The 115343-nt window shown below is 46.7% G+C and carries 84 protein-coding genes, 2 tRNA genes, 2 pseudogenes and 1 riboswitch (1 of these 89 cut by a window edge); of the genes and pseudogenes, 37 read left to right on the forward strand and 51 right to left on the reverse strand.

Annotated features, from left to right (window positions below; genetic code table 11):
* The first annotated feature begins 588 nt into the window (after positions 1–588).
* Positions 589–1032, forward strand: coding sequence for a hypothetical protein (locus DXN05_RS13180; protein ID WP_147313913.1), 444 nt, complete (start codon positions 589–591; stop codon positions 1030–1032).
* 13 nt (positions 1033–1045) lie between these two features.
* Here the strand turns inward: DXN05_RS13180 and DXN05_RS13185 are convergent, their stop codons facing one another.
* The 6 genes from DXN05_RS13185 to DXN05_RS13210 all read right to left on the reverse strand — a co-directional run bounded on the left by DXN05_RS13185 (position 1046) and on the right by DXN05_RS13210 (position 6334).
* A complete protein-coding gene (locus tag DXN05_RS13185) occupies positions 1046–1438 on the reverse strand; it encodes a DUF1398 domain-containing protein (RefSeq protein ID WP_245975205.1) in 393 nt (130 codons plus the stop codon).
* A gap of 323 nt (positions 1439–1761) precedes the next feature.
* Positions 1762–3261 (reverse strand): DUF1254 domain-containing protein, encoded by a 1500-nt coding sequence (locus DXN05_RS13190; RefSeq protein ID WP_211330043.1) that lies wholly within the window; start codon positions 3259–3261, stop codon positions 1762–1764.
* 39 nt (positions 3262–3300) lie between these two features.
* Positions 3301–4785 carry a DUF1254 domain-containing protein gene (locus tag DXN05_RS13195; RefSeq protein ID WP_116847740.1) on the reverse strand — a complete coding sequence of 495 codons (1485 nt, stop codon included), beginning with the start codon at positions 4783–4785 and terminating at the stop codon, positions 3301–3303.
* Between the two features lie 246 nt (positions 4786–5031).
* A complete protein-coding gene (locus DXN05_RS13200; RefSeq protein ID WP_116847741.1) occupies positions 5032–5214 on the reverse strand; it encodes a hypothetical protein in 183 nt (60 codons plus the stop codon).
* A gap of 78 nt (positions 5215–5292) precedes the next feature.
* A complete protein-coding gene (locus tag DXN05_RS13205) occupies positions 5293–5547 on the reverse strand; it encodes a hypothetical protein (protein WP_116847742.1) in 255 nt (84 codons plus the stop codon).
* A 10-nt stretch (positions 5548–5557) separates the two neighbouring features.
* Positions 5558–6334, reverse strand: coding sequence for an acyltransferase family protein (locus DXN05_RS13210; RefSeq protein ID WP_116847743.1), 777 nt, complete (start codon positions 6332–6334; stop codon positions 5558–5560).
* A 418-nt stretch (positions 6335–6752) separates the two neighbouring features.
* Between DXN05_RS13210 and DXN05_RS13215 the strand changes: the two genes are divergently transcribed.
* The 10 genes and pseudogenes from DXN05_RS13215 (at position 6753) to DXN05_RS13250 (ending at position 20674) form a co-directional block, all read left to right on the forward strand.
* The gene (locus DXN05_RS13215; protein ID WP_147313914.1) at positions 6753–7745 is read left to right on the forward strand and encodes a tail fiber protein; all 993 of its coding nucleotides are present in this window, start codon (positions 6753–6755) and stop codon (positions 7743–7745) included.
* A gap of 130 nt (positions 7746–7875) precedes the next feature.
* Entirely contained in the window at positions 7876–11100 is a 3225-nt protein-coding gene (locus DXN05_RS13220) for a hypothetical protein (RefSeq protein WP_116847745.1), read from the forward strand.
* Positions 11097–16757 carry a DUF6443 domain-containing protein gene (locus DXN05_RS24690; RefSeq protein ID WP_158559239.1) on the forward strand — a complete coding sequence of 1887 codons (5661 nt, stop codon included), beginning with the start codon at positions 11097–11099 and terminating at the stop codon, positions 16755–16757. Before DXN05_RS13220 ends, DXN05_RS24690 begins: the two co-directional genes overlap by 4 nt.
* Positions 16758–16761: 4 nt before the next feature.
* A complete protein-coding gene (locus DXN05_RS13230; RefSeq protein ID WP_116847746.1) occupies positions 16762–17100 on the forward strand; it encodes an NTF2 fold immunity protein in 339 nt (112 codons plus the stop codon).
* 113 nt (positions 17101–17213) lie between these two features.
* Positions 17214–17360 (forward strand): nucleotidyltransferase family protein, encoded by a 147-nt coding sequence (locus tag DXN05_RS24695; protein ID WP_158559240.1) that lies wholly within the window; start codon positions 17214–17216, stop codon positions 17358–17360.
* Between the two features lie 863 nt (positions 17361–18223).
* Positions 18224–18445 (forward strand): annotated as a pseudogene (locus DXN05_RS25140) (RHS repeat-associated core domain-containing protein); the annotation flags it as partial.
* Positions 18419–19156 carry a M91 family zinc metallopeptidase gene (locus tag DXN05_RS13235; RefSeq protein WP_245975206.1) on the forward strand — a complete coding sequence of 246 codons (738 nt, stop codon included), beginning with the start codon at positions 18419–18421 and terminating at the stop codon, positions 19154–19156. The pseudogene DXN05_RS25140 and the gene DXN05_RS13235, both read left to right, overlap by 27 nt.
* A gap of 3 nt (positions 19157–19159) precedes the next feature.
* Positions 19160–19645, forward strand: a complete 486-nt coding sequence (locus DXN05_RS13240) for a hypothetical protein (protein WP_147313915.1) — start codon at positions 19160–19162, stop codon at positions 19643–19645.
* 147 nt (positions 19646–19792) lie between these two features.
* On the forward strand, positions 19793–20128 hold the full coding sequence (locus DXN05_RS13245) for a hypothetical protein (RefSeq protein WP_116847749.1): 336 nt from the start codon (positions 19793–19795) through the stop codon (positions 20126–20128).
* Between the two features lie 183 nt (positions 20129–20311).
* A complete protein-coding gene (locus tag DXN05_RS13250; RefSeq protein ID WP_116847750.1) occupies positions 20312–20674 on the forward strand; it encodes a hypothetical protein in 363 nt (120 codons plus the stop codon).
* A gap of 189 nt (positions 20675–20863) precedes the next feature.
* Here the strand turns inward: DXN05_RS13250 and DXN05_RS13255 are convergent, their stop codons facing one another.
* The 3 genes and pseudogenes from DXN05_RS13255 to DXN05_RS13260 form a co-directional block, all read right to left on the reverse strand.
* Entirely contained in the window at positions 20864–21502 is a 639-nt protein-coding gene (locus DXN05_RS13255) for a helicase-related protein (RefSeq protein WP_394337521.1), read from the reverse strand.
* Positions 21482–22005 (reverse strand): annotated as a pseudogene (locus tag DXN05_RS25255) (DEAD/DEAH box helicase); the annotation flags it as partial. The gene DXN05_RS13255 and the pseudogene DXN05_RS25255, both read right to left, overlap by 21 nt.
* Positions 22006–22140: 135 nt before the next feature.
* Positions 22141–22214 (reverse strand) — tRNA-Arg (locus DXN05_RS13260).
* A gap of 273 nt (positions 22215–22487) precedes the next feature.
* Here DXN05_RS13260 and DXN05_RS13265 point away from each other — a divergent pair.
* Complete coding sequence (locus DXN05_RS13265) at positions 22488–23279, forward strand: DUF4440 domain-containing protein (protein ID WP_158559241.1); 792 nt, start codon at positions 22488–22490, stop codon at positions 23277–23279.
* Positions 23280–23344: 65 nt separating this feature from the next.
* On the opposite strand, the gene DXN05_RS13270 is transcribed toward DXN05_RS13265, so the two are convergent.
* The 3 genes from DXN05_RS13270 to DXN05_RS13280 all read right to left on the reverse strand — a co-directional run bounded on the left by DXN05_RS13270 (position 23345) and on the right by DXN05_RS13280 (position 25333).
* Positions 23345–23418: transfer RNA gene (locus DXN05_RS13270), tRNA-Arg, on the reverse strand.
* Positions 23419–23491: 73 nt separating this feature from the next.
* Positions 23492–24268 (reverse strand): SDR family NAD(P)-dependent oxidoreductase, encoded by a 777-nt coding sequence (locus DXN05_RS13275; RefSeq protein WP_116847752.1) that lies wholly within the window; start codon positions 24266–24268, stop codon positions 23492–23494.
* Positions 24269–24514: 246 nt separating this feature from the next.
* Positions 24515–25333: a phytanoyl-CoA dioxygenase family protein gene (locus DXN05_RS13280; protein WP_116847753.1), complete on the reverse strand. Its 819-nt coding sequence runs from the start codon at positions 25331–25333 to the stop codon at positions 24515–24517.
* 241 nt (positions 25334–25574) lie between these two features.
* Between DXN05_RS13280 and DXN05_RS13285 the strand changes: the two genes are divergently transcribed.
* Complete coding sequence (locus DXN05_RS13285; RefSeq protein WP_211330046.1) at positions 25575–26669, forward strand: BamA/TamA family outer membrane protein; 1095 nt, start codon at positions 25575–25577, stop codon at positions 26667–26669.
* A gap of 47 nt (positions 26670–26716) precedes the next feature.
* Here DXN05_RS13285 and DXN05_RS13290 read toward each other — a convergent pair whose 3' ends face one another.
* The 3 genes from DXN05_RS13290 to DXN05_RS13300 form a co-directional block, all read right to left on the reverse strand.
* A complete protein-coding gene (locus DXN05_RS13290; RefSeq protein ID WP_211330047.1) occupies positions 26717–27292 on the reverse strand; it encodes a phosphatase PAP2-related protein in 576 nt (191 codons plus the stop codon).
* A gap of 348 nt (positions 27293–27640) precedes the next feature.
* Positions 27641–29542 carry a glucosamine-6-phosphate deaminase gene (gene nagB / locus DXN05_RS13295; protein WP_116847755.1) on the reverse strand — a complete coding sequence of 634 codons (1902 nt, stop codon included), beginning with the start codon at positions 29540–29542 and terminating at the stop codon, positions 27641–27643.
* Between the two features lie 200 nt (positions 29543–29742).
* Positions 29743–30315, reverse strand: a complete 573-nt coding sequence (locus tag DXN05_RS13300; protein ID WP_116847756.1) for an RNA polymerase sigma factor — start codon at positions 30313–30315, stop codon at positions 29743–29745.
* A 228-nt stretch (positions 30316–30543) separates the two neighbouring features.
* On the opposite strand from DXN05_RS13300, the gene DXN05_RS13305 reads away from it, so the two are divergent.
* The 3 genes from DXN05_RS13305 to DXN05_RS13315 all read left to right on the forward strand — a co-directional run bounded on the left by DXN05_RS13305 (position 30544) and on the right by DXN05_RS13315 (position 36884).
* Positions 30544–31524 carry a FecR family protein gene (locus DXN05_RS13305; RefSeq protein WP_116847757.1) on the forward strand — a complete coding sequence of 327 codons (981 nt, stop codon included), beginning with the start codon at positions 30544–30546 and terminating at the stop codon, positions 31522–31524.
* Between the two features lie 224 nt (positions 31525–31748).
* On the forward strand, positions 31749–35273 hold the full coding sequence (locus DXN05_RS13310) for a SusC/RagA family TonB-linked outer membrane protein (protein ID WP_116847758.1): 3525 nt from the start codon (positions 31749–31751) through the stop codon (positions 35271–35273).
* Positions 35274–35297: 24 nt separating this feature from the next.
* The gene (locus DXN05_RS13315; RefSeq protein ID WP_116847759.1) at positions 35298–36884 is read left to right on the forward strand and encodes a SusD/RagB family nutrient-binding outer membrane lipoprotein; all 1587 of its coding nucleotides are present in this window, start codon (positions 35298–35300) and stop codon (positions 36882–36884) included.
* An 80-nt stretch (positions 36885–36964) separates the two neighbouring features.
* Here the strand turns inward: DXN05_RS13315 and DXN05_RS13320 are convergent, their stop codons facing one another.
* The 17 genes from DXN05_RS13320 to panC all read right to left on the reverse strand — a co-directional run bounded on the left by DXN05_RS13320 (position 36965) and on the right by panC (position 58389).
* A complete protein-coding gene (locus tag DXN05_RS13320; protein WP_116847760.1) occupies positions 36965–38602 on the reverse strand; it encodes a beta-N-acetylhexosaminidase in 1638 nt (545 codons plus the stop codon).
* A gap of 5 nt (positions 38603–38607) precedes the next feature.
* A complete protein-coding gene (locus DXN05_RS13325) occupies positions 38608–40491 on the reverse strand; it encodes a CocE/NonD family hydrolase (protein WP_116847761.1) in 1884 nt (627 codons plus the stop codon).
* Positions 40492–40819: 328 nt separating this feature from the next.
* A complete protein-coding gene (gene pyk / locus DXN05_RS13330) occupies positions 40820–42313 on the reverse strand; it encodes a pyruvate kinase (protein ID WP_116847762.1) in 1494 nt (497 codons plus the stop codon).
* A 22-nt stretch (positions 42314–42335) separates the two neighbouring features.
* Positions 42336–43319 carry a 6-phosphofructokinase gene (pfkA, locus tag DXN05_RS13335; protein WP_116847763.1) on the reverse strand — a complete coding sequence of 328 codons (984 nt, stop codon included), beginning with the start codon at positions 43317–43319 and terminating at the stop codon, positions 42336–42338.
* 410 nt (positions 43320–43729) lie between these two features.
* On the reverse strand, positions 43730–44248 hold the full coding sequence (locus DXN05_RS13340) for a DinB family protein (protein WP_116847764.1): 519 nt from the start codon (positions 44246–44248) through the stop codon (positions 43730–43732).
* 5 nt (positions 44249–44253) lie between these two features.
* Positions 44254–45957 carry a S8 family peptidase gene (locus DXN05_RS13345; protein WP_116847765.1) on the reverse strand — a complete coding sequence of 568 codons (1704 nt, stop codon included), beginning with the start codon at positions 45955–45957 and terminating at the stop codon, positions 44254–44256.
* Positions 45958–46114: 157 nt separating this feature from the next.
* Positions 46115–47641, reverse strand: a complete 1527-nt coding sequence (gene amaB / locus DXN05_RS13350) for an L-piperidine-6-carboxylate dehydrogenase (protein ID WP_116847766.1) — start codon at positions 47639–47641, stop codon at positions 46115–46117.
* 265 nt (positions 47642–47906) lie between these two features.
* Complete coding sequence (locus tag DXN05_RS13355) at positions 47907–48602, reverse strand: LytR/AlgR family response regulator transcription factor (protein WP_116847767.1); 696 nt, start codon at positions 48600–48602, stop codon at positions 47907–47909.
* Positions 48599–49597, reverse strand: coding sequence for a sensor histidine kinase (locus tag DXN05_RS13360; protein WP_147313916.1), 999 nt, complete (start codon positions 49595–49597; stop codon positions 48599–48601). The genes DXN05_RS13355 and DXN05_RS13360 overlap by 4 nt, the downstream gene beginning before the upstream one ends.
* 461 nt (positions 49598–50058) lie before the next feature.
* Positions 50059–50919, reverse strand: coding sequence for a hypothetical protein (locus tag DXN05_RS13365; protein ID WP_147313917.1), 861 nt, complete (start codon positions 50917–50919; stop codon positions 50059–50061).
* A 162-nt stretch (positions 50920–51081) separates the two neighbouring features.
* Complete coding sequence (gene panB, locus DXN05_RS13370) at positions 51082–51897, reverse strand: 3-methyl-2-oxobutanoate hydroxymethyltransferase (RefSeq protein ID WP_116847770.1); 816 nt, start codon at positions 51895–51897, stop codon at positions 51082–51084.
* A 381-nt stretch (positions 51898–52278) separates the two neighbouring features.
* Positions 52279–53163 carry a Ppx/GppA phosphatase family protein gene (locus DXN05_RS13375; RefSeq protein ID WP_116847771.1) on the reverse strand — a complete coding sequence of 295 codons (885 nt, stop codon included), beginning with the start codon at positions 53161–53163 and terminating at the stop codon, positions 52279–52281.
* Positions 53144–55231 (reverse strand): polyphosphate kinase 1, encoded by a 2088-nt coding sequence (gene ppk1 / locus DXN05_RS13380; protein WP_116847772.1) that lies wholly within the window; start codon positions 55229–55231, stop codon positions 53144–53146. The genes DXN05_RS13375 and ppk1 overlap by 20 nt, the downstream gene beginning before the upstream one ends.
* A gap of 199 nt (positions 55232–55430) precedes the next feature.
* Positions 55431–55922 carry a D-glycero-beta-D-manno-heptose 1-phosphate adenylyltransferase gene (rfaE2, locus tag DXN05_RS13385; protein ID WP_116847773.1) on the reverse strand — a complete coding sequence of 164 codons (492 nt, stop codon included), beginning with the start codon at positions 55920–55922 and terminating at the stop codon, positions 55431–55433.
* Positions 55894–56913 carry a lysylphosphatidylglycerol synthase transmembrane domain-containing protein gene (locus tag DXN05_RS13390; RefSeq protein ID WP_147313918.1) on the reverse strand — a complete coding sequence of 340 codons (1020 nt, stop codon included), beginning with the start codon at positions 56911–56913 and terminating at the stop codon, positions 55894–55896. The genes rfaE2 and DXN05_RS13390 overlap by 29 nt, the downstream gene beginning before the upstream one ends.
* A 182-nt stretch (positions 56914–57095) precedes the next feature.
* Positions 57096–57440, reverse strand: a complete 345-nt coding sequence (gene panD / locus DXN05_RS13395; protein ID WP_116847775.1) for an aspartate 1-decarboxylase — start codon at positions 57438–57440, stop codon at positions 57096–57098.
* Between the two features lie 100 nt (positions 57441–57540).
* The gene (panC, locus tag DXN05_RS13400; RefSeq protein ID WP_116847776.1) at positions 57541–58389 is read right to left on the reverse strand and encodes a pantoate--beta-alanine ligase; all 849 of its coding nucleotides are present in this window, start codon (positions 58387–58389) and stop codon (positions 57541–57543) included.
* Positions 58390–58499: 110 nt separating this feature from the next.
* On the opposite strand from panC, the gene DXN05_RS13405 reads away from it, so the two are divergent.
* The 4 genes from DXN05_RS13405 (at position 58500) to DXN05_RS13420 (ending at position 62074) form a co-directional block, all read left to right on the forward strand.
* Positions 58500–59315, forward strand: a complete 816-nt coding sequence (locus tag DXN05_RS13405; protein ID WP_116847777.1) for a glycogen/starch synthase — start codon at positions 58500–58502, stop codon at positions 59313–59315.
* A gap of 190 nt (positions 59316–59505) precedes the next feature.
* Positions 59506–60759, forward strand: a complete 1254-nt coding sequence (metK, locus tag DXN05_RS13410) for a methionine adenosyltransferase (RefSeq protein WP_116847778.1) — start codon at positions 59506–59508, stop codon at positions 60757–60759.
* A 102-nt stretch (positions 60760–60861) separates the two neighbouring features.
* Positions 60862–61335: a nucleoside deaminase gene (locus tag DXN05_RS13415; RefSeq protein WP_116847779.1), complete on the forward strand. Its 474-nt coding sequence runs from the start codon at positions 60862–60864 to the stop codon at positions 61333–61335.
* 241 nt (positions 61336–61576) lie between these two features.
* Entirely contained in the window at positions 61577–62074 is a 498-nt protein-coding gene (locus DXN05_RS13420) for a cupin domain-containing protein (RefSeq protein WP_116847780.1), read from the forward strand.
* A 38-nt stretch (positions 62075–62112) separates the two neighbouring features.
* On the opposite strand, the gene DXN05_RS13425 is transcribed toward DXN05_RS13420, so the two are convergent.
* Both DXN05_RS13425 and DXN05_RS13430 read right to left on the reverse strand, forming a co-directional pair.
* Positions 62113–62472 carry a hypothetical protein gene (locus tag DXN05_RS13425; RefSeq protein ID WP_116847781.1) on the reverse strand — a complete coding sequence of 120 codons (360 nt, stop codon included), beginning with the start codon at positions 62470–62472 and terminating at the stop codon, positions 62113–62115.
* Positions 62469–63041: an RNA polymerase sigma factor gene (locus tag DXN05_RS13430; RefSeq protein ID WP_116847782.1), complete on the reverse strand. Its 573-nt coding sequence runs from the start codon at positions 63039–63041 to the stop codon at positions 62469–62471. The genes DXN05_RS13425 and DXN05_RS13430 overlap by 4 nt, the downstream gene beginning before the upstream one ends.
* 99 nt (positions 63042–63140) lie before the next feature.
* Here DXN05_RS13430 and DXN05_RS13435 point away from each other — a divergent pair, with 99 nt between their 5' ends.
* Positions 63141–63902 (forward strand): C40 family peptidase, encoded by a 762-nt coding sequence (locus DXN05_RS13435; protein ID WP_116847783.1) that lies wholly within the window; start codon positions 63141–63143, stop codon positions 63900–63902.
* Between the two features lie 62 nt (positions 63903–63964).
* Here DXN05_RS13435 and DXN05_RS24850 read toward each other — a convergent pair whose 3' ends face one another.
* From DXN05_RS24850 to DXN05_RS13485, 11 genes are all read right to left on the reverse strand, one after another.
* Positions 63965–64120, reverse strand: a complete 156-nt coding sequence (locus DXN05_RS24850; RefSeq protein WP_170148875.1) for a hypothetical protein — start codon at positions 64118–64120, stop codon at positions 63965–63967.
* 91 nt (positions 64121–64211) lie between these two features.
* Positions 64212–64592, reverse strand: coding sequence for a DUF1634 domain-containing protein (locus DXN05_RS13440; protein ID WP_116847784.1), 381 nt, complete (start codon positions 64590–64592; stop codon positions 64212–64214).
* 3 nt (positions 64593–64595) lie between these two features.
* A complete protein-coding gene (locus tag DXN05_RS13445; protein ID WP_116847785.1) occupies positions 64596–65438 on the reverse strand; it encodes a sulfite exporter TauE/SafE family protein in 843 nt (280 codons plus the stop codon).
* 42 nt (positions 65439–65480) lie between these two features.
* On the reverse strand, positions 65481–66026 hold the full coding sequence (locus DXN05_RS13450) for an inorganic diphosphatase (RefSeq protein ID WP_116847786.1): 546 nt from the start codon (positions 66024–66026) through the stop codon (positions 65481–65483).
* A 55-nt stretch (positions 66027–66081) separates the two neighbouring features.
* Positions 66082–67365 carry a voltage-gated chloride channel family protein gene (locus DXN05_RS13455; protein ID WP_116847787.1) on the reverse strand — a complete coding sequence of 428 codons (1284 nt, stop codon included), beginning with the start codon at positions 67363–67365 and terminating at the stop codon, positions 66082–66084.
* A gap of 21 nt (positions 67366–67386) precedes the next feature.
* A riboswitch (Fluoride riboswitch) is annotated at positions 67387–67458 on the reverse strand.
* Between the two features lie 55 nt (positions 67459–67513).
* Entirely contained in the window at positions 67514–67915 is a 402-nt protein-coding gene (locus DXN05_RS13460; protein WP_116847788.1) for a DUF4878 domain-containing protein, read from the reverse strand.
* Positions 67916–67951: 36 nt separating this feature from the next.
* Positions 67952–68347 (reverse strand): nuclear transport factor 2 family protein, encoded by a 396-nt coding sequence (locus tag DXN05_RS13465; RefSeq protein ID WP_158559242.1) that lies wholly within the window; start codon positions 68345–68347, stop codon positions 67952–67954.
* A 46-nt stretch (positions 68348–68393) separates the two neighbouring features.
* On the reverse strand, positions 68394–69095 hold the full coding sequence (locus tag DXN05_RS13470; RefSeq protein ID WP_116847790.1) for a YiiX/YebB-like N1pC/P60 family cysteine hydrolase: 702 nt from the start codon (positions 69093–69095) through the stop codon (positions 68394–68396).
* On the reverse strand, positions 69088–70101 hold the full coding sequence (locus DXN05_RS13475; RefSeq protein ID WP_116847791.1) for a PhoH family protein: 1014 nt from the start codon (positions 70099–70101) through the stop codon (positions 69088–69090). The genes DXN05_RS13470 and DXN05_RS13475 overlap by 8 nt, the downstream gene beginning before the upstream one ends.
* A gap of 231 nt (positions 70102–70332) precedes the next feature.
* Complete coding sequence (rpe, locus tag DXN05_RS13480) at positions 70333–70980, reverse strand: ribulose-phosphate 3-epimerase (protein ID WP_116847792.1); 648 nt, start codon at positions 70978–70980, stop codon at positions 70333–70335.
* Positions 70981–71091: 111 nt separating this feature from the next.
* Positions 71092–71910: a tetratricopeptide repeat protein gene (locus DXN05_RS13485; protein WP_158559243.1), complete on the reverse strand. Its 819-nt coding sequence runs from the start codon at positions 71908–71910 to the stop codon at positions 71092–71094.
* Between the two features lie 283 nt (positions 71911–72193).
* On the opposite strand from DXN05_RS13485, the gene DXN05_RS13490 reads away from it, so the two are divergent.
* Both DXN05_RS13490 and DXN05_RS13495 read left to right on the forward strand, forming a co-directional pair.
* Positions 72194–72652 carry a hypothetical protein gene (locus DXN05_RS13490; RefSeq protein ID WP_116847794.1) on the forward strand — a complete coding sequence of 153 codons (459 nt, stop codon included), beginning with the start codon at positions 72194–72196 and terminating at the stop codon, positions 72650–72652.
* Between the two features lie 101 nt (positions 72653–72753).
* Positions 72754–74391 (forward strand): M28 family metallopeptidase, encoded by a 1638-nt coding sequence (locus tag DXN05_RS13495; RefSeq protein ID WP_116847970.1) that lies wholly within the window; start codon positions 72754–72756, stop codon positions 74389–74391.
* Positions 74392–74611: 220 nt separating this feature from the next.
* On the opposite strand, the gene DXN05_RS13500 is transcribed toward DXN05_RS13495, so the two are convergent.
* From DXN05_RS13500 to DXN05_RS13510, 3 genes are read right to left on the reverse strand one after another with little or no spacing between them, the layout of a single operon-like run.
* Positions 74612–75106 carry a metallophosphoesterase family protein gene (locus DXN05_RS13500; protein WP_116847795.1) on the reverse strand — a complete coding sequence of 165 codons (495 nt, stop codon included), beginning with the start codon at positions 75104–75106 and terminating at the stop codon, positions 74612–74614.
* Positions 75107–75514, reverse strand: coding sequence for an NUDIX hydrolase (locus DXN05_RS13505; protein WP_116847796.1), 408 nt, complete (start codon positions 75512–75514; stop codon positions 75107–75109).
* A gap of 6 nt (positions 75515–75520) precedes the next feature.
* Positions 75521–75991 (reverse strand): DinB family protein, encoded by a 471-nt coding sequence (locus tag DXN05_RS13510; RefSeq protein ID WP_116847797.1) that lies wholly within the window; start codon positions 75989–75991, stop codon positions 75521–75523.
* Positions 75992–76260: 269 nt separating this feature from the next.
* Here DXN05_RS13510 and DXN05_RS13520 point away from each other — a divergent pair, with 269 nt between their 5' ends.
* From DXN05_RS13520 to carA, 13 genes are all read left to right on the forward strand, one after another.
* Entirely contained in the window at positions 76261–77391 is a 1131-nt protein-coding gene (locus DXN05_RS13520) for a homogentisate 1,2-dioxygenase (protein WP_245975207.1), read from the forward strand.
* A 260-nt stretch (positions 77392–77651) separates the two neighbouring features.
* The gene (locus DXN05_RS13525) at positions 77652–78644 is read left to right on the forward strand and encodes an aldo/keto reductase (RefSeq protein ID WP_116847972.1); all 993 of its coding nucleotides are present in this window, start codon (positions 77652–77654) and stop codon (positions 78642–78644) included.
* A gap of 198 nt (positions 78645–78842) precedes the next feature.
* Complete coding sequence (locus DXN05_RS13530) at positions 78843–79250, forward strand: hypothetical protein (RefSeq protein WP_116847799.1); 408 nt, start codon at positions 78843–78845, stop codon at positions 79248–79250.
* Between the two features lie 562 nt (positions 79251–79812).
* On the forward strand, positions 79813–101592 hold the full coding sequence (locus DXN05_RS13540; RefSeq protein ID WP_116847801.1) for a T9SS type B sorting domain-containing protein: 21780 nt from the start codon (positions 79813–79815) through the stop codon (positions 101590–101592).
* A 91-nt stretch (positions 101593–101683) separates the two neighbouring features.
* Positions 101684–104491: a TolB-like translocation protein gene (locus DXN05_RS13545; protein ID WP_116847802.1), complete on the forward strand. Its 2808-nt coding sequence runs from the start codon at positions 101684–101686 to the stop codon at positions 104489–104491.
* 273 nt (positions 104492–104764) lie between these two features.
* Positions 104765–104983, forward strand: coding sequence for a translation initiation factor IF-1 (infA, locus tag DXN05_RS13550; RefSeq protein WP_116847803.1), 219 nt, complete (start codon positions 104765–104767; stop codon positions 104981–104983).
* A gap of 51 nt (positions 104984–105034) precedes the next feature.
* Positions 105035–105151: a type B 50S ribosomal protein L36 gene (gene ykgO / locus DXN05_RS13555; protein WP_066209001.1), complete on the forward strand. Its 117-nt coding sequence runs from the start codon at positions 105035–105037 to the stop codon at positions 105149–105151.
* A gap of 58 nt (positions 105152–105209) precedes the next feature.
* Positions 105210–105590, forward strand: a complete 381-nt coding sequence (gene rpsM / locus DXN05_RS13560) for a 30S ribosomal protein S13 (protein ID WP_116847804.1) — start codon at positions 105210–105212, stop codon at positions 105588–105590.
* A gap of 143 nt (positions 105591–105733) precedes the next feature.
* On the forward strand, positions 105734–106144 hold the full coding sequence (gene rpsK, locus DXN05_RS13565) for a 30S ribosomal protein S11 (RefSeq protein WP_116847805.1): 411 nt from the start codon (positions 105734–105736) through the stop codon (positions 106142–106144).
* Positions 106145–106340: 196 nt separating this feature from the next.
* On the forward strand, positions 106341–106946 hold the full coding sequence (rpsD, locus tag DXN05_RS13570) for a 30S ribosomal protein S4 (RefSeq protein ID WP_116847806.1): 606 nt from the start codon (positions 106341–106343) through the stop codon (positions 106944–106946).
* 144 nt (positions 106947–107090) lie between these two features.
* On the forward strand, positions 107091–108089 hold the full coding sequence (locus tag DXN05_RS13575; protein ID WP_116847807.1) for a DNA-directed RNA polymerase subunit alpha: 999 nt from the start codon (positions 107091–107093) through the stop codon (positions 108087–108089).
* 128 nt (positions 108090–108217) lie between these two features.
* Positions 108218–108742: a 50S ribosomal protein L17 gene (gene rplQ / locus DXN05_RS13580; protein WP_116847808.1), complete on the forward strand. Its 525-nt coding sequence runs from the start codon at positions 108218–108220 to the stop codon at positions 108740–108742.
* A 263-nt stretch (positions 108743–109005) separates the two neighbouring features.
* Positions 109006–110100 (forward strand): glutamine-hydrolyzing carbamoyl-phosphate synthase small subunit, encoded by a 1095-nt coding sequence (gene carA, locus DXN05_RS13585; RefSeq protein WP_116847809.1) that lies wholly within the window; start codon positions 109006–109008, stop codon positions 110098–110100.
* Between the two features lie 132 nt (positions 110101–110232).
* Here the strand turns inward: carA and DXN05_RS13590 are convergent, their stop codons facing one another.
* The 3 genes from DXN05_RS13590 to mtaB form a co-directional block, all read right to left on the reverse strand.
* Positions 110233–110523, reverse strand: a complete 291-nt coding sequence (locus tag DXN05_RS13590; RefSeq protein ID WP_116847810.1) for a hypothetical protein — start codon at positions 110521–110523, stop codon at positions 110233–110235.
* Between the two features lie 86 nt (positions 110524–110609).
* Positions 110610–110879, reverse strand: a complete 270-nt coding sequence (locus DXN05_RS13595) for a hypothetical protein (RefSeq protein WP_116847811.1) — start codon at positions 110877–110879, stop codon at positions 110610–110612.
* A gap of 295 nt (positions 110880–111174) precedes the next feature.
* Positions 111175–112449 carry a tRNA (N(6)-L-threonylcarbamoyladenosine(37)-C(2))-methylthiotransferase MtaB gene (gene mtaB, locus DXN05_RS13600; RefSeq protein WP_116847812.1) on the reverse strand — a complete coding sequence of 425 codons (1275 nt, stop codon included), beginning with the start codon at positions 112447–112449 and terminating at the stop codon, positions 111175–111177.
* A 185-nt stretch (positions 112450–112634) separates the two neighbouring features.
* Between mtaB and DXN05_RS25060 the strand changes: the two genes are divergently transcribed.
* Positions 112635–115343, forward strand: partial view of a glycosyltransferase family 117 protein gene (locus tag DXN05_RS25060; RefSeq protein WP_245975208.1) — the 5' portion only. It continues 549 nt past the right edge of the window; only the first 2709 of its 3258 coding nucleotides appear in the window; its start codon is at positions 112635–112637; its stop codon lies off the right edge, out of view.

Genomic DNA, 115343 nt, shown 5'->3' on the forward strand with positions numbered 1-115343 from the left:
ATAAAAGCAAGCTTGTTTCCGGTAACAATGGTTTGCAGCAGCGCATTTTCCTTTTTTTGGCCGCGATACCGGGAGGGTATACAAAAGATCAGCGCATCATTTACTGAAGCAGGTGGGTATGCAAAAGCAGTGGAGGCAATCTTTAGATTGAAGAAAGAACAGCGTATTTCAGGTTGATGGGGCACATGCAATGCCTGAAAAATACTGATTGGCGCCTTGCCGGATACGAATTGATAGAAGATGCGGGAGCAGAATAAGATTTACCGGTAAATTCCTCAATTTTAATTTTGAAAATCAAACCGGGTATTTATATTCGTCTCTACATTAATCATTGCGAATCCAATCAATTCAACCCTGCTATGAAACTACCATATTCTTCAACCGGCTAGTACCATTACCTTACTTTATTGTTGTCATCAGTCCGCGGTAATCTTACAATGGTAAGTGCTGCTGATTGTTTATTAATTAATTTAAGCCGGTGGTGTGTCATTTATGCAAAGCGCAAAACTAAACGTCGACCTTCAATTCCCTGTTATCGTATTTATTGGCAACCATATACGTGTTGTTCATTCAGTAAAACAATTACTGGTGTGTAAGGTTGCCGATGTGCATACCATCAGTCGTATGGACGAACTGGTACTGGATACCGCAGGTTGTTTATACAGGCGCACAAAATTTGTAGCGCTTGAATACAATGACATGCTCGGCGGGTTTAGTATGCGCAATTTTTTATTCGGGCTGTGTTATGTGCACAAAACATTCGAACGTGCGCAACAACTGAGCATTGAAGATTTACACGGGTACTTTGGTAAGATGCAGCACATGCAACGTAATTCGCCTGCAGTGATTGATGCTGACCTGCAACAAAGTTTCTTCCAGTTAACAGACCCGCAGGAAGCCCTGAAATGGCTTTTCTATATAGCTGATAGCCGGCAGTTCCCCCATCCCGAAAAGAATGAATTTAAATGGCGGCAAGGGAAACGCTATTTGCGCAGAATTTGCTCCGAGGCAATGAATGCATACCCGTTTTAAATAACAGCTAGCCTCACCCCGGTATCTGCTCCTGCAATAGCTCGTTTCCTGCCTTGTCGTAATAAGTGCAGGTCATTGCAGTAAGATCTACGATCCATTTCTCTACGCCTGTTTCCGCACAGTGCCGGCAGAAGGTAAGATAATCTGTTTTGCCCTGCTGGTGTATGTTGAGGTAGCCGGCAAATGCGGTTTTGTCTGCTTTGCCTGCGATTGCCAGGTCTTCATACATCGGTGTTGATTGTGTTTGATAGTTGTTTTTGCCGAAATAACTGGTATGGCTGTCCACAACCCAGGTCTCAAAACCGGTAACGCCCATTTCTTTGATCTCCCGGATATAGTTGGGGAAGTCTGCGCCTGACTGCACTTGGGCATGTGCTGCTTTTATCTGCTGTACGGTAAACATCATCTTTAAGCTTTGTTTTGAATAAAGCGTGATGAAATTAATAAAACAACAGCGGGATTGCAATGGCTGCATTGCCGGGATAGGATAATAGTGTATTGCATGCAACAGCGTACAACAGGCAATAACAGCGGGGTTAACCGGGTACATTGCAGCGAATGATAGTAAGACATTGTGTGGGTGCCCTTCAGTACCTGCTCCTCCCATTCACTTTCATCCTTCCCGTGCATATTGAGTAGTTTTCAGGTAGCCAATATTATCATGCAACCTGCGTGGGTGGCTGATTTAATGAAGTATTACTGGAAATGAGTTTTGTATGATAGAATAGCTTATTTCACTTCTTCAAAATCCCCGGGTTTCCAGCTACCGTTAAAGGCGGCTTCTTCGGGGCCGTAAATGCGGAAGTAGGTAAACCAGCCTTTGTTGGGAATGGTTTTAATCCATACACCTTCTTTGCCGGCCGGGGCTGTAGGGCCAAAGTATAAATCAATAGCGCTGCCCGTTTTGTCTTTTAGTTCAAACATAGAACGCAACGCAGCCTTTTTCTGGTCGGTGGCAATTTCGCTGCGTGTAAAAACATCATAAATGGTAACAGACCAGAACAGCTTATCTGGCACAGGTAATGGTACCGTTAATTTATAGCTTTTGCCGCCATCAAGGTAAGCGCCGGTTTTGTCTTTTACACCCAGCCAGTATAATGAACCTGCACCAGGCGCACGGTTAAACATGGCAGGAGATTCTATTTGCGCCTGGTAAAACCATTTTTCACGGGCATAGAGATCAGTGTAGTTGGCTGCATCGAAGGTGCCGTTAGTGTACTGCAATACTGCCCATTCCCATTGCCTGTCTTTCCAGGCAAGTTTACCGGGTCTGCGATCAGCAAAAGACTGTACGCGCATAATGGCATTGCCTGCCTGCGCAGCCTGTTCAAGAATGCGCTTCATGCGGGCATCGGGGTTAAAAGGTTTGCCTTTCTCAATGCCCAGTTCAGCCAGTTCTCCATACATAGCCCTGTAGGCTGTATTGGGCGGTTCCTGGTCAATGAGTTCGTGCAATTTTTGCCAATACTGTATGTTGTTCTCCCAGGGCACCGGCGTAAATTCCAGGCCGGGCTTGTTTAGGCTAACCCATGTGGGATCTTTCCAGCCGGCCTGCTTATTCAATGGGTACACTTTTACTGATTTAATCATCGCTTCTGCAGCCTCGGCGCCACCTTGCTGCGGAATTGCTCTTACCAGTACCAATACGCGATTGGTAGTGGCGGTGGCGGAATATAATCCCGGTGGTACGGTGCCCTTATAGCCCGGCGGTAAAATAACATGCCTGCCACCTTTGCCTTTGTCGGGGCCGGGTAGCCCTATGTCCATTACATACAATTGGTTCAGGTCGTTCACTACCGACATAATAGGTCCGGGTGGCACTTCCACTACCATTGGTCCAAGCTCGCCCAAGTCTAATGTAAGACCGGCATATTTTGTATCTGAGTTTGGTGTAAATACCAATTGTTCAGGTGTGCCATCCAGTATGGCAAAAATTTTATTGGGAAGCACGCCCCCTCTTAAATTACCTTCCCATGTGGCCAGTATAGACACACTTGGATAGAAGAACCGATAGGTTTGTATAGCCCGGTTTAAATCTGCATCGTCATATGCTTTCTGAACAGTTTCGGTTGTAGGGTATCCATTTTTAAATTCATAGTGCGGGGAGAAATTAGCAGCGGCAGTTGCTGCCTGGGTATCAGCAGCCGGTTTACCGGCCTGTTCGTCTTGGTGGTTAGCACAAGATGCCATTAACGCAACTATGAGTAACAGGAGCAAAAACTTTTTCATAATAAGTGAATTTTGATACATGGCTTTGTTGAGCAAGCGTTATTTCACTTCTTCAAAATCATCTGGTTTCCAGCTGCCGTTAAAAGCTGCATCTTCGGGGCCGTAAATGCGGAAGTAGGCAAACCAGCCTTTGTTGGGAATGGTCTTTATCCATTGTTTTTCTTTGCCGGCGGGGGCGGTTGGTCCAAAGTATAAATCTATTGTCGGGGTTTTGCCTAAATCTTTCAGTTCAAACATGGAGCGTAGGGCTGCATATCCCTGGTCTGTAATAACCTGGCTACGCGTTTCCGCGTCATAAATGGTGATTGACCAGAACAGTTTGGCTGGCACCGGTTGTGGAATGGTGAGTTTGTACGTTTTACTGCCATTTACATAATTGCCGGATTTATCATACAAGCCAAGCCAGTATAAAGAGCCATAGCCTGCCTTTCGCCTGAACATGGCGGGGGAAGCGCCGATAGCCTGGTAAAACCAAACTTCCCGGGCATCAATATCAACATAAGAGGGAGTATCAAAATCGCCGTTTTCCGGGCGTAATCCGGCCCATTCCCAGTGGCGGTCTTTCCATACCACGCGGTCTTCCCTGCGGTCTGCGAAAGATTGCACGCGCATCTGTGCATTGGCAACAGCAGCGGCCCGTTCCAGTATGGCTTTCATGCGTGCATCGGGTGCAAAGGGTTTGCCTTTGGCAATGCCCAGCACTGCAAGTTCTCCGTAATAAGTTCTGTAGCCTTCATAAACAGGCTCCTGGTTTAATACCTTGCTCAATATCTCCCAGTATTTAATGTTTGTTTCCCATTCAAGCGGGGTAGTGTTCTGTGGTTTTCCTGACAAATCGAGCCATTGAATTGCAGGTGCACTGGCAGCAGAAGCCAGCGGATAGATTTTTATGGTTTTAATGCGCGCCATGGCTGCAGCTACATCGCCGCCAACGGGCAAAGAGCGTATGCCAACGGTGAGGTTGTTGGCAGAAGATTTCCATACATGGTACCCGGCAGGGATATCACCTTTATAGCCCGGTGGCAATATCAAATGCTTGCCGCCTTTGCCTTCATCAGGGCCGGGAATACCCATGTCGGCAACCCAGCGCTGGTTAAGATCCATGGCAACAACAATGAGCGGCCCGGCGGGAATGTCGATGACTATTGGCCCACCGGATAAATCTAACAATATAGGGCCATAAGGCGTATCGGAGTTGAGTGTAAAACCTACCTGCTGTGGTTTGGTATCTAATGTTCCTGCTACTGTATTGGGTTTAATGTTAACGGCCAGGTTTCCGTATAACAGGCCATAGCCTGAAACAGTGGGGTAGAAGAACTTATACGCCTGCACTGCACGATAAAAGTCTGCATCATCGTATGCTTTCTGGATAGTAGCCCTGGTGGGGTATCCGCCAATAAACTCATATCCCGGCGCCATGTTTTGCGTAGCTGCTGTATCGGCTGCATTCGTTTTAGGCGAAGATGACTGGTTGCAGGCTGCAAGCGATAATGCTGATAAAAGCATTAGTGGTATTCTGTTCATAACAGTTGCATTTATTTTTTGTGACACTACCAGGAAACCCAGGTTGGTTATGGAATACGTACTGTGTGAAGTATGATAAAGCTACTACAGCCACGACTGTAAAAAGAAGTGAAACGGTTACTGTAACGTTACAGGCATAGTAATCACATTGTAGCTGGCAATTAAAACAACAAAGCCCCATCTTGAAAAAGACGGGGCTTTGTTGCACACATATATCACCCAATAATCAAAGCTGCACATTGAGCATTACAATTTTCGGCTAATGGCACTTACCCGTTTGCCCTGCTTATCGAGGAACAAGATCATTTTCTGGAAGTCTTCAATAAACTGCAGGGTAGCTTCCGGCAGCGGGGCCAACTGTTCAGCACCACGTTTAAATCCCTGTAAAAAGATTTGATTTGCCTGGTGTTCATTTGCCGCTGAAACCATTCAAAAGCAGTAGAAGGGTACTGTAAGCCAACAGGCGTAAGGGTTGGGTAAAAAAACGCTGGCTGGTGGCTTGTTTGCTCATGGATTTTTTTGTTGGTGTTGTTTTAATAACCCGGGTTCTTCCTGTATGTGCAGGTGTAAACGGTGTACGGCCTCGGCCATGCGGTTCAGGTTTTCGTGAAAAATAATGCGGTCGCTGCGTTGCAGTACTGTTAAGCGATCGGGAATGGTAAGCTTTTGCCTGTCACTGCTGCTCAAGTGGCTTTCGGGGAAGATGAAACAATAATTGGTAAAGAAAACGGGCCGCGGGAGCGGCCCGTTTTTGGAACCCAAGTGAAGGCATTTATTGGCTCAATTGTTTCTTATGTTCAACAGTCGCAACCGCCTCTGTAACCATAGGTACAGGAGGAGTGTGGCTGCTATTTGTTTTTGCCTGCATGCTTTTTATGATTTTCTTGCCAATGCGCATTGCATGTTTCTCAATGCCGTTATAAAACAAATATCCGGCTGCCGTTGATAAAATTATTGCTAATAATGTACTTGTTGTACTTTTTTCAATGTTACCTGTAAGCAGGTGAATAACCAGGCCATGAACCAGGTATAGGGAATAGCTGATTTTCCCTAGGAAATTTAGTATTGGCTGAATAACAGGTAAGTTAACGTTCTGTGTTGCATAAAACAACCAGAACAGCAGAAACGCAGCGGTGTATGAATTAAATATGCAAATAATGCTGTAGCCCGGATTATGAAAGATGCCAAAGCCTACATAAAGGGTACTATAAACATTAATGCAGGTAAGCAACATCATCCAGGTAAAATGTTTTGTTGAAATATCCCGGCTGAAATAGCGAAAAATGTACAATCCGGTAAAGCAACAAAATACCATCAACACACGGCCGGCCGGTAGCTTGCTGCCCATATAAACTGTTGCCAGCGTAAATGCAAGTAGCGCCAGGTTTGCAGCGATCATTATGCCATTGTATTTTTTATTAAGCTGCCAGGCAAACAAGGCGGCAAAAATTACATACCAGATAACTTCCATAAACAATGTCCAGGCGCCACCTACCAGGCTTATTGTCTGAAATTTTGACGGCGGCAGGTAGTCCTGTATAAACAACAAATGGTATACTGTATTATATTATGAGTATATCTAAAAAGATATTCGAGGAAATCAACACACATGGCCTTGACTGTTCAATAAGAAAAACAATGTTGTAACGACTAGTGTTCTGCTTATACAGGGGTATAAATTTCAACACAAAACAATAATTTTAATTTGGAAGTCGTCGTCTATCTTTTATCTTAGACGTATTGATAAAACGAAAATTAATCAACCCTATATGATGTAAGTAATGTCAACTTAAGTCTCTGCTGTTTCTTCGCGCATATAATCCTATTTAAACATTTTCAGCATTCTATCCAGGGTTTAAGTAACTAACTGGATGCTCCTCATATTCTTAATTCCGCAGCGATTTAAGTAGTCCTTGTTTATGCATGTGAACAGAGTTCACGGGGCTTAACTATTTAATTTGCTTCACATGAAATTTGTTTGTTTACCAATTTTATTGGTACTGGCACAGCTCTATGCCTATTCCCAGAATAGTTATCCTGCAACCGGAAATGTTATTATTAAAAACGGCAACTACATTGAAATACAGGATACAACAGGCGCTACCAATGTGCGTTTGTTTACCAGCAAAAGTACATTTGCTGCAAATACACTTCCTGCCAGCCTTCAGCTTCACCGTTCTTACATATCCGGAACAGATTCATCAACTCGATTTGCGAATGCCGCAAGTGTTATTGATATACTGCAGTTTTATACTAATTCAACGCCGGGCATACATTTAAATGGCAATACCGGCGGTACATCCTATTTCAGAAGTGGAATGCTTGGTATAGGTACAACCAGCCCCACTGCTATGCTGGATGTTGCTAATAACGCAGTCGTAGGTCTTGGCGGAGATAAATTTAATGTGCCGCTGGTGCTTTGGAAAAGAGGAGATCAATACGGAACCGATGGAGCTGCTTTAATAATAAGGCATACAGGGCAAGGTGTAAATACATATTTGAATCCTACTTCAGATTATGGGGTTATAAGAATTACCGGGTTTGATACTACTGTATCTAACAAGGTAATTAACTCGCATGACAATTTCGTAGTATACACTAACGGTGCCGTTGCAATTAATACCAAAACAGTGCCCAATGGCTATAAGCTTGCGGTAAAAGGAAAGGTTATCGCGGAAAGTGTAAAGGTGAAATTGGCATCCGCCGGTTGGCCTGATTATGTATTTGACTCTGCTTATGACTTACGGACGTTGGTAGCGGTTGAACAATATATTCAGCAAAATAAACATCTTCCTGACGTTCCTGCTGCCAGTGAAATAGCTGAGGGTGTTGACCTGGGCGCAAACCAGGCAGTCTTGCTCCGGAAAATAGAAGAGCTAACGCTTTACCTGATTGAAATGCGAAAGGAAAATGAGCTGCTTAAAAAACGTATGGAGCAATTGGAGAACGCTAAACGATAAGATAATTAACGCTTCGGTTAAAAGCAGTACATGAATGTCTTGTTGTTGCACCAGGTTATAGCCAGGTGTTAAGCAGTAAGGCATTCAATTCAGGATGGGTTATCATTTCTAATCATGAATTTTTTTAAGCATGCAATATCGATTCAAAAGTGAATATTTAAGCGCAATTAGCCATAAGTTACTGTATGTATTGCTGGCTGTCGTTGCAACTCTGTTGACACCCGATCTCAATGCGCAAGTCAATATCGACAACCTTATTCCACATTATTTTCAGCAAGCCCCCAATTCCGCGGCGCTGAATAAATATGGTGAATACCAGGTATCGCTTTTTACAGGCGTGCCTGAAATCTCCATCCCACTTTACACAATTAAGCAGGGGGCGCTTACTTTGCCAGTCACCCTGAGTTATCATGCTTCCGGGAATAAAGTTACTGATGCCGCCAGTTGGGTAGGATTAGGATGGTCTCTTAATGCCGGAGGCGCTGTTTCCAGGAAATTAATGGGCGCTCGTGGGGATGAAAATAGCTCCAACGGATACCTTCATACTGATTTTAGAACCAGTGCCCAGGTAGATCAAACAACAGAAGCGGGCAGGGAATACCTGGGGCTTTTGTCAGGCGGAACATATGATACGGAGCCGGATATATTTAGTGTTTCAGCGCCCACTGTTGATGCTAAATTCTTTTTTGATAGAGGCAATGGTTTTCAACCTTCTTTTTTACATTATTCGCCAGCAAAAGTGACCTCCAGTTTTATCAGTACAGCTGATGTTCCATTTAATGTCCTGGATGAAAAAGGGATCAAATACCGGTTTGGCGGCAATTTTCGTGAAACGACCACCTCTTATAATGGTGGCTCATCCAGTACTGATGTTAGTTCCTGGATGCTTGAGAGCATGAGCGCGCTAAATGCGGTTGATGAAATTGATTTTAGTTATTCCACCCAATATGGAAGTGTCTCAGATGACCTTGTTGATACCTGGGAAATAGATGATAACCAAAATCAATACGAGGCGGGAGGCTTTTGCAGCATGATACCCAATCCTTCAATAACAAGATCCATTCACGTAGGGTCAAATGTTATCCAATGCCAACTGCAGGAAATTACTTATAGGGGTGGAAAAGTTGTTTTTACCCTGTCTAACAGCTTCAGGGAAGATCTTACCAACTTCAAAAGTCTTGCATCTATCCAGGTTTATAATTTAGATGTTGCTACCAACCAGTATCAACTACAGAAAACTATATTGCCGTTTCTAAGCTATTTTATCAATGGTACGGATGCAGCAACTAAAAGATTGCGCCTTGACTCTTTACAAATCCTGGACAATGCCGGTGCAGTCACAGAGCGATATTCGTTTGCATATGATGCACTTGCGCTGCCTGCGCCTACCTCGAAGCAGCGTGATTTTTGGGGTTATTACAATGGCAAAAACAATAGCTCTCTGATACCGCAGCAGAACATTACCTTTTCTCCAGGATCTGGCAGTACTCCACAGACTATAATTATTGGAAGCAACTATCCAAATGGTCGCGATGCAGATGCCGCCTATGCAAAGGCATGTGTGCTGAAAAGGATCAATTATCCTACCGGGGGGTACACCACGTTCGAATATGAAGGAAACCAATACCTGCAAGGCAGTGCGCAAGGGTATGCCGTTAAATATGCCGGCGGATTGCGCATCCATGCTATTGCTAGTTACGATGGTATTAATGCTGCACCGCTATTAAAAACTTATGAATACAATACTGCCAGACCCAATTTTATACCAGGTAATCAATACTTTTTTACCAATACATGGCATGAAGACTGGTATTTTAACGGTACTTCCTTGGGATGGTGCAGTACCAATCGCAGAGTATACTTGTCGAATCCGACCATAGACTTTCTTCCTTATGATCAGGCAGCTGTTGTGTACCCAACAGTAACCGAATACCTAGGTGATGCAACCAATAATTCAGGCAAAACGGTTTACCAGTTTAAGGATGCGGCCGATATCGTAAGCTCAGCGAGTATCGCCAAGCCGATTATGATAACCCAGTATTTCCTGAGAGGGCAGCTTCTCAATAAGTCTGTGTATCGAAATACGGGGCCGGGATTATATCAAATTGTAAAGGAAGAGCGACATTCTTATGATGCTTTCCCGGGAAGAACTTCCGTTGATGTTGGTCTTACAGCGACGCAGGTGCTTGACCAGTCAGGAGCAGTTGCTCCTGCTGATCACAAAAACAATCTTTATTACTATGGTTATTATGGTATTGAATGTGGTGATTCCTATCCAATAAAAAACGAAGTTGTGACTTACGATGCTAATGATCCTTCGAAATTCACCATTCAAACCGAAACCAATACTTATGGTAATATAATACACCAGCAAGTGACCAGGATAGATAAGGTAAATAGTGATGGAACGCATTATATCTCGAACCGGAGGTTTCCGGCAGACTATATCCCTGCTGGTTCAACATCTACAGCAAATTCCGTTTTGAATGCTATGTTAAATTACAACATGCAGGCCATGCCTATTGAATCATGGGAGTCGGTATTACCGGCTGGCGCAGGATCAACGGAAGTTGTGCGCGGTGGTCAACTTAACAGCTATACCACCAATTACCATTATCCGCAGCCCGCTACAATATATCAACTCGAAAATGCCAGTTTGTTAAATGACTACACAGCCAGTTATGTGACTGGTAATGGCGGATTAACATTTGATTCAAGATATAAGGTTGCCGTGAATTTTGATTTGTATGATAGCGATGATCACTTAGTTCAGTATACCCCGCGTAATGGAGCGCCGGTTGCAATGATCTGGGACTACAACGGACAGTTACCTGTTGCTGAAATTAAAGGTGCTGCCAGGAACACTACTGCTTATACTAGTTTTGAAGGTACTTCCAATAGCGTATGGACTTATAATGGCACGTTTCTTCATAACGGTGGTGCGACCGGACAAAGCTCGTTCCAGGGAACCATCAGCAAAGCCGTGCCTGCAGGTAATTATACCGTTACTGCCTGGGCTTTAGGCGGTAGCGGTATAACTGTGAATAGTGCAAGCGGTATAGCTGTTTTTACAAGCGGTAACTGGACGATGTACAAATGGGAACTCTCAGGCGTTTCCAATGTTACGGTTAGCTCGAATAACATGGATGAAGTGCGTCTCTATCCAACAGGGGCTCAAATGACGACTTATACTTATACTCCAACAATCGGCATCACGAGCCTGAGTGGGCCTACCGGTGATGTTAACTACTACGAGTACGATACCTACCAACGTTTGAAGCTGATAAAAGATCAGAAAGGAAATGTGATAAAGACATTTGATTACAAGTACAATAATAAACTTCCGCTGCAATGAGTTCTTCAACCATAAAATCCTTTGTTGTATTTATACTGGCTTTTATTGTATTGTCAATATCAAAAGTTACGGCGCAAATAAGCGGCCTGACGTCAGTAAATGTAGGTCAGTCAGTATCCTACAGCTATAGCGAGCACCCGGAATGGGGGCAGCAGACCTATTGGTTTTGCACTGGCGGGCATATTGTTTCCGGGCAGGCAAAAAGTCTCAATTGTGTAATTGTCTGGGATACACCAGGTGCAGGATCTGTGTCAGTCGATAATGGCCATACTTCCTCTATCTATTTAAATGTTACCATCAGTGCGGCGCTTCCATTTGTTCCTGGTACACTTTCTCCTGCATTGCAAACTACCTGGCGAACTTTGCCTTTCTCGCTTTCTGCCACTAATGCAACCGGCGGCACCGGGCCTGTTACCGGCACTCAATGGGAGTCGGCTGCGGAGGGAAATCATGATCCGAACAACAGGAACTGGCAACCATTCACCAATTCAGGGCTTACCTACAATGGCATTGCACAGCACGATTACGAGGGATATGATACAACTTTCTACCGGGTAAAGTATAGCAATAATTATAACCAGGTGGTTTATTCAAATGTTGCGGCGGTAGCAGCATTGAAGCGAACATTTTTGCCGGGTACTATTTTCGTTCCACAAACAGTAGTCTATAATACACCTGTAACCATCAATCAAAACCCTGGTTATACTACCGGGGGACCTGATTGTAATTTACTGTACCAATGGGAGAAAAGTGTAGACAACGGAACAACGTGGACAGCTATCCTTGGTCAAACGGCTGCCCCATTTACGGATCTAACCCCAGTTTTACAAAATACCCAGTACCGCAGAAAAGTTACTTGTGAGCAGACAGGAACTACTTTTTATACTGATGCTTATCTGGTAACGGTTGTGCCTGCGCCCCTATATGCCGGCACTATTGGGTATAGCCAGGTGGTTTCTACCGGGAATACCGCCGTCCAATTTTCTGAACTGACGGCTGCGGCTGGTGGTTTAGGCGGCTACACATACCAATGGCAGTATTCTAATGACAATGTGAACTTTTTGAATATTTCTGGCGCTACAGCGGCAACGTTTAACAATGCATCTATATCAAAAACAACCTATTTGAGGCGGCAGGTTTTTTCCGGTGCACAGATGGGTTATAGCAATATTGTTGTTGAGCGTCTTAAACCGGCCGTAACCAGCAATCAGCCTGATGGCAGTTCTGGAAGTACTGCAACAGAATCAACCGTGCCTATGCCCACAGGTTATACTGCGGTAGATCCGGCTCAGATAAGCTTTATAAATCAACGGAGCGTTGGTAAACCTGGTGTTTTGGATGCAGCAGCCGCCAATACCTTGTCCGGAGTATTTGATGTGCAGCAAGTAACTGACTATTACGACGGATTAGGAAGGACCATTGAAAAAGTCGCCCGACAGTCCACTGCCACAGCAACTGACTTTGTGAGCACGAGTTTTTATGATGCTTACGGTAGAAGTAGCCAGAGTTATTTGCCTTATGCAGATAATGGCACCTCCGGCAGTTTTAGAAAAGATCCGGCGGTACAGCAGCCTGCATTTTACTCAACGATATACCCTTATGGTGAGGGCTTCTTTTACAATAACACCGTTTTTGACAATACGCCGGAAAATATGCCATTGCAGCAACAGGCTGCTGGCAACAGCTGGGTGGGCAGCAATCGAGGCGTTACTTCATTTGTAAGAAGCAATAGCGCGGATGAAGATGTCAAAATCTGGATTATGCCCGATGCGCAGCAGTCTGTCCCGGTCGTGTCCGGAGCCTATCAGCCTGGCACTCTGATTGTTTCAGTTACTACCGATGAACAGGGCAATCAGGTGTTAACTTACAAGGACAATTTAGGTCACATTGTTCTTAAAAAGGTGGCCATTGCAGATTTGCCTTCTGCTGCTTACACAGGTTGGCTCAGTACTTATTACGTGTATGACTATATGGGCAATATGCGGTTTGTTATCCCCCCTAAGGCTGTAACGGCGATCAGTACAAACTGGCTGGTAACTACTGATATTGCCATGGGACTTTGTTACCGGTATGAATATGATGAACGCCAGCGGATGATTGTGAAAAAGGTGCCTGGCGCAGGTGAAATAAGGATGGTGTATGATAAGAGGGATCGGCTGGTGTTTTCACAGGATGCCAATATGCGTTTGAAAAACTGGTGGCAGGCGCATCTTTTTGATAACCTGAACAGGGAGGTGCAAACCGGGATGCTAACCTATAGTGGTGACCGCGTTGCCTTGCAAACTTATGTGAATGGCGTAGCTGACAATACAACAACTGTTAATTCAACTGTACCAACCGGATCCAGTTTTCCCACAGACATTACACTGGGAAGCTGGGATGGCAGTTTTGACTATACGGCTGTGAATAGCGTTACGCTGAATCCTGGTTTTGAGTTCGATGGCAGCCAGGGTACACTTACTGTGCAAACTTTGCCTGCAGTTTTAAATGGGAATTTTGATCCTACTCAAACGGTAAACATGAATCCTTTACCTGCGGGTACTTTTGTTCCGCTATTATTCACCTACTACGATAACTATAACTGGACGCAGAAAACATTTGATGCTTCAAATAACAATAAGCTATCCGGCGGCAATAACCCATATCCCGAAGCAATGCCAGGCCAACGGAGCTTGCTAACTACAGGGATTGCTACCGGTGTTCGCACCCGCATTATTGAAAATGCCAATGACCTGACTGCAGGTGGATGGCTTGAATCGGTAAATTTTTATGATGACAAACACAGGATTATACAAATGCAATCGGATAATTACAAAGGTGGTAAGGATATTGTCTCCAGGCGATACAATTTTACAGGGCAGGTGATTAGTGTTTACCAGGTGCACAATAACCCGGCAGCTGCAACAGGTAATTTGCGCACGTTGACTGTAACAGACTACGATCATGCAGGAAGAGTTCTCCGGGTAAGTAAGACCATTAATGATGAAACTGCCAACACGAGGGTTGTTGCACTAAATAATTACAATGCATTAGGGCACCTGAGTACAAAACAGATTGGACAAAAGACAGATGCATCCGGTATTCCGTTGCCAGGTACTTTTTTAGAAAATGAAAGTTACACCTACAATGTACGCAACTGGCTGAAAGGTGTTAACTGGAACTACTCAGGCAGTGCGCCCAGCACACAGGGCACCCAGGCGAGCCAGAACAAATGGTTTGGATTTGACCTGAGCTATGATTGGGGCTATAACACGTATTACCTGAATGGCGATATTGCCGGCATGCGCTGGATGACTGCCACGGGCGGGCAGGAGAAGAGCTATGGATTTGGGTATGATAACACGAGTCGCTTACTATTTGCTGATTTTAAAGTGACAGATGGCAGCGGCTGGAATAATAACGATGGGCTTGACTTTAGTATGAAGATGGGCAATGGAGCAGATTACACACAGGCATACGACGAAAACGGCAATATTCTTCAAATGCAGCAATGGGGACTGAAACAGCCAGGTGTTGGTGCATTGATAGATAACTTAAAATATACTTATGCCCAAACCAATAACAGCAACAAGCTACTGTCTGTAGAAGATCAAACAGGTACAACAGATAATAACCTGGGCGATTTTACTGACCGGAATACAGGCAGCCCGGATTATGGCTATGATGTAAATGGTAACCTGGTAACCGATCTGAATAAAGGGATAAGTGGTACAACCGGAGAAGATGTAAATGGTAACTTAAGTTACAGTTACCTGAATCTGCCTTTCAAAATTACAACCAATAAGGGAACGATAACGTTTGTGTACGATGCGGCCGGCACAAAACTACAGAAGACTGTAGTAGAAAATGCTACGGCTACGAATGGTAACCAGGTAATTACCACACAAACAGCTTATCTGAATGCGTTTGTATATGAGAATAACAAATTGCAATTTGTACAACATGAAGAGGGGCGATTGCGGCCAGCAAGTGCAAGCGGTAATACACTGACGGCTTATGTGTTCGATTATTTCTTAAAAGACCACCTGGGCAATACACGCATGGTACTTACGGATGAACATCAACAGGATCAATACCCTGTAGCAACACTTGAAACAGGTGCAACCCAAATCGAGAAAAATTACTATGATATCCAGGACGCCAATATTGTAACCAAGCAGTCTGTAACAGGATTTGTAAATGTAGCCGGACAGAATTATCCCAACAATAATGGCAATCCTCCTTACAATACCAATAATACCAGCCAGGTAAATGCCGAAAGCCAGGCGCTATACAAGTTGAATGGTAACGGAACTAAAACAGGACTGGGCATTACGCTGAAAGTAATGGCTGGTGATGTGGTTGATATATTTGGGAAGTCTTATTACTTCCAGAATACAGTAGACAATAATCATAACTCGGCTCCAGCAGTAACGGCTTTATTAACTGGATTGCTTGGCAATCCCTCCGCCAGCGGCATCAGCGCAGCACATGGTGGTGTTACTGCCGAAGCCTTAAATGGAATTGCGGCAACGAGCGCACCGATTGGCAATGCCCTATCCCAGGCTGCACAGGCCAATAATGCCACTCCCACACGGCCCCGTGCCTACATCAATTACCTGGTGTTTGATGACCAGTTGCAATATGTTGGCTCGAATATGAGCCAGGTGTATACCAGCGGAGGCGTTATCAAGGATCATCATGGAGAATTGTCTGGCATACCCATCACAAAAAATGGCTATATTTATGTGTACTGTAGCAACGAGAGTCCTGTTGATGTGTTCTTTGATAATTTACAGGTGATACAGACCCGTGGACCGGTGTTGGAAGAAACGCATTATTATCCGGGTGGACTCACTATGGCTGGTATTTCTGACAAAGCGTTGAAATCCCAATACGCTCAGAACAAATACCGCTTTAATGGCAAAGAACTAGAGAACCAAGAGTTCGCGGATGGATCGGGGTTAGAACAGTATGATTTTGGCAAGCGTTTTTATGACCCTCAACTCAACAGATGGCGGGCAGTAGATCCGCTTGCGGATAGCATGCGGAGATTTTCGCCGTATGCGTATGCCTTCGATAATCCGATAAGATTCATTGATCCCGATGGAAGGAGTGCAGTAGATCCTGGCGATAAATTCAAAACACCGGAAGCTGCTGCAAAGGATTTTGCTAAACTCTATAATGATAATTCAATATCTAATAAAAAAGAATACGCTACGTACATTGTAGAGGTTAAAAAGGACGGTTCGACATTTTATACTTACCTGAAGCCTAATGAGGGATCGGAAGCATCTTCAACGCCTAAAGGTTTAGGGTTATCGAATGAAGGCGACGCAACAACCGTTGCCAGAGCACACACACATGGAAACTATGACCCTAAGTATGCCAACGATGTATTTTCTCCAGCGGATATAAAAAATGCACAAAACCAAGGAGTGGATAGCTATGTTGCAACGCCGGATGGTAGTCTACAAAAATATGACAACTCAACTAAATCGGTAAACACAATAGATACAAGTATTCCAAGCGATCCTGCAGATCCTGCAAGAAAAAATACAGTTGATGCAGCTTCTTTACCTAAGAATGAACCGACCTATGGAGCCTTTGATTGGATAAAACGTAATATTATTGCGCCGATTTTAGTTGGTGCACAGGCAGCTAATCGCGCAAATTAGATTTATGAAAAGCAAACACTATTTTTGGAGTTGTATAATTTTATTAGGATGTACGCTTGCAATTGCAAATTGCAACAATCCCAGCAATCGGAATCAGCCAATAGAATCACCTAAGACGGCGGAGGCTTTGGAGAAAGAAAAAGTGATAAAGATTGCCGAAGAAATAGCCTTTAAGGAGTATGGTGATGAAATAAAAAATGAATTACCATTGAAGGCGCAACTGTTCGGAGATTCTATGTGGATCATCCAAGGGACTTTACCCGAAGGTGCAGATGGAGGAACCGTATATATTGAGTTAAGTAAAAGTGATCATAGGCTATTAAAAATTACACATTACAAGTGAGTTGTTTTGAAAAAAGACCTCGTATAACAGATAATGCCGTAGCTGTTGTTGCGGTTTTTTCTTTTTGGTTCTCGAAACTTCCCTAGCTTTACGGTGACGTAAACCGTTAGGAGATGAACACTTCCCTGGAGCATTTACCGGAGCACAAGCAAAAGCAGCTGAGAGAGATCACCGGGATCATCGTGAAGGCGGTGGATCCCGAGAAGGTGATACTGTTCGGCAGTCACGCCACGGGTTCAAGAAGTGGTACAGGAAGTTAAGACGGAAACCCTGACAAAAGCGGTGAGGCTGGACGAGTACTTCCGGTCTTGCTGCGTTTATACCCTCTCCCGAATCCGTCCCCAGGCGGATGAGCGGCCAGCGTTTTGGTTGTACCAAAACATAGCTGGCTACGCCTTCGGGGATCACCCAAATGAGGGCGCCCGTCGCGCCCGGCAAGATGTATAAATGTCCACCAAAATGCCGGGACAGGAGCGACGATCTCTGGTATGGGAAGCCCTTACCCTCACCTAAACCCATCACCCCGTAAAACGCCTTAAAATGCCCTCCCTATAATATCCTATAAAAACCGCCTCCCCCGGAGGGGGACGGGAGGGGGCGAAAAACGTCTTTACACAAAATCCCCCAAGACCTCACAGGCGTTCACAATTTTACACAGCCGTTCACAGCTTTATCCAGCCCTTCCCAGGGAATCCCCTCTTTTTAGTCCATCCTGCTACGCTCACCCTTGGCCCAGCTCCTGTTAAGCAGGATGTACTTTTGTATATACAAAAGTCTCCTGGTCATGTGTAAAAGCGGGGCAAGATGCATCTTACTACTCGAATGGTATCGAGTTAATGCAATAGGCTTCCGCCGGCCCCATCCTGCACGGTTAATACCCGGTCAATGCAGCAAGGCTGATCATGCAGGATGTGTTTTTGCAGGGCAAAAACTCCGGGCCGCCGGGGCGGAATGACCGTAATGGACAGATTTTTTTCTTTCATCTGAGTTCAATTGAAAAGGTCAATTGAGAGGAAAAATCGATTATCTTGGAGGGGTATAGCAGTTCTTTGAACAGGTCAAAATCCGAGCGCCGGGCAAAAGGGGTTCGGGTTAAAAAGGGGATGGTAGGTATTATCCGTTTGGGTTGACCATGGCGGGGATTAGTAGTAAGGCACCGGGGAAGTTGCAGAAAAGGTACAAATACAACGGCATAGAGCAAAACACCGATTTAGACTTAAATACATACGAGGCACACTTCAGGACTTTAGACCCACAGATAGGGCGCTGGTGGTCGTTAGACCCCAAGCCCAATGTAAGCATAAGCGGTTATGCAAGTATGGACAATAATCCCATACGTTATGCTGACCCATTGGGTGATACTTTGCGAGTTCAATTTAGAACAGGCTTCTTAGGCTTGGGCAAAAAGCAGGAAGTGATTTATAATAATGGAAGTTTGACTAATAAAGATGGTAGTGCATATGCAGGTAAAGTGAAAGGTTATTTGGGTAAGGTTGTCGGAGCGTTAAGCTCATTAAACAATACAGCAGAGGGAAAATCAATGGTTGGAGAGTTGCAAAACTCTACAAATAATTTTATTTTAAAGAATGGTTCAGCTAATTCATTTACACCTTCAAATTTAACTGCTTCCTACGGCAACATTCCATCTCTTCAAAAAGTATCTAATGGAGCTCTTCCCACTGGGGGCAGTGGAGGAACCATAGTTTGGAACCCTGGAATAACTACAAGCGGAATGAATACAGCGGGAAGTATAGACAGACCTGCTTATATAGGATTAGGGCATGAGATGGCACATGGACGAGATGCAAATCAAGGCACACTGTACATTGGGAGCGATTATACAAATCCATTAAATGGCAATTCTTATTTAGCGCAAGACCAAGGATTAAATAAATCTGAATGGCGTGCGGTATATTATGAAAATATAATCAGAGGACAGGCGGGTATTCCTTTGCGTTCACAATATGGATTACAAGATAATGGCGGCAGCTTTACAGGAACAGGACCTTCATTATTAACACCGGCAGGGCTTCCAATTAATTTTCCAATACAGTAATCTATGAAAAAAGCAATAACATTATTCTCTATGTTGTTTGGGGTAGCGATGAGTTTACATGCTCAAAAAGAAGCTGTTTTTTGTAAAGGCAAAGGTTATAGGGGCTATGTGTTCGACACCAGCTATTTGGTTTTAAAATCAATCAAGGAGCAACATAGTAGGGCTGTATTGTCTTGTGATGAAATAAAAGTTGCAGAAGGTATTTTAAAAAATAATCTGGCTTCTTTGAACGCTAATAAAGTCAATCAAACTGACGGTTGCCCTAATATAAGTAAGAAGCTATGTAAGTACCGCCGCCAATATTTTGGATTTATAAACTCAAAAGGAGAAAAAGTTGTTTGGATAAATATGTTTTGGAATAAAGAGTTTAACGATAGCTCAAAGCATCAGTTGGTTAGCGTAAGCGATGGTTGTAGTTATTATTGGAATATAGAGGTAAACATAACAACAAACACTCTAAGCAACTTGCAGATAAATGGAAAAGGTTAAATAAAGAAGCCCGGCAACGCCAGGCTTATTTATTTAGTATCGCCTGCATTTTATTTTTAGCGAGGAAGGCATCGAGGAGCGTATAAACACATTCTTTACCGCAGGCTGCATCATTGAAAACCAGTTGGCGGATATGTTCAAAATTCCATGAAAGGTGTTGCTCCTGGTAAAAGCGCTGTATTTGGGGTTTCAATTATGGGTGGGTATCACACAATGACGCTTACGGCAACCAATAATGTACTTGTACCTAGTTTGCCCATTCCGGGAACAGATATATCAACTCCGCCTATCACTTTTACTACCTTTACGATGTCTGACCAGGGAACAATTGCAACGTTAGGGCGTGGGAATCTCAAATATCAGTCAGCATCGGCACTGGATGGGGGATTAGCTACTTATATTCATTCTCAAATGAATGCAAGAACTGAAGGCGGTTCTCCTTTTCCAGCTACAATAGAATTGCATCAAATTCTAAACAAATAACGATATGATTAAGAAAAGGCTGATAATTGCTATTTTGTTTTCTTGTGTCTTTAATAGTTTTCACGTAATCGCACAGGATAATAGTTTAAAAAAATTAAAATCCAACTAACCTTAGGTTATGAAGAAAACTACCAGAATCCAACAGAGCGTTATGAAGACTTCAGGAAACTATTTAAAGGGAAATTGAATAGTGATCAATTTAAGCACGCGGTTGCCTGGAATTTTCGTGCAAAAGAGAAAATTGGGAATGTAAGAAGGGGTATTAATATCTATGTTTATCAATATAAATCCGATCGATCTGCGTCGGAAAAATTCAAAGATGCGGAGAATGTGAAAAAGACACAAGATGATTCTGTTTTTTCAAAAGGATGGAGCCAGGCATTGCTGAATGGAAAGTATATACTGATTATTTCTACCGATTGTGCTTACGCTGAAGATGAATGGAATGGAATATTGAAAATCTTTAACAAGAGCGTAGTTAAAGTGTTGGATAAACATGTTGGCGATCGGAAGATTGACTGTGCGTGCGGAGGAGGATGTTCATAGCGGATTGTAGCGGACAGTTTCACCGGGTGAAATAGCTTTTCATAATTCGGACAATTCAACGTATAAAAAAGAGGCCATCTTTCGATGACCTTTTTTTCGTGATCCTGTCAGGATTCAAACCTGAAACCTGAATATGATGAGCGCCAGCGGATGATTGTGGAACCTGTGAAAGCAATGCCGGCATAATTATTAAAAGCCCTGCAGATTAATATCGTCACTTTCCAATATCGCTACTTTTTTCCCCATCTTTTTCTGGATAATGCCAAAATGATGCTGGTCTTCAGGACAAACCAGCGAAATGGCCCTGCCCGAAAGGCCTGCCCTGCCTGTACGTCCAATGCGGTGAATATAATCTTTGGGAGAACGTGGCAGCTCGTAGTTAATAACTATAGGCAATTGCTGAATATCAATACCCCGCGAAGCAAGATCAGACGCTACCAGTACCCGCAGCTTGCCTGCTTTAAAACGTTGCAGCGTTTCAAGGCGCGCAGTCTGGCTCAGGTGCCCGTGCAAAGAAGCTGCCTGTATCCCGTTTTTAATAAGTTTGCCGGTAAGGTTATCTGCTGTTCTTATGGCAGAGGTAAACACCAGCACCTGCTGCATGTTTTCATGCTTTATGAGGTAACGTAAAAGCGGCCCCTTACGTGCCTGGGTTACATGGTAGGCAAGTTGTTCAATAAGATCAATGTTGTGCTCTTCTTCTTCCACTTCAATTGTTGCCGGCTGGTGCAGCAGGTGACGCTGCATGTCTTTAATATCTTCACTGGCAGTGGCAGAGAACAACAGGTTCTGGCGTTTGGCCGGTAGTAGCTGAAACACTTTATCCATCTCTTCTTTAAAGCCCAGGTTCAGCATTTTATCGGCTTCATCCAGCACCAGTATATCTACCTGTGATAAGTGCACGGCTTTATGGTCTATCAAATCAATCAACCGGCCTGGTGTAGCTATTAATATTTCGATGCCATGCAATGCCTTCATTTGCGGGTTGATGGAAACTCCGCCATACACTGCCATTGTTTTTATTTTGTTTGGCAGGTGAGTGCCGAAGGTTTTACAAACATCACTTATCTGTATAGCCAGTTCACGAGTGGGCACTAATACCAATACCCGCACATGCCTGTCTTTTTTTTCTACGCTGCGCTGGCACAATTCCAGTATAGGCAATACATAACCGGCAGTTTGCCAGAGCCGGTTTTAGAGATGCCCAGTATATCTTTTCCCTGGAAGATAGCAGGAATAACCTGTTGCTGCACAGGTGTAGGCTGTGTAAATGATTGCTCGCCTATTGCCTTTAATAATGGTGCAGATAAACCCAAATCGGAAAATGCCATCTTCTATTTTTGTGCAAAGCTATTGTAAATACCGCGCTTTATGGCTTGTAAAGCAAGTGGAGTATATACAAGCCGGGTGAGAGGTTCAACGCGATAAAAAAAGAACAGGCTTCCATTGGAGCCTGTTCTTTTAAGTGATCCTGTCAGGATTCAAACCTGAAACCTTCTCATCCGTAGTGAGATGCTCTATTCAGTTGAGCTACAGAACCAATCCTGTTTGGGGGTGCAAATATAGGGGTTTATCATCGTTAGTAAAAAAATAATTGCCAAACCATAATAATAAATGCTTATTTATGGGTAAATTTCTATCAGGCAAACACCAGCGAATATGCAATGGCGCGTTTTGCTGCATGCCTGCTTAAACATCAGCCCGTATGAAATTTACCGGTATTGGATTTTTGCTTTGCTTGTTTAGCTGCAACTTTCTTTTTAGTCAACAGCCAGGCAATGATCTGTTATTGATCCAGAAGCACAATGCAAAAATGTCGCAATACCTGCTGCAAAAGAATATCAATGGATTGAAAACATTATTCGCAGCGGGCGCTATTGTTATGCCTGAATACCATCCGGCCATATACAGCAACGAAAGCATATTCAACTACTATCAATCCTGGTTCGACAGCACCACCACGCGTCTTTATCAAAAGCATACACTGGATGTTCAGCGTTCCGGAAACTACTATATAGAAACTGGCGCTTTTACCTGGCAGTTCAGCAAACAGAACAATACCACCACTTATACAGGCAAATACCTTACAGTATGGGAAAGAACGGATACCCTTTTTCAAATAGCCGGCACTGCCTGGGGCGCTGACCGGCCTATTGCGCCAAATACTTTTTTATTTTCCCGTAAAGACCTGGCAGATCCCGTTCCAGTCCCGCCGGCAAGCCAATTAACAACCGCACTGGCGCAAAGAAATGAGGGCATTACCACGTTGGTTAAAAACCGGCAGGGTCAACAACATGCATTACAATATTTCACCAACGATGCCATGTATCTTACGTATGATAGCCCTGTGTTTTCAGGAATAAAAGACATTTGTAATTACTTCAGTGAACACGAGAAGCCCGGAGATGTAATGGTAGATTCGTTAAAAATTTCCGCAAGCAAAATCATAGATGCCGGTACACTCAAAATAGAATTTGGTTACTATACCATTGATGTACGATGGCAAGGAGGCGGCGGTCGCTTCACAGGCAAAAGCATTAATATCTGGCGAAAAGAAGAAGACGGTTCATATAAGCTGTTCAGGCAAATGGTTAACCACACCTGATGAGGCAGGCTGATCATTTCACCGCTGCCAAATAAAAAAGCCCTCCGCTTGTGCAGAGGGCCTTGTGACCCTGTCAGGATTCAAACCTGAAACCTTCTCATCCGTAGTGAGATGCTCTATTCAGTTGAGCTACAGAGCCATTCCCTATTGGGGTTGCAAATATAAGAACGTTTTTGAAATCAAAAAATATCTTACTGCTTTTTTCAGTTTTTTTATTCGTAAATGCCTGCTGCTGTTTTTTCTGCAACAGATTTGGGCAGTAACCACACAAAAAAGGCAGCCAGTTTATTCAATGCACCGGTAATTACTTCTTTTTTGCCTGCCAGCATGCCTTCCACCGCTATACGCGCTACGGTTTGGGGTGCCATATTGAATTTTTCTGCCGCTTTAATGGCTTTTGCACTGGTAATATTGGCCCTGCTGGCAAAATTGGTATCTGTTGCCCCAGGGCAAACACAGGTTACCGATACAGGGCTTTTGCGCAGCTCGTAGTGTAACCCCCTTGAAAACGTTAATACAAAGGCTTTAGAGGCTGCATACAGGCTTAGGTAGGGCACGGCCTGGTAAGCGGCAGAGCTGGCGATATTGAGGATATACGCTTTGGGCTGGGCCTTCAGCTGCGGCAATAACAAGGCGCACAGGTCAACCAGCACATTCATGTTCACCTGCATCATATTGTTGTTTTCGCTGAGGCTGTGTGTGCCAAAGACGCCGTTTAATCCATAACCGGCATTGTTTACCAGTACACTGATGTCGAATTTGTTTTGCGTGCACCAGTTAAACACTTCCTGTGCTGCATCGGGTTTGGATAAATCAATGGAGAGGTATTGTGCATCTACTTTGTGTGTGTGGCTGATTTCCTGCGCCGCAGCCTGCAGCTGGGTGCTGTCGCGGGCTATTAACAGTACGTTGTATTGCCTGGCTGCCAGTTCGTTGGCTATGTCTTTTCCGATGCCTTTGCTGGCGCCGGTGATCAGTGCATATTTCATACTGCAAGGTTAGGGATTTTTTGTTTAGGTGGTATCCGCCGTTGGCGGAGCGTGTCTTCTTGAGTGAATGGTGAATAGTGAATAGTGAATTTTTTCGGAGCGGAGCAACAGAGCGGATTACTGTTTTTTATTCACTATTGCCTATTCACTATTCACCTGTTTTGCCGCAGGCAAAACAAAAAAGCCCCGGAGGGCTCTTTGCAATAATGTATGTTGGGTGGTTGTATAAGGGAAAGCAGGAATGGGTTACCTGGTAATGCCTTTCGTGGTAAAGCGATGGTAAAAAGGTGTTTTGCTGTGCTCGTCTTTGGGTTTGTATTTGCCCGTGATAAACGGGATATACATTACCCTGCGGCGGCTTTTTTCACCAATATGGGGCGATTGTTGTACCCTGTGCCATAAGCGGCCATCATGCACCGATAAATCGCCTGCATGCATGTTAAAACCTACTTCGCGGTTGTCGGGATTATTGTCTACGAAATACTTTTTGGCAAACAGCAGTTTAAACATGTTCTGTTTGTGTGTGCCGGGTATTACGCGCAGGCCGCCGTTTTCGTAGGGGCAGTCGTCCAGGTGTACCCCCACATTGAGCATAGGCATAATTTTCTGGCCCAGGAACAGGTCTCTCGGGGCATCGGTATGCCAGCCCATTTGCGAAAAGCTGCTGTTTTCTGTGCGTACGTAGTTATTGAAAACCAGGCCGTCTTTTTCGTTTTCACCTATACGGCCTTCGTACGGGTACAGTAAATCGAGCAGTATTTTAATGCGCGGGTTATTGATTAATTCGTGTAATGGATCGCTGTATAAAGAAGAAAAACAGAGCCTTTGTATGGTAGGCGCTCCTTTTTCATCTTTACCGTATTTCAGTGGTATGCCGTTTATTTTATCCTTTCCCTCCCTTATCCACATTTCCTCCAGCCGCTTGCCTTCAGACAGGTAAAGTTGTACAAGTTCCTGGCTAATAAAATTCCGGAATACAATGAAGCCATTTTTATGAAAAAATTCTACCTGTTCTTCAGTCAGTTGATCTCCAAGTGTAAAATCAGGTACTTCAAAGTTTCTCATTGCCTAACTAGTTAAAATAGCTTATTAAATTATTACAAAATTGTGAAGTTTAAATTAAAAATTGACATTGCAATTTTTTTTTAGTAATATCTTAATCCGTTATAATCTATAACATTTGTTCTTCTTGGGTTTTATTGGTAGAAAATAAGCGCAGAAAACTTTTTTTAACAGCTATTCTGCACCTGTATAAACGTTCATTTTAATCAATTGCATTTATCTTGCGCCACTAATTCTTTTTCCCTTGAGGAATCAAACCCTGCTTACTGTACTGTGCCTGCTGCTGCTTGTTTCCACGTCTGTGATCGCCCAAACCGATACGCTGTCGCCACCGCGTAAAAACCTGCTGGTGTTTCCCGTAGTGGCCAAATCCATCGAAACCAGCTGGTCGTTTGGCTCCGTAGTGTCCTGGACCTACAAAACGGCGCGGAAAGATACGCTTTCCCGCACGTCGAACCTGCAGGGATTGGGTTTATACTCCCTTCAGCACCAGTTTATTGCGGCCATTAACGGCAGTGTTTACTTCCCCAAAGAGCATTACATCCTCAATCACCAGCTTTCGTACAGCGCCTTCCCCGATAAATTCTGGGGCCTTGGCAATGCTTCACCCGATTCAGCTGAAGAAGCATACAAATTCAAACAATATTATATATACCTGCACCTGATGCGCAAAATAGGCCGCAACTGGTTTGCCGGTGTTTTATACGAGCAGCAGCGGTTGCTGAGCCTCGAATACAAACCCGGCGGGTTGTTCGACCAGGAAAAAGTACCCGGCAAAAACGGTTACCTGGTATCGGGACTGGGTTTAAGCCTTACTTACGATAACCGTACCAATGCTTTCTCCCCGTCGAAAGGAACCTTTGCACAGGTATATTTTAACCATTTCGATTCTTATCTCGGGTCAGACTTCAAGTATACCAATATTGTGGTAGACTTCCGTCAGTACCTCCGTATTTATAAAGAGCAGGTGCTGGCCCTGCAGCTGTTCGATTTCTCGAATTTCGGCGGCGCGGTGCCATTGCGCAGCCTGGCTTCGTTTGGCGGCTCAAACAGCATGCGCGGTTACTACGATGGCCGTTACCGCGACAAACAGCAGCTGGTGTTGCAGAGCGAGTACCGTATCCCGGTATACCGCCGCTGGGGTGCCGTAGCATTTGCCGGTATTGGCGATGTGGCTTCGTCACCTGCTGCGTATGAGCTTAAAACGTTAAAATATTCTTACGGCGGGGGCATTCGCTTTGCGCTGGATACAAAAGAAAAACTGAACCTGCGCCTTGACTATGGCTTTGCGCGCGGACATAATTCCGGTTTGTATTTTCAGCTGGGTGAGGCGTTTTAAATGTGGTTAAGCGGCAGTTCTGTCACGGGGGTACGGAAGAAGCTATATCAGGCAGCAGGATCGAGGTCGCGCTGCGCCAGTTTTTTTGCCAGTACATAACAGCCGGTTGTAAACAATGGTGCTGCCAGCACATCACTGGTATAATGCACATGCTGCAGCAATACCAGGAAGCCTACCACTACTGTAGAAGCGAGTGCAATATACTTGTCGGTTTTCTTTTCAAGACATAAAAATATCAGGAACTGTGTGCCGGTATGCCCCGAGAAAAAAAGATCTTTTGTTATAAACGTTTGGCCGTAACAAAGATTGCTCAATGGGTCCATCAGCGGAATTAAGCCGTGTGGCGGGTTTAAAGGCACCAGTGATATAGTAAGTACCCTGGCCAGGCAAAGTACCACAAATCCATAACAAAAAGTAAGCAGCATTACAGGCTTGCGGATGGCGCGGTTTAATGCAAACAGGGCCATGCCCCAGATAAGGATAAACAAGGGTATCGATACATCGCGCGGGGTTAACAAATCCAGCACAGGATCGGCCAGCTGATAACCTTCTCTTTTTTCGATGTGATGAAAAAACATGGGGAAACACACGAGCACAAGAACGAGCGCAACGCTAACAGTCATCAGCCGTCTCTTAAAGTACAGCTGTTGCCACGCAGATTTCCATTGCTCTTTAAGGAGGGCAGTGTTTAATTTGTTGGTTGTTTGCATACTATTCTACCGGCAGCATATTGCAGCTAATACTACAGGTTGGGCGATAAAAATAACAAAAAGTTCATAACAAAGATTTTTTTTAACAGGAGCGGCGTGGGAGTTGGGGAGATCACGGTGAATAGTCAATAGTGAATAAAAAAGCCGCCACTGTTGCGTGGCGGCTTTCGGGAATCGACAGTCGACAGTCGAGACGATCTCAGCGAGTTTATTGGTGAATGGTGACAATGGAACAATTAAACAATGCAACCATTGAACCTTCTAGTAATGCCATCTTACGAAGGCTTCCATGGCTGCGTATTGCGACAGGCCCAGCTGTGCGTACAGGTTGGCGGTGTTGCTGTTGCGGTCTTCGGCTCTTTGCCAGAACTCGCGGTTGTCGCTGCCCTGGAAAGGCACCATGTCTTTCTGGCTCTGGTGAATGAAAATGCCGTAGCGTTTTTTCATTACCTGGTCGGGGCTCATCGGTATCGCCATTTCAATATCGGCAATATCCCATTCCTGCCATGCGCCTTTGTACAGCCATACCCAGCAATCTTTCACCCATTCGTCACCTGCTGCTTTAATACGGCGCAGGCTTTCGAAAATAATGTCCAGGCAAACTTTGTGTGTGCCATGCGGGTCGGCCAGGTCACCTGCGCAATATACCTGTTGTGGTTTCAGTTCGCGCAGCAGTTCTATGGTAATGCGGATATCTTCTTCACCCATCGGATTTTTTTCGATGGTGCCTGTTTCATAAAAAGGCAGGTTCATAAAATGCCAGTTGCCTTCTTTCAAACCCACATAACGGCAGGTTGCCTTGGCTTCACAACGCCTGATCAGTCCTTTGATAGAACGGATCTCTTTTGTATCTATCGCATTTTTCTTTTTGCCTGCCAGGAATTTCTGTGCATCGGCCAGCACCTGTTTGCTGGTATTGCTGCCGTCTATGTTAAACATGTCTTCAAAGCCCACGGTAAAATCGAGGAAGCGTGTTACAAATTCATCGGTAACGGCAATGTTGCCGCTGGTTTGATACGCCACATGCACATCATGCCCCTGGTCGTGCAGGCGCATAAACGTACCGCCCATGCTGATGATATCATCATCGGGGTGTGGTGAAAATATCAGGCTGCGTTTGGGGTAAGGTGTGCTGCGTTCGGGGTGTGCAGGTATCACTGCATTGGGTTTGCCGCCGGGCCAGCCGGTAATGCTGTCGCGCAGCAGGTAATACACCTGCAGGTTTATTTCGTATACATCGCCTTTTTCAACCAGCAGATCGCTTAAGCCGTTTTCGGTATAATCGGCTGCGGTAAGGCTCAGTACGGGTTTCTCGAGTTTCAGTGCCATGTGTACCACGGCGCTTTTAATCATGGCAGGTGTCCATTCCACTTCACCGGCCAGCCAGGGGCTTTTAAAGCGGGTTAAGTCGCCTGCAGCGGCTTCGTCGAGCACAAAGGTTACGTTGTTGTGCTGTTGCAGGATGCTGGCAGGCACCTGTTCGGTTACATGGCCTTCTACCGATTTGGAGATGATAGGGCCTTTGCTGCCCCAGGCCATCAGCAAAATGCGTTTGGCTTTTAAAATGGTGCTGATGCCCATGGTGATAGCCATGCGCGGCACTTTGGCAATATTCTGGAACTCCCGCGCATTGGCCATGCGGGTGCTGTTATCGAGGTTGATTAACCTTGTTTTGGAAAAAATGCTGGAACCCGGTTCGTTAAAACCGATATGGCCGTTGTTGCCGATGCCCAGTATCTGCAGGTCAATGCCGCCGGCATCTTCAATCTGCTGCTCATAGCTGGCGCAATGTTCTTTTACTTTGTCTTTGGGTAATTCACCGTTGGGGATGTGAATATTGGCGGGGTTAATATCTACCTGGTTAAACAGGTGGCGGTGCATAAAGCTGTAATAGCTTTGCAGTGCCTCGCGCTCAAGCGGGTAATATTCATCGAGGTTGAAGGTGATTACATTTTTAAAGCTCAATCCTTCTTCCTTGTGCATACGCACCAGCTCTGCATACAGGCTGATAGGGGTAGAGCCTGTGGCCAAACCCAGCACAGCAGGTACGCCCGCCGCGTTTTTCTCCTTAATTAATGTCGCAATTTCCCGGGCTACGTATTTTGATCCTTCCTTTGGTGTGGTAAAAATCTCAACGGGAATTTTTTCAAATGAATCAACCATATCATTAAATTTTTAATATATGCCAGCAGTGCTGTCTTTTCGGGAAAACCTTACTGCCACCATTGCTGCGCAACGTGCAGTTGTTTTCACTGTATACAAGTACGGCTGTTGACCTGTTAGCAGTACTTTACACCAAGGGGTATGCGATGTAAGTGAGTGGCAAAGGTAAATTGTAATGCGTAGCAACGAAACATTTTTTCTTAAATAGCACAAACGATTGCAGATAAAACAAGCATTAGTTTGCGCATGGCTTTAATGGCCTGGCTTAATAAATTGCGTGCTACCTGGTAGTTGATCTGCATTATTTCGCTGATCTCTTCGTACTCCATGTTTTTGTAGAAGCGGAGGTATACAATTTCACGCTGCCTGTTGCTGAGCTGGCTTAAAAGGGCAGCTATTTTTTCGGCCCTGGCCTTGTCTTCTTCGGCCTGTACCAGCAGGGTTTCGCGGTTAATGGCAAAAGGCATGTCCAGCACACTGTCGTCTGCCGGGTATATGATCTTTTTGTTATACAGCTTTTTGTATAGCTTATATTGAAGTGCTTTGAAAAGATAGGCGCGCAGGGAGCGGATGGATGATTTGTGTTTATTGCTCCATAATTCGGTAAACAGTTCCTGGATGGCATCTTCCAGCAGCGCTTTATCGGCTGTAAGCTTGCAGCCAAAGGTAAAGAGGTGCGGATAGTATTCCCTGAACAACAGCCGGAACGCCTGCTGGTCGCCGTTGAGTGCGTCCTGCCACCATTGTGCATCATTGTTAGAAATCGCTGCCAATCGCTAATACCGGGGTTTAATATGGAAAGATAAAGTTTTCACAGAATAATTGCTGTACAGAATGGCTGGTTTAAATAACAATGTTTAAACGCTTATCAGGCAATTGTTTAGGGAAAATAAAAAAATAAGTCCATGTGCCCAGCAAAGCATGCAAAAAATAAAAAAGAAAGTTTTTTGATTACAAAAGCGAAATAGGCTGTACTATTATTGTAAAGACGCATTTTTTTCATGGATATAAAGTATACAACGCCCGAAGCGTTTCTGGAAGATGCAGGTTTTATAGGCTGGTTAACCGGCACTGATACTGCGCAGGCGAAGGCATGGGGCGAGTGGATGAATGCGCATCCGGAAATGCAGCCGGTGGCCGATGCGGCTGCCCGCATATTCAATGAGCTGCATGTGCCCGAAACAGTTGCAGAAAGCCAGGTAAACCAGGCCGAAGCACGCCTGCAGCAAGCTTTACGCGGCACCGGCAAAACAGTAAATTTATATCGTAAATGGATAGGCATTGCTGCGGCAGCAGCCGTTCTCGCGGTAGTTGCAGCCGGCTTCTTTCTATACAGGAATAACACGCCCAATCCCCTGCTGCAAACATCTTACGGACAAACGACCAGTAAAGTGCTGCCCGATGGTTCTGAAGTAATGATGAATGCCAACAGTACCATTGAATATACCAATGGCTGGCAGGATGGAAAAGACAGGGAAGTGTGGCTGAAAGGGGAGGCCTTTTTTCATGTAAAGAAAACACCCAATAAGAGCCGTTTTATTGTACATACCGGGACAGTAGATGTCATTGTTACTGGTACAAAGTTCAATGTTGATACCCGTGACAGTTTGATGCATATATTGCTTACTGAAGGCAGTGTTACGCTGAAAACAAACGACGGACAGGAGATACACATGAAACCGGGCGATTACGCCCTGCTCGATTCACAGCATCACCTGCAGCTGAAAACAGCCCGTGAAGAATCGGTACTGGCATGGAAAGAACACAAACTTGTATTTGATAATACCCCCATAAAAGATGTAGTAACCGCAATAGAACAGCAGTATGGCCTGCATGTGAAACTGGCCGATGAAGCCACCGGCAGGCAAACGGTGAGTGGGATATTGCCGAACGACAGTCTTGATGTATTGCTGCAGTCGTTAGAGGGACTTACCTACAAAATAACCCGTGATCAGGACACCATTACTATTGCAAAGCCCTGAGCGAGGATAAAGTCATAGCACGAAAAAGATACAGGCTCAACCCTAAACCGTAACGTTTAATATATCATCAGCATCAATTAGTCGATTCTCTTCCATTTGATACACTGCTGCATGCCTGTAAAAGCATGTGCTGTGGTGTATTATACCTTGGAAAGACACCAGTAAGCTTCCTTTGCCAAAGCCAATTGTAACGAATACTACCATTACTTAAACTGCAAACAACAATGAGAAAATCTTATCCTATCCGGATGCTAGGCTGCTTAGTGGGAGCGCAGCTGCTGAGTATTGCGGGCTATTCTCAAAACGTGTACGCTTATACGCCATCCAAAACTGCAAGAGTTGCAGCGGCGTCGTATGCCGTATACGATAAAGAGGATACACGTAAACAGCGCCTGTTTTCCGTTCTGAAAGAATTGAACAAGGAAAAAGGCGTTTACTTTCTTTTTTCCGAACAGGAACTCGGCACCACCCTGGTGAACAATGTAACCGAGAAAAAAGCCAACATTACCAGAATTCTGGACGAGGTGTTGAAAAACACCGGCCTCACCTATAAAAAGATTAACGAGAACACTTATGTTATTGTTATGGCCGACGATAAAAGCGGCAAGGAACAGGGCTTCAACATGAACGGACTTGCCGTGCCCGACGATGTGGCCAATATGTATGGTGCCGCATTTGCCGCTATTGTAGGTAAAGTAACCTCTGCCGACGGCGCACCGCTGGCTGGTGTGAGTGTAATGATTAAAGGCACCAAAAAAGGTGTATTCACCAATGCAAATGGCGTATTTAAAATAGATGCGGATAAAGGCGATGCGCTGGTATTTTCTTTTGTAGGATACGAAAGCTTTGAAGCCACTGTCGGCGACGAGCCTTTAAACGTAACACTGAAAGAAAGCCAGAAGCAATTGAATGAAGTGGTGGTAACAGCCCTGGGTATTAAAAAACAATCCAGGTCGCTTGGTTATTCTACTACCGAAGTGCCGGGTTCCAACTTCACACAATCGCGCGAAACCAACCTGGGTAACGCCTTAACCGGCCAGGTTGCCGGTGTAAGTGTGGCAGGTGAAGCTACCGGCCCTTATGGTGGCAGCCGCGTGTTAATACGTGGTAATGCTTCGCTGAGCGGTAACAACCAGCCACTGTATGTAATTGATGGTGTGCCCTTCGATAATACCAGCCAGGGTTCTGCAGGCCAGTGGGGGCAGCAGCCTGAAATGGGCGATGGCTTATCCACCATTAACCCGGACGATATTGAATCCATACAGGTACTGAAAGGTGTGGCTGCATCTGCACTGTATGGCTACCGTGGTGGTAACGGCGCTATCCTTATCACTACCAAATCGGGCGCTAAATCACATGGCTTTGGTATTGAATTAAACAACAACTTCACCGCCAACAGGGTAATCGACAACAGTGATTACCAATACCAGTACGGCCAGGGTACGCTGGGTGTTAAACCTACTACTGCCGATGCTGCGCTGGCTACCCCTTACAACAGCTGGGGCGCCAAAATGGACGGCTCGCAGGCGGTCAACTTCCTGGGTGAAAGTTATGCTTACAGCCCGTACAAAAACAATTTCAAAGACTTCTTCAGAACCGGTGTAACCAACCAGACTTCTGTTGCGCTTACCGGTGCCAATGATAAAGGCCATTTTCGACTGGGCCTGTCTAACATGTACCTGAATACGGTTATTCCCAACTCTAACCTGAAACAGCAGGGGGTAAACTTCAACAGCACGTACAATATTACCAGCAAATTGCAAATGTCACTCTCTGCCGATTATGTGTTTGAACAGGTGAAAAACCGCGCTTCGTTTTCCGACGCACCGGGCAATGTAATGGCCGTGCCACTGTATGCAGCCAATACTTTCGACATACGCTGGCTGAAAGATCACCGCGTAAACCCCGATGGTACAGAATGGCTGCCAGGTACGGATATTTATTTTGAAAACCCGTATTACATTGCCTACAACTACCAGAACAAAACCAACCGCAACAGGCTTACGGGCAACCTGCAGCTGAAATACAACATCCTTGACTGGTTGTATGTACAGGGCCAGGTAACACGCGACGGTTATATTTTTGATGTAACGAATATTACCCCATCCGGTGTGCAATACACCCGCCACGATGGTGTGCACGGTGGTAACATTACCCAGTACGAAGTAAACTACCATGAGCTGAACAGCAGCTTTATGGTGGGTGTTAACAAGAAATTTGGCGGAGACTTTACTTTCAATGCCAATGTGGGTGTAAACAGGCAGGATAATGTAAACCAGGCATACGGCGTGGGTTCAGTACCTACCTATAACCCAAGCATTGCAGCACCTGCACCTGCCGGTCCGTTTATCATTGCCGATTATTACACACCCAACAACGTTGCCAGCAAGCCCTTTAACTTAACCTACCTGCATTACCGCGTAAATTCGGTGTATGGCAGTGCTGACCTCGGTTACAAAAACTTCCTGTTTTTATCTGTTACCGCGCGTAACGACTGGTTCTCTACTTTAAATGTAAATACCAGCAGCTACCTGTATCCTTCGGTAGCAGCCAGCTTCGTGTTTTCCGATGTGCTTAAAATGCCCAGCTGGATCAACTTCGGTAAACTGCGTGCTTCCTATGCAGGCGGTTCAAACGGTACGTCTCCTTACCAGAACGCACTTACCTACGGCCTGCAGGGTTATACCATCAGCGGCCAGCCGCTTGGTTATGTAGCTTCACAGGCTATTCCCAATGCTGCTTTAAAACCCGTAAGCATCAAAGAACAGGAAATTGGTTTAAACATGCAGTTCCTGCATAACCGCCTGGGACTTGATGTAGCGGTGTACAACAAGAAAACAACGGATGACATCGTTAAACTCACGGTAAGTCCTACTTCCGGTTACAACCAGAAAGTGCAGAACGTGGGTGAAATACGCAACCAGGGCATAGAGTTGCTGTTAACCGGCACACCTGTTAAAACACGCAATTTTTACTGGGATGTATCGTTCAACTTCGCTTACAACAAAAGCAAGGTGTTAAGCCTGGGCGGTTTGCAGAGCATTGTGGTAGATGGCGCTTACCCGCGCTGGGGTAGCGAAGTGAGTATTAGCAATGTGGTTGGCCTGCCTTACGGGCAAATTATGGGCTATGGCTACAAACGCGATGCAGGCGGCAACAAAATCTTCGACAAAAACGGAGAGCCTGTACCTACAGATGTTATGCCGCTTGGTTCAGGTGTGTACAAACAAACAGGTGGTTTGAACAACGAACTGCACTATAAAAACTTCTCGCTGGCCTTCCTGTTCGACTTTAAATTCGGTGCTAAAATTTACTCAGGCACCAACCTGCTGCTGTACTACTACGGTTTGCAGAAAGAAACACTGGCAGGCAGGGATGGCGGTTATGTAGGTCGGGGTGTAACAGAAGACGGCAAGGTGAATACCACCAAAATCAATGCAGAGAAATACTTCGAAGATATCTCAGCCGGCGGCAGTGACCATATCGCGGAAGAGTTTGTGTATGATGCCAGCTTCATCAAGCTGCGCTCTTTATCGATCGGTTATTCAATACCTGCATCAGCTTTGAAAAACAGTTTTATCAAGGGATTAAGCGTATCACTCGTAGGGCGTAACCTGGCTACACTGGTTAAACACACGCCCAATATCGATCCCGAATCGAGCGTGAACAATACCAATGGCCAGGGACTTGAATTATCCGGTTTCCCTGCGGTGCGCAACTACGGTCTTAATGTGAACGTGAAATTTTAATGATTAATGCTTCAAAATTCAAGTATGAAAAGTAAACTGCTTATAATGGCTTCTGTTACTGCAGGGATGCTGCTGGGAGCCGGTTGTAAAAAAGACTTCGAACAAATTAATACAGACCCCAACCATACCACGGTAGATAAAATGGATTTCAACTTTCTTTTTACCAGTGCACAGCTGATTACCTCGGGTAACAGTGATGCCAATGGGTATGAAGACTGGCGTAATAACCTCATTTATTCTGCCTGTATGATACAGCACCTGTCATCTACCACCGGGTATTGGGACGGCGACAAATATTTCTACAATGCCAGTTACAACTCAGCTTACTGGGATAATAACTACAACAACAGTTTTACCAATATTGTAGAAGTGGTAGAACACACGAAAACAGATCCGGCCAAGGCCAATTTCTACAACATTGCGCGCATCTTCAAAGCATTCATGTTCCAGCGCATAACGGATATGTATGGCGATTGCCCGTATTCGCAGGCTGGTCTGGGCTTTATCAGCAACATTACCTCACCCAAATACGATAAGCAACAGGATATTTACAACGACCTGTTTAAGGAACTGCAGGATGCAGCCTCCAAACTTGACCCGGCTGCCGCCAATACAGTTGGCAAGGCCGATCTGTTATACGGTGGCGATGTTGGTAAATGGAAAAAGTTTGCCTACTCTGAAATGGTACGCCTGGCCATGCGTTTAAGCAAGGTGGATGCTGCCAATGCACAGAAATGGGTGCAGGCAGCAGTTGCAGGTGGTGTAATGGAAGGTAATGGCGACAATGCCATTCTGCAGCACGATGCCAACGGCGGTACACCTACGCCCAATGGTTCTGGTTTGATCCTGATTGGTAATGACCCTACCGCGTCAAGGCTTAGCCAGACTTTTGTAGAGCTGCTGAAAGCCAACAGTGACCCCAGGCTTAGCTATCTCGGTACTGTATGTGCCGATCCCGGCGTAACCGGTGATATGGGCGATACCACGGCTGCTGTGCAGCTGGGGCAGCCCAATGGCTGGGATTTAAGCGGCAGCGAAAGGGATATTGTTTATGCGCCTAACTATCCTGGTGTGCGCGACCCCGCTTCGCATGACGGCACCAATAAATACTCAGTGGTAAACAGGTATACTTTTTCCCGTCTCGATGCACCTACTGCCTTTCTTACATACGGCCAAACGCAGCTGCTGCTGGCAGAAGCAGCCAGCCGTGGCTGGATAAGCGGTACTGCGGCTGATTATTATAAAAATGGTGTTTCTGCTTCTATTACGCAGTTGGTACAGATGGGGGCAGGCCCGTCAGGTGCTACGGCCGATGATTATGCAAAGGCACATCCGCTAAACGATGCTACTGCACTGGAGCAAATCAACAACCAGTACTGGATCGCGACTTTTATGGATGAAAATGAATCATGGGCCAACTGGAGAAGAAGCGGTTACCCCACTTTAACACCGGTGAACTATCCCAATAACAATACCAACGGCACCATTCCCCGCCGTTTTACTTACCCGCAGGGTGAGCCTTCTACCAACGCAGCCAACTACAAAGATGCTGTGTCAAGGCTGACTGACGGCGATAAGATGACTTCAAGGGTTTGGTGGGATAAACAATAAAAGAAAAGCCCGGCAAAGCCGGGCGTTTCTTTATTGTTAGATTGTTTTGATACCAAAAAGGAGCCCTCGGGCTCCTTTTTTTATTTATTCAATGGTTCATTAAGATTCGGATAGTAAGTCACTTTCCATAAGTCGTAGCGTTTGAATTGCTCACCGAGGCGTGTTTTAAAGCCTTCCAGGTCGCGCGCTTCCTGCGGGCTCCACAGTACTTCGCTTACTGCTTCCATGCGCGGGAATATCATGTATTCTACTTTGGCAGGGTTGCTGATGTATTCCGTCCACAGGTTGGCTTGTGCACCACGCACGTGTTTGGCAGCCGCTGCGCTTAATGCGGCAGGTATGGGGTTGTAGCTGTACACTTTGGCCAGTGATAAAAAGCCGCCGATGGTTAAAGAATCTTCGTTCTTTTTCTGCGCATGGTCAATATACATCCATTCGCCCGGCGTCATGATTACATCATGGTTTTGGCTGGCTGCTTCAATGCCGCCTTTTTCACCGCGCCAGCTCATTACTGTTGCATTAGGGGCTAAGCCGCCTTCCAGAATTTCATCCCAGCCAATAATCTGGCGGCCTTTGCTGTTGATGTATTTTTCAATACGCTGTATAAAATAGCTCTGCAGGCCATGCTCATCTTTCAGGTTGTTGTCTTTGATCAGCTGCTGGCAAAAGGCTGATTTTTTCCAGTAGTCTTTGGGGCATTCGTCACCGCCAATGTGAATGTATTTTGAAGGAAAGAGCGCTATCACTTCATCCAGCACATCCTGTAAAAATTTGAAGGTGTATTCGCTGGGGCAATACACATCTTCGTACACACCCCATGATTGCTGCACCTGTTTGCCGCTTTTGCTGCCGCTCCAGGTTACGCCCTTGTGTATAGGGGTAGCCGAATCGGGAAAGCAGCTCAGCTGCGGGTAAGCAGCGATGGCCGCAGAAGAGTGGCCAGGCAGTTCAATTTCAGGGATCACGGTTACAAAACGATCTGTTGCATATTTCACGATCTCTTTTACCTGCGCCTGTGTGTAGTAGCCGCAATGTTTTTCGTTGTCGTTGCCATTGCCCGGGTGGTGACCGGTAATGGTACCGTTGCGGCAGCTGCCTACCTGTGTAAGTTTGGGATATTTTTTGATTTCTATGCGCCAGCCCTGGTCTTCGGTCAAATGCCAGTGAAAGGTGTTGATTTTATGCAATGCAAGAAAATCGATGTACTGTTTTACAAAGTCCACGCTGAAGAAATGGCGGCCCACATCCAGCATCATACCACGGTAGCCGAAACGTGGGTAATCTTCGATGTCTACAGCCGGTATATTCAGCGATTTGTCGTCTTCTACAGGTAATAGCTGCAGCAGGGTTTGCATGCCGTAAAACGTGCCCTGGTGGCTGTCTCCGGTGATGCTGATTTTATCGGGTGTTACATTCATGGTATAGCGCTCGGCATTGTCGGGCGCTTTAATGAAAGTAGGCGTGGTTAACTCGATAAAATTGCGGCTCGCCTTTTTGGCTTCTTTCAGTTTAAAGCCATAGAACTTTTGCAGGTAATCGTTAAAGAAACGGATAGTTTTTTCTTCACCGGTTGTGTTTACAATTACGGTTGAAGGCGTAAGAATAAAATTGCCTTCCTGCGTGGTGAGCTTCACAGGCGCCGGTATAATGGATACGGGCGACTGGCCAAACAGCTGACTTGCCAACAGGAGGCAGGCTGCGATCATTGTTTTTTTCATAATGACTATTTCAGAATCGGTAATATGATTTTGCTGACGTGTGCTGCGTTATGATAAATGCGGATAGCTGATTTCTTGAAATCACCGGGGTTGCAATGATAGATATCGATGAACTGCTGCGGGTTGCGGTCAACCAGCGGGAACCAGGAGCTTTGAATCTGTACCATCATACGGTGCCCTTTTTTAAAGGTGTGCGCCACATCGCCCACTTTGTAACGAACGGTTTCAATTTTATTGGGTGTAAAGGCTTCCGGTTTTTCAAAGCTGTTCCTGAAGCGGCCACGGAATATTTCGCCATGTACCAGCATTTCGTAACCACCCATGGGGTAGGTTACAGGCGCCTGGTGACCGGTTACGGCTACTTCATTGCCATAGCTGAAATTATCAGGGAACACGTCGATGATCTTTACTACATAATCCGCATCGGTAGTGGTGATGCTGGTTTGCAAATCTGCGAGTACAGTACCGGTTACGGTCACATCATCTGTCAATGTATCGGTTTGAAATACCAGTACATCCGGGCGGCGTGCAGCAAAACGCTGGTCATCGGTCATGTATTCCCTGGTTCTGCCAAAATGCACGTCTTCCGTATAGGGAACGGGTTTGGCCGGGTCGCTGGTATAATCGCTGAAGCCGCCTGTTGCCGTTGGAGCAGTAAAGCTGAGACCACCATTTTCGTGCAGGTACAGGGCTTTGTCTTCTGTGCCGGCAGGCGGCCACTGGCTGAATTGTTTCCATTCGTTGGCGCCGGTAATAAATACATTGGCTTCTGCAATCTTCGGTTTATCGCCTTTGTTTTTCAGGAAGTAGTTGAAGAAAGGGATTTCAATATTCTGCTGGTACCAGTCGGATGTGTTGGCGCCAAAACGCACATTGCCCAGATGTGTACCATCAAGGCTGGCCCACTGACCATGAAACCAGGGACCCATGACTATTTTGTTGAAGTCTTTGCCGGGATTGTTCTGCTCCGCTGCACGGTAAGCATTCCATGCGCCCCAATTGTCTTCTGCATCGAAGTTACCGCCTACCCATAACATGGCAGGTTGCAGTTTAACGGTGGCGTTTCGGGCGTCGCGTGCTTTCCACCAGGCATCGTAGTTGGGATGTGCATAGAGGTCTTTCCAGAACAGTACGCTATCACCCATCAGCTCGCCCAGTTTTTTGAGCGAACCTGCTTCGAGGTAAAATTTATAGTTGTCATGCGTAGGATACTCAAACCCTTTGGGGCCAATGGTTGTAGGCCTGGGGCGTGGTTTGCCGAAGGAGGTATAAAAGGCAAAACCATCCATCTGGAAGAATGCGCCGTTGTGATGAAAGTCATCACCCAGGAACCAGTTGGTAACAGGTGCCTGCGGGCTCACTGCTTTCAACGCCGGGTGATTGGATGCTGCGGCCATGGTAGAATAAAAGCCGGGGTAGGAGATGCCAAACACACCCACATTCCCGTTGTTACCCGGCACATGCTTCACCATCCAGTCAATGGCATCGTAGGTATCGCTGCTTTCATCAATCTGCCGGCCTGTTTTGGTGGCATTGAATGGACGAACATCTTCAAACACCCCTTCACTCATCCAGCGGCCGCGCACGTCCTGCGTTACGATAATATAACCTTCCCGGATATAATTTTTAAGATACGATTTCCATAACCGCGGTGCCCATTTATCGCTGCCGTATGGCGCACAGGAGTAAGGCGTGCGGGTCATGAGGATGGGATGTTTCTCTGCAGTATCCTTTGGCATATAGATACTGGTAAAAAGCTGCACGCCATCGCGCATGGGGATGTACTGTTCCAGTTTTATGTAATGGTCCCTTACCCAGGCAGAATCTGCATCCTGTGCCATAGCGCAAAACGGCAGCAGGGTCATCATGCCCAACAGAAATCGTTTCATAGCAATGTTCTTTTGTTTGTATTTACAGTGATGCTATGAAGATACGGAAGGAGTGTTGTTGACGCGCAGCAGAATGGCATTGTTTTGCCGGGATGCCTTAAGCAAACGTTTGCGTGTGATGGTGAACTATCGAGAATCGACAGTCGAGACTAACTTGGGTGAGGAGGTGGCTGTGGGGACACAGCCACGGGCATGGTAAATGTTACTTCCGCCAAAAGCGATTTGTGGCAAACAAGCCTGGAGCTCGCAGCTTGCAGCTGTTCTCCAGCCATTCAGCAATAAGGCCATCTAACCATTAAAAAAGCCTCCCGGGGGAGGCTTTTCTGTATTAATCGATTTTGGTAACCTTCAACAAGTTGGTGGGGAGGTGTAATTTAACAGGGGTGCTGCCTGTGTTGATTACAACGTCGCCGGTTTTGATGAAGCCTCTTTCTTTCAGGATATCGATCTGGTCGAACATGATATCATCCAGGCTTTCTTCTTCATCGTAGTAGAAGGCGCGTACACCCCAGCTTAAGCTCAGCTGGTTTACCAGTGATCTTTCTTTGGTGAAGATGTACAGCGGTGATTTGGGGCGGTAGCTGCTCAGTACAAAGGCGGTGTAACCACTCTGCGTCATACCGATGAGGGCATCGGCATTAATGTCGCGGGCAATTTTACAGGCATTGTAACAAACGGCATCACTCAGGAAAGAAGGTGAATGCGACTGTGGCTTCAGGTCTTCTTCGCGGTTGTAGCGGTATTCTGTTTTTTCTACTTCGAGAATGATTTTGCGCATGGTTTCCACTACCAGTGCAGGGTGCTGGCCGGTAGCAGTTTCACCGCTCAGCATCACGGCGTCGGCACCTTCCAGAACGGCGTTGGCCACGTCGGTGATTTCGCTGCGGTTGGGTTTAACACGGTCAATCATGCTTTCCATCATCTGGGTAGCAACGATAACCGGTTTACCACGGTGAATACATTTGCGGATGATATCGCGCTGCGCCATAGGCACTTTTTCAACAGGCAGCTCAACACCGAGGTCACCACGTGCAACCATCACGCCGTCTGATTCAACCACAATGTTGCGGAGATCTACCAGTGCAGATGGCATTTCAATTTTGGCAATTACTTTGGCAGTGCTGTTACGCTCGGCCAGTCTGCGTTTCAGGTCAACAATGTCTTCTGCTTTACGCACGAACGACAATGCAATCCAGTCCACATCCTGGGTAACGATAAATTCAAAATCAACGATGTCTTTTTCTGTCATCGCAGGCAGTGAAATAGCAGTATCAGGCAGGTTTACGCCTTTTTTGGGGTACAGGGTACCACCGTATGTTACGGCAACTTTTACATCGCCTTCTTTGGTTATTTCGATAACGACTACTTCCAGTTTGCCATCGTCGATCATGATTTTGTCGCCTACTTTCACATCGTCGTGCAGGTTGGGGTAAGAAACGTAGATCCTTTCTTTGGTACCTACTACTTTTTCTTTGGAAGTAAATGTGAGAATATCACCGGTAGCAATGGGCAGCGCACCGTTTTCAATTTCACCTACACGCAGCTTAGGTCCCTGCAGGTCGGCGAGAATGGAAATATTGTAAGGCTCGGTTTTATTGATGCTGCGGATGTGCTCAATGATTTTCGCTTTGTCCTCATGATTGCCATGCGAAAAATTGAGACGGAAAACGTTCACACCTGCCTTAACCAGTTCCAGTAATTTTTCGTACGTGTCACAGGCAGGACCTACTGTTGCAACAATCTTAGTTTTATGGAAAGTGTGTTCAATACCTGCTTTCATATCCATTTCCTTGTGCAGGTATTTTTCAATGTTTTTTGACATGACTTGTCTTTTATGGGGATATTTAACTAGCTAATACTTTAAGAATATGTAACCATTCATCGCTGAAGATATGTTTTTCTTTTACAGCGGTATCGAGGGGAATGTAATTCATCTGGTCGTTTACAATACCCACCATTACGTTGTGGCGGCCATGTAACAGGCTTTCCACTGCATAATAGCCCATACGGCTGGCGATTAAACGGTCGAAACAGCTGGGGGCGCCGCCGCGCTGGATATGACCGAGAATGCTTACACGGATATCGGCATTGGGCATTCTTTCTTTCAGAATTTTACCCACTTCATTGCCGCCGCCGAACTTATCGCCTTCTGCTACCACAATCAGGTTCACCAGTTTTTTACGGCGTTCCTTTTCGGTGAGCGAGGCCACCAGTTCATCAATATCGGTTTGTGCTTCGGGTACAAATACTTTTTCTGCACCGGTGGCAATACCACTGTGCAGTGCAATATAGCCCGCATCGCGGCCCATTACTTCTACCACAAACAGGCGGTCATGGGCATCTGCCGTATCGCGTATTTTATCGATGGCGTTTACAGCAGTGTTAACTGCGGTATCAAAGCCAATGGTGTAATCAGTGCCTGCAATATCTTTATCAATGGTACCGGGAATACCGATACAGGGAATGTCGAATTCGTTGCTGAAACGCTGTGCGCCGTTAAAGCTGCCGTCGCCGCCAATTACCACCAAACCGTCAATACCTCTTTTGGCCAGGTTGTTATAGGCTTTTAAACGGCCTTCGGGGGTGAAAAACTCTTTACAACGTGCGGTTTTAAGGATGGTGCCGCCGCGCTGAATAATATTTGCCACGGATTTGGAATCCATATGGTAAATATCGTCTTCAATCATACCGGTATAACCACGCACAACGCCATACACTTCCAGTCCATTATAAATTGCGGTTCTGACAACGGCTCTTACAGCAGCATTCATTCCCGGAGCATCGCCACCTGAGGTTAATACTCCGATCTTTGTAACTTTTTTCGACATTTTGCAACAATCAAATTATTCTATTAAAGAATTTCACGGTCAGCAGGTAAATTATTTAATAAACTTTCGCAATCGTTTTCGAAGTTTCAAAAATACGTATTTGCCTGCAACTAACATTTAACAAGGCATAATTCATTTTTTACACAGGATCACGAAGTAAAAAACACGTATATGGAAAACTGTAATTATCGTTTTACGGAAAACATTGCTGCCTGTACGCGCCCGCAAGGTAAGCAGGATAATCGGGAATGCGTATTTTAATATCGTTAAGATATAGTGCCTGCGCCTGCTAAAACAACAACAGCGGGCTAATTTTACCCGCTGCAAATGTTGGCAGTGATTTTTATTTTCCAGGAACTGCACCAGAAACTATAACAAAACAAATAATTGTTAGTTTCTGCAATAAACAGCTACAGGTAACGTTGCTCCAGTATATTTTTATGATGCAGCAAATGACCAAACAAAATAAACGCAACCGCGTTGGCACTGATAGGCGTGTGGTTGTTCACGGTACCGGTTTGCTGCAGGCTTTCAGGGGTTAATGAAGCCAGCATGGCATCTGTGCTTTGGCGCAGCAGGTTCAACTCTTCTTTCAGCGAAGCCATACTGCGTTTGCCTACACTTACTGCTGCTGCGGCGGCATAATCGTTTTCTTCAAAACCGGGCAGCGGTGTTTTATCGGCACGTGCAATGCGCAATACCCTGTATGAAAAAATGCGTTCGGAATCAATAATGTGCTGCAGCATTTCCTTTATGGTCCATTTACCGGAGGCGTAAGCGTAATCTGCCTTGCTTTCGGGTAATGCATTGTAAAATTCAAAAATAGCGGCTGAGTGGTTACGCATTAACTCAGTAACAGATTCGCCGGTAGCAAGGGATATATAACCGGCATGATAAGGCGCGTGCTCAGTAGTAGCAGGTCTTGGCATAGTTGTTAATTGAGTTTGTTGTTGCGCAGCATTACCGGTTTGGGCGCAGCCGGTACAGGAGCAGGTGTTTTCTTCCTGTCTTCAGGTGCCAGCTTCGATGCTATTTCCAGCGCACGGTAAGCATTTACAAAACCGCCGGTTTGGCAAAGCTCGGTTAATGATACCTTGTCCTTTGTGCCTGGTTTCACAATTTTGATGGTGCTGTCGCAACCGAAGGCTGATTGCTGTATGGCATATTTTACCTGCGTGGCAGACAGCTCGGGAAAATACTCGCGGATCATTGCTGCAATGCCTGTAACAACAGGTGCTGCCATACTGGTACCTCTTAAAAAGCCATAAGAACTTTTGCCCGGCAGGGTAGAATAAATTTTTACACCCGGCGCAAATATGTCAACATTGTTGTGACCGTAATTGCTGAAATCGGCAATAATTCCACCGTCTCCAATCTGCGGATCGCTGCTGGCGCCAACGGTGATAAAATTATTCGCGTGGTTGTGGAAGGTCTGCAAATCAGGGTTGGGAAAATTGTCTTTCTGATCCACGTCTTCCGATTCATTGCCTGCTGCATGTACAATCAGTACGTCTTTGTTTTCTGCATAGCGAATGGCTTCATCTACCCATTGTTTCTCGGGCGACAGGGCTTTGCCAAAACTCATGTTGATGACTTTCGCTCCGTTGTCAACCGCGTATTTAATAGCAAGGGCTACATCTTTATCGTATTCATCGCCATCGGGAATGGCGCGTATCATCATTATTTTCACATTATCGGCCACACCGTCAATACCGGTATTGTTGTTGCGTTCGGCAGCAATAATACCGCTTACATGCGTGCCATGCAAGGGATTGGGACCCATTACATCGTTGTTGCCGTAAAACTGGTCGCTGATGTCGTAGTAATTGTCTTTCACTACCTGCTCACGGTAATCTGGCGGCGCCACATCACGCGCTTCCATGGATTCTTTTTTACCGGAAACATATTCGTCGAGGTCGCTGAGTATGGCGGTGTTTTTTTCATCGCCTTCCAGTGTCATCAGCTTGCAGCAGGTGAGGTAACCCAGTTTGGCCTGTTTGCCAGCCTGTGTGGCAGGCTGAAACTTTTCCAGTTCCTGCAGGGTATATTCTTCAACACCCATTTCTTCGCGCAATACTTTATCGTGTTTCTTCAGCGCCTTCATGGTTACTTCCACAAACATCAGCTCTACCTGTTCATCAGTGCTTACGTTCATTTCCTTCGCAGCCTTTTTCCAGATATCGTACGCATAGCGGTCGCCCGGGGTAAGACTGTCTTCTACAATTGCCTTACCTGCAAACTTGCTTTTGAAGCGATGGTATACGCGTGTTTTTTCGTCGCTGGTTTTTTTGAGGTTGCGACCGTTTTTGTTGCCAAGGAAATTCCAGCCGTATACATCATCGATGTAACCATTGTGGTCGTCGTCGATACCGTTGCCGGGTATCTCGCGTGTATTGTGCCAGAGAATATTTTTGAGGTCTTCGTGTGCAGTGTCAACACCTGAATCAATCACCGCAACAATCAGCGGGGTGCTTTTGCGGCCTTGCATAAACTGGTAAGCTTCATCGATGCTTACGCCGTAGAAACCATCTTTTTTCAGATCCCTGAGATGCCAGCCTTTTAAACTGGATTGTGCAAACAATCCGTTACAGCAGGCGATCAATAGTATGAATAGGATATTGCGTTTTCTCCTGTGCATTGGCTGACGGTAATTTTTACAAAATTGCGACGGACTGCTAATTTAAGGAGTTAACGCGGAAAGATTTAAGGAAATCTTAGGGGGATGTTGCAGCAGGTTCAATTGCCGGATGGTTGTTGAACCATTGAACAATTGAACCATTGCACCTGTGCTGTAATTATAAATCGAATTTAATACCCTGTGCCAGTGGCAGTTGCGTGCTCCAGTTGATGGTATTGGTTTGCCTGCGCATGTAAGCTTTCCAGGCATCGGAGCCGCTTTCCCTGCCGCCGCCGGTTTCTTTTTCTCCGCCAAAAGCGCCGCCTATTTCGGCCCCGCTGGTGCCGATGTTAACATTTGCGATGCCGCAATCGCTGCCGGTATGGGCCAGGAACTGCTCTGCCTCGCGCAGGTGCATGGTCATAATGGCGGATGATAATCCCTGCGGAACACCATTCTGAAGGGCAATGGCTTCGTTGAGATCGCTGTATTTAATGAGGTATAAAACAGGCGCAAAGGTTTCGTGCTGCACAATGGCCATATCGTTGGTAACCGCTGCAATACAGGGTTTTACATAACAGCCGCTTTCAAATCCGGCGCCTTCCAGCACACCACCTTCTACCAGGAAGGTGCCGCCCTGCTGTTTGCACTGCTCAATCGCCTGCAAATAGTTGGCTACCGCATCTTTATCAATCACCGGACCTACATGGTTGTGCTGATCCAGCGGGTTGCCTATTTTCAGCTGTTTGTACGCATTCACCAATTTCTGTACAAAGCTGTCGTATACCGATTCATGGATAATGAGCCTGCGGGTGCTGGTGCAACGCTGCCCGGCAGTACCTACTGCACCAAACACGGCGCCTACAAGCGACATGTCGAGGTCTGCATGCTGTGAAATGATGATGGCATTGTTGCCACCCAATTCCAGGATGGATTTGCCCAAACGTGCTGCCACAGCTGCACCTACCTGGCGGCCCATGCGTGTGCTGCCGGTAGCAGAGATCAGCGCAATGCGCGTATCTGCTGCCAGCCATTCGCCGGTTTCGCGGCCACCCTGTACCAGGCTGCAAACGCCTTCGGGTATATTGTTCGCTTTTAATACTTTGCTGATGATGTTTTGCACTGCAACGGCGCAAAGCGGTGTTTTTTCACTGGGTTTCCAGATGCAGACGTTGCCGCAGATCCAGCCCAGCATGCTGTTCCAGCTCCATACGGCAACCGGGAAGTTAAACGCAGAAATAATACCTACAATGCCCAATGGATGCCATTGCTCGTACATGCGGTGCATGGGGCGTTCGCTGTGCATGGTTAAGCCGTACAACTGGCGGGAGAGGCCCACTGCAAAATCGCAGATATCAATCATTTCCTGCACTTCGCCGTATCCTTCCTGCAGGCTTTTGCCCATTTCATAACTCACCAGCTGTCCCAGCGCTTCTTTGTTTTCCCGCAGGGCCTCACCCATCTGGCGCACTATTTCGCCGCGTTTGGGGGCAGGTACCATGCGCCATTCGGCAAATGCAGCGGTAGCTGTGGCAATTACCTGTTCGTATGCTTCGCGGCTGCAGGTGGTTACCCGGGCCAGCAATTTCCCGTCAACCGGTGAGTACGAATCTATTACTGCACCGTTGGTATTTATCCAGTTTAAACCGGTAGATACGCCCTGGTTCAGGGCCTGTATGTTCAGTTTTGCAAGTATATCGTTCATGGATGCAATTTAAGGGAAAGGCATCGAGAATCGAGAATCGACAGTCGAGACTATCTGAGCGGGTCTTTTCGTGAGGCGTGAATCGTCAGTCGTGAGTGATTTGAGCGAGTACCAATTTCGAGAATCGACAATCGACAGTCGGGATGATCTGTCCGAAGGATTCCTTTGTACAGCGAGTATATACCTGTTGCCGGTGGGGACACCGGCAACGGCAAAGTTAGCAGTGTTTTTTACTCACCACTGACCACTCACCACTCACCAGTATTCAGCTGTCCATCTTCTTCTGCAATATGTCCTGTACCTGCTTCTGGTAGGTGTAACTGATGGGGATGGTTTTGTCAGCAATGCGGATAGAGTTTTTGTTCCAGCCGTCAACTTTTTCTACGGGAACAATATAGGAGCGGTGCACACGCACAAATTTGGACACCGGCAGCTTTTCTGCAACGGCTTTCATGCTCATGTGTACCAGTATAGGTTTGGGACTAATATAAATTTTGATATAATCATCCAGCGCTTCTATCAGGTCGATGTCTTTGAAGTAAATTTTATTCCACTGGTAATTGTGTTTTACAAACAGGTAGCCTTCATTGATCTCCTTGTTCTGGCGGTAATCGATGAGTTCCCTTGCCTTGGTTACTGCCTTTACAAAACGTTCGTAATCGAATGGCTTAACCAGGTAGTCTACCGCATCGAGGTTAAAGCCTTCTGCCGCATACTGGCCAAAGGCCGTGGTGAAAATAACCAACGGTTTGTTTTCGAGACTGCTGAACAGTTCCAGCCCGTTGATATCGGGCATCTGTATGTCGAGAAACAGCAGGTCAATATCATTGTGTTGCAGGTATTCCCTGGCCTTTACGGCATCGGTAAAAGTGGCAACAATATCGAGCTCACCTGTTTTACGGGCATAACCCTGTACCAGTTGCAACGCGAGCGGTTCATCATCAATGGCTACACATTTCATACATTCATATTTAGGCGAAGCAGCACATTGTACTGCCTGGTGTTTGATTCAATGGATAACGTATGTTTACCGGGGTACAGCAGCTCCAGCCTGCGGCGGGTGTTGACAATACCGGTTCCGGTGCTTTCGTGCTTGAGTGATACAGGCACAATATCGTTTACGCAGGTGAAAATAAGCTCATGCTGCTGTACAGCAATAAAAATGCTGATATGCGAAGGGTGGTGGGTGCTGATGCCGTATTTAAACGCATTCTCGATGAAAGGAATAAACAGCAGCGGCGAAATAAGGGTGTTTTCGAGTTCCCCCTCTGTAGTGAAATCAATACGCACCATATCGGTAAGGCGTATCTTCTGCAGGTCTATGTAACTGCGTATAAATTCAATTTCATCAGCCAGCGGCACTTCATCGTTTTTCGATTCTTCCAGGGTGTAACGCATAATGCGCGACAGCTTCATTACTGCGTCGGATGTTTTTTCACTGTTGGTAATGCTGAGCGAATAAATGCTGTTCAGCGTGTTGAACAGGAAGTGCGGGTTTACCTGCGATTTCAGTAACGAGAGTTCGGTTTGTAATTGCTGTTTGGTTATTTCCTGCCGTGTTTCTTCTGCATAAAACCACTGGGCAATAACCTTCGAGCTGCTGCTGATGATAAACGTAAGCAGGAACAGGGTTAAAGGACCGGGGCCAAAGAAACGCGGCTTGAATTTAAAGTTGGGGTTCTTTTGCAGCTGCGACAGTAACCATGCCTTGGTTTCAGGAGAATCTACAAAAATAAAAAACATTACACCCAGGTACAACAACAGGTAGGCAATCACTGCTGCAATGTATACCAGTGTTTGCTTGCGGGCAAGCAGCCTGGGAATAAGCCACCAGCGGTTTAAATAATAAAAGGTAATGAGGATGATATTGGATGAAATCAGCATCCATATAAAACGCTGGCTTTCAAAAGGCGATATTTTGGAATTGGATGGAAACAGGAATGCAAAAGGCAGCATAAAAAATATGGCCCATGCTGCGATGTTCAGAATTATTTGAGCGGCTAAGCTTTTTTGTTTCAATACCAATGTAATTGAGTTCAGCGATGAAAGTTATAAATAATTTAAGGTTTGAGTAAACCACCAGGGATGTTTTCTTTTTCAGAAAAACATCCCTGTTGTACCGCAATGAGGTCGACCCTGTAACCCTGCTGCAAATGGTTGACCACCGAATAAAAATTCAGCCCGTCATTGCGGGGTGGTTATAAGTTGATACCAGGTTTGGTAGGCTGTTTCAGCAAACTTAAAAACAATGCCGGATGCAGGAATTGCTTTTTAGATAATAGGAGGTATTTTATCGGTGGGAGCAGATTTCTGCCCGCGAAGCCTGTTGGCGCCTGCATTTGGGCCTGGCTATGTTATAGAAAAGCAAAGGGCCGCATACCTGCGGCCCTTTGCTTTTGTTATAGCTAACTAAATCGTTACTGCACGTTGGCTTTTACCCAAAACACCACGTCTTTGTGAATTTTTGCAAGATTCTCGTTATAAGCCCCGCCCTGGTAATTGCTGCCAAATGCCGGGTTACGGCGTCCGCGGCCACGGCCGCCAAAGCCTTCATCTGTGCCGGTAAAGCTTTGTTCAGATTTGTCATCGCCCTGCTTTTTGGCAAAGCCATGAATGCGGGCGCCCACATACAAGGATATTGGCGTACCGGTAAGCCGGAAGTTTTCACCCAATATTTCTTTCAATGGTACTGCTGCTTCATATACCAGGTTGTTGTTGCCATCTTCGGCCAGTGCTACTGATGGCCCGTGCTCGTTTTTCTTGAGGTGAAGGCCATCATGAAAATACAGCAGGCCATGGGTTTGCATCATCATGGCTTTTTGTATCATGGCTTTTTTGGGGCTGGTGTTGGCATTGGCTGCTGCCGGTGCAGGCACCGGGATGTCCATGTTCTGATCTGCCACCGGGAAACCGATCACCACCTGTTCTTTCTTTTTTGAAGCAGTGTCGAGATACAGGTCTAACCCGTTGCGCAGTATTTTGTATTGCGTAGCCTGGTTCATCACATGTATGGCGATGTAGAGATTGGCAGTATCGGCCTGCAGTGTGGTGGTAATGCCAGTGCTGTGGTCAGTAAGGGCAGCAGGCACATTCCATTCGCTGATATCGCCGTCTACCGTAACAGGGGTAGTAGTGCGGGTAACAGATACAGGCGGCTGTTCTGCAATAACGTCTTCAAATTTTTTCTCCGAATCGTCAGATCCTGTGCTTTTTTTGCTGCTTCCGCAGGAAGCGGCCAGTAAGGCGATAATACATACAGCGGTAACGCGGTTGCGCATGGTGGTTGTTTCTGCAAAGAAAACAATGCTGCGGCTACCAATGCGGTAGAAAATGTTAAAAACGGGGAGCGGTGTGTAAACGCCGCCGGCCGGCCGCATCAGCAATGTTGTGCCGGTTATTGCTGTAATGCATTGCTGATGCGGCTTTTAGGGAGCTATCTGCTAGTAGGATTCTTTATCGCTGGGGAAATCTTTCGATTTTACATCATGTATATACTGCTGCACGGCTGTGTTAATATTCTCTGCCAGGTTTAAATACTGGCGCAGGAAACGGGGTTTAAACTCTGTGTTAATACCCAGCATATCGTGCATTACCAGTACCTGTCCATCGCAGTAGGGGCCTGCACCAATACCAATGGTGGGTATGCTGAGGCTTTCGCTTACTTCTTTGGCCAGCGCTGCGGGTATTTTTTCGAGCACTACGCCAAAACAGCCTGCTTCCTGTAATAACAGCGCATCTTTTTTCAGCTTCTCGGCTTCTGCTTCTTCTTTTGCGCGCACGTTGTACGTGCCGAATTTATAAATGCTTTGCGGTGTTAAACCGAGGTGCCCCATTACAGGTATGCCTGCAGAAACAATCTTTTTTACACCGTCTGCAATTTCTTCGCCGCCTTCCAGTTTAAGGGCATGTGCACCGGTCTCTTTCATAATACGAACTGCTGAAGCCAGCGCTATTTCTGAGTTTGACTGGTACGAACCAAAGGGAAGATCTACCACTACCAATGCCCGGTGGCTGCCCCTGATGACCGATTGTGCATGATAAATCATCTGGTCGAGTGTAATGGGCAGCGTGGTTTCATGGCCGGCCATTACATTGCTGGCGCTGTCACCAACAAGCAACACATCTATACCGGCATTATCAAACAAACGGGCAAAGGAAAAGTCGTAAGCCGTTAGCATGGAGATTTTCTCTCCGGCAACTTTCATCTTCTGAAGGGTATTGGTCGTTATTTTTTTGACCTCTTTGTTTACTGACATCTGAAATAATTGAGTATGCTAGGAAATGAAACAATACAATCGACTGAATATGGCCCTTCTTTAGAATAAAACATACCCAGATGCAGGGCTGCAAGGTAGGAAAAAATGAAATAAAGCGCAAGCCTCCGCGCAAGGTCAAGGCTGCCGGTGAATAATGAATAGTCACGTTTGAAGTTTAACGTTGGAGAGGGAAATGAGGTTCAAATAGTTCAATTGTTCAATGTTCTCCGGAGATGTCCCTTGAACAATTTTTGCCTTAGGCCCTTCGCCCGGAAAGATGCCAGCAGTATCAAATAGTTAACCGCATACTTATTGCAGCGGTAACAAACCGGCAAGCTCTAAAAGGCTAAGCGCTAAAAGCTATCCGCTTGCAGCTGTTCTCTAGCTTTTGTGCAGCTCTTCGTATAAAATTTGAATGAGGCCGTCTGCGAGGCCTATTTTGGGTACGTAAATTTCATCGATGCCGGCCCAGCGCATTACGTTGATGTAAATCTGCAGGGCAGGTACAATTACATCGGCGCGGTCTTCACGCAGGCGGTATAGTTGTATGCGTTGCTCCAGTGATACACTGGAGAGTTCTTTGAAATAGTCTTTCAGCAGGTCGAGTGTGAGCGGTTTGCCTTCTTTCTTTTTGCTGAGCGAGAATATTTTGTTGATGTTGCCACCCGACCCGATGGCGATCAGTGGCAGGCGGCTCTTGGTATTGGCTTTAATGCGATCGCGCATGTACGTCCAGTGGTCTTCTTCCACCTGGTTTTTGAGTATGCGGATGGTACCTATATTGAATGATTCCTTGTAACGCAGCTTGCCTTCTGCAAAATAGGTAACTTCTGTACTGCCGCCGCCTACATCAATGTAAATGTAGGAATGGGCCTTGTCGAGGTTTTCTGCAATATGGTTCTCGTAAATAAATGAGGCTTCATCATCACCGCTGATGATTTTTATTTCGATGCCTGTTTCGAGTTTTATTTTACGGATAATATCGTTGCTGTTGCTGGCATCGCGCATGGCGCTGGTTGCGCAGGCTTTTACATGTTCTACCCCGTACACATTCATTAAATGACTGTAGGCCTTCATGGTTTGCAGCATCATGCCTACCCTTGGTTTGGTAATTTCTCCTTTGTCAAACACATCAAAACCCAGGCGCAGGGGTACGCGCACCAGGTTCAGTTTATTAAACTGGGCATTGCCGAAATAATCTGTGGTCACTTCTACAATCAACAACCTGGCGGCATTACTTCCTATGTCAATCGCTGCTAATTTCACCTGTTTTCAAAGTTTTATGGTACAGATACTGGTATGTTTCAATTTGCGAACGTACCTTTTTTTGATCGGATGAAGGTACATAGTTATTCGCCAATTCTTCATCCAGCAACCTGGCCTTTACATTATCACTTAGCTGAATGTGGATAATATCCAGTAACTCCTGCTGCAGCACAGGGTCGTTCACCGGCACCGCAGCTTCAACACGGTGGTCGAGGTTGCGCACCATCCAGTCGGCCGATGACAGGTATATTCTGGGTTTGCCATTGTTGTGGAAAATGAGTACGCGCGCATGTTCCAGGTACTCATCCACAATGCTGATGGCGTGCATGTGATGCTTCAGCTTTTTGGTGTCTATGTGCGGACAAAAAATACCACGCACTACCATTTGTATATCCACACCTGCGGCAGCTGCTTCGTACAGCTGGAAAATGAGTGTGGCATCGCTCAGGGCGTTCAGCTTAAGTATAATGCGTGCGGGTTTTCCTGCGCGTGCATTTTTTATTTCACGGTCAATCAGTACACTCAGCTCCTTGCGCATGTTCACCGGGCAAACCATGAGTGTTTTGCATCCACGCAGCTGATGCAGGTTTAGTTTGGGATTGGTGAGGTAGTTGAATATGCGGTTGATATCGGCCATTACACTACGGTTGCTGGTAAGCAGGCAATGATCGGCATATACACGGGATGTTTTTTCGTTGAGGTTGCCGGTGCTTACAAAGCCATATTGCAGGATGCGGTTATTGGCCAGTTTTTTCTTGATCACACAGGCTTTCGCGTGTATTTTCATATTGGGCACACCCAGCAGCACTTTTACGCCTTCTTCTTCCAGCACTTCTTTCCATTCCAGGTTGGCTTCCTCATCAAAACGCGCGCGCAGCTCGAGCATTACCACCACGGCCTTGCCATTGCGCACGGCATTGATGAGGGCGTTGATGATTTTTGAATTGCTGGCCAGCCGGTAGGCGGTAATTTTAATGCTTACCACCTGCGGGTCCATCGCCGCTTCGCGCAGCAGGTCGATGATGCCGTTGAACGAATGGTAGGGGAAATGCAGCAATACATCCTGCTGCAGTATAACATCGGTTACACGCATGCTTTGTACCAGTGCCGGGTGCGGAAACGGTGCAAGACGCTGGCTCTTGCTGTTGAATACATCCGGGAAGTCCATAAAATGCCTGAAATTATGGATGCGCCCGCCGGGTATAATATTGTCTTTGCGTGAAAGATTTAGTCTCCTGATCAGGTATTCAAGCAGGCCGGCATCCATGTCTTTGTCGTAGGCAAAACGAACGGGTTTGCCTTTACGGCGGCTTTTCAGTCCTTTTTCTATTTTCTGCACCAGCGAAGTGGCAATATCGTTGTCGATATCGATTTCTGCATCCTTGGTTACCTTAAACACGTGTGCGTCGAAATAATCGTAGCCGAAATAAGAGAAGATATACGGCAGGTTATAACGGATTACATCTTCAAGCAGGATGATTCTTTTTTCATCACCCTGGTTGGGCAGTTTTACAAAGCGGCCAACAGCTTTGCTGGGCACTTCAATCAATGCATATTTCTGGTCGTAGGCAGATTCTTTTTTGCGCATTACCACACCGAGGTACAGGCTTTTATCGCGCAGGTAGGGCAGCTGCGGCAGGCTTTCTATCAGCAGCGGGATAATACTGGCACGCACTTCTTCATCAAAGAATTTCTTTACAAACAGCTGTTCAGGGCCGGTAAGTTCTTTCTCGCTCACCAGGTAAATCTGTTCTTTGGCAAGCTCTACAATAATATTATCCCAAATACGGTTAAACTCATTTTGTTGTTGCAGCACAATCATCTGTATCTGGTCGAGAATAGCCTGCGGGTTTTCTTCGAGGTGCATGTTTTTCTTGGTGCCCAGTTCAATCATGCGTTTTAAAGTGGCCACACGCACCCTGAAAAATTCATCGAGGTTATTGGAGTGAATACCCAGGAAGCGTATTCTTTCGCGCAATGGCACGCTTATGTCATTGGCTTCCTGCAAAACCCTGCCGTTAAAACTCAGCCAGCTGATATCCCTTGCTATTAAATTCTTCTTACTCATAAGTGCTTTATAACGTTGCTAAAATAACAAAGCCCCCTGTGATGCAATGTTAACTTTGAATAACCTGCAATGAATCAATTGGTTCACCAGGGTTGCTAACACCAGGGCCTTGTATTGCATGCATGCAGCATGTGCACTCAAAAGATAATACTTTGTGCGTTTATTTCAATACAGTGGTAACATAACAGGAGATACGCCGTTAGTGTTCGCGTATTTTTTGAATGAGTGCGGTGGTAGAAAATCCCTGCAGTATGGGGTTAATTACTACGCGGCCGCCATTGGCCAGTATTTCTTTTGAACCGGCAATTTGCTCAACGGTGTAATCACCGCCTTTTACCAGCACATCGGGCAGCAGTGTGGCTATTAAGTCGCGGGGTGTGTCTTCTTCAAAAATAATCACGGCATCTACTACCTGCAGCGATGCCAGCAGCAGGGAACGGCTGTGTTCATTGTTTACAGGCCGGTCAGGGCCTTTCAGCTTTTTAATGCTGCTGTCTGCATTTACGGCCACAATAAGGTAATCGGCTTCTGCAGCTGCCTGTGACAATGAAAAAATATGGCCTTCGTGTAAAATATCGAAGCAGCCATTGGTAAAAGCTACGGTTTTACCCAGCACACGCCAGCCTGCAACAAGATTTTTGAGTGTATCAAGTGTTACAATTTTATGCGGTATGTATGCTGTGTTTTTCATGCACCGGCCTTTTAAGATAGTTGAGTAAGCAATATGCTGCGAGGCCAAATATAATGGTAAAAATAAATTGCGCAAGCCACAGTATCCACCCGGTTGCCAAACCAATGTTGTCATCAAGACCATAAAGGCCCAGTGTTTTTTGTATGGCAATGGGGTAGGCACCCAGTCCGCCCGGCGATACAATAATGCCGAAGGTGCCGAATACGAGCATGGCGATGCTGGTACTGATGTTGAGGTGCGAAGTTTCTTCCAGTGCAAAGCAACCCAGCCAGGTTGCCAGCACATAACAGGTCCAGATAAGGAGGGTGTTGAGCAGGAATTTAGGTTTGTTATCTACCCTCTTAATACTCTGCAAACCTTCTGCAAGGCCATGGCCAATGTTGGCGATAAACCGGCCCAGTTTATTGGTTTTTGCTTTTTTCACCAGCCAGTAACACAGCAGGGCAAACAATACCAAACCGCCCAGTATCAGCCAGCGCGCCGGACCGCCTGCGTTCAGGCCATGCCGCAGGCTATGGTAAATTTCGGCTGAGTAAGATTCGATATAATCGTATTCCATGATAAACGTACCCAGGCTAATCAGCAGCAGGCATACAATATCAAATGCCCTTTCTGCCACCATGGTGCCGATAATTTTTTCGGGCGGAATTTTATTGGCCCTTGCCACCGTAGTGCAGCGTACAATTTCGCCGGCGCGGGGTATTACCTGGTTGGCGATATAACCAATAAGCAGGCCGCACACCAGGTCAACCACAGCAGGCTGGTAACCGAGGGGAGTAATGAGCTGTTTCCAGCGCAGTGCCCTGAACCAGTGACTGGCCAGCAGCACGGCAAACACCGGTACCAGCAGCCAGAAACGTGCGCGCAGCAATGCTTCTTTAATATCTGTAAGGTCTTTGCCAGACAAATTATGCAGCGACCACCAGATAAGAATGGCTGCAATGCCAAAACCGATCAGGTACTTAAGAATATTGGTTACGAATTTTTTCATGCTGCGCAGGGGATAGACCAGCAATTTAAAGAATTAGTTGATTGGTTGAATGGCCTGTAACGGAGAAGACGATAAGTTAACAAAGCGAACACAGCCGCGCCGGGATTGAAATACAATCGCCGGCAAGTTGCCGGCGATCTTTATAAGTTAACCACAATGTGTAATGAATTCACTGTTATTTATTACAGCTTGTTACCCTCTTTCGGAAATACGATCCAGGGTTTGTGCTGTTTGGCTGCTTCAAACTCCATAGTGGCGTACGAAATGATAATGATCACATCGCCTGCTGCACCGCGGCGTGCTGCGGGGCCGTTTAAACACACAGTGCCGCTGCCTCTTTTACCCTTGATAAGATAGGTTTCTATGCGTTCGCCGTTGTTTACATTAACCACCTGTATTTTCTCGTTCTCGATCATATTGGCAGCGTCCATCAGATCTTCATCGAGTGTAAGGCTGCCTACATAGTTGAGGTTGGCCTCTGTAATCACCGCGCGGTGAACCTTTGATTTAAGTACTTCTATTAACATGGCGGCGCAAAGTTAGCAGATTTGTTGATAGGTTGCTAGTATGAATACAAGCTTCAGGTGTATAAATACAGCCTGCACCGTATAAGGGAAAATGTTAAACTTATTGTAATAATAAGTTGTCGATCAGCCGAACCGGGCCAATAAAAGCGGCGGCCAGTGCTACCAGCGGCAGGTGTTTGTCTGCGTCGGTAGCAGGCAGCAGGGTTTCGGCCTGGCAAATGGAAACATAGTCTACTTTTTCAAAACCATGCTGCAGCAAATACCCCTGTGCCTGCTGCTCTAACCGGGCAATGGGTTGTTGCTGAATAGCGGTTTTAATGCCAGACAGGGCTTCGTAAATGGCAGTGGCATGGCTGCGTTCGCCGTTAGACAGGCGCATATTGCGGCTGCTCATGGCCAGTCCGCTGTTTTCGCGGATGGTAGGAACGGCATGCACCATAGTGGGTAGCTGAAACTGCCTGATCATGGCTTTGATTACCATAATCTGCTGGTAATCTTTCTGGCCAAGGTATAAGTTATTGGGTTGTACAATATTAAGCAGGTGGTGCACAACCTGGCAAACACCCTGGAAATGCCCGGGACGGTGCGCGCCTTCGAGAATGGTTTCCAGGTAATCGAGGTTGTAATGCACTTTCGGTGTTGTACCATCGGGATACATTTCTGTTACAGAGGGCAGAAAAAGTACGTCGTTACCGGCTTTTTCCAGTGCCGCAATATCGTTTTCAATGGTAACCGGGTACTTTTCAAAGTCTTTGGGGTCGTTGAACTGCGTGGGATTTACGAAAATGCTGCAAACCGTGAGGTCATTTTCCTGCCTGGAGCGTTCAATAAGCGACAGGTGGCCATTGTGAAGGGCACCCATGGTGGGTACAAAACCAATGGATTTACCCGCTGCGCGGAGGGGTTGCAGTGCTGGCTGCAATGCTTTAATTTCTTTGTACAAGATCATTTTAAACCGTTTAAAGCCGGGCAAAAGGTTCTGTATGATGTATTTCCAACAGTTTCCGTACCTTTGCCCACTAAATTTTTAAGGTTTACAAGCCTAAATTCTGCCTACGAATGTCAACAAAGAAAAGAATTTTATTCATAGCCACCGAAATGTCGCCCTACCTGGAACTGACAGAATTTGCGGAAATAGTGAACAAACTGGCTATAAAGAGTAATGATAGCGGGCTGGAAGTAAGGTGCATTATGCCCCGTTTTGGTGTTATCAACGAACGCCGTCACCGCCTTCACGAAGTGGTGCGTTTATCGGGAATTAATGTATCGGTGGATAATGACGATTATCCGTTGCAGATTAAAGTGGCCTCTTTGCCCAATGCCCGCTTACAGGTGTATTTCCTTGACAATGAAGATTTCTTCAAACGCAAGCAGGTTTTACACGATGAAAGTGAAGAATGGTTTGATGACAATGGCCTGCGTGCTATTTTCTTTTGCAAAGGTGCCCTTGAAACCGTTAAAAAATTCGGCTGGCCTCCCGACGTTATTCATTGCAGCGGCTGGATGACCGGTTTAATTCCCATGTACCTGAAAACCGCTTATAAAAAAGAGCCGGTATTCTCGCACAGCAAGGTCATTTTCACCATTGGCCAAAATACTTTCAAAGAAACCCTGGGTGAAGATTTTGCCGAAAAAGCCATTATCCACGCGAATATCAAGGAAAAAGACGTAGAGGCTTTTAAAGAAGCCAATAATACCGCCATGTTTAAGGGTGGTGCTACGTTTGCCGATGCCATTTCTTTCGGCGCCGATAAAATTGATAAAAAACTGACCGATGAGTTTGCCAAGGTAAAAGGTAAAAAAGTAATCCCCTTCAAAGGATGGGAGAGCGACCTGGGCGAATACATTGACCTGTACAACGAATTGGCTAAATAGCTTATATTTTATTATTGTAGCGGTTGTGGCAACACAACCGTTTTACATGTAATCCGTACCTGCTGCTGTAAATACTGAAACTGTTATCAGTCTACAAAAAAGGTAGGAAATGGTGGATATTTTTTCAAAAAAAGTATATTAGCAGATAATAGCGATTATATTTACACCCATTAAAACTATTAATTACAAAATGCCTTATTTGTTTACGTCTGAGAGTGTGTCTGAAGGACATCCAGATAAAGTAGCCGACCAGATATCTGATGCATTGATTGATAATTTTCTTGCATTTGACCCCGAGAGTAAAGTAGCCTGTGAAACGCTTGTAACAACCGGACAGGTGGTACTGGCAGGTGAGGTAAAATCAAAAGCTTATTTAGACGTTCAGGAAATAGCCCGCGGTGTAATCCGCAAAATTGGCTATACCAAGAGCGAATATATGTTTGAAGCCAACAGCTGTGGTATATTATCAGCCATTCACGAACAGAGTGCTGATATTAACCAGGGTGTTGACCGCAAAAAGAAAGAAGAACAAGGTGCCGGTGACCAGGGTATGATGTTTGGTTACGCCACCAACGAAACAGCCGATTACATGCCGCTGGCACTGGATCTGGCTCATAAAATACTGCAGGAACTGGCTGCTCTGCGCCGCGAAGACAGCGCAATCAAATACCTGCGTCCTGATGCCAAAAGCCAGGTAACGCTTGAGTATGATGACAACAACAAGCCTGTGCGCATTGATGCGATCGTGGTTTCTACACAGCACGATGACTTCAATACAGAAGAAAAAATGCAGGCGAAAATTAAAAAGGATATCATCAACATCCTGATCCCGCGTGTAAAGGATAAATATCCCAAATATGCGCACCTGTTCAACAACAAAATCAAATACCATATTAACCCTACCGGCAAATTTGTAATCGGTGGCCCGCACGGTGATACCGGCTTAACCGGCCGTAAAATTATCGTTGATACCTACGGTGGCAAAGGCGCACACGGCGGTGGCGCTTTCAGCGGTAAAGATCCCAGCAAGGTTGACCGCTCTGCTGCTTACGCTACCCGCCACATCGCTAAAAACCTGGTTGCTGCCGGTGTTTGTGATGAGGTACTGGTACAGGTTTCTTACGCCATCGGCGTGGCTGAACCAACCAGCATTTGCGTTAACACTTACGGTACTGCCAAAGTGGACAAAACCGATGGTGAAATTGGTAAACTGGTGCACGAGATCTTCGATATGCGCCCTTACTTTATCGAAGACCGCCTGAAGCTGCGTAATCCTATCTACAGCGAAACTGCAGCATACGGTCACATGGGCCGCAAGCCACAGGTGGTAACCAAAGAGTTTGTTATGCCCGGCGGTAAAACACTGAAGAAAAAAGTAGAACTGTTTACCTGGGAAAAACTGGACTACGTTCCACAGGTGAAAAAAGCCTTCGGTATCAAATAACACAACGGTCTTTTTTGACCACGTTACTATACTTCAGATCCCCCTGTTTTACCAAGCAGGGGGATTGCTGTTTTATGGGGAGCCTTTTAAACAGTATTTTGTATGAACAGGGAATTAAAATATATGCAGGAAGCCATTGCCTTATCGCGCAATGGTATGGAACACGGTCATGGCGGGCCATTCGGCTGTGTTATTGTGAAAGATGATGTAATTGTAGGCCGCGGCTGGAACAGGGTTACCAGTACCAACGACCCAACCGCACATGCCGAAGTGGTGGCCATACGCGAAGCCTGTGCCGCACTCGGCAGCTTTCAGCTTACAGATTGTGAAATATACACCAGCTGTGAACCATGCCCTATGTGCCTGGGCGCTATTTACTGGGCCAGGCCAAAGAAAATATACTATGCCTGTAACCGCGAAGACGCAGCAGACGCAGGTTTCGACGATTCATTTATTTACACAGAACTGGCCCTGCCCTTTAACAACCGCAGCATTGGCGCTGTTAACCTGGGGAGGAATGAAGCGATAAAGGTGTTTGAAGAGTGGGTGAACAAGCGGGACAAGCAAACGTACTAATCGTGAGTGGTGAGTGGTGAGTGGTGAGTGATCTTAGCGAGTACCAATTTCGAGAATCGAGACATCGACACGTCGAGATTATCTGAGCGAGCCCGATACGTGAGCCGTCAGTCGTGAGTGACCTCGCCTGCGGCTGTGTCTTCACAGCCGCTCGTAATCGGGTGAAGCGGTGGTTGTGGGGACACAGCCACGGGCATAACCATTCAACAATTCAACCATTCAACAATTCAACAATTACTCCATGATCCAGGAACTGATCACGACCTTTCAGCTGCTGCCGCACCCGGAAGGGGGGTATTATAAAGAAACGTACCGCAGTGCAGGGAGCATTGCGCATAATGCTTTGCCGCCTGTATTTGGCGGTGACCGCAGTTATTCAACTGCTATTTATTTTTTGCTGGAACAGGGCAATTTTTCTGCTTTTCACCGCATTGAAAGCGATGAGCTGTGGCATTTTTATGCAGGCGGTTCTTTGCTGGTGCATGTGCTGAACCCTGCAGGAGAATTGCATACCATTAAACTGGGGGCTGATATTGCAAATGGGGAAACCTTCCAGGCGGTGGTGCCTGCCGGCAGCTGGTTTGCGTCGGAAACCGCACCAGGCACCAGTTTCAGCTTTGTAGGCTGCACCGTAGCCCCGGGTTTTGATTTCAGTGATTTTGAGCTGGCAAAGGCAAACGTGTTAAGCGCCGCCTACCCCCAATATACAGCACTGATTGAACGCTTATGCCGTCAATAGCAACACTCGAACAATAAAACCATTAAGCCATCCAGCAATTATGCCCTGATCATCCTGATCACGACATAGCCCAATATACACAGCAGCAGCACAATAACCACGTATATCATTAACCAGGGAAGGTCTTTGATTTTGCGTTTTTCCTTTTGCTGTTTGCGTGTGTGCAACTGCTGGTGCAGCTGTTTGTTGAGCTGCAGTACATAATCGTTCAGGTGCTGTTTGGAAGAGAAGGCTTCAAGGCCTTCCACTGCATCGTTCATGAAGGCAGAATCAACCAGCTTTGCTTCCAGTGCATGCTGCGCTTCGGGCGATAGTTTACCTTCCAGGTATAACAGCAATTCTTCATCGCTCAGTTCATCGCCGGGATTGTTGGTTAATATATCTTGTAAATTGCTCATGCCTGTTTTTTCATTTTCTTTTCCACCAATAATTTCAGGTTGCGTTTGCCATTCTGAATATGACTTTTTACCTGCATCAGGTTGTAACCGGTAGTATCGCTTATTTGCTGGTACGATTTCTTTTGCAGGTAAAACATGGTTACGCAGGTGCCCTGTTCTTTGTTGAGTTCTCCAATGGCAGCCTCCATCAATACCAGTGCCTGCTCTTTCTCGTTCTGCTCGGCTATATTACCGGGATCTGCAGGCAGGGGCATATTGTCGGTTATTTCATAGGTGTTTTTGCCATGTTTATCGCGCAGCTGCATCAGGCAGTGGTTGCGTGCCACCATGTACAGCCAGCTTTTAATGTATTCAACCTTGTACTTCTGCAACTCGGTAATGGCTTTCAGGAATATCTGCTGTACGGCATCTTTGGCTGCTTCTTCGTTCTTTAAGTATTTCATGCTAACGCCAAGCAGCAGCAGTGTGTAGCGTTGCAGCAACAAACCCAACCATTGATTATCTCTTGTGTTGTAGAAATAATTCAATAGCTCCTGGTCTGTTAGGTGGGCTGTATTGTCTTTATTCATCTGGTGGGTTCAGTTCCGGTGGTAAAATAAAGAAATTTCTATGGTAAGATGCCGCGGTAATTAAATTCCATAACTTCCCGGTCCAAATAAGGCGATTTTATGACATATGTAGCATGTATCGTAGCTGCAGCCCCTTTGCGTGCAACCAACAGCCACAGAAGTGAAATGGTTAGTGAACTGTTGCTTGGCGAGTTTGCCGAGGTGCTTGAAACAGAAAAGGATTTTCTGAAGATCAGAACTTTATTCGACCAGTATGAAGGCTGGTGCCAGGCAAGCCAGCTGGCCGAAGTAGATGAGCAGATTGCCGGCCTGCGCCCAACCGGTTACACGCTTACCCGCGATGCCAGTGCTATGCTGAACGGCCTGCCTGTACAATTGCCGCTGGCCACACCGGTGTACAAAACACAAAACCCGTTTGCGCTGGGTAAGTACGAATTATCTTACCTGGAAACAGCAGCAGCCATGCTGCATTTCTCTGCTGCTACCATTGAGCAGACTGCCAGGCTTTTTTTACATGTACCTTATTTATGGGGCGGAAGAACTTCTTTTGGAATAGACTGCAGCGGTTTTACCCAGCAGGTGTACAAAACCATGGGCATAGCCCTGCTGCGCGATGCATCGATGCAGGCAACCATGGGCACGGATGTGGGTTTTCTTGAAGAAACACGTTGCGGGGATCTTGCCTTTTTCGACAATGCAGAGGGCCGCATTACGCATGTAGGCATATTGCTAAACAATGAAACCATTATTCACTCCTCAGGGCGCGTGCGCATTGATAAAATAGACCACCAGGGCATTGTGAATGTAGACACTGCACAGCGTACACACCAGCTGCGCATGATCAGGAGGATGGTGGATTAGTGCTAACAGCTAAAAAGCCACCTTAACGGGTGGCTTTTTGTATAATGTGATGGAAGCGCTGATTAGTCGAGCAGGTCCATTGCTTTGGCGAAGTTGGTAACGGCACCAGGCAGGGCCAACCAGAAAAACTCACGGTAAACGATCATCAGTGTTACCAGTACGCCTACCCAGATAAAGAAATACAGCCAGTATTTTGCGGTTGATTTTTTCGCTTCCATTGTTTTTCAGTTTTGCGCAAAAATAAGGCAGAAAGTTTAATTGAAGAAAAACGCGGGCGTCAAAAAAATGCGGCAGATTGCCGGGGAAATATCAGCCTTTACCGCTTAAAATGCTCAGCGTGATAATGCCCAGCACCAGTAAAGTGATAAACACGTACAAATAATCTTTTTCGGCCATAAAACCGAACACAGACAGGATGATGCGTGCTACAGGCGTGGCCAGCAACAGCAATACGCCGGCCTGAATAATGGAAGCACCCTCAAGCCGCAGTATGCCGTGGAATATTTGCGTGAGGTTGAGCAGGTGTGTGGTTTCTCCATTAAAAACATGGTAATGTTCCACTCCTGTGTGTGTTTGAAACAGGTACAGTATCCCCCCGATAAACACCAGCGCAGCAGAAAACAGTACGCCCAGGCGCAGCAGATTGCCCATGAGCAATTCCAGTTTTTTATCTTCTGTGTTTAACGGCATGGGCTACAGTTTGTGCATAACACCGTTGTAGATCATTTGCAGGGAAAGCAAACCCACTACAATGGCAAATACAATTTTCAACGATTGGGTGCTTACCCTGGTGAGTACGCGGGTGCCGGTGAATGCGCCAGCCAGCACGCCCAGCACTACAGGCATACTTAATCCCGGATCAATATAACCGCGCTGAAAGTACACAACGGCACTGGCGGCGGCAGTAACGCCAATCATGAAATTGCTGGTAGTGGTGCTTACTTTAAAAGGCAGCTTCATCATGGTATCCATGGCTACTACTTTTAAAGCACCCGAACCAATACCCAGCAGGCCCGAGATGGTGCCTGCAATCAGCATCATAAAAAAGCCGCCGGGCACACGGTGTACAGTGTAAGGTATCTGCTGCCCGTTTGCAGCAGGATAGGTACTGTTTAACCGTAACCTGGCGGCCAGTTTATTGGGCGTGTTATCGCCTGTATCGCTGGCTGCATGTTTGCGCAGCGACAGCAAAACGGTAGCAAGCAAAACCACACCGAAAATAATGGCTATGATGTAGGTAGGAATATACATGGCCAGCGCAGCGCCGCAAATGGCACCGGTGGTGGTGGCTATTTCGAGAAACATGCCCACCCGTATATTTGAAATACCCTCTTTTACATAAGCAATGGCTGAGCCCGATGAGGTGGCGATAGCGGTAACCAGTGAAGTGCCGATGGCATAACGCAGATCGATATGCAACGCCAGCGTGAACACGGGAATGATAATAACACCGCCGCCAAGCCCTGTAATGGCACCCAGCAAACCTGCCACATAAGATGCCAGCAGAATAACCAACGTAAAAAGAAGTAATGACATAGGCCCCTGTGACCGGCTTTTTTGCTTGCTCCGCTCCGGAAATTATTTCGTGTTCATCAATGTTTTGTAAGAAGCGATGGCTTCTTCAATGATTTTGTGTGCTTTAGCGGCACCTTCGAATTCTTCTACCTTAACGGTTTTGTTTTCGAGTGTTTTGTATTCTTCAAAGAAATGTTTCAGCTCGTTTTTGAAGTGCTGGGGAATTTCTTCAATGTTGTTGTAGTGGTTAACGCTGGGGTCGTTGGCAGCTACTGCAATAATTTTATCATCACCATCGCCGCTGTCGATCATCTGCATAACGCCGATTACTTTGGCTTCCATCAAAGTCATTGCCTGTACGGGGAGTGAGGTAATAACCAGGATATCCAGCGGATCTTTATCGTCGCCGTAAGTTTGAGGAATAAAACCGTAATTACAGGGGTAATAGAAAGAAGAATAAATCACCCTGTCTAATTTAAGCAAACCGGATGCCTTATCAATTTCATATTTAGCCCTTGAACCCTGTGGAATTTCAATAACAGCATTTACAATTTTAGGTGCATCATCCCCATATGGAACGCCATGCCATGGATGTAATACGTTCGTCATTTGCTATAACAATTTGTGCGCAAAGGTAATGGCTAAACTTCAAACCCGGCGGCGATTAATGAAACAGTTTGGGAATGCCTTTGCGTTGTGCGCTGTAAATACTGCTGTCCCCGCTGAAAAAATAGGCTGTAAAGCATGCTATAGCAAAATATACAATATGTTCTCCGCCAAACAGCTCAACACCCATTACCGTGCAGGCCAGCGGGGTATTGGTAGCTCCTGCAAAAACGGCGATAAAACCCAGTGCTGCAAACAAATCAACCGGTGCATGCAGCAGTATGGCCAGGGTATTGCCCAGGGTAGCACCAATAAAAAACAAGGGGGTTACCTCGCCGCCTTTAAAACCGCTGCCCAGGGTAATGGCCGTAAACAGCAATTTCCACAACCAGCTAAAACTATCTGCGCCACCGGCCGTAAAAGCATTAACAAGCGATACGCCGCCGGCATGATTGCTGGTTACGCCAAGCCCTAAATAATCGGGTGTGTTCAGTATAAAACGCAGGACTATTACCAGGCAGCCGCCTGCAACAGGCACCAGCCAGGCCGGGCGCACATACCGGTTGAACAGCTGCTTAAAGCGATGCACGCTTTCTGCAAACAGGTAGGCGGTAAAACCAAAGGCTGCACCTGCGCCGATTACGTATACCAGCAGCAAGGGGCTCAGCGGCAGGTTAAGGCCGGCCAGTTGAAATGGGGCAGTATGAAAATGAATATGGTATTGGGTATGATGCAAGCCCCAGGCCGCGCAGGTAAAATCGCCTGCAATGCTGGCTACCAGGCAGGGCAGCAGGGCTTTGTAGCTTAATTTACCAACAGTAAGCACTTCCATGGCAAAGATGGTACCGGTAAGCGGTGTGCCGAACACGGCACCAAAACCGGCTGCAATACCGGCCATGAGCAGTATTTGTAAATCATTTTCAGTGAGCCTGAACCATTTGCCAAACATGCCGGCAATACTGCCGCCCATTTGAACAGCAGTACCTTCGCGGCCTGCAGAACCGCCAAACAAATGGGTAATAAGCGTGCTTAGCAATACCAGCGGCGCCATGCGTTTGGGTACACCGCCGCCGGGCTCATGAATTTCATCGATGATAAGGTTATTGCCTTTTTCACTGTTTTTGCCCCAGAGCTGATACAAAAAGTAAATGGCAATACCGGCTGCAGGTAACAAAAACAGCAGCCATTCGTGCGCCCATCTTATGCGGGTTACCACATCGAGCAGCCATAAAAACAGGGCTACAGCAGATCCGGTTGCAATGGCAACAGGAATGGCCAGCAGTGTCCAGCGGAATAAAGCAATAAATAAACGTAAAGAAAGCGGGGTGTTGAGCATGCGCATACCTACAAAATTTCAATGATTTGTTTTGCAGGCGCCATCAGCTCTGTTGTGCAGAACGGTTTGGGTAGGGAAGACACCATTTCCCTTTCAGTCTTGGGCAAAAATAATGAATTACCGGATACCACACGGCGCTGGTACCCGGTAACACTTACAGGTTACCGTTGAAGGTGTATTTCAAATCAACCTGCCAGTTGGTGCCCTTGCGTATCACACGCAGTTTGCGGGCAATTTTATCGTACGAATTGGCGTAATTGATTACGGTGGTGGAATCGTTGAGTTCTTCCAGGTTGTTGATGTAGATGGAAGCTTTTTTGTATTCCGCATTTTTGGCCTTACCGTTTTCTTTGTAATGTTTCTGCAGCTGGTTTAAATCCTGCCGGTTTACATCATCGGGCAAAATATAAAATGCGGCTTTGTCAAAATCTCCTTTTAAGCAGCCTTCAATAAAAAAACGGCCTGCATCCAGCGCATTGTCTGCGGGCTCAAATTTTTCGCCGCCGCACGATGTTACTGCAAGCAATACAAAAATCCCAATGAGCATCTTTTTCATTCTTCCTGGTTGTTTCCTTTCCGCAAAAATACAAGCTTAAGGCTTTGGGGCGGCATCCATTATCATAGGCAGGATGCTGTTTTTGTCGAATGCCACTTTCCAGTCGCCGTTTTCTTTTTTGAGGTGAACGGTGAGGGTGGCCGTTTTATCAGACGGAACGACCTGCGCAGTGGCGGTTTCGCCGGTGATCACTACGTTGGTTACTTCAAAGGGATCATTTTTGGGCGGATGTGCGGCGCTGTCTTTTTTCTGTTTGGCAGCTTCACTCATCAGGTTCAGCAGCGAAGCGCTTTCAGCTGTGGCATATTGGCGTGCTTCGGCAAACTGTTCTTTTGCCAGGGCTTCAAAAAAACGGGCGGTGACTTCTTTGGGGCCGGCATGTTTGGCTGAGCAGCTGAACAATACCAGCAGCAGCGGTAATAAGCGTTTCATGGTTGATTGGTTTTGTGACCAGGGTAAATAACGGCGGTAAGTTACGCTAATCATATTTGTAACGTGCCACGGCAGTGCAGGAAGGTTGCAGAAAAATATCATCTACCCCTGCATATTGCAGTGAACCGGTGGTAGTGGTGGTGAACAGGTGCGGGTTGCCAAAGGCGCGTGAAAAAGTTTTGTACACAAATTCGGAGCAGTACATTTTATCGTCGGTATGCAGGTCAAAAGCCATGTCAAATGGCAGCCCGGCAGCATAACAGGCATGAACCATACTGTCTACACGATGGTAAACAGCAGGTGTAAGCGGCATGCGGAAAATGCCAAAGCCTTTGTTGCTGTTGCCGTTGCAGAACACGGCGAGTGGTTCACGTTTGAGTTGCTGGTTGGCACTGGTTTCGCCGCCAAGTGCGTGGTACACTACAATGCTGTCGTTTTCGATGTTTACAATACCGCAGTGTGAGTAGGTATTGTCCCTGCGGCAAAGCCGCCGCAGGCTTTCGCTGGTGAAATCAGTGCCGGTGCGGGTAATGATATCGCCGGGCTGCAACAGCAACGCTGCGTTGTGAACGGCAGCTGCAGCATGCACAACGCGGGTACGGGTAAGCTGTTGTAATTGCTGCTGTAAAGGGGATGGGGCATTGCCGTTATTGCGGCCGCAGCTGCAGGCGGCGGCTATAAACAACAAGAGGCAGCAAAACTGCAGCCTCTTGTTGGTACGTGTATTACAGGCTAATGATTTAACCATTGTTGTTGTGGTGGCCGTAGTGCTGCTGTTGCTGCGGCATGCGGGCTTCTTCTCTTTCCTTTTCGCGTTCGTACGCTTTGATAATTGCTTTTACCAGTTTATGCCTTACTACGTCTTCTTCGTCGAGTTCAATGTGTGCGATGCCATCTACATTACGCAAAATGCGGGTAGCTTTTTCCAGGCCGCTGCGCTGGTTTTTAGGCAGGTCAATCTGGGTAGGGTCGCCCGTGATAATGGCTTTGGCATTGGCGCCAATACGTGTTAAAAACATTTTCAGCTGCAGGTCGTTCGCATTCTGTGCCTCATCGAGAATGATAAAGGCATTGTCGAGCGTACGGCCACGCATATACGCCAGCGGGGCAATTTCAATGGTACGTGTGCTCATGTAATAACCCAGTTTGTCGGCCGGTATCATATCATCGAGCGCATCGTACAGCGGGCGCAGATAAGGATCGATTTTTTCTTTGAGGTCACCGGGTAAGAAGCCCAGGCTTTCACCTGCTTCCACCGCGGGACGGGTGAGAATGATTTTCTTTACCAGTTTGTTTTTCAGGGCCCGTACTGCGAGTGCTACTGCAGTATAGGTTTTACCTGTACCGGCTGGTCCGATAGCGAACACGATATCATTTTTATCGGCTGCAGTGACCATTCTTTTCTGGTTGGCTGTACGGGCGCGCACGGTTTTACCGTTGGGGCCAAATACCAGAATGTCGTTGGGATTGCGGTCTACAAAATGATCGATGGTTTCAGCATCGTCACCGCCAAGAATTTGTTCAAAATAGTTTTCGCTTAAATCGCCGTTGCGTTCCATGTACTGGATGATCAGGTCGATTTTTTCCTTTGCGTTCTCAATCTGTTCAGGTGCGCCGCTTAGCTTAATTTGCGTACCACGGGAGAGGATTTTCAGCAGCGGGAATTTCTTCTTTAACAGATCAAGCTTTTTGTTGTTGACACCAAAGAATTCTATCGGATTCACTGTGTCGAGGTTGATAATAGTCTCTGTCAATGCTTCATCTTTTTGGTGAGGAAAAGGGTACACTAATACGAGGCAACTTCTATTCCAAATTTAACCTTTCAACACGCATATTCCTATGACAGGTTATACACAGCTTGTGGGAAAGTCATTGAAAACGAGAACGAAAAAACCGATAGCGGGGACAACAATTGCACGTATTAAATACCTGTTATATTTCGCGTTGCGTTGCCGGCTACCGGTTCATTTGCTCGTATATTTTTGTTATATATTCTTTAGTTGCTGAATTACAGCAGCAGGATCGGGTGCATTAAAAATAGCACTGCCTGCTACCAATACGTCGGCCCCGGCTGCAACTATGGCAGCTGCATTGTCCAGCGAAATGCCACCATCTACTTCAATCAACACATTGGCCTTTGCTTCGGTGATCAGTTGCTTCAGTTGCTGCAGCTTGGTTAAAGTATGGGGAATGAATTTTTGTCCGCCGAAACCGGGATTCACACTCATAACCAATATCATGTCGGCATAGCCGATAATGTCTTCTAAAAAATGTACCGGTGTATGTGGATTAATGGCTACACCTGCTTTGATGCCAAGATTTTTGATCTGCTGAATATTGCGATGCAAATGGCGGCAGGCTTCAAAATGAACGGTGATCACGTCTGCACCGGCCTTCTTAAAATCTTCCACGTATTTCTCCGGCTCTTCTATCATGAGGTGTACATCGCATATTTTGGTGGTTGTTTTACGGATGTGTTCAATTACCGGCATACCAAAGCTGATGTTTGGTACAAAGCGGCCATCCATTACATCGAGGTGAAACCATTCAGCTGCACTGTTATTAACCATGTTGCAGGCATCTCCGAGCTGAAGAAAATTGCTGGCCAGGAATGAGGGGGCGATAATGGGCATAGAAATAAAATTTAGCTTGCTGCCGCAAACAATGCCAACGCCGGTTTCCGGGGCATGGCAGTTGTTGTTTGCAGTGAATGTGAAGTTAAACGTTTTTTACAGTGATTCTGTTTACTCGGCGCCTATCCGTTTTAAACCTTCGTGCGCGGCAGACAGGTTTTTATCGAGGCTCAGCGATTGCTGGTAGCGCAGGGTGGCACTGTCTTTATTACCCATCATTTCAAAGGCGCGTGCCTGGTAATAATAAGCATCTGCATACAGGTTGTTCACCTTCGAGGCAAACACAAATATCTTCAGCGCTTCATCGTATTTTTTCTGATCAAAGTATACCAGTCCTTTTTCAATATACGCCTCCATGTAGGTATAGTTGTCGGCGATGCAGGCATCAAAGGCTTTCAGCGCCTCATCATGTTTGCCTGAACGCGCATAAAACACGCCGGCAATAAAAGCGCAATGTGCATCGTACTCGCGTCCCATGCGCATTTGCTGCACCTGCCCGCATAATTGCAGGGCCTGCGGGTTTTTCTTTTCTGCCAGCAGGTTGGCCAGTGCCAGTACAGCATCGGGCGAAGGATATATTTTAATGGCATGATCGTATGCCTGCATGGCAGCTGTGGTATCGCCGGCATCTTCAAATATCTGTGCCCTGGTAAACAGCAATCCGTAATTAGCGGTATCCTTTGCAATCAGGCTGTCCATTTGCCTGAGGGCCTGTTTAAAATCACCGATGCTGTCGAGCACAGTGGCGAGGCGCAGGCGAACGCCGGCACTATCCGGGTGCAGTTGTACCTGTTGCTGCAGTTCTTTTAGGAGTGGCGAGAATTGTTCGCCGGCAGTTTTTTTATGATCGTTTTTCGAATTTCCCTGCTGGTTACAGGCCATGGCACAGGCAGCCAGGGACAGTAACATTAAACGGTTGAATAGCTTCATGCGGCAAAGGTAGGGAATAGCAGATAGCGGATAGCTTTTAGCTGTTAGCTTTGGGCTGTGTAAAGCCAGTGAATGAAAGCAAAAGCCGGTGAATAGTGAATAGTCAACCGTGAATAGGCCGGAGCGAAGCATTCCTTAAAGAGCGAAGGTTTGTTGCGGTGGGAACACCGGCACCGGCGTTTGGCTGTCCCTATGTTTGCGGCTTTGCCGCTCATGTGCATTCTTTGGATATTTGTGTTTTGTGTGCTTACTTTGCGCATTCTTCACTTTAATAAAACACGCTATGTATCTTGCATCTGTATACCTGCACAGTTTATTACGCTGGGTGATTTTAATTCTGTTGCTGGCCAATATTGTGCGCCATTTTGCCAATGCCAGCAAACCATTTACAGCACAGGATAAAAAACTGGGCCTGTTTTTAATGATCTCCGCACACATTACTTTGCTGCTGGGTTTGTACCAGGTTATCTTCGGCCGTTTTGGCTGGCTGAATGTGCCTGCTGGTACCAATGTAATGAAAGATGCATTCTGGCGTTTTTACCTGGTAGAACATCCTTTTGGTATGCTGGTGGCCATCGTACTTATCACCATCGGTAAAGGTGTTGCCAAAAAGAATCTGCCCGACGCTAAAAAACACAGGAAAAGTGCGATCCTGTTCCTGGTTGCCCTGATCATTATCCTGGCTACCATTCCATGGCCCGGACGTGAAGCCATCGGCAGGGCATTGTGGCCTTCGATGTAAGCATCACAGCCATCCGGCAATTGCACCATGTAACTATATTTAAAAGGTGTGCTCCTGTAAAGAAGAGCACACCTTTTTTTATAAACTATGTATATTTAAAGATGCGTACCATTTATTTATTCATCGCCATACTGGCTGCCACTGCTGCAGGTTGCAGCAGCAAGCCGCAACAAACCGATGTGCAGCAGGCAGCTGCCGCTATTACCGATACAGGATTTGCCAGGTATATTCAAACACTGGCATCTGATTCGTTTGAAGGCCGCAAACCGTTTACACCCGGTGAAGACAAAACCATTCATTACCTGGAACAGCAGTTTAAACAGCTGGGATTACAACCCGGTAATGGCGGCAGTTATTTCCAGGATGTGCCGATGGTGGATATTTTCTCCAAACCTGCAGGTGCACTGGTAGTGAAGGGTAAAACCGGATCGGTTACGCTGAACTACCCCGATGACTATGTTGCCGCTACACGCCGTGTACAGGATGAAGTAAGCGTGAACAATTCACCGCTGGTATTTGCCGGTTACGGCATTATTGCGCCGGAATATAACTGGAATGATTATGCAGGACTGGATGTAAAAGGCAAGACTGTGGTGGTGATGGTAAATGATCCGGGTTTTAACGACAGCACACTGTTCCGGGGCAAAAACATGACTTACTACGGCCGGTGGACCTACAAGTTTGAAGAAGCTGCCCGCCAGGGCGCCACAGGGTTGATGATTATTCATGATACCAAACCCGCCAGTTATCCATGGGGTGTTATCCGCAGCGGATGGACAGGCTCTAAACTATACCTGCAGGCAGAGGACAACAATATGTCCCGCGCGGTAATGGAAGGGTGGATGACGACTGATGCCGCAAAAAAACTGTTTCAGCTGGCCGGCAAACCAGACAGCCTGTTGCAACAGGCAGGCCGCAAAGGGTTTAAACCGGTTGAGCTGGGCATTACCACTTCGCTGGTAATACACAATACCATCAAAAAATCTGTTTCGCACAATGTACTGGCTGTATGGCCCGGTGACAGCAAAAAAGACGAATACCTTATTTACTCTGCACACTGGGATCACCTGGGTGTTGGAGAAAAAGTAAACGGCGATTCCATTTACAACGGAGCAGGCGATAATGCCACCGGTACCGCTGCACTGCTGGAAATGGCTGCTGCCTTTACCAAATTGAAAAAGAAACCCGCACGTTCTGTATTGTTTGCCGCGGTTACTGCAGAAGAACAGGGCTTGCTTGGTTCAGAATATTATGCTACACACCCGGTGGTGCCGGTGAAAAAAACAGTGGCAGATATTAATATCGATGTACTGCAGCCGTTTGGCAAAATGAAAGATATTGTGGTGATTGGTTATGGGCAGAGTGAGCTGGACGATTATGCACAACAGGCTGCAGCGCAGCAGGGGCGCGTGATACGCCAGGATCCTGATCCGGCTGCAGGACATTATTTCCGGTCAGACCATTTCAATTTTGCAAAAGTAGGGATACCTGCCCTGTACACTGAGAATGGGCAGCAGTCTGTTGCACATGGCGAAGAATGGGGCAAACAGCAACTGGAAGAGTATAACAAAAACCGCTACCATGCACCCGGCGACGAGTTTAAAGCCGATTGGGATATGACGGGCATTGTGCAGGATGCACAACTGCTGTTCAACGTAGGCTACCGCTTAACCAATGAAACCAGTTTCCCGCAATGGAAACCGGGATCGGAGTTTAAGGCGGTTCGGGAGAGGCAATAGTGTTTGAAGGTTTAATGTTTCAAGTTTAACGTTTGATAGTTTTAAGAGGTTCGATAGTTCAGGAGGTTCAATAGTTCAGGAGGTTCAATAGTTCAATTTATATGGGTTTGCGGGAATTGGTAATTGAACATTTGAACAATGAAACTTTTGAACTTTCCTTTAATTGAACATTTGAACGATGAAACTTTTGAACTTTTCTTCCCTAACACAATGAACTCGGCTAACGTTTACCCAGCTCTATTACTTCGCAGTTCTTCATTTCTGCGCCGTCTATTTCAAAACGGATGAGGGTACGTACTTTGTGCCAGCCCTGTTTACCGGCTGCGCCGGGGTTCATGTGCAGGCAGCTGAGTTTGGCATCGTACTGCACTTTCAGAATATGTGAATGGCCGCTGATGAAGAGCTGCGGTTTTTCTTTCTGCAGCAAGGCACGCACACCGGGTTCATAACGTGCCGGGTGGCCGCCTATGTGTATCATGCATACCTTCACCTGCTCACAGGTAAACAGCAATTGTTCGGGGTATTGCAGGCGTATATCCTGCCCGTCGATGTTGCCGTACACGCCACGCAGGGGTTTAAAGGCCTTTAATGCATTGGCCAGTTCTATAGTGCCGAAATCACCGGCATGCCATATTTCATCTACATTGGCGAAGTGGGTAAATACTGCTTCATCCAGGTAGCTGTGGGTATCTGCGATCAATCCTATTTTAGTCATTTAGTCAACCAGTTTATCTGCACGTAATTGTTCAAAAACCATGAGCACACCAGGTACCTGGTGTGGTTCTTTGAGGTAGGTGGCATGGTCAAAAAATTGGATGGCGCCTATTTCTGCAGATGGCTGCGGTGTTTGCTGCAACTCGTGTATAAAACAATCCTGTTCCATTACCAGGTTGTCTTTTTCGCCAAATGCAGGTGCGGTAACATGCATGTAATATTGCAGGCTGTCTTCCGGCAGCTGCATGTTCAGTTCTTCCATTACTTCGCGCTGCATGGCCTGCAGGGCAGTTTCACCGGCATCTATTTTGCCGCCGGGCAGGTACCAGGCCTGTTTGTTGTTGCTGAAAGCCAGCAGCAGCCGGCGGTTTTGTATTACAATGAGGCCGGCGCAATGAATTGTTTTCATCTCCGGTTATTTTGCGCCGCGCAGGTTTGCGGCCAGTTTAAAAATGGTTAGAAAATGGTGTGCTTCGTGCAGCAGGAAAAATTCAATCCAGTCTTCAATGGTCAGGTTACCGTATACCGGGTGACTGCCTTTCAGTTGCTGCTGTTCATCGGTTAATGAAGACAAAAAATGGTTGAGATCAAAGCGCTCGCTCTGCATGTCCTGTAGCAATTCATCGGGCGATTTGTGTTGCCAGCGGGCAAATTCCGGGTCTTCTTCTGCCACATAACGTGCAAACTGTGGTTCGCTGCCGGTGAGTATCAGTTCTATTCTTTCCTTGAATATCTGCTGGTAACGGCCCAGGTGCGCCAGGTTATCGAAAATGCTCCATTTGCCTTCAGCAGGGCGGGTAAACAATTGCTGCTCTGTGCTGTGCTGCAGGCTAACCAATAAACTGCCGGGCTGGTGCAGCAAACGCATTTGCTGTGAGTTCTCCATAATATTTGTTACATTAGTGCTACGATTGTACAATAATATGCCATACTTCCGCAATTTCACCTATTGGATAGATAAGCGGCGCTGGAAATATGTTTTCCTGCTGATGACGCTTGAAGAAAGTCATTAGCTGCAAACATGGGGCTGCGCGCTTTTTACACAGAAATATATTCCTGTCTGCGCCTGTAAACCATGCAGCCATTTTACCATTCAATCATCTTTCCATCTATTCAATGATTTTTACCATGCCACATTATGTAAGTGCAGGAAGTATGCCGCACAAACGTCATACCCAGTTTCGCAAGCCAGACGGCAGTTTGTATGCCGAACAGTTATTCAGCACCGAAGGTTTCAGCAGCGATTACTCCCTGCTGTATCATTGCCATCCGCCTACACGCATTATCCGCACCGAAGCGCCTTATGATGTAATGCCCAATATTGCTGAAGAAAAAATGCTGAAACACCGCAGCTTTGAGGGCTTTAAAATACAACCGCATGCTGATTTTTTAAAAAGCCGTGTCCCGGTGCTGGTGAACAATGATTGCCATATTGTACTGGCCGCACCTTCGCATTCACTGAAAGATTATTTCTATAAAAATGCCGATGCCGATGAAATGCTGTTTGTGCACGAGGGCAGCGGCAAGCTGTTAACACAATACGGTGAGTTGTCTTTTGCCTATGGCGATTACCTGGTGATTCCGCGCGGCTGTATTTACCAGCTGCATTTTGATGGTGATATAAACCGCCTGTTTATTGTGGAGAGCTTCAGTCCCATCCGCTACCCCAAACGGTATGTAAGTAAATGGGGGCAGCTGCTGGAGCATTCACCTTATTGCGAGCGCGATATACGCACGCCGCAGCAACTGAACACGGTTGATGAAAAAGGCGACTTCCTGATCAAGACCAAAAAGAAAGGGCGCATGTACCATATTCATTACGGTCATCATCCTTTTGATGTGATAGGCTGGGATGGCTGCTGTTATCCCTTTGCTTTCAGCATTCACGATTTTGAACCCATTACCGGCCGCGTACACCAGCCGCCACCCGTGCACCAGACGTTTGAAGGCAATAATTTCGTGGTGTGCAGTTTTGTACCGCGCCTGTTTGATTACCATCCTTTGTCCATTCCTGCACCTTACAACCACAGCAATATTGACAGTGATGAACTGCTGTATTATGTAGATGGTGATTTTATGAGCCGCAAAAATGTGACCCGCGGCATGATTACCCTTCACCCGGGCGGCATACCGCATGGTCCGCACCCGGGCAGCGTGGAAAAAAGCATTGGCGCAAAGGAAACGAAAGAGCTGGCGGTGATGGTAGATACGTTTCATCCGCTGCAGCTAACAATAGAGGCGCTGGCGATAGAGAATGAGGGGTATACGATGAGCTGGGCGGAATAGCGATAGGCGTGAGGCGTGAGTAGGAAAGGCATCGGGCATCGACAGTCGAGACTATCTGAGCGGGTACGATGGACATTTGATGCCCACGAGGTGTCCTCACCGAAGTGTCAACCTTCACCTCGATTCCCGCACCAAGTACCCGTAGCTGCAGCCTGAAGCCAATTGCCGCCGTGATCCTGAACTTAAAATTTTTTCTGTTGTTACAACATCCTGCAATTTTGCGCAGGATGTTTTTTTTGACAACCATCAAACAATCAATTATGGAATACAGGTTATTGGGCGAAACTGCGGTAAAAACATCGGCTGTTACTTTTGGCGCATGGGCCATTGGCGGGTGGATGTGGGGCGGTGCAGAACGCAAAGATGCGCTGGATGCCATTCATGCATCTGTCAGCAATGGCGTTACCGGCATTGATACTGCACCGGCTTACGGGCAGGGCTTGAGCGAAGAAATTATTGGTGAAGCATTGAAATCCATCCCGCGCGACAGGGTGCAGATTATGACCAAATACGGCCTGCGCTGGGACCTAAAAAAAGGCGAATTCTTTTTCGACAGCAAGGACAATGCAGGTAATGATATCCAGGTATACCGCTATGCAGGCAAGGAAAGTATTATAGAAGAATGTGAAAATAGCCTGCGCCGCCTGGGTACAGATTATATTGACCTGTACCAGATACACTGGGCAGACAATACCACGCCCATCGATGAAACCATGGAAGCCATTCTGCGCCTGGAAGAGCAGGGTAAAATAAGGGCTGCAGGTGTATGTAACTATTCGGCAGACCAGATGAAAACAGCGGAAAACACTTTGTCGCTGGCATCTAACCAGGTACCCTACAGCATGGTACTGCGCGATATTGAAAAAGAAGTGCTGCCTTATTGTATAGCCAACCAGAAATCGGTGATTGCCTACAGTCCGTTACAGCGTGGTTTGCTTACGGGTAAAATAAAACCCGGTCATCAATTTGGCGAAGGGGATACGCGTGAGGGCAACCGGTTTTACACGGAAGGCAATATAAAAGCCATTAACCGCTTCCTGGACGAACTGCGGCCGATGGCAGAAACCAAAAACGCGACGCTGGCCCAGCTGGTGATTGCGTGGACGATAGCGCAGCCGGGTATTACCGTAGCATTGGTAGGCGCGCGCGATGCTTCGCAGGCTATACAGAATGCCAGGGCAGGGGAATTGCAGCTGAAATCGGAAGAAATTCAATACATTAATAACAAATTATCTGGTCTGCAGCTTACTTAGCAGGCGGAGGGAAGCCATGAAAAGGCTGCAGGCCGGGATAACCGGATTGCAGCCTTTTTTGCGGAACAATGCGTGTGGAACACAGGGCCATCAAACAATAAAACCGTAACACCATTTTTCTTCGGATTAAATTTCAGGCATACCATTGGAATGCTGGATAGCATGTAGTAAATTAATGTACAATAAAAACATTGCTATATGATCAGAATTCAGGAACTCAAAGCCGGCGATTTTGTACTTGCAGAGTATGAAGGCCAACAGCGTATGGGTGAAGTAACCCGCGTAGACGGTGACCAGAAACAGGTGGCTGTGGAAACCGATGTACAGGAATTTTGGTACGAACCGCAGCATTTATACCCCATTCCGCTCAGCGACGAGAGTTTGCGGTCGCTGAATTTTGAAAAAGAAGAAAAGGAAGACGGTTCTGTAAAATATAAAAAGGGGTCTTTTCGTTTATTGATTGCGAAAAAGGATGATTTTTCGGCCATTGAGATCTGGTACCGGGAAGACAAAAGGTACCAGCCCAATGTGCACTATATTCACCAGCTGCAAAACCACTACCTGCAGATGACGAAAATTCATTTAACCCGCGATGTAATGGTATAATCGTATCATTCGTCATGTTAAATTAGTATCATATCAATATTTCGTGAAAAGGGCATTTTCCTCCGGGAACGTGCCCTTTTTTTAGGTTAACGTTTATGCATTGAATCTTTTTTCAATAAAAACGTTAAAAATAGTTGCTTGTCATTGTTTCACCATCTATCTTCGATATAGAAACCATAACCCATAATCCTTAGAAAGACAGTTGCATATGAGCGGAATTTTACCGTTTCTTCAACTAACACTTCTCTTCCTATTTGTGCTGGCGCCTGCATACAAACAGCCCGGCGTGTTGCCTATTTATGCATGTGCAACAGTTATTTCTCCGGATAAATGTTTTGTTTTCTTTTCAGCGCGATGCCAGGCACGTGTTTGCCGTGGTGCGCCTTTTTCGTTTGCAGCGATAAAACATAAGTGTCAATATAAATTACTGGATCGATAATAAAGCGGCCGTTGCGTACATGTATGCAGTGGCTGTTACTGGTTTTACCCTTTTTTGAACAAGTTGTGCGGCAGATAACTGTGCGAATGAATATTAAATTCATTAACACCAACCCCTTAAGAAATGAATTGGCGTATTATTGTTGTAACCCTGATGTTGGCGCTTCCATTTGCGCGTGCAAAAGCCCAAACCGACACTGCTTTCTGGATAGGTATACCTGTGGCCACTAAAGGTCATGCTACGGTGGCAGAATCGGATATGGAGTTGCGTGTTACAACGCTCTCCTCTTCTGCAGTTATTACCGTTAGTGTGCCTGGTAAAAACCAGGTGTTGTATACTTCCGGAATAGTAGCTGCCAACTCCGTTATATCTATCCCGCTTACTACCTACAGGGATTCACTCGAGTGCCAGTTTGGTAAAATAGGAAACTGGGGGTTGAAGGTAACTGCCACTGCCCCGGTTACTGCCTACTACGATGAAGCTTCGGTACATGACCCGGAGATTTTTGCGTTGAAAGGAGGGAATGGTCTGGGTGTAAAATTTTACGTACCAGGGCAGGATATCTGGTCTAACGCAAGCGGTTATTCACCTACACCTTATAATACTGCCACCATTGTAGCTACGCAGGATAATACGACCATTAATTTTAAACCATCTACCAATTGCCAGGGCGGATACCTGGCGGGTCAGACCTATACTATTAAATTAAACAAGGGTCAGACTTTTTGTTTTGCCTCTAACTCAACTTCGGCAGCCAAGCACCTGGGCGGCTCTTACATTACTTCCGACAAACCTATTGCGGTAACGATGTCGGATGATTCGGTGGGAGCGAAAGATTCAAAAGGTACTACCTGTTATGATATGGGTGGTGACCAGCTGGTACCTACCAACATGTATGGATTGGAATATATCAGTCCTGTGGGCACGCTGGATTACCAGACCATCTATTCACCGGTAACAAAAGATCTGGCTGTAGTTACAGCGTTGATTGATAATACCACCATTACTTTTTCGCAGGGAGGGCAGCCGGATTTTTCGGTCACCATCAATGCCGGTAAGTCGTACGAGTTTTTATATAAAGACAGTGCGTTGTACATTAATGCATCTGCACCAATTTCACTGATGCACGTGACTGGTAACGGTTGTGAACTGGGTTATGCGCAGGTGCCTCCCATTAACTGTACCGGTTCAAACCAGGTAGGTGTGGTACGCCCGAATGCACAGCAATTCAGCCTGGTGGTACTGGTACCCAAAGCAGGTATCAACGGTTTTGTTACGAAAGTGAATGGCACCACCAAAACACTGATCCCACCTACCGCTTTTGTGCCTATTCCCAATACCACGTGGATGTACGCCAAAATATTTAACCTGTCTACAGCAACAGTTCCATCGGGTGGGTCTATCATTGCCACCAACACCGGCACCAAATTCCACATGGGGATTATTTGTGGTGATGGTACAACCGGTTGTAGCTATGGTTATTTCTCAGACTTTGCTTCTTTCAAACCTATAGTAACGGCAACGCCTAACCCGGTATGTGCCGGCCAGGATGTACAGCTTGCCTGCGACCCGGTTAACCATGCATCCGGGCAAACCTTTATATGGACAGGGCCTAACAGTTACCTAAGTACAGATCAGAATCCCCTGGTAACAATTCCTGCAACGTCAGGACTTTTGTCGTATTACTGCCAGGTAACGCAGCCAGGTTGTTCTTATCCGTTTCAGCAGGTAGATGTTACGGTGAATCCTTCACCCGATATTATTATTACCGGTAGCCAGGTTTTCTGTAACGGCGCTGCAACCGGTAATATCAACTTCACCAGTTCGGTTCCTAAAACTACTTTTTCCTGGGTAGAGAAAAATCCTACACCTGGTATCGGTATGCCCACTTCGTCGGGTACCAACGTTACCAAGATTAATTCTTTCACTGCGGTAAACAATAGCAACAGCGCGATAAGTGATTTGGTATTGGTAACAGCTACAGCCGGTGCATGTACAACCTCTACCAATATGGTACTTACAGCCAACCCAACGCCGGATATCACTACACAGCCGGTAGATGCCACAGTGTGCCAGTACAGCGATGCGACTTTTTTTGTAACCAGTAAGGTATCTGACGCGCAGTTTCAATGGTATGTGAATGACGGAAGCGGCGGAGGGTTCAAGCCAATTGGCGGAGCTACCAACGATACATTGATTATACCAGGCGTTAGCATTGCACAGCATGGCTATAAATACCAGGTAATTGTAACCAGTCCTACCTACGCGTGTAGCTCCAGGGTAAGTAACCCCGCATCATTAAGGGTGTATCCTGCACCGGTGGTTAAAACTGTATCGCCGGCTGCACCTTGTTACCCGGGCACGGTAAACCTGAAAGCTGCTGCTGTAACTGCAGGCAGTGATGCTGCGCTCGTGTTCAGTTATTTTACAGATGCTGCTGGTACAGTGCCATTGGCCGATCCTACAAAGGCCGCCGCACCGGGTACATATTATATAGTAGGTACCAGGCAAAGCAGTGGTTGTTCGTCGTTGCCGATACCGGTTGTTGTTACCAGCAAACCGCAGCCGGTTGTAAAAACCACGCCGCAGTTTTATTGTAAATACGATGATGTAAACCTGAAAGATCCTTCCGTAGTAAAAGGCAGTGATGCAGGGCTTACCTATGCGTATTATTACGATACGCTGATACAAAAACCGATATCAGATCCAACGCATGTAACTGCGGCTACTTATTATATTGTAGGTACCAACACTTCTACCGGTTGTACCAGTAAAGCTACACCGGTTGTAGTAACGCAATACCCGGTTCCTGTAATTGTGACGCACGATTCTTCGGTTTGTGCGCCCAATACGGTTGACCTTACCAAGCCTTCTATTACAGTGGGCAGCAGTCCCAATCTGAAATTCAGTTACTTCCTCGATAATATCCAGCAATATCCTATTGCCGACCCAACCAAGGTGAGCAGTGGTACTTATTATATTGTGGGGCTTGATACAACTTCTAACTGTTCGTCGGTAGCAACACCTGTAAAAGTGATTGTAAAAACCCTGCCGAACGTTGTTACCAATGATACCGCAGTTTGTGCGCCCGCAACTGTTAACCTTACCTGGGCAGGTATTACCAAAGGCAGTGATGCCGGTTTGGCATTCAGTTATTTCCTGGATGGCACGGCAACCAATCCTGTCGCCGATCCTACCAGTGTTACACAGGGTAACTATTATATCGTGGGTAAGAATGCAACATCCGGTTGTCAATCGGCTCCCAAACTGGTAAGGGCTTTTATTAATGCGAAGCCAACGGTAGTAACCAAGGACCAGACCGCCTGTTTCCCTTCAACAGTTGACCTTACCGACATTAGTGTAACAGATGGCAGTGATGCAGGTCTGGTATATAGCTATTATACCAACGCCGCTGCAACAAAACCGCTTAACCCCGCAACATCGGTAACTACCGGTACTTATTATATTATTGGTACCAACAACTTAACTACCTGCGTTTCCATTGCTGTGCCGGTGAAAGTGACCATTATCGCGCAGCCGAAAGTTGTTACCCACCCGCTGCAGGTATGTTCGCCCAACTATGTTGACCTTACCAGTCCGAATGCTACCGTATACAGCGATGCCGGTTTGATTTTCACCTATTATACTGATGCGGCTGCTACTAATTTCGTGGGTACACCCAATACCGTGAATGGCGGTACTTATTATATAGTAGGTACTAACCCAACAACACATTGTGCCAGCGTGCCTACTGCAATTACAGCAACCATCAACAGCCTGCCGAATGTAGTAACCGTTGACAAAAATTTCTGTGCACCAAGCAAGGCAAATCTGAAAGATCCTGCTATTACAGCAGGAAGCGATGCCGGACTGACGTTCACTTATTTCAACGACAATAATTTAACCAGCCCGGTTTCCGATCCTACAAACGTAGTTGCCGGAACTTACTGGATTGTGGGTCAGTCAGGTACTACCACTTGTAAATCAAACCCTATATCTGTAACAGTTGGCATTAATCCGCAGCCTGTTGTAAATACAAAAGACCAGACCGTATGTGCACCTGCTACAGTTGACCTTACAGATACTGCTGCTGTTACGCCCGGTAGTGAAAAAGGATTGAAATACTATTATTATTCCAATGCCGGTGCTACCACGCTGGTGCCCGATCCTACATCTGTAACTGCCGGTACTTATTATATTGTTGGGCAGAATAAAGTGAGTGGCTGTTTGTCTCCTGTTAAACAGGTTAAAGTAACAGTCAACCCCTCTCCGCATGTTGAAACACACAACCCGACAGAAGTGTGTGCGCCTTTGCCTATTGATTTAACTGCTCCGTCTGTAACAGCAGGCAGTGATCCCGGACTGGTATACACCTACTATAAAAATGCTGCAGCTACCCAGCCGCTTACACAGGCAGAAGCGCAGAATATTACCAAAACAGGTACTTATTATATTATAGGAACCATTGCAGCCACAGGTTGTTCGTCACAGCCCGTTGCTGTTACTGCTACCATAAACCCGCAGCCGCCGGTGTCACCAATTGCCGGTAACCAGACGCTGTGTGCCGGTAATGCTGATTACCTGAAAGATCCTACCGCCAATGGTGTATGGAGAAGCAGCGATACCAGCATTGCAAAAATTGATTCACTCACCGGTTTGATTATCGGTGTTAAAGCAGGTATTGCAGACATTACTTATGTAATTAACGGCACCAATGGTTGTAAGGGTACCAGTGATATTTTTACCGTAACGGTAAAAAGCTCACCCAACCTTGTTATTAACCAGCCTGCTGCTGTTTGTTCTCCAGACAAGGTAAACCTGACCGACCCTGCCATTACAACCGGCAGTGATGCAGGTTTAAAACTGGACTATTACCTGAACAGCACGGTTACCAGTGTAATTGCCGATCCTACGGCAGTTGATTCAGGTACATACTATATTAAAGCAACAAATACCACATTAGGCTGTTTCACGGTGAAACCGGTTCTCGCAAAAGTGAACCCTAAACCCAAAGTAATTGTAGCAGATCCTAAAGCGGTGTGTGCGCCTAATACGGTTGACTTAAACACCGCTATTGTTACCGCATCGAGCGATGCCGGTTTGACCTATGCATTTTATACAGATGCAGGTGCAACAAATGCAGTGCCTGCGCAGCAGCCCAATTCAGGTACATTCTACATAGTAGGTACCGATCCTGTTACAGGATGTAGCTCTGATCCCAAGCTTGTAAAGGTTACGGTGAACCCTATACCTAACATGGTATTGAAAAACCCTGTACTGGCTTGCGCTCCTGATAAAATTGACTTAACTGCCTTAAGCGTAAAAGCAGGCAGCGATCCTGGATTAACATATACTTATTTTGGCAATGCAGCCGGTACTGTTGCATTAGCCGATCCGCAGCACCTGGATGCCGGTACTTATTATATAGTGGGTACTTCATCATTTGGTTGTTCTACACCACCTACAGCGGTAACCGGTGTTATTAACCAGCCGCCTGCAGTAACAGTTCATAACCCTGACGCAGCTTGTTCGCCCAATAAGGTAGACCTTACCGAAGCGGCAGTAACTGCCGGAAGTGAAGCCGGTTTAACTTTTACTTACTACACGGATGCTGCAGCCACCAAGCCGCTTACATTAAGCCAGGCACAGAGTGCGCCTGCCGGTATTTATTATATTGTGGGCACCAAACCGTCAACAGGTTGTTCTTCTGTTCCGCAGCCTGTTACCGCTACGGTAAATGCAAAACCCAAAGTGCAGGTGAAAGACCCTGCAGCCATCTGTTCTCCGGGTAAAGTAGACCTGGAAACAGCGATTGTTGCAGCAGGTACAGACAATAACCTCACCTTTAACTACTACAGGGATGCTGCTGCAACAGATGAGATTATCACATATACCCAGGTAGACGCGGGTACTTATTATATCATCGGAACCAATGCCTCCACACATTGTCGTTCAGATGCAATGGCTGTTAAAGTAACCATCAACAAACAGCCCAAAGTAATCATCACCAATCCTGCACCTGTTTGTGCCCCTGCCACCATTGACCTTACGCAGGCGTCTGTAACAGCAGGCAGCGATGCGGGGCTTACTTACTATTATTACAGTGATGCGCTTGCTACGGTAAAAGTGGCAGATGCACGTGCGGTAACCGGCGGTACCTACTACATTGTTGGTGTGCCTTCTTCCGGTTGTCCTTCACAGCCCATACCTGTTGTGGCCACAGTGAACCCTGTACCCAAAGTAGTAATCATTAACCCTGATGCCGTATGTTCGCCTGACAAAGTTGACCTTACTGCACCGGTGGTTACATCAGGCAGTGATGCGGCGCTGATATTCAGTTATTTTGATGATGCAAAAGCTACTGTACCGGAAACACATCCCGAAGCGGTAAATGCAGGTACCTATTATATTATAGGCACCAACCCTTCAACCGGCTGTAAATCTGATCCCAAACCGGTTATCGCAACCGTAAACAAAAAACCGCAGGTACAGGTGCAAAACCCGCCTGCTGTATGTTACCCCGGTACGGTTGACCTGGCAACTGCAATTGTTGCGGGTGGTACAGATGCAGGGCTGAATTTTTCTTACTTTATCGATGCAGGTGGTACCAAACCAGTTACCAACCCCAATGCTGTAGGCACAGGTACTTATTATATATTCGGTACCAACCCTGCAACGCATTGCGTATCGTTGCCAATGCAGGTAAATACCCTGGTGAATGCGCTGCCTGTAGTGGTAGTGGCCAATCCTGTAACAGCGTGTGCGCCGAATAAAGTAAATTTAACACAGGCCGGTATTACAACCGGCAGCGACGCAGGTTTGAGCTTTACCTATTATATTGATGCAGCTACAACCGTGCATATGACGGATTCAACAAAGGCAGATGCAGGTACTTATTATATTGTTGGTAAATCATCTGCTACAGGTTGTTCTTCAGTACCGGTGAAAATGATTGCGGCCATTAATCCGCAACCGAAAGTGAAGATTAACGATCCTGCGGCTGTATGTGCGCCACAAACCATCAACCTCACAGCAGGTACTATTACAGCAGGCAGTGATGCCAACCTGAATTATACCTATTACTCAGATGCCAGCGCAACAGCAATTGTTGCCAATCCGGCTGCTGTGGGTAATGGTGTATACTATATTGTTGGTACAGACAAGGCAACCGGATGTTCTTCTGTTCCGATGAAAATAAATGTTACCGTAAATGCCAAACCGCTGGTTCAGGTAAACAATACCCTTACCGTGTGTGCGCCTGACAAGGCCAACCTGTACAGCGCCATTGTACTGGCAGGTACTGATCCTTCCCTGACATTCGGTTACTACATCGACGCGTTGGGCACAAAACCAGTTACTGATTATGCGCATGTAGATGCCGGCACTTATTATATCATTGGCACCAACACGATTACCGGATGTTCATCCGATGCAATGAAGGTGCAGGTAACCATCACGCGTCAGCCAACGGTTACCATTCATAATCCCGATGCTGTTTGTGCACCTGATAAAGTAAACCTTACAGGTGCCAAGGTAACAGCAGGCAGCGATGGCGGTCTTACCTATACCTATTTCATTGATGCGGCCGCAACAACCCATACGGTTGATTCAACACAGGTTGATGCCGGTACATATTATATTGTAGGTACTACACTGGCAGGATGCAAATCAGTGCCAATACCGGTAATTGCAAAAATCAACGCAGTACCAACGCTCGTTATCAACAACCCGGCACCGGTATGTTCACCTGATAAAGTGAACCTCACGGCTGCTGCTGTAACGGCAGGCAGTGATGCTGGTTTATCATACAGCTACTATTACTTCAGCGATTTAACAGGTGCTATTCCAACACCCGATGCGGTAAATGACGGCACCTATTACATTAAGGCAACTAACCCGGCAACCGGTTGTAGTACCTCCGCTGCAGTAACAGCAGTGGTTAATGCAAGGCCATTTGTACAGGTACATGCACCGGCTGCAGTATGCGCCCCTGCCAAGGTAGATTTAACCAGCCCGGCGATTACCGCAGGCAGCGATGCAGGACTGGTGTACGACTATTTCACTGATGCCAGCGGTACAACGCGTGCCAATACGCCTAATGCAGCAGATTCAGGTATCTACTATATTATTGGTACCAACCCGGTAACCGGTTGTAAATCTGATTCCAAACAGGTGGTGGTAAAAGTGAACAAACAGCCTGTTGTAGTGATCACCGACCCAGCTCCGGCCTGTGCGCCTGATAAGGTAGACCTTACACAACCGTCTATTACAGCGGGCAGTGATGCAGGGCTGCTGTTTAATTACTATGTAGATGCAGCAGCTACAGCGCATATGACCGATTCAACCAAAGCCAACGCTGGTACCTACTATATTGTTGGTATTGCGCCAACTGGTTGTACGTCTCCTGCAATGCCTGTAAAAGTGCAGATCAATACCCAGCCTAAAATAGTCATCACCCAACCGGGGGCAGTTTGTGCACCGGGTACCATTGATCTTACTTCACCGGCAATTACGGCAGGTAGTGATGCCAACCTGGTATTCTCTTATTATACCAACAGTGCAGGCACAATTAAAGTAACTGATCCTGCCAGTGTGGGTACCGGTACTTACTACATTGTTGCCCATAGCACTGTTACGGCGTGTGCCAATACCATTACTATTCCTGTAACTGTAACGGTTAATCCCAAACCAATCGTGGTAACCGGCGATGCACCGCCAGTGTGTGCACCTGCGAAAGCAGATCTTACACTTGCTTCAAAAGCAGGCAGCGACCCCGGGCTTACCTACAAATACTATGTAGATGCAGGTGGTATCAATGAACTGCAACACCCCGACCAGGTTGATGCGGGCACTTACTATGTAATCGGGTTCAACGGCTTTGGCTGTAAATCTGATGCAATGCCTGTAAAAGCTACTATCAATGCACAGCCTAATGTAGTTATCGTTAATCCTGCGCCTGTTTGTGCGCCTGCGAAAGTAGACCTTACACAGCCGGGTATCACTATACAGAGCGATGCTGGTTTAACTTACAATTACTACACCGATGCCACTGCTACCGTGCACCTGGCGGATTCAACGAAAGTGGATGCAGGCCTGTACTACATTGTAGGTAAGGCGGCAGACGGCTGTTACTCAGATCCCAAACTGGTGGTAGCTACAATAAACGCGAAACCAGTTGTAATAACCCATGCACCTGCAGCAATTTGTTCGCCGGGTACGGTAGATCTTACTGCACCTGCCATCACCAACGGCAGCGACGCAGGTTTAACTTACAGCTACTTTAGAAATGCAGCAGGAACACTGGTACTCACCAACCCCACTGCAGTAGCAGCAAGCGGTACTTATTATATACTTGGTTATAACAATGCAACCGGCTGTTATGCCGATATGCAGAGCGTAACGGTAACTATAAACGCCAAACCACAGGTTAAAGCAACCAATCCTCCTGTAGTGTGTGCGCCTGGTAAAGTAAACCTGAACCTGGTGTCTACCGCAGGCAGTGATGCGGGTTTAAGCTTCAGCTTCTATATAGATGCCGGTACAACAACACTGGTGCCTGATATTTCACAGGTAAGCGCCGGTACTTATTACCTGGTAGGTAAAAACACTACAACCGGTTGCGTATCCGATGCAGTGCCTGTTATTGCATCTGTTAACCCGCAACCTAATGTGGTTATTACCAACCCGCCTGCGGCATGTGCGCCTGCAACGGTTAATCTTACACTGTCTGGTGTTACCAACGGCAGCGATGCAGGTTTAACGTATAACTATTATACCGATGCCGCTGCTACCACGCATATGACCGATTCAACCAAAGCACCGGCCGGCACTTACTATATTGTGGGTAGGGCTGCCACAGGTTGTACATCCGAGCCGAAAAAAGTGGTGGTAACCGTAAACAGCAAACCTGTTGTGGTGGCTACTTCTCCAGCACCTGTATGTGCGCCGGGTACTGCAGACCTTACTGCTCCGTCTGTAACAGCAGGCAGCGATGCCGGGCTTACCTTCGCTTATTACATTAATGTAGCCAAGGGAATAAAAGTACCTGTTCCGCAGCAGGCAGGTAACGGCACTTATTACATTGTAGGTACAGCCGCTACCGGTTGTACTTCAGATTCTGTTAAGGTACAGGTTGTGGTAAATCCGCAGCCGCAGATACAGGTGGCTAACCCGCCTGCAGTATGTGCTCCTTCAACAGTTGATTTAACCAAGGCTTCAACTGCAGGAAGTGATCCGAATCTGACATTCAAATATTATATGGATGCTGCCGGATCTTCTGAAATAACTACACCAACATCAGTTAGCGCAGGTACTTATTATGTAATCGGCATTAACAATACAACCGGCTGTTTGTCTGTAGCTAAAAAAATAACTGCTACGGTAAGGCCACAGCCTAAAGTTGTGGTTACCAATCCGCCTGCAGTATGTGCGCCTGGTAAAGTAAACCTCACCCAGTCTTCTGTTACCAACGGCAGCGACGCAGGTTTAACCTACAATTATTACACAGACGCAGCAACCACAACGCATGTGACAGATTCAACTGCTGTAACTGCCGGTACTTACTATATCGTCGGTATTGCAACAACCGGTTGCGTATCTAAAGTAATGCCTGTTGTGGCAAGTATTAACCCGCAGCCGAACCTGGTGATCACCAATCCTGCACCTGTTTGTGCACCGGGTAAAGTAGATATTACCTTGCCGGCTATAACTGCAGGCAGTGAAGGTGGATTGATTTACACTTACTTCCAGGATGCAGCAGGTACAACGGTATTAAGTAATCCTAAAACAATTGGCAGCAGCAATACCTATTATATCAAAGGTGCCAACAATGCAACAACATGTTATAGCATTAAGCCGGTTGTTGTAACAGTAAATCCCCAGCCGCAGGTGCAGGTAACTGCCAACCCTGCAGCTGCATGTGCACCTGCACTGGTTGACCTGGGTACTGCTACGCTTACACTGAGCAATCCGTCGCTGGCTGTTAAATACTACCGCGATGCAGCCGCATCAGTTGAAGTAACCACACCAAATGCAGTAGCAGCAGGTAAATACTATGTAGTGGCGACAGATCCTGTAACAGGCTGTTCTTCTGCTGCTGCAGCAATTACGGTAACCATCAATAAACAACCGAATGTTGTAACCGTAAACCCTGCACCGTTGTGCAGCCCTGCTACCGCAGATCTTACTGTCGCGGCTGTAACTGCAGGCAGCGATGCATTCCTGCAATACAAATATTATACAGATGCAGCGGGTACTATTGCACTGACCGATCCTGCACATGCACCGGCAGGTACCTACTACATTGTTGGTAGCAACACTGCCACCGGATGTAGTTCAGATCCCAAACCGGTAACTGTAACCGTAAACAATGCACCGACGATGGTGGTAAATCAACCGCCTGCAGTTTGTGCGCCGGCTACAGTTGATCTTACCGCCCCGGCTATTACACAGGGCAGTGATCCTGCATTCAATCGCTTCGATGTATATGTGAATGTGGCAACCGGCACATTGCTGGCAGACCCTGTGCATGCCAAAGCCGGCACTTACTATATTGTAGGTGTTGTAACAGGCGGCTGTAATGCGCCTGCCCAGGCGGTAACCGTAACCATCAACCCGCAGCCTGTGGTAACCACGGTTACCATTAAGCCGCTGTGTGCACCGGCCAAGGCGAACCTGAAAAATGGTGTTACAGCTGATCCTAAACTTCAGTTCAGCTACTATATGGATGCTGCCTGCACCATCCCTGTTCCTAATTCAGCAGCAGTGGATGATGGCGTATACTATGTAATCGGAACAGATAAAGTTACCGGCTGTACTTCAGTGCCACAGCCAATTACAGTAACAGTATACGATCGTCCTGAATTTGTGGTAAACCAGCCGGCTGCAGTTTGTAGCCCTGGTACAGTAGACCTGACCAGCAATGCTGTTTTACCTGATAAAAGCCTGATCTACTCTTACTTCACCGATAACCTGGCTACTGTGCCGATGACAACGCCAACCCAGGCGGGTGCAGGTGACTATTATATCGTAGGCAAAACATTGTATGGCTGTAAATCAGAACCGCAGCCGGTACATGTAACCGTTAACCCGCAGCCGGTTGTTGTGTTTGCACCGAACCCGATTACGCTTTGTGCACCAGACAGGGCAGATCTTACATCGGATGCGTATAAAACAGGCAGCACGCCGGGCTTAACGTATACTTACTACCAGTCGAACGGAACAACTGTTATCAGTGCCACTGCAGCGGCGCAGCTGGATGCAGGTGACTATTTTGTACAAGGTAAAGACGGGTCGGGTTGTAGCTCAGTTCCGGTACCTGTAAAAGTGATCATCAACAAACAGCCCCAGGTAACATTCCATAACCCGCCTGCAGTATGTGAGCCAGGTTTGGTTAACCTGAAAGATCCTTCAGTTATTGTAACAAGCGATGTAATTACCGCTGTTGACTACTACACTGATAATGGTGTAACGCCTGTATTAAACCCGGCCGCAGTTCCGGCAGGTAACTACGTGATTGTTGTAACCGGTAACAATAATTGTAAATCTGTAGCAGGCACCGTGCAGGCTATTGTAAACGCCAAACCAAAACTGCAGCTGAACAATCCTGCACCGGTTTGTGAGCCTTCACTGGTTAACCTCACACAGCCTTCGGTTACACAGGGCAACGACCCATCACTGACCTATGGTTATTTTACCGCAGCTAATGCAAATCCTGCAAGTGCAGTACCCGACCCAGCCAACGTGCCGGCGAATGTGTACTACCTGGTGGGTACTTCAAAAGATGGTTGTTCTTCAGATCCAACACCGGTAACGGCTGTTATCTATAAAAAACCTGTTGTTACCATTACCCAGCCGGCTGCAGTTTGTGCGCCTGCTACTGTTAACCTGAAAGCATCAGCGATCACAACAGGCAGTTCGGCAGATATTGTACAATACCTCTACTATGCTTCAGATAAAACGACGGTTCTTAACACACCGGAAGCAGTAGGAGCAGGCACTTATTATATTGTAGGTGTAACAGGTAAAGGTTGTATGTCCGATCCTGCAATGGTTACGGTAACGGTTAACAGCCAGGCACAGTTTACAGTGAAAACGCCTGCGCCAATTTGTGAGCCCGCACTGTTTGATCTTAATACACTGGTAACTGCTGATCCATCCATTGACCACTTCGAGTTTTATTACAGCAATAAAATTCAGCAGGTGCCAAATGCAAGTGCAGTGGGTGCAGGTACCTATTATATTGAAGCCATTACCACCAATGGTTGTGGTTCGGTAATGAAACCGGTTGATATTGTTATCAACAAGAAACCGGTATTGAATCTCAGTAATCCTCAGCCCGTATGTGCACCGGGTAAGGCAGATTTAACCAGCATTGCCACAGATGCTGCCTACACTTACCAATATTACAGCGATGCAGCAGGTACGGTAACTGTACCCGATCCTACACAGGTAGGCGGCGCGTTCTACTACATTACCGCTACGTCCAAAGCAACGGGTTGCGTTTCTGCAATAAGCCGTGTAGAGGCTAAAGTATATCCGCAGCCAATTGTGAAAATCACGCAGCCAGCTGCTATTTGTGCGCCTGCAAAAGGCAATCTTACCGATGCTGCAATTGTTGCAGGCACTACCGGTATAGATCACTACCTGTATTACGATGCTACCCAGGCCAACCAGGTAACAGACCCCACGCAGGTAGATGCCGGTACTTATTACATCGTAGGGGTTGATAAAAACGGTTGTTCTTCTGCGGCCAAAGCAGTAACCATCAAAATCAACGCCCAGGTACAGTTTACGGTTAACAATCCTAAACCGGTATGTGAATCGCAAACAGTTAACCTCACAGATCCTGCGGTAAGGTCCAGCGCCTCTCCGGGTGTTACCTATAACTATTACTACCAGGATAACACAACGGTAGTGGCTGATCCTACAAAAGTGGGTGCAGGTATATACTACATCGAAGCCGTTTCTGTGAATGGTTGCCCAAGTCTCAGGAAATCAGTAACCGTGGTAGTAAACAAAAACCCGGTATTAAAACTCACCGATCCTGCAGCTGTGTGCGAACCAGCCCTGGTAAACCTTACCGATCCAAGAATTGTGGCAGGTAACCCGAGCGATCTTATCTATACTTATTTCCTGGATAATGCAGGTACACCGGTGCCCGATGCAACACAGGTCAATACAGGCACTTACTACATGGTAGGCACTTCTTCTACTACCGGCTGTTCTTCTGTACCAACACCTGTTAAGGCCGTTGTACATCCTAAACCGGTGGTGAAAATTACCAACCCTGCACCTGTATGTGCGCCGTCATCCATAAATCTTACCGATGCAGCCATTACAGCCGGCAGCTCAGCCAATATCGATCACTTCATTTATTATGAGGCTGACATGAAAACTGTTGTGCTGAACCCGCAGCAGGTAACCGGTACCAAATACTATATCGTAGCGGTATCTAAAGACGGTTGTTTGTCCGACTTCAACGAAGTAGATGTCACCATCAACAGCCAGGCTCAGTTCTCTGTGAAAAACCCTGCACCTGTTTGTGAACCTAAACTGGTAGATCTTACCACGGCGGTAACAGCAGATCCGGCAATTAAACAGTTCAACTACTATTACAGTGATGAACATACAGTAGTACCAGATCCTACACAGGTTGCATCAGGTACTTACTACATAGAGGCGATTACGACCAATGGTTGCGGCGCTGATAAAAAATCAGTGGTTGTTACCATCAATAAAAAGCCGGTACTGCACCTGAATGATCCGGCTGCGGTGTGTGCGCCTAATAATGTAGACCTTACGCAGGGCGGCGTTACCGCTGGTAATGATCCTGCACTCACCTACACCTACTTTACAGACGCAGCTGGCACTATCGCGGTTACCGACCCGAAAAATGCAACTGCAGCAGATTACTACGTGGTAGGTACTTCTACACAAACAGGTTGTTCGTCAGATCCTGTGAAAATAACGGCTGTTGTGAATGCACTGCCTGTAGTGGTAATTACCAACCCGGCTGCAGTATGTGCGCCTCAGAGCGTTAATCTTACTGCTGCGGCGGTAACAGCTGGCAGCGCTCCGGCGAACATCAGCTTTACGTATTACGATCCGAGCGGTACATTGATCACTGCTGCGCAGGCAAGCAGTGTAACAGCCGCAGGAACTTATTATATAACTGCTACCAATAACAAAACTTTCTGCGTATCACAGAAAGCTCCTGTTGTGGTAACAATACATAATAAGCCTGATTTCTCTCCGGCAACTATTCCGGCTGTATGTGCACCTGCAAAGGCAAACCTTACACTGGCAGTAGCAGGCATTACCGATCCTAACCTGCAGTTCCTGTACTTTGATGTAAACAAACAGCCAATCAGCGCGGCTGCAGCTGCAGCGGTTGACGCAGGAACGTATTATGTTACAGCGGTGGACAAAACAACTACCTGTATGTCTGAGTTCAAGGCAATTACAGCAGTCGTTAACCAGCCGTCGAAACTTACCCTGCAGAATCCGCAGGCAGTATGTGCGCCCGGCAAGGTGAACCTCACAACGCCAGACGTAACCGCAGGCAACGATCCTTCACTGAAATACGGTTATTATACCAACGCAGCTGCAACCATTGCAGTAGCTGATCCTATAGCCGTAGATGCAGGTACTTATTACATTGCAGCTGTAAATGCAGCAGGCTGTACAACCATCGGCCAGGTAACTGCTACTGTTCACCCGCTGGTGAAACTGCAGGTACAAAATCCTGATCCGGTATGTGCGCCTGGTAAAGTGAACCTGACAGATGCGAAAGTGACTGCAGGCAGTGATGCAGGCTTGCAATTTGTGTACTACAAAGCCGATAAAACGGTTATCAGCGCTGCAGCTGCAACACAGGTAACATCAGGTACGTACTATATACAAGGTATTAATCCTGTTACCGGCTGTAAATCAGATCTGCTGGCTGTGGTAGCTACAATCGGTGCGCAAACGGCCTTTGTCTCCAACGATCCGCCTGCAGTATGTGCGCCTGGTAAGGCAGATCTTACTGATCCTTCCGTAACGGCAGGCAATGATCCTTCACTGGTTTACACGTATTACCAGCAAGATGGTTATACAGTAATTACTACCGCTAACGCCAAACAGGTAGATGCAGGTAAATACTGGATACAGGCTACCACACCGGGTGGCTGTGCATCTGAACTGCACCAGCTTACCGCTGTAATTGTAAGCAAACCGGTTGTTGTAACTACACCGCCTAAAGCAATCTGTGCGCCCGGTACCGTAGATCTTACTCAGCCGGCTGTAACAGCAGGCAGCACGCCGGATGTTGACTTTACTTATTATACAGATGCAACATTAAGCACGCAGGTGGTTAACCCTGCAGCAGTTGGCGCAGGTACTTACTACATCACAGCAACACTGAGAAACGGTACACATTGCGTTTCAGATGCTACTGCTGTTGTTGTAACAGTTCGTTCACAGCCGGTAGTAGTACTGCCTGCTGCAACGCTTACTACCTGTGCACCGAATACAGTAGACCTGACCGATCCGGGTGTTACAAACGGTAACCCGAACAACTATACATTCGTGTACTACCAGTCTAATGGCACTACGGTAATGACAACGACTGAAGCACAGCACGCAGGTGCAGGTGATTACTACATTGTTGCCCATGATGTGAATGCATGTGGTTCAGTTCAGGTGAAAATAACGGTAGTGGCTAACCAGCCGCCGGTGTTTACGGTAACATCTCCGTTAACTACCTGTGCACCGGTTAAAGCCGATCTTAATGCAGCAGTACCTGCAAACGCAGCAGTAACCTATGAGTTCTTCGCTGGCAGTATTGCAACACCGGTTGCTAATGCTACACAGGTAGACCCAGGTACTTACTTTGTTCGTGCAACTGACAATACCACCAGGTGCGTATCTGATCTGCAGAAAATAGAGGTGCTCATGAGCGACAGGCCTAAAGTGGTAACTAACCCGATCAGGGTTTGTTCACCAAACAATGGCGACCTCACCCTGCCAGGTGTAACCACCGGCAGCGACGCAGGATTGAGCTTCACTTACTTTAACAATGCAAATGGCACCGGACCGGTGGCTACACCAACATCTGTTGTGGATGGCTCTTACTACATTGTTGGTACCAACATCAATACAGGTTGTACTTCAGTACCAACACTGGTTACGGTAACGTCTACCACTACGCCTTCATTAACCATTACCCAGCCGGCTGCCGTGTGTGCACCGTCAAAGGGTAATCTCGATCTGGCTGTTAAAGCATCTACAGGTTACGATGCCAGCTACAATTACACTTATTACTACAGTAACAAAGCCACACAGGTGCCTGATCCTACTCAGGTAGCTGCAGGTACTTACTATGTAGTGGTAACAAATGGTCAGTGTAGTTCCGATTATATAGAAATCGACATCAAGGTAAATGCACAGCCTTCCGACATAAAAGTGAAATCAGACCTCGGTACCTGTGCTCCGGGTACAGTTGACCTGGCTACGGCGATAGACCCAGCTAACAACCCGGCCTATACGTACACTTATTATGAAAGCAACCAGACTGTACTTGTTGCTAATCCCAACAGTGTTGGTGCAGGTACTTACTATATCGTGGGCAAAGATCCTGTAACAGGATGTTCTTCCGATATAAGCCAGCACCAGGTTAAAGTGACCATCTACGAGAAACCTGTGGTTGTTCCGCATAACCCGCAAGCGGTTTGTGCGCCTGCAACGGTAGATCTTACCCTGCCTGCAGTAACAGCCGGCAGCAAACTGGTGGCAACTCTTAAATACTACAACGCTTCGGGAACAGATATCACTGCTACAGCCAATGCAGTTGGTGCAGGTACTTACACCATTGTGGCTACTTCGGCAAATGGTTGTGTATCTGACCCTGCTACAGTAACGGTAACAGTGAATACAAGGCTCAACTATACCATCAAAAATCCTGCTGCGGCGTGTGATCCGGATAAAGTGAACCTGACAACAGCGGTAACAGGCAACGATCCGTTGATTCACTTCGATTACTACCAGGCAAACGGTACAACACCGGTGGCAGATCCTACGCAGGTAACTGCAGGCCAGTACTACATTGTAGCAAACGATCCGTCTGCTTCATGTGCGGCACAGGGTAAAACGGTAACAGCGGTGATCAACAAACAGCCCGACATTAATGTATCGCCTGTAATTGCACCTTGTTCTCCGGGTACAGTAGATCTTACCAAACTGGTAGATGCAAGCAATCCTGATCTTACCTATCAATACTTTACTGCAACACATGCGCCGGTAACAGACGCTACTGCAGTGGGTGCAGGCAACTACTACATCGTGGGTACGTTTACCAGCACAACCTGTTCACGTGAAGTGCCGGTGACCATTACAGTGAAACCGAAACCGGTAGTGGTGGTTACACAGCCTGAAGCACAGTGTGGTGGTACGGTAAATATCATGGCGTACGATATCATCAAAAACAGCGATAAGAGCATTACCAACTTCCATTATTACAAAGACCAGGCAATGCTGCAGCCAATAAGCGATGCAGATGCTGCGCAGATAGCAGTATCAGGTACTTACTGGGTAGCTGGTGTGGCTGGCGAACCGGGTGGTTGCGTATCAGATCCTAAACCGATCGTGGTAACCATCGATGCGGCACCGGTTGTAGCTATTACCAACCCGGCTCCTGAATGTGAACCTAACCTGGTAAATCTTACAGCACCTGCAGTAACCAATGGCGCGGTAAACAACCCGAACTACATTGTACGTTACTTTACAGCATCAGATCTTGCTACACAGGTTGCCAATCCTGCACAGGTAGGCAGCGGCACCTATTACATACAGGTGACAGATAAAACAACCGCCAAAGGTTGTCAAACTGTACAGCCGGTAGTAGCTGTGGTGAACAAAGCGCTGATCATAGATGTGGATGCTGTTGGTACGGTTTGTAGCCCCGATAAAGGCGATCTCACCAAACTGGTGAAACCGATAGCAGGTGTTACCTACCATTACTACCTGGCAGACGGTATAACTGAAATAACCAGTACAGCTGCGGCCAGTGTTGATGCGGGTTACTACTATGTATCAGCTACTTCAACAAGTGCAAGTTGTGCATCGGTGCAGCATAAAGTGCAGATGATCGCTTATAATAAGCCAGATCTGCAGCTGAAGGCTTCAGATGCAATATGTGCACCAGCGCTCTACGATCTCACTAATACTACTATAACGCAGGGCAGCAGCACAGATATCGTGAAATACAAATACTTTAACCAGGCTACCAATACAGAAGTGTTACCGGCCGATGCGGTTAAAGTAGGCGCCGGAACATACACTATCCAGGCATTCACAATCAATGGCTGTTCTGATAGCAAAAACATTACTGTCACTATCAACCCGCAGCCTAAACTGGAAGTGAAAAATCCACAGCCGGTATGTGCGCCGAACAAGGTAGATCTTACTACTGCCGTTCAGAACCCGGATGCGGCGATCACGTATACTTACTACGATCAGAATAAGGTTAAAGTAGCTGATCCAACCAAGGTAGATGCAGGTCAGTACTACATACAGGCTTCTTATGCAGCTACTACAGGATGTACGTCAGATATGCTGCCGGTAACCGTAACCACTATTGCGCAGCCTGTTGTACAAAACATCAGCGGCCAGTCGCCAATATGGGTGAACAACCAGTTTACGTTTACATCTGGTCCTGCAGGTGGTACATGGAGTGTGATCAGTACCGATAAAACCATTGTCTCTGTAGATCCTGTTACAGGTGTGGTAACAGCCAATAAAGTTGGCGGACCAGCTACTGTTCAGTATGCAGTAGGGAATGCACAGGGTTGTTACGCAGCCAAAACAATGGATGTGTATGTAATAGCACAACAGATACCGCCAATCACAGACCCGGGTGGCAACACCGGCAACGGCAAACTCTGTATCGGTCAAACAGTTGATCTTACAGAAACCTATACCGGCGGTAAATGGAGTGTGGATAACGGTAAAATAGTTTCCATCAGCAAAACCACCGGTACTACCATCACAGTAACTGGTCTTAGCGCAGGTACAACAGATGTGGTGTATACCACTACCAATCCGAACGGATCGGTACGTTACACCATCGTAGTAAACCCCACACCGCAATTCAGTACTTCAGATGTGATAGCGATCTGTACAGGCTCCAAAGCCTTCAGCACAACACCGAAGTTTGATATTGCAGGTACAACGCTGGGCACATGGACAAGGGATAACGCAAGCGGTATAACAGTTGCGCCGGCTGGCAACAGCGGTTCAGGTTTACCACAGGATGTGTTAACCAACAGTACCAAGTTACCGGTAGATGTGGCCTACCACTTTAAACTGGTTTCGCCAATGGGCTGTTCAAACGCAAATGCCCTGGCAACCGTAAGGGTTTATCCGAAAGCCAACCTCACCGTAGACCAGGGTAGCACCTACGCGGTGTGTGAAGGCGGTCAGCTGAAACTCACCGGTAAAAGCGATATCAGCGGCGTAAACTTTATATGGAAAGATGCAGCTGGTAATGTGGTAGCCAAAGGCGCAACGTTTGTGAAAGACAATGTGAAAGCATCCGATGCACAGACCTACACCTTTATGATAGACGCACAGGGCACTGCCAACTGTTCTGTTGCACAAACCATTAAAGTAAGTGTGAACGCAGCGCCGGTTGCAACGTTCAATGGCCTGGCTGATTTCTATTGCGAAGGAAGCCCCATTAAACTTACTGCCTCATCCAATACCGAGGTTACCTACAACTGGTACACACCAAACGGTAAACAGGTGCCAGGCAGCACGTTCGAAATAAATGAAGCATCTATGCAGGATGCCGGTACTTACAGGCTCGAAGCCTACGATGCGGCAGGCGGTAACAAGTGTCCTTATGTTCAAAACTTCCCGGTTGTAGTGAATGCAACGCCGGTAACAACGATCACAGAAAAAGGACCATTCTGTCAGAACAAAACAATGGACCTGGTGGCAAGTTCAAGACTGGTAACCGGTACAAGTTTCGAATGGACAGATGTTGTTGACCCAACCATTGTAAGAGTTAAAGGCGCCGAGCTGAAACTCGATAACCTGCAGGGTGATTCCGTTCGCTACTATGTGCACGCGAAAAATACCAACGGTTGTTTCTACTGGCTGCGTGTATCAAAAGCGATAGACAGAACACCGAAGGTTGACTTCCCGCCAATTGCCAACGTATGTCAGAATGCTGCGCCGTTCGAGCTTACAGCATCTGAAACAGCTGGTCTGCCGGGTGTGGGTGTGTTCACCGGAAGCGGTATCACATCAAGAGGTACATTCAACCCGTCATTATCAGCCGGTACGTACAGTATTACTTATACCTACACTGTACAGGGTGGATGTTCGGATTCGAAAACCAATACCTTCAAGGTGTACCCCGTACCATATGTTGACGCAGGTGAAGATGTAAGCATGTTCGAAGGCATGTCTGCCCAGCTGAAAGCAGTTGTTCAGGGTAGCTATACTTCACTGCTCTGGTCACCTTACGAAGATTCGGCTTCATCGCATTCATTAACACCGGTGGTACATCCTAAACAAACCACCCTGTACACACTCAAAGTAACCAACAACTTTGGTTGCGCCGTGATGGACAATGTGAATGTGATGGTGATGAAATTTGAACTGCCCAATGCCATTTCACCAAACGGCGACGGTATCAACGATACCTGGGTAATCAAAGGTCTCAGCAACTACCCGAATGCCCTGATTGAAATATTCAACAGGTGGGGTGTACCGCTGTGGAGAGGAAACGGTAAAACACCATGGGACGGTAAATACAATGGTCAGTATGTACCTGCAGGCACTTACTACTATCTCATCCGCCTGAACGATGGTGTGCAGAAGAAACCGCTCTCCGGCTGGCTTGAAGTAGTGCGTTAGGCATTAAAAAGAAGGCACTCATCATAAATAAGGATTTGTTGAACGCTCCGGCAATCAACAAATCCTTATTTTCATTTTACAAAGCCTCCTTATGCGTATCTCGGTTACTCTTGGTTTGCTTGTTTCTTTGTTTGTATTGAGTTGTTTGCCCGCAGGTGCCCAGCAGTTCGGCGGCACGCCTTCTTCTGTAAAATGGAAACAGGTAAATACGCCTGCCATCCGCGTTATCTATCCGCAGGATATCAGTGATACCACGGCCCGGCGCATTGCCAGTGTTACCAATTACCTGCAACAGCATTACAGCGCATCAATCGGCGGGCATATCCGTAAAGTAAACCTAGTACTGCAAAACAATATCACGCTTTCCAATGCCTATGTAGCACTGGCGCCTTACCGCAGCGAGTTTTTCCTGATGCCACCCATGAACGCTCTGGAGTTGGGTGCACAAAACTGGGCAGATAATTTGTCTATCCATGAGTTCAGGCATGTACAGCAATACAGCAATTTCAACCACGGCTTATCGAAAACATTCAGCATACTGTTCGGGCAAGACGGGCAGGCACTCGCCAACGCAACAGCCGTGCCCGACTGGTTTTTTGAGGGGGATGCGGTATACAATGAAACCAGGCTAAGCAGGCAGGGCAGGGGAAGGCTGCCGTTTTTCTTCAGTGGTTTCCGTGCCCTGCTCGATAAGGATAAAAGTTATACCTATATGCAAATCCGTAACGGATCGTACAGGTTTTATATGCCGAACTGGTACCAGTTTGGTTATATGATGGTGGCTTATGGGTACGAAAAATACGGCAGCGATTTCTGGAAAAACGTAACTCAGGATGCTGTTCGTTTCAAGCCGCTCTTTTATCCCCTGCAACATGCGGTTGAAAAATACAGCGGCGATACGTACCATCACTTTGTACACGGTGCTTTTGATTTGTTCAGTAAACAGTGGCAGTACGATACCCTGGGTAATAATACCCGGCTGCTTACCCTGCCGCAGCAAAACAATGTGGTGAACTACCAGTATCCTTATGCAACAGGTAATGGCAGTTATGTAGTACTCAAAAACAGCTATCGCAGTATCCCTGCATTTTACCGGGTAGATTCAACCGGGCACCAGCAACGTATTGCCACCCGCGATATCGCATATGATGATTACTTCTCTTACAACAACGGCCGCATTGCCTATGCCGCCTACCGTGCCGATGTACGGTGGGGTAACCGCGATTTCAGTGATATTAAGGTGCTGGATATGGCTACCGGCAACATACAAAGCATTACCCGAAACGGTAAATATTTCACGCCGGATATTTCGCACAACGGTAACCAGCTGGCAGCCGTGAACTATACGCCTGCACAGCAATCTGCACTGGTGCTGCTGCAAAGCAATGGCCAGGTAATACGTACCGTAGCTGCTCCGGGAAAACACATCTACGCTTATCCCAAGTTCACGTCAAACGACAGCAGCCTGTATGTTATGGAAAGAAATGCAGCAGGTGAAATGAGCATTAACCTGTATCGCATAGCCGACAGCACCTGGGAAACCATCCTGCCTTTTGCCAACCGCATTACCGGCTACCCCGTGGTGCAGGGTGATACTTTATTATATACCTGCAGCAACAAAGGGGCCGATGAGTTATGGGCTTATGTGCGCACCGCACGGCAGCATTACCGCGTGGCTGCTTACAATACCGGTATTTACCAGGCCGCACTAACACCAGGTGGCAGGGCCGTTGCTTCCATTTTTACGGCAGACGGCTACCAGCTGGCCGAACTGCAACCGCAATGGGCGCCCGCTGCAGCTGCCGGCGATACCCTTACGCCTCTGTATGTGCAACATCCGTTTAACAGCGGCATCAACAATACATTACAGCAGGTGCCCGATTCTGCATGGGCGGTGAGCCGCTACCGCAAGGCCACCCGCCTGTTTAATTTTCACAGCTGGCGGCCCTATTACAGCCAGCCCGATTTAACGGTAGCCGTGTACGGACAAAATGTACTCAATACCCTGCAAAGCCAGTTGTACTATACCTATAATTATGATGAAGGCTACAGCCGCGTTGGTTACAGTGGTGTATACGGTGGCTGGTATGTGCAGCCGGTATTCGGCATCAGTGAAACCTTTAACCGTAATGCCCTGTACCGCGCCGATACCCGCCTGTACTGGAACGAGCTGAATGCCAATGCCGGGTTGCAGCTGCCGTTCGATTTTTCGCATGGCAAACAATACCGCTACCTCACCCTGTCTTCTACCTATAATATACAGCAGGTGCAGTGGACGGGAAAGGCCAAGCAAATGGGGGCACAGAATATCCATTTCGGTTATGTGGAATCAAGGCTGCAGTACAGCGGGCAAATCCAGTCCGCACAACAGCATATTTACCCGCGCTGGGCGCAGAACCTGTTGCTGCAGTACCGCACCATTGTAGATAAGTACACCGCCCACCAGCTGCTGGCCAGTGCAGCCTTCTACCTGCCGGCACTGATGAAGTCCCACAACCTCGTGATCACCGGCGCCTACCAGGCCAGGGATACCACCGGTAATTATTATTTCAGCGACAACTTCCCCTTCTCCCGCGGCTACGATGCCATTGACTACCCCCGTATGTGGCGGGTAGGGGTGAATTACCATGTACCGCTGTTTTACCCTGACTGGGGTTTTGGCAATATTGTTTACTTCAAACGCATCCGCTTCAACGCCTTTTACGATTATACCAATGGTAAAAGCCTGCGTACGGGCCTCAACACCCGTTTCAACACCACAGGAGGGGAGCTGTATTTCGATACCCGCTGGTGGAACCAGCAAGCCGTAAGTTTCGGAATACGGTATAACTACCAGCTGAATAAAAATATCGTAAATAATTTTAATAAGTTTGAGATTGTACTGCCGGTAAATTTATAGCGGGTACATGCCCGCTATACAACTTTTTTCGATGGCCATAACAGGTTAAACAAGCTGCAGGCTGCCGGTATTCTCACAGGCTACAAACTGGACCGCGGTGAACAGACCGGCCTTCGTAATTCCTTGTTTCCTGGTCAATATTCAATTGATTTAAAGGCTGTTTTCTGCCAAAAAAGCTGTACTTTGCCCCTTTTATTGCAAAAAGTATAAAAAAAATCGCAAACGTTTCATTATTCCAATGAATTTGGCTATCTTTGCGCTCCCAAAAATCGTATGTCTAAACAACCGCTGATCAAACAAGATGGTATAATTCTCGAGGCACTGAGCAACGCAATGTTCAGGGTTAAGTTGGAAAATGGCCACGAAATACTGGCCACCATCTCAGGTAAAATGAGGATGCACTATATCAGGATACTGCCCGGCGACAAAGTGGGCGTAGAGATGAGTCCTTACGATTTGTCGAGGGGAAGAATCATATTCAGGTATAAATAATTTTAACGAAGGCTTCAGTCTTTTACTGCGAGCTAAGTAAAATATACAATTATGAAAGTTAGAGCATCTGTAAAGAAAAGAAGTGCCGACTGCAAGATTGTTCGCAGGAAAGGCAAGCTGTACATCATCAACAAAAAGAATCCCCGCTTTAAGCAGCGTCAGGGTTAATTGAAAGCCTTCTGTTGAGAAGGGGAACATTAGTTAATCAGAAAACTAAAATAATACTATGGCTCGTATTGCCGGTATAGATTTACCAAAGAACAAAAGAGGCGAAATTGGTCTTACCTACATTTTCGGTATTGGCCGTTCTACTGCTCAATACATTTTGACTAAAGCAGGTATTGACTTTAACAAAAAAGTAAACGAGTGGAACGACGATGAGCAGGCTGCTATCCGTACCATCATCGGTAATGAAATCAAAACCGAAGGTGCACTGCGCAGTGAAGTTCAGATGAACATCAAACGCCTGCTGGATATCGCTTGTTACCGTGGTCTGCGTCACCGTAAAGGTTTGCCCGTTCGCGGTCAGCGCACACGTACCAACAGCCGTACAAGAAAAGGTAAACGTAAAACCGTTGCCGGTAAAAAGAAAGCACCTAAGAAATAGTCTGAGGTTGCTCACAGGTTTCGGCAGGTTGCCGGAATTTGTATCGCTCTATTGTTCTTTATCATACAAAGCCGCCGGATAGTTCCATGCAAATGGAAAAGGAGGGGCCCCATTTTTAGAAGATTACCTTTAAACAAAGCAAAATGGCTAAAACAGCTAAAGCTCAGAACAGCGCGAAAGCAGCTGCGAAGAAAAGGATAGTAAAAGTTGACGCGTATGGCGATGCTCATATCAGCGCTACTTTCAACAACGTAATTATTGCTCTTACCAATAAAACAGGTCAGGTTATCAGCTGGTCTTCAGCTGGTAAAATGGGCTTCCGTGGTTCTAAAAAGAACACACCGTATGCAGCCCAGATGGCCGCTGCAGATGCTGCTAAAGTAGCGCTGGACGCAGGTTTGAAAAGAGTTGACGTATATGTAAAAGGTCCCGGTTCAGGTCGTGAAGGCGCTATCCGCTCCCTGTCACAGTCTGGTATCGAGGTAGTAATGATCAAAGACGTCACACCTTTACCCCACAACGGTTGTCGCCCTCCCAAGAAAAGAAGGGTTTAATGATATAACTGAACATACAGCCAAATCCAAATGCCGCAACACGGTGTTTGGATTTTGGTATTTGTAAATCCGGGTAGCACTGGCTTCGTCCGGAATGTTCAGCCAGGTTCTCACTAATTTAAAACAGGGTGTTTCATTCATTTTAGATTTTTACAGATGAAACGCCGACACTAAAAAATCACAAACTAAACAGAGTATGGCACGTTACACAGGCCCCAAAACAAAGATCAGCCGCATTTTCGGTGAGCCGATCCTGGGCAATGGCAAATGGTTAGGCAAAAACAGCAATCCTCCCGGTCAGCACGGTGCTTCACGCAAACGTAAAACCCTGGGTGAATATGCTTTGCAGCTGAGAGAAAAACAGAAAGCCAAATACACTTACGGTGTATTAGAACGCCAGTTCCGCAACACTTTTGAAGAAGCTGCCCGTTTGAAAGGCGTAACAGGTGAAAACCTGATTAAACTGCTCGAAGCCCGTCTTGACAACACTGTATTCCGTCTCGGCATCGCGCCCAGCCGTCCTGCAGCACGCCAGCTGGTAAGCCACAAACACGTAACCGTTAACGGCGTTATCGTGAATGTTCCTTCTTACCAGGTTCAGCCAGGTGATATCATCGGCCTGAAAGAAAAAAGCGAAGCAAACACTGCACTGACCAGCCAGATCCGCGGCAAAAACCCCAAATTCAGCTGGTTGGATTGGAATGAAACAGAAAAACAGGGTACATTCATCACTTATCCTGAAAGGGAAAGCGTTCCTGAAAACATTAAGGAACAACTGATCGTCGAATTGTATTCTAAATAATAGTATGCAGTGCGTAGTGAAAAGGTTCAAACCTTTTCACTATATTCACTGCCGACCACCTGTACTGCACCCTTGCAGTACAACCATTGTTCAGCCTTCCCCACGAAGGCTGACTAACCAAAAAATTAAAATCCGGAGTATAAAATGGCCATTTTAAACTTCCAAAAGCCTGACAAGATCGTTTTGCAAAAGTCAACCGATTTTGAAGGTCAATTTGAGTTTCGTCCACTTGAGCCTGGTTTCGGCTTAACCATCGGTAACGCTTTGCGCAGGGTGTTGCTGAGTTCATTAGAAGGTTATGCCATCGTAGGTATCAAGATGGAAGGGGTAGACCACGAGTTTGCCACAATCAAAGGTGTTACAGAAGATGTAACCGAAATTATCCTGAACCTGAAACAGGTTCGGTTTAAGAAAGTAGTTGAGCATGATATTGCCAGCGAAAAAATTACCATCTCTATCAAAAACAAAGGTGAGTTTACCGCCGCCAACATCGGTGAAGCTACTCAGAGCTTCCAGGTAATGAACCCTGAGCTGGTTATCTGCACAATGGATCCCTCTGCCAAACTCGATGTTGAATTCACCATCGCCAAAGGCCGCGGTTACGTTCCTGCAGAAGAAAACAAAGTTAAAGACGCTCCGTTTGGTTATATCCCCATCGATTCAATTCATACGCCCATCAAAAATGTGAAGTATGGTATTGAAAACTACCGTGTGGAACAAAGAACCGACTACGAGAAACTGATCCTGGAAGTTGCTACAGATGGTACCATCCATCCTGAAGAAGCGGTTAAACAGGCTTCACGTATTCTCATCCAGCACCTGATGATCATCACCGACGAAAACATCACTTTCGACAACAAAGAAGACAAGAAAGAAGATGTGGTGGATGAGCAGGTACTGCAGCTGCGCAAAGTATTGAAAACACCACTCGAAGATCTCGATCTGAGCGTACGTGCTTTCAACTGCTTAAAAGCAGCAAAAATCAACAGCCTGAGCGAACTGGTACAGTACGAACAGGAAGACCTGATGAAGTTCCGCAACTTCGGTCAGAAATCACTCAGCGAAATTGAACAGGTACTCACAGAGCGCGGTCTGCACTTTGGTATGGACCTGAGCAAACTGGGTTTAGATAACCTGGATTAAATAAGTTGCACGTTTGAAGATTTAAAGAGGAACGTTAAACATGAAACTTTGAACCTTTAAAAAAGTGAACGTTTTATAAACACAGTCCGTAATTCCTGGCACGGTGCGGACTACAAAATCAAAATGCCATGCGTCACGGAGACAAAATCAACAATCTGGGCCGTAAAAAAGCCCACAGGGAAGCATTACTGGCTAACTTAGCCAGCCAGCTGATTACACACAAACGTATTGTTACCACTTTGGCTAAAGCTAAAGCCCTGCGTACTTACGTTGAACCGCTGATTACCAAAACCAAAAAGAATGGTAACGAAGCGCAGATCAGCCACCAGCACCGTATCGTGTTTAGCTACCTTCAGGACAAAGCTGCTGTAAAAGAACTGTTTACAGTGATCGCTCCTAAAGTTGCTGCCCGCCCCGGTGGTTACACACGTATCCTGAAATTAGGCATCCGTGTAGGTGACAATGCCGAAACTGCAATGATTGAACTGGTTGATTTCAACGAAATTTACGGTAAATCAGTTGCCAAATCTGCTGAACCAGCCAAGAAAACGCGCCGCTCTGGTGGTAGCCGTAAAAAAGCTGAAACTAAAGCAGAAGCTGCTGAAGAAGCAACACCAGTTGAAGAAACTAAACCTGAAGCAGCTGCTGAATAATGCGTTGGCACGATCCACATATTATCACAGATCTTCATTGAATAAAAGGCAAAACTGTTTTTCAGTTTTGCCTTTTTTATAAGTACGAAAGTGAGCACCGGTGAATAGTGAATAGTGAATAGTCAATAGTGAATAAATACAGATTGCCTCTGTTCGCAGGATCATTGACACTGACGATTCACGTTTTGCCTGCCGGTTGAAAACTTTAGAACAATATTTCATAATTAAGCGCTTTTTTTGCAAAAAAAATCACAGATATAGCAATGCCCCAGACACAATCTGCTCTTTTACTGTTAGCTGACGGAAATGTTTTTCATGGTAAAGCCTTTGGGAAAATAGGTACCACCACCGGTGAAATCTGTTTTAATACAGGAATGACGGGATACCAGGAAGTATTTACTGACCCCAGTTATGCAGGCCAGGTGCTGATTATGAACAACGTGCATGTTGGCAATTATGGCATTAACCAGGTAGATACCGAAAGCACCAGTGTAAAAATCCGTGGTCTCATCGGCCGTAACCTCGAAGAGCGTTTCTCCCGTTATCAGGCTACCGATTCGCTGGACAACTACCTGAAGCAAAACAATATCGTTGCCATTGAAGGCATCGATACCCGTGCACTTGTAGCGCATATCCGTACCAAAGGCGCTATGAACTGTATTATTTCTTCCGAAATACTGGATGTTGACCAGCTGAAAGCCGAACTGGGCAAAGTGCCCGATATGGACGGTCTTGAACTGGCCAGCGAAGTAAGTACCAGCGAAGAATATGAAATGGGTGATCCTGCATCTGCCCTGAAAGTGGCGGTGCTTGATTTTGGTGTGAAACGCAACATCCTGCAGTGCCTGGTAGACAGGGGTGCGCATGTGCGTGTACATCCTGCCAAAACACCCATTAGCCGTTTGAAAGAATTTAACCCGAACGGTTATTTCATCTCCAACGGCCCCGGCGACCCCGCAGCCATGCCTTATGCAGTGGAAACCCTGAAAGAAATACTGAAAGAAGAAAAGCCTTTGTTCGGTATTTGCTTGGGTCACCAGCTGCTGGCCCTGGCCAATGGCATCCCTACTTTTAAAATGCATCATGGCCACAGGGGATTGAACCACCCGGTGAAAAACCTGGTAACAGGCAAAAGCGAGATCACTACACAGAACCACGGTTTTGGTGTTGACCCTGCTGCGGTGCGCAATCACCCGGAAGTAGAGGTTACACACGTAAACCTGAACGATGAATCAATAGAAGGCATACGCCTGAAGAACAAACCTGCTTTCAGCGTGCAGTATCACCCCGAAAGCACACCTGGTCCGTTCGACAGCCGTTACCTGTTTGATGACTTCGTGGCACTGATGACGAAATAATTCACAGCAGTTGAATAAGAAAAAGTCCATACCGGCTGGTATGGACTTTTTTATGTGGTAAGGTGAAGGACAGTTGCGGGTACAAAAAGGCCGCACCAGTGCTGGTACGGCAAACACGTTGGTTGTTTCAAGCTAATTCATTTGCAGCGTAGGCATGCGGAACACCTGCCCGTCGTATATCTGCAGCTCTTCAATTTCGTAGCGCCAGTACGGGTATAGCGGTGATTTGGCCAGGTACTGGTCAGCATCTGCCTTTGACAGTGCATTGATGGTGATCCATACCGTTTGCGATTCCATGCTCACGGCATAACTGTCTATCACCTGCTTGTTAATGAGATAATTGATGTACGTTCTGTGCGGGGGCAGCAGCGACATAAAATCCTTATCCATTTCGAAATGTACAATCGCCTGAAATCTTTTCATGCTGACAGTATTGTGAAAGCGGCCAGACAAGCGGGTGGGCCTGCCTGGCGTATCGGTTGCTACGATGGTAACAGGTTGAACGCTGCTTATTCCTCGTCTTCTTCATAATCGTACGTGTCCTGGGTGCTGTTATACACCTCTTGCCAGTCACGCACCACGTTATCACTCAGCAGCTCGATGATGTCGAAAATGGGATCGGTTTTTTTCTTCCATTCCATTACTTCTTCTTCACCATACTTGCATACATACATGCAGTAGTCGGAAGCTACAGAAATATGCACCATCATCAGCGGTGCATTTTCCTTTTCCTGAATCAGGTAATAACAACCAGGCTCCAGCAAAGCATAAGAAAACATATAAACTCCTTCTCTTTTTAATCAAATAAATCAATTCAATGGCCTAAGCTGAATTTAATGGGCTCGTCGTCAGATTTAATGGGATAGCAAGTTGGAGTTAGGTTAGTTCCCTGTGGGGTTAAGCACCGGGAGGGACAAAATTAAGGCAAAAAAACGGACCGGAAAGCGGGGACAACAATTCTTTAAGGATAAGTTTTTATATGTAAATCAGCTTATTACGTATAATAACCATCCTGTTTTCAAACCTGCTGAAAACCACCTATACAATGTACAAATTTACCATGAGTAGCGGCTGCTATACGGCCCATTCAACGATTTCGTTGGCCATTTTTTCCTGGTAGGGGGCGGTAATGCGGATATAATTGTCAGTATAACCCTCCATCATGCCATTTTTGTCGTGCCCTTCGAACAGCACCTTGCGTTTTTGGCCCTGGTGCTGGCTGGTGAAGTACTGCATTTTCATGTAGGAGAGGTTGCGCAGGGTTTTATTGCGTTCGTGGCGCACATTTACCGGTATAACCGGTTGAATATCCAGCGCATGCGTGTTTGCCCTTTCAGAATAGGTAAATACATGCAGGTAAGAGATATCGAGGCTGTGTAAGAAGTCGAATGTTTCTTTAAAGTACTCGTCAGTTTCGCCGGGGAAGCCAACGATGACGTCTACACCAATGGCGCAATGCGGCATCAGTTCTTTAATCAGCTGCACGCGCTCGGCATAAAGCTCGCGCTTGTAACGGCGGCGCATCATACCCAGTATGTGGTTGCTGCCGCTTTGCAGGGGAATATGGAAGTGCGGCATGAACTTGCTGCTGGCTGCCACAAAGCGGATAATGTCGCTGGATAACAGGTTGGGTTCAATGGAAGAAATGCGGTAACGCTCAATGCCTGCTACCTTGTCGAGGGCCTGCACCAGTTCATAAAAGCTTTCTTCGCTCTTTTTGTTGCCATCAGGGCCTTTACCAAAATCGCCCAGGTTTACACCGGTGAGCACTATCTCTTTCACACCTTTAGCGGCCAGCTCTTCAGCATTGCGCACCACGTTTTCTATCCGGTCACTGCGGCTTTTGCCACGGGCCATGGGGATGGTGCAGAAAGAACAGGTATAATCACAGCCATCCTGCACTTTTAAAAACGTGCGGGTGCGGTCGTTCACAGACCAGGAGGCATTGAACCCGGTAATATCTTCAATATCGCAACTGCTTATTTTGGCAGAATCGCCCTTGGCCAGTTCGCGGAGATGCTGGCCGATGTTGAATTTTTCTGCTGCGCCAAGCACCAAGTCAACCCCGGGAATTTCGGATATCTCCCTGGGTTTCAGCTGGGCATAACAGCCGGTGATCACCACCAGGCTTTCAGGGGCTTTGCGCTGGATGCGGCGTACCAGCTGGCGGCATTCCTTGTCAGCGTTGTCTGTAACAGAACAGGTGTTGATGACATATACGTCCGCAAAATCTTCAAATTCCTTCTTCTCAAAACCATCATTTTCAAGCATCCGCGACAGGGTGGATGTTTCAGAAAAATTCAGTTTACAACCCAGTGTGTGAAATGCTACAGAACGCCTCTTTTCCATCGCGCGAAGATACGAAAATGATGGCATCTATGGTTTTATGGCTTTATTGCTGAAACCATCGGGCCATTTACCCATCTAACCATTTGTTCCCAATTTTTTCCTAAAATACTTGGGCGGCTTTATAGTAAGAAAAAGGATGATTAGTTTAACTATTCTTCTTCCCTTACTTAAATTAACCATACACCATGACATTCAAACGTATCAACAACCTCACCGGTTGGCTGGTTTGTTTTGCAGCCTGCGCCGTGTACATTTTAACGGCTGAAGCAGGCGGCAGCTTATGGGATTGCGGCGAATTTGTGAGCTGCTGTTTTAAACTGCAGATCCCGCACCCGCCCGGCGCCCCGCTTTTTGTACTACTCGGCCGTTTCTTTATCGTACTGTTTGGCAATGATCCGCTCACGGCAGCGAAGGCCGTTAATATCATGAGCGCACTGGCCAGCGGTTTTACCATTCTTTTCCTGTTCTGGAGTATTACCCATTTTGCACGAAAAATTGTGCAGGGTAACAGCAAAGCAGTATTGCAGCCCAGTCAGCTGCTGCTGATTATGAGTTGTGGCGTGGTAGGGGCGATGGCATATGCATTCTCAGATTCATTCTGGTACAGCGCAGTGGAAGGCGAAGTGTATGCAATGTCATCGTTCTTTACCGCATTGGTGTTTTGGGCCATACTGAAATGGGAGAATGTGGCGGATGAGCCGGGAGCTGACCGGTGGATTGTGTTTATCTTTTTTATGATGGGCCTGTCCATTGGCGTGCACCTGCTGAACCTGCTTACACTGCCGGCACTTGTGATGGTATATTATTTCCGTAAACAGCCTGCATTGAATTACCCGCTGGTGCGTAAATACTTTGTACGGCTAACATTCGCAGCAGGAGCGCTGGCGACTGTGGCGGCATTGATCAGCGCCAACTCGGAAGTAAATGCAGAACGCGGTATTACACTGGATGCTACGGTAGCGGGCCTGATGCTGCTGGGTACGGGCGCAGCGATTGGTTTGCTGTATATCGCGGAAAAACTGGGTAAAACCCGGAAAACCCTGTACGGCGGCGCGTGGATATTTTTTGTACTGTCGTGCGTGCTGGTGGGCGTGATGCAGGTGGGTATTATTCAATACTCCGTAAAGGCAGCGGGGTATTTCGATGTGTTTTTTGTAAACAACCTGGGGCTGCCTTTCTTCTCAGGCTTTGCCTTCTTTTTTGTGCTGCTGGGCATCGGCATCTGGTGGCTGATGCGTTTTGCCAACCGCAGGAAGCTGTACTACCTGCGCATGGGATTGTTTAGCCTGGTGTTTGTGCTGCTGGGTTACAGTACGTATATCACCACTATGATACGCAGCAATGCAGACCCCGGGGTAGATATTTTTAATGTAGACAATCCCATCAGTCTGAACGGTTACCTGGGCCGTGAGCAATACGGTGATTTCCCCTTGCTGTACGGACAAAAATTCAATGCACAGCCGGTGGATTACAAGGAAACCGGCACCAAATACATCAAGGGAGACAAGAAGTATGAAGCGGGTGGTAAAGATGGCCACTATGTGTTTTTGCCGGAAGATAAAATGGTGTTCCCGCGCATGTGGGATATGACCAACGACCAGGCACATGCGGATTACTATGCCATGTACATGAACATCGGCAAGGCCAAAGACGGAACCTATGAGCGCGGTCCTGATTTTGCAGACAACGTGGATTACTTCCTGAAATACCAGACCTACTTTATGTACCTGCGTTATTTCATGTGGAATTTCAGCGGTAAGCAAAACGACCTGGAAGGCATGTTCAATGGTGCACCGCGTGATGGCAACTGGATTACCGGCATCGGGTTTATTGATAACCTCATGTACGGCGATCAGCAGGCCATGCCCGACAGCCTGAAACACAACCAGGCAAACAACAAACTCTTTATGCTGCCCCTGCTGCTGGGCTTGCTGGGTATGGTATACCAGTATAAAAAACGCCGCAGCGATGCGCTGGTCAGTTTCCTGCTGTTTTTCTTTACAGGGTTTGCCATCGTGATATACCTGAACCAGCCCGGTTTTCAGCCACGCGAGCGCGATTATGCGTATGTGGGTTCCTTCTACGCATTTTCTTTATGGATCGGGCTGGGCGTATTGCAGGTACATGCCTGGCTGGCCAAACTGGCGGCCTTTCGTTTACCGGTATGGCGTACAGGATTTGCTGCAGCCTTGTGTTTTGCAGCAGTGCCCTTGCTGATGGCGCAACAGGAATGGAACGACCATGACCGCAGCAAAAAACAACTGGCACGCGATGTGGCCAAAGATTACCTGGAAAGCTGTGCGCCCAATGCCATTTTGTTCAGCGTGGGCGATAACGATACTTACCCGTTGTGGTATGCACAGGAAGTGGAAGGCATACGCCCGGATGTACGCATTGTAATAACCTCGCTGCTGGCGAGCGACTGGTACATGAACCAGCTGCGCTACAAAATAAACCAGAGCGACCCGGTGGATGTGATCTGGAGCAAAGACCAGGTGGCGGGCAGCAAACGTGATATTGCCTTCTTTAAACCGCAGCCGGGGATTGCAGGCGACCGGTATTACGACCTGTACGATATGATGCGCAATTACGTGGGCAGCGACGATCCATCCAAACAGGAGAGCAGGGGCACCGACATGTACCCCAGCTACCCGGTAAAAAAAGTGGCAGTGCCTGTTGATGCAGCCGTGGTAAAACAAAACGGAACCGTGCAGGCGGGCGACAGCATATTAACGGCCCTGCGTTTTGAAATACCCAAAAACACGCTGTACAAAAACGACATGGCTGTGCTGAACATTATTGCTGCCAATAAATGGAAACGACCCATTTATTTTACGATGGATAACAACAATACCAATCTCGGCTTCAGTCAGTACCTGCGTAAAGACGGGCTG

This window comes from Deminuibacter soli (assembly GCF_003412455.1).
Lineage (GTDB): Bacteria > Bacteroidota > Bacteroidia > Chitinophagales > Chitinophagaceae > Deminuibacter > Deminuibacter soli.

Coding starts and splice junctions, on each gene's coding strand:
- DXN05_RS13185 (WP_245975205.1), bottom strand. CDS start 1,438: ATGATGTTTACCGTACAGCAGATAAAAGCAGCACATGCCCAAGTGCAG.
- DXN05_RS13190 (WP_211330043.1), bottom strand. CDS start 3,261: ATGAAAAAGTTTTTGCTCCTGTTACTCATAGTTGCGTTAATGGCATCT.
- DXN05_RS13195 (WP_116847740.1), bottom strand. CDS start 4,785: ATGAACAGAATACCACTAATGCTTTTATCAGCATTATCGCTTGCAGCC.
- DXN05_RS13200 (WP_116847741.1), bottom strand. CDS start 5,214: ATGGTTTCAGCGGCAAATGAACACCAGGCAAATCAAATCTTTTTACAG.
- DXN05_RS13215 (WP_147313914.1), top strand. CDS start 6,753: ATGAAATTTGTTTGTTTACCAATTTTATTGGTACTGGCACAGCTCTAT.
- DXN05_RS13220 (WP_116847745.1), top strand. CDS start 7,876: ATGCAATATCGATTCAAAAGTGAATATTTAAGCGCAATTAGCCATAAG.
- DXN05_RS24690 (WP_158559239.1), top strand. CDS start 11,097: ATGAGTTCTTCAACCATAAAATCCTTTGTTGTATTTATACTGGCTTTT.
- DXN05_RS13230 (WP_116847746.1), top strand. CDS start 16,762: ATGAAAAGCAAACACTATTTTTGGAGTTGTATAATTTTATTAGGATGT.
- DXN05_RS24695 (WP_158559240.1), top strand. CDS start 17,214: ATGAACACTTCCCTGGAGCATTTACCGGAGCACAAGCAAAAGCAGCTG.
- DXN05_RS13235 (WP_245975206.1), top strand. CDS start 18,419: ATGGACAATAATCCCATACGTTATGCTGACCCATTGGGTGATACTTTG.
- DXN05_RS13240 (WP_147313915.1), top strand. CDS start 19,160: ATGAAAAAAGCAATAACATTATTCTCTATGTTGTTTGGGGTAGCGATG.
- DXN05_RS13245 (WP_116847749.1), top strand. CDS start 19,793: ATGAAAGGTGTTGCTCCTGGTAAAAGCGCTGTATTTGGGGTTTCAATT.
- DXN05_RS13255 (WP_394337521.1), bottom strand. CDS start 21,502: ATGGATAAAGTGTTTCAGCTACTACCGGCCAAACGCCAGAACCTGTTG.
- DXN05_RS13265 (WP_158559241.1), top strand. CDS start 22,488: ATGTCGCAATACCTGCTGCAAAAGAATATCAATGGATTGAAAACATTA.
- DXN05_RS13275 (WP_116847752.1), bottom strand. CDS start 24,268: ATGAAATATGCACTGATCACCGGCGCCAGCAAAGGCATCGGAAAAGAC.
- DXN05_RS13280 (WP_116847753.1), bottom strand. CDS start 25,333: ATGAGAAACTTTGAAGTACCTGATTTTACACTTGGAGATCAACTGACT.
- DXN05_RS13290 (WP_211330047.1), bottom strand. CDS start 27,292: ATGACTGTTAGCGTTGCGCTCGTTCTTGTGCTCGTGTGTTTCCCCATG.
- nagB (WP_116847755.1), bottom strand. CDS start 29,542: ATGGTTGATTCATTTGAAAAAATTCCCGTTGAGATTTTTACCACACCA.
- DXN05_RS13305 (WP_116847757.1), top strand. CDS start 30,544: ATGGATATAAAGTATACAACGCCCGAAGCGTTTCTGGAAGATGCAGGT.
- DXN05_RS13310 (WP_116847758.1), top strand. CDS start 31,749: ATGAGAAAATCTTATCCTATCCGGATGCTAGGCTGCTTAGTGGGAGCG.
- DXN05_RS13315 (WP_116847759.1), top strand. CDS start 35,298: ATGAAAAGTAAACTGCTTATAATGGCTTCTGTTACTGCAGGGATGCTG.
- DXN05_RS13320 (WP_116847760.1), bottom strand. CDS start 38,602: ATGAAAAAAACAATGATCGCAGCCTGCCTCCTGTTGGCAAGTCAGCTG.
- DXN05_RS13325 (WP_116847761.1), bottom strand. CDS start 40,491: ATGAAACGATTTCTGTTGGGCATGATGACCCTGCTGCCGTTTTGCGCT.
- pyk (WP_116847762.1), bottom strand. CDS start 42,313: ATGTCAAAAAACATTGAAAAATACCTGCACAAGGAAATGGATATGAAA.
- pfkA (WP_116847763.1), bottom strand. CDS start 43,319: ATGTCGAAAAAAGTTACAAAGATCGGAGTATTAACCTCAGGTGGCGAT.
- DXN05_RS13340 (WP_116847764.1), bottom strand. CDS start 44,248: ATGCCAAGACCTGCTACTACTGAGCACGCGCCTTATCATGCCGGTTAT.
- DXN05_RS13345 (WP_116847765.1), bottom strand. CDS start 45,957: ATGCACAGGAGAAAACGCAATATCCTATTCATACTATTGATCGCCTGC.
- amaB (WP_116847766.1), bottom strand. CDS start 47,641: ATGAACGATATACTTGCAAAACTGAACATACAGGCCCTGAACCAGGGC.
- DXN05_RS13355 (WP_116847767.1), bottom strand. CDS start 48,602: ATGAAATGTGTAGCCATTGATGATGAACCGCTCGCGTTGCAACTGGTA.
- DXN05_RS13360 (WP_147313916.1), bottom strand. CDS start 49,597: ATGCTGCCTTTTGCATTCCTGTTTCCATCCAATTCCAAAATATCGCCT.
- DXN05_RS13365 (WP_147313917.1), bottom strand. CDS start 50,919: ATGCGCAACCGCGTTACCGCTGTATGTATTATCGCCTTACTGGCCGCT.
- panB (WP_116847770.1), bottom strand. CDS start 51,897: ATGTCAGTAAACAAAGAGGTCAAAAAAATAACGACCAATACCCTTCAG.
- ppk1 (WP_116847772.1), bottom strand. CDS start 55,231: ATGAGTAAGAAGAATTTAATAGCAAGGGATATCAGCTGGCTGAGTTTT.
- rfaE2 (WP_116847773.1), bottom strand. CDS start 55,922: ATGAAAAACACAGCATACATACCGCATAAAATTGTAACACTTGATACA.
- DXN05_RS13390 (WP_147313918.1), bottom strand. CDS start 56,913: ATGAAAAAATTCGTAACCAATATTCTTAAGTACCTGATCGGTTTTGGC.
- panD (WP_116847775.1), bottom strand. CDS start 57,440: ATGTTAATAGAAGTACTTAAATCAAAGGTTCACCGCGCGGTGATTACA.
- panC (WP_116847776.1), bottom strand. CDS start 58,389: ATGATCTTGTACAAAGAAATTAAAGCATTGCAGCCAGCACTGCAACCC.
- DXN05_RS13405 (WP_116847777.1), top strand. CDS start 58,500: ATGTCAACAAAGAAAAGAATTTTATTCATAGCCACCGAAATGTCGCCC.
- metK (WP_116847778.1), top strand. CDS start 59,506: ATGCCTTATTTGTTTACGTCTGAGAGTGTGTCTGAAGGACATCCAGAT.
- DXN05_RS13415 (WP_116847779.1), top strand. CDS start 60,862: ATGAACAGGGAATTAAAATATATGCAGGAAGCCATTGCCTTATCGCGC.
- DXN05_RS13420 (WP_116847780.1), top strand. CDS start 61,577: ATGATCCAGGAACTGATCACGACCTTTCAGCTGCTGCCGCACCCGGAA.
- DXN05_RS13425 (WP_116847781.1), bottom strand. CDS start 62,472: ATGAGCAATTTACAAGATATATTAACCAACAATCCCGGCGATGAACTG.
- DXN05_RS13430 (WP_116847782.1), bottom strand. CDS start 63,041: ATGAATAAAGACAATACAGCCCACCTAACAGACCAGGAGCTATTGAAT.
- DXN05_RS13435 (WP_116847783.1), top strand. CDS start 63,141: ATGACATATGTAGCATGTATCGTAGCTGCAGCCCCTTTGCGTGCAACC.
- DXN05_RS24850 (WP_170148875.1), bottom strand. CDS start 64,120: ATGGAAGCGAAAAAATCAACCGCAAAATACTGGCTGTATTTCTTTATC.
- DXN05_RS13440 (WP_116847784.1), bottom strand. CDS start 64,592: ATGCCGTTAAACACAGAAGATAAAAAACTGGAATTGCTCATGGGCAAT.
- DXN05_RS13445 (WP_116847785.1), bottom strand. CDS start 65,438: ATGTCATTACTTCTTTTTACGTTGGTTATTCTGCTGGCATCTTATGTG.
- DXN05_RS13450 (WP_116847786.1), bottom strand. CDS start 66,026: ATGACGAACGTATTACATCCATGGCATGGCGTTCCATATGGGGATGAT.
- DXN05_RS13455 (WP_116847787.1), bottom strand. CDS start 67,365: ATGCGCATGCTCAACACCCCGCTTTCTTTACGTTTATTTATTGCTTTA.
- DXN05_RS13460 (WP_116847788.1), bottom strand. CDS start 67,915: ATGAAAAAGATGCTCATTGGGATTTTTGTATTGCTTGCAGTAACATCG.
- DXN05_RS13465 (WP_158559242.1), bottom strand. CDS start 68,347: ATGAAACGCTTATTACCGCTGCTGCTGGTATTGTTCAGCTGCTCAGCC.
- DXN05_RS13470 (WP_116847790.1), bottom strand. CDS start 69,095: ATGGTTAAATCATTAGCCTGTAATACACGTACCAACAAGAGGCTGCAG.
- rpe (WP_116847792.1), bottom strand. CDS start 70,980: ATGCCCATTATCGCCCCCTCATTCCTGGCCAGCAATTTTCTTCAGCTC.
- DXN05_RS13485 (WP_158559243.1), bottom strand. CDS start 71,910: ATGAAGCTATTCAACCGTTTAATGTTACTGTCCCTGGCTGCCTGTGCC.
- DXN05_RS13490 (WP_116847794.1), top strand. CDS start 72,194: ATGTATCTTGCATCTGTATACCTGCACAGTTTATTACGCTGGGTGATT.
- DXN05_RS13495 (WP_116847970.1), top strand. CDS start 72,754: ATGCGTACCATTTATTTATTCATCGCCATACTGGCTGCCACTGCTGCA.
- DXN05_RS13500 (WP_116847795.1), bottom strand. CDS start 75,106: ATGACTAAAATAGGATTGATCGCAGATACCCACAGCTACCTGGATGAA.
- DXN05_RS13505 (WP_116847796.1), bottom strand. CDS start 75,514: ATGAAAACAATTCATTGCGCCGGCCTCATTGTAATACAAAACCGCCGG.
- DXN05_RS13510 (WP_116847797.1), bottom strand. CDS start 75,991: ATGGAGAACTCACAGCAAATGCGTTTGCTGCACCAGCCCGGCAGTTTA.
- DXN05_RS13520 (WP_245975207.1), top strand. CDS start 76,261: ATGCCGCACAAACGTCATACCCAGTTTCGCAAGCCAGACGGCAGTTTG.
- DXN05_RS13525 (WP_116847972.1), top strand. CDS start 77,652: ATGGAATACAGGTTATTGGGCGAAACTGCGGTAAAAACATCGGCTGTT.
- DXN05_RS13530 (WP_116847799.1), top strand. CDS start 78,843: ATGATCAGAATTCAGGAACTCAAAGCCGGCGATTTTGTACTTGCAGAG.
- DXN05_RS13540 (WP_116847801.1), top strand. CDS start 79,813: ATGAATTGGCGTATTATTGTTGTAACCCTGATGTTGGCGCTTCCATTT.
- DXN05_RS13545 (WP_116847802.1), top strand. CDS start 101,684: ATGCGTATCTCGGTTACTCTTGGTTTGCTTGTTTCTTTGTTTGTATTG.
- infA (WP_116847803.1), top strand. CDS start 104,765: ATGTCTAAACAACCGCTGATCAAACAAGATGGTATAATTCTCGAGGCA.
- ykgO (WP_066209001.1), top strand. CDS start 105,035: ATGAAAGTTAGAGCATCTGTAAAGAAAAGAAGTGCCGACTGCAAGATT.
- rpsM (WP_116847804.1), top strand. CDS start 105,210: ATGGCTCGTATTGCCGGTATAGATTTACCAAAGAACAAAAGAGGCGAA.
- rpsK (WP_116847805.1), top strand. CDS start 105,734: ATGGCTAAAACAGCTAAAGCTCAGAACAGCGCGAAAGCAGCTGCGAAG.
- rpsD (WP_116847806.1), top strand. CDS start 106,341: ATGGCACGTTACACAGGCCCCAAAACAAAGATCAGCCGCATTTTCGGT.
- DXN05_RS13575 (WP_116847807.1), top strand. CDS start 107,091: ATGGCCATTTTAAACTTCCAAAAGCCTGACAAGATCGTTTTGCAAAAG.
- rplQ (WP_116847808.1), top strand. CDS start 108,218: ATGCGTCACGGAGACAAAATCAACAATCTGGGCCGTAAAAAAGCCCAC.
- carA (WP_116847809.1), top strand. CDS start 109,006: ATGCCCCAGACACAATCTGCTCTTTTACTGTTAGCTGACGGAAATGTT.
- DXN05_RS13590 (WP_116847810.1), bottom strand. CDS start 110,523: ATGAAAAGATTTCAGGCGATTGTACATTTCGAAATGGATAAGGATTTT.
- DXN05_RS13595 (WP_116847811.1), bottom strand. CDS start 110,879: ATGTTTTCTTATGCTTTGCTGGAGCCTGGTTGTTATTACCTGATTCAG.
- mtaB (WP_116847812.1), bottom strand. CDS start 112,449: ATGGAAAAGAGGCGTTCTGTAGCATTTCACACACTGGGTTGTAAACTG.